This is a genomic window from Streptomyces sp. DS1-CR2 (assembly GCF_055760475.1).
The window spans coordinates 5,937,597-6,052,939 of the sequence record NZ_CM147085.1; the positions used below are offsets into that span (position 1 = coordinate 5,937,597).

Sequence of the window (115,343 nt, forward strand, 5' to 3'; positions counted from 1 at the left end):
GGGCTTGTTCAGGTCGGCGGGGACAGGGGCTGCCGGGGCCGCGGGCGCGGCAGGCGGCTGCTGCGGCGGCGCGGCATACGGGTTCGGCCCGCCGGGCGCGGCCTGCGGCGGGGCGAAGGGCTGACCGCCCTGCTGGGGCGGCGGCGGCGCGTACCAGTCCGGCTGGCCCTGGCCGGGCGCGGGGAACTGCTGCTGCGGCATCGCGCCCGGCGGGAGCTGCTGCTGAAGACCGGCCCGCTGGTCGACGGTCGAGCGGTAGTCGACGGCGCCCTGTGTCATCCGCATGTACGCCTCCTCCAGCGAGGCCTGGTGCGGCGAGAGCTCCCACAGGCGTACGTCGGCGCCGTGCGCCAGGTCGCTGATGCGCGGGAGCGGCAGGCCCGTGACGCGCAGCGCGCCGTCCTGCTCGGGCAGCACCTGGCCGCCGGCCTCGGTCAGCGCCGCCGTCAGCTTCTCGCGCTGCTGCGGCTCCGTCTCGGGCGTGCGCACCCGCGCGAAGTCGGCCGAGTTGTGCGAGATGAAGTCCCGCACGCTCATGTCGGCGAGGAGCTGGCCGCGGCCGATGACGATCAGGTGCTCGGCGGTCAGCGCCATCTCGCTCATCAGGTGCGAGGAGACGAAGACGGTGCGGCCCTCGGCGGCGAGCGACTTCATCAGGTTCCTGACCCAGAGGATGCCCTCCGGGTCGAGGCCGTTGACCGGCTCGTCGAAGAGGAGCACCTGCGGGTCGCCGAGCAGCGCGGCCGCGATGCCGAGGCGCTGGCCCATGCCGAGCGAGAAGCCCTTGGAGCGCTTCTTCGCCACGTCCTGGAGGCCGACGACGCCGAGCACCTCGTCCACGCGGCGGGCCGGGATGCCGGACAGCTGCGCGAGGCAGAGCAGGTGATGACGGGCGTGCCGGCCGCCGTGCACCGCCTTGGCGTCGAGCAGGGCGCCGACCTGGCGCGGGGCGTTGGGGAGCTTGCGGTACGGGTAGCCGCCGATCGTCACCTGGCCCGTCGTCGGCTGGTCGAGACCAAGGATCATGCGCATGGTCGTCGACTTGCCGGACCCGTTCGGACCCAGGAAGCCGGTCACGGTGCCCGGCCGGACCTGGAAGGAAAGGTTGTACACGGCTGTCTTGGCGCCGTAGCGCTTCGTCAGGCCGACTGCCTCGATCATTCTCCGCACCCATCGAAAGGTTCAGGACATCGGGGCACACGCCCCCCGTAAGGGTTAGGAGGATATCGGGGCGCTGACGGTTCCGGCCAAGACGAGGCAAAGCTCCTGAGTCTGTCCCGCGGCCCCTACGCGTCCCGCTTCTTGAGGACCACATATCCGAAGATCAGGGCCAGGACCACCCAGATCACCATGATGCCGAGGCCGCCCCACGGCCCGTACGGGGTGTCGTCGTCGATCGGCGTCACCACCTGCATGATCTTGCTGCCGGCCTGGTCGGGCAGGTACCGGCCGATCTTCTTCGTCGCCGAGACGTTGCCCAGGATGTTGGAGATCAGGAAGAAGAACGGCATCAGGATGCCGAGCGACAGCATCGGGCTGCGCAGCATCGACGCGACGCCCATCGAGAACATGGCGATGAGCGTCATGTAGAGGCCGCCGCCGATGACCGCGCGCAGGACGCCCGGGTCGCCGAGCTGCGCCCGGTACTCGCCGAGGACGGCCTGCCCGAGGAAGAACGCGATGAAGCTCGTGGCGAGGCCCACGACGAACGCCAGGACGGTGGCCACGGCGACCTTGCTGAACAGGAACGTGCCGCGCTGGGGGACCGCGGCGAGCGAGGTGCGGATCATCCCGGTGCTGTACTCGTTCGAGACGACGAGGACGCCGAAGACGATCATCGCGAGCTGTCCGAGACTCATCCCGGCGAAGCTGATGAACGTGGGGTCGAAGGCCAGCCGCTCCTTCAGGCCCATGTTCTTGAACTCGTTCCTCGACAGGATCGAGATCAGCACGCCGAGCGCGATCGTCACGACGGCCGCGAGGCCGAGCGTCCACACCGTCGAAGCGACGGACCTGATCTTGGTCCACTCGGACCGGAGAACCTGGGTCGTGGCCATCGGTCAGGCTCCCTTGTTCTTCGTACGGTCCCAGCCCTCGCCCCAGCCCTGCTGCTGTGTCGGCGGTGGCAGCTGGACGGGCGGCGGCACCCCGAGCTCGTCCGTGTGCGCGTGGTACTCCACCGACTCCGCGGTGAGCTGCATGAACGCCTCCTCGAGCGAGGCCTGCTGAGGGCTCAGCTCATGCAGAGCGAGATGGTGGGCGGCCGCGAGGTCACCGAGCTGCTCGGGGCTCCAGCCATCCACCTCGAGTGTGCCGCTGCCCGCCTCCACGACGGTGATCCCGGCCTCGTGCAGCACATCGAGGAGCCGCTCCTGCTGCGGCGAGCGCAGCCGCACGTACGAGCGGGAGTTCTGCTGGATGAAGTCGGACATCGAGGTGTCGGCGAGGAGATGGCCCTGGCCGATGACGACGAGGTGGTCCGCGGTCAGCGCCATCTCGCTCATCAGGTGCGAGGAGACGAAGACCGTACGGCCCTGGCCGGCGAGCGACTTCATCAGATTGCGGATCCAGTGGATGCCCTCGGGGTCGAGCCCGTTGACCGGCTCGTCGAACATCAGGATCCGCGGGTCGCCGAGGAGCGCGCCCGCGATGCCGAGGCGCTGGCCCATACCCAGCGAGAAGCCCTTCGCCTTCTTCCTGGCGACGGGCGTCAGACCCACCGTGTCGAGGACCTCGACGACGCGGGTGCGCGGGATGCCGTTGCTCTGCGCCAGGCACAGCAGGTGGTTGTAGGCGCTGCGGCCGCCGTGCATGGCCTTGGCGTCGAGGAGCGCGCCGATGTACCGCAGCGGGTCCTTCAGCTGCGCGTAGTGCTTCCCGTCGATGCGTACGTCGCCTGCTGACGGGCTGTCGAGACCGAGCATCATCCGCATCGTCGTGGACTTGCCTGCACCGTTGGGCCCGAGGAACCCCGTGACGATGCCCGGTCTGACGGTGAACGTGAGGTTGTTGACGGCCAGCTTCTCGCCGTAATGCTTGGTCAGCCCCTCGAGCTCGATCATGCGGCAACGCTAGAACGGGACAAAGCCCCCTGCCACTGGAGCGGCAAGGGGCTTCGGTGTCCGACTTCGGCTGCTCAGCGGGTCTGCTGGGCGGGAACCCCACGAGAGATCGGCTCGTCCTCCGCGGGCGCGCCCGCGGCGGCGACGGCCGCACCGGTGAGCGTCGCCAGCATCTCGCGCACGTTGGTGAGCTGCGCGTTGATGGAGTCGCGGCGGTTCGTCAGCGCGGCGAGCTCGCGCTCCGATTCCGAGCGGATCCGGTCGGCCTTGGCGTTGGCGTCGGCCACGATGTCCTCGGCCTGGCGCTGCGCGGTCTCCACCGTCTGGCGGGCGCGGCGCTCGGCGTCGGTGCGCAGCTTCTCGGCCTCCAGGCGGAGCTGCTCCGCGCGGTGCTCGATCTCCGCGAGACGCTTCTCGGCCTTCGCCTGACGCGAGGCCAGGTCGCGCTCGGACTGCTCGCGGCGCTTCGCCAGGTTCGTCTCGAAGTCCGCGGCAGCCTGGGCGGCCTTGGCGCGGGTCTCCTCGAAGAGGGCGTCCGCCTCCTCACGCTTCGACTGAGCGTCCTTCTGGGCCTCGGCGCGCAGCGTGCCCGCTTCGCTCTTGGCCTTCTCGACAATCCGGACGCCCTCGTCCTCGGCCTTGGACTTGCGCTCCGCAGCGAACGATTCTGCGTCGTTGCGCACCTGCTGGGCCGCCGACTCGGCGAGCTCGCGGTGCTGCTCGGCGGCGCGCCGGGCCTCCTCGCGCAGGTCCTTCGCCTCCTCCTCGGCGAGGCGGAGGATCTTCTCGACGCGCGCGCCGAGACCGGCGTACGACGGCTCGGCGTCATTCACCTGCGCCTGGGCGTTCTGCGTTTCGAGGTGGAGCTCCTCGATGCGCTTTTCCAGAGCAGTGATACGAGCGAGAGCGCTGTCACGGTCGGAGACGAGCTTGGAAATGCGTTCGTCCACCTGAGCGCGGTCGTACCCACGCCGCACAAGCTCGAAGCCGTAGGGGGAAGTGTCGCTCATGGGGTTCCTGTCGAATGAGACCGGTGAGGTGATAGGGGGAATCCTAGGGGTCAAAGCGGCGTGTCATCGAGCAGATGCCCGTTTGATCTGGAGAATGACCCCCCTTTTGAGTGGCTAACCGCAGGATGGCTTGCCAGCGGCAGCGCCGAAGGCCCCTACCAAGCACGCCCGTTGCCGTCCTGGCTACCCTTCCGACCCCTTGCCACCCGATCGGGTAGCGCCCGCTGCGGCTCCCGCCTTGACGGCGCCCTCCTTGGCCCCGCCGCCGGCGGACGGTGCCTCGAAGGACTCCAACGCCTCCAGGACGTCCTGGACGCGGGAGATCTCGGCCTGGATGTCCTCGCGGCGGCGGACCAGGACCTCCAGCTCGCGCTTGCCCTCGCCGACCGTGCGCTCCGCCTCCGCCTGCGCCTCGGACAGGACGCGCTCGGCCTCGCGGGTCAGCTCGGTCTTCTTCGCCCCGGCCTCCTTGAGTAGACCCTCGGCCTTCTTCACGGCGGCGATCCGGACCTTGCTCGCCTCCGAACCCGCCTCCGCGACCATCTCCTTGGCCTTCGCCTGCGCCTCGGCGAGCTGCTCCTCGGCGGCCTTCACCAGCGCGTCGCACCGCTCGCCGGCCGTCTTCATGGCCTCGGCGGACTCGCGCCGCGCCCGCTCGTGCAGTTCGTCGATCTCGCCGGTGATGCGCTCACGCAGCTCCTCGGCGCGCTCCCTGATCGCCGTCGCGTCGCGGCGCGCGCCGACGAGCAACTCGTCCGCGTCAGTACGGGACTTCTCCACCAGGGAGTTGCCCTCGACGGTCGCCTCGGAGACCAGCCGGTCGGCCTCCTTGCGTGCCGCGCCGACCATCATGTCGGCCTGCGACTCGGCGTCCGCGGTCGCCTTCAGCGCGGACTGCCGCGCCTCGGACGTCAGCTTCTCGGCCTCCGAGCTCGCCTCCGTGATGAGCTTGTCGACCTGCTCGGCGGCCTCCGAGCGGCGCTTGTTGGCGTCCTTGCGGGTCTCGTCGAGGGTCCGCTCGGCCTCGGCGCGGGCCGCGGAGGTGAGCCGCTCGGCCTCCGCCGCCGCCTCCGCCTTGACGCGCTCCGCCTCGCTGCGGATCCGCTCGGCGTGCTGCTGGGCGGACCCGACGGTCTCGGCCGCCTCGGCGCGCAGCCGCTCGGCGTCCCCGGCCGCGTCCGCGATGAGCTTCTCGGCCTTGGCGACCGACTCGGCGCGCACCCGCTCGGCCTCGGCGCGGGTCTCGTTCGTGAGCTGCTCGGCCGCCGCGGTGGACTCCGCGTGCAGCCTGGCGGCCTCGGCCGTGGCGCCGCCGACGAGCTGCTCGGCACGCGCGACCGACGCCGAACGGACGCGCTCCGCCTCGGTGTTGGTCTCGTTCATGAGGCGCTCGGCCGCGGCCGTCGACTCGGCGCGGACGCGCTCCGCCTCGGCGTTCGTCTCGCGGGTGAGGCGCTCGGCCTCGCTCGTGGCCTCCGTGATGAGGGTGTCCGCCTGCGTCGCGGCGTCCGAACGGATCCGGTTGGCGTCCTCGCGGGCATCGGCCCGGGTGCGCGAGGCGTCCTGCTCGGCCGACGCGAGCCGCTCGGAGACCTCCGTACGGACCTGCTGGGCGTGCTCCGACGCCTCGGACCGCATCCGCTCCGACTCGGCGATCGCCTCCGAAACCGTGCGCTCCGCAAGGGACTTGGCGGCCTCCGACTCGGCGGCGGCCTCGCCGCGCAAGCGGTTGGCGTCGTCGGTGGCACGCTCGCGCTCCGCGTACGCGTCGGCGCGGACCCGGTCGGCCTCCTCCTGCGCCTCGCGCCTGGTGCGCTCGGACGCGTGCTCCGCGGCGCTGCGCAGGCCCGCGATCTCCTCCTGCGCCTGCTCCTGGAGCCCGGACACGGAGTCGCGCACCTGCTGCGCGGTCTGCTCGGCGGCGCCGACCATCTCGGTGGAGCGCCGGTCGGCCTCCTCCACCAGACGTACGGCCTCTGCCTGCGCCTCCTCGACACGGGCGCGGGCGACCGCGAGGAGTTCCTCGCTCTGCTCGCGGGCCCGCTCGCGCTCCTGGTCGGCCTCCTGGCGCGCGGAACCGAGGGTCTCCTCGGCCTCGCGGCGCCGCCTCGCGGCCTCCTCCTGGGCGGCGCTGAGCGCCTCGGCGGCCTCCGTGGCGACCCGCTCGGCCGCGGCAGCGGCCTCCGCGCGCACCCGGTCCGCGCTCTCCTGAGCCTCCGACTTGAGCCGCTCGGCCTCGGCCGCGGCCTCGGACCGCAGCCGTACGGCGACGTTCTCCGCCTCCGCGCGGGTCCCGGACGCGTCCGACGCGGCCTCCGTGCGCAGCCGGTCGGCCTCCGTCTCGGCCTGCGCCTGGAGCGTACGGATCCGCTCGGCGGCCTCGGCGCGCAGCCGCTCCGTCTCGTCTGCGGTCTCGCGGCGGATGCGCTCCGACTCGGCCCGCGCGTCGGTGAGCGCGGTCTCGGACGCCGTCAGGCGCTGCTCGGCCTCGGTGTGCAGCCGGGTCAGCTCGTCGGCGGCCTCCGACTGCCGGGCCGCGACCGCGCGCTCGGTCTCCTCGCGCAGCTCCTGCGCGGCCCGCTCGGCCTCCGCCTTGGTGGCCTCGGCCTGCTCGGCGGCCTCCTCGCGGTGCCGCTCGGCCTCGGCGCGGGTGCGCTCCAGGGTCTCCTCGGCCTGCTTGCGCAGGTTCGTGGCGCGCTCGATGGCCTCGGTGCGGACCCGCTCGCTCTCGGTCTGCGCGCCGGCCCGCAGCTCGTCCGCGTCCGCCTTCGCCTTGGAGAGCAGCTCCTCGGCGGTCCTGGCCGCCTCCTCGATCTGCTGGACGGCCTCGCGCCGCGCCTCGCTGCGGATGCGCTCGCCCTCGTCGACCGCCTCGGCCCGCAGCTGCTCGGCCTCGCCCCGCAGCCGTCGCGCCTCCTCCTGGAGCTCGACGGTCTTGGCGCGGTAGTCCTTGGTGTCGTCCTTCGCGGCGCCCTTGAGCTGCTCCGCGATGTCGTGCGCCTCGCCACGCAGCCGGTCCGCCTCGGCCTCGGCCTCGCTGCGCAGCCGCTCGGCCTCCTCGGAGGCGGCCTTCGTGGTGGCCTTGGCGTCCTCGGACGCCTTGTTGAGCACCTCTTCGGCCGTACGGGCGGCCTTGGCGAGCTGGGAGGCGGTCTCCTCGGCCGTGACGTTGCGTGCCTTCTCGCCGGCCTCGGCGAGGATCTTCTCGGCCTGCTCCTTGGCGTCGGTGACGACCTGCTCGGCCTCCGACTTGGTGGCCTCGGCCTCCTTGTTGGCCTCCGAGACCAGCCGGGCGACCTGCTCCTTGGCGGTGCGCGTGCGCTGCTCGTTCGCCGACTCGGCGCTCGCGAGCTGCTTGGCCGCGGCTTCCTTCGCCTCGCTGACGACCTTCTCCGCCGACGCTCGCGCCTCGCGCAGCGCCGTGTCGGCCTCGGACAGGCGCTGGTCGGCGGCGCGGCTCAGCTCGGCGGACTGGCGGCGGGCCGTGTCCGACTCGGTGGCCGCGGACGAGCGCAGCTGCTCGGCGTGGTCGGTGGCTTCCTGCGCCTGGGTCGACGCGGCGTTCAGGAGGCGCTCGGCGTCGGTGCGGGCGCGGCGCAGCAGCGCCTCGGCCTCGGCGCGGGCCGTCTCGGCCTCCGACGTCAGGCGCTGGCGGGCCTCGGTGGCGATCCGCTCGGCCTCGGCGCGGGCGGCGGCGAGCGCCTGGTCGGCCTCGGCGCGGGACTCGTCGACGAGCCGGCGGGCCTGCTGCTCGCTGCGGGCGCGCAGCTGCTCGGCCCAGGCCACGTTCTCATTGACGTGTGCCTCGACGGTCTGGCGGCGCTCGGCCAGCTCCTGGTCGAGCTGCTGGCGGCGCGAGACAGCCTCGGCGTGCAGCTCGGACTGGAGCCGGGACTGCTGCTCGGCGTGCTCCTGGAGGATGCGCTGCGTCTGGGCGCGGGCGTCGCGCAGCTCGCGCTCGGCGTCGGCGCGCAGCTGGTCGGCCTGGATCTGCGCGTTACGCAGCAGCTGCTCGGCCTGGTACCCGATGTCCCCGCCGTCGTAGGCAGGCCGGGACGCGAGGTTGCGGCGCGCCTCGTGCAGCTTGGCGCGCAACACCTCGACCTGGTAGCCCAGGTCCTCGGCGTGCTGGACCGCCTTCTCCCGCTCGGTCTTCAGCCGGTCCATCTCGGCCTCGAACCGCGAGAGATGGTCGGTCTCAGCCGGCCGCCGGCTGTCCTGGCTCTCGTAGCCCCGCACTGCGCGGTCCCATCCTTCCCCAAGCTCTCAACTTCGTTCGAGCAGGGGAGACCCCAACTCTGGTCGAAAGTCTCTCCAAACGAGCACCGTCCATCCGCCGAACGGGGCCCCCGGGGAATGGTGTCAGATCAACGGCGGAGCATGGGCTGCTGCCCCGTCGCTCGCCCCCCGAAACCCGGACCCCGGCCCGCGGCCGTCCGTGTGACGGACGGCCGCCCCCAACCCTACCGGCCCAGATATACGGAGGTCAGTGCTCAGGTGACTCAACCGGTGCGGAAGTGACGAGTTCGGTCAGTACGCCGTGGCAGTCCTTGGGGTGCAGGAAGGTGATACGCGACCCCATCGAACCGATGCGCGGCTCGTCGTACAGGACGCGTACGCCCTTGCCCCTGATGTCCGCGGAGTCGGCGTCGACGTCCGCCGTGCCGAAGGCGATGTGGTGGACGCCCTCGCCGTTCTTGGCCAGCCACTTCCCGACCGCGGAGTCCTCGCGGGTGGGCTCGAGGAGCTGCAGGTAGGAGGCCCCGCCGTCGCTCGTCTCATTGATCTTGAGCATGGCCTCGCGCACGCCCTGCTCCTCGTTCACCTCGGAGTGGAAAACTTCGAAGCCATAGGTAGCGCGGTAGAACTCAACGGTCTTGTCGAGGTCGAAACAGGCGATTCCGATGTGGTCGATTCGCGTCAGCATGCTGTAAGTGCAGCGCGGTCGGACATGGTTACGCAACGTGCGCGCGATCACACCGTTCGGCCGGTGACGTGGGAGGTACTGCTCAGTACATTCGAGTAAACCCTCGTTCACTCCTCATCTCCAAGGGGCCGTGCCTCATGTCTGGAACGACCGGTACCACCTCAGTGATCGTCGCGGGCGCCCGTACGCCCATGGGCCGGCTGCTCGGCTCGCTGAAGTCCTTCTCCGGAGCCGACCTCGGAGGGGTCGCCATCAAGGCGGCGCTCGACCGGGCCGGGATCGGCGGAGATCAGGTGCAGTACGTGATCATGGGCCAGGTGCTCCAGGCGGGGGCAGGGCAGATCCCCGCGCGCCAGGCGGCCGTCAAGGCCGGCATCCCCATGAACGTGCCGGCCCTGACCATCAACAAGGTGTGTCTCTCGGGCCTCGACGCCATCGCGCTCGCCGACCAGCTGATCCGCGCCGGCGAGTTCGACATCGTCGTCGCGGGCGGCCAGGAGTCCATGACGAACGCGCCGCACCTGCTCCCCAAGTCCCGTGAGGGCTACAAGTACGGCGCCGTCGAGATGCTCGACGCGATGGCGTACGACGGCCTGACCGACTCCTTCGAGAACATCCCGATGGGTGAGTCGACGGAGAAGCACAACACCCGCCTCGGGATCCTGCGCCCCGAGCAGGACGAGATCGCCGCCCAGTCGCACCAGCGCGCCGCCGCCGCCCAGAAGAACGGCCTCTTCGAGGCGGAGATCACCCCCGTCGAGATCCCGCAGCGCAAGGGCGACCCGGTCCTGTTCAGCAAGGACGAGGGCATCCGCGCCGAGACGACCGCCGAGTCGCTCGGCAAGCTGCGGCCCGCGTTCGCCAAGGACGGCACGATCACGGCCGGCACGTCCTCACAGATCTCCGACGGCGCCGCCGCGGTCGTCGTCATGAGCAAGGCGAGGGCGCAGGAGCTCGGCCTGGAGTGGATCGCCGAGATCGGCGCCCACGGGAACGTGGCGGGCCCTGACAACTCGCTCCAGTCGCAGCCGTCGAACGCCATCCGGCACGCCCTCAAGAAGGAGGGCCTGGGCGTCGAGGACGTCGACCTCATCGAGATCAACGAGGCCTTCGCGGCCGTCGCGGTGCAGTCAATGAAGGACCTCGGCGTGTCCTCGGAAAAGGTGAACGTCAACGGCGGGGCGATTGCCCTGGGTCACCCGATCGGGATGTCCGGTGCCCGTGTCGTCCTGCACCTCGCGCTCGAGCTGAAGCGCCGCGGCGGCGGCATCGGCGCGGCCGCGCTGTGCGGCGGCGGCGGCCAGGGTGACGCGCTGATCGTGCGGGTACCCAAGGCCTGACGCCTTTACGTGTACGAGTCCGACCGAACGGAACTGAACGGAGCTGTGATGCAGGACGTCTCCACCCTGGTGGCCCAGGCCAGGGAAGGCCGGCCCAGGGCCGTGGCCCGGCTGATCTCCCTGGTGGAGGGGGCGTCCCCGCAGCTGCGTGAGGTGATGGCGGCGCTGGCCCCGCTCGCGGGGCACGCGTATGTCGTCGGGCTCACCGGGTCGCCGGGCGTCGGCAAGTCCACGTCCACGTCCGCCCTGGTCAGCGCGTACCGGCGGGCCGGGAAGCGGGTCGGCGTGCTCGCCGTCGACCCGTCGTCGCCGTTCAGCGGCGGCGCCCTGCTCGGTGACCGCGTCCGTATGTCGGAGCACGCGTCCGACCCCGGCGTGTACATCCGTTCCATGGCCACGCGCGGGCACCTGGGCGGCCTCGCGTGGGCCGCGCCCCAGGCGATCCGGGTGCTCGACGCGGCCGGCTGCGACGTCGTCCTCGTGGAGACGGTCGGCGTCGGCCAGTCCGAGGTCGAGATCGCCTCGCAGGCCGACACGTCCGTGGTCCTGCTCGCCCCCGGCATGGGCGACGGGATCCAGGCGGCCAAGGCCGGAATCCTGGAGATCGGCGACGTCTACGTCGTCAACAAGGCCGACCGCGACGGCGCGGACGCGACGGCCCGGGAGCTCAACCACATGCTGGGCCTCGGCGAGTCCCGGGGCGCCGGCGACTGGCGCCCGCCCATCGTCAAGACCGTCGCGGCCCGCGGCGAGGGCATCGACGAGGTCGTCGAGGCACTCGAGAAGCACCGGGCCTGGATGGAGGAGCACGGCGTCCTCGCCGAGCGCCGCCTCGCCCGCGCCTCCAACGAGGTCGAGACGATCGCCGTCACGGCCCTGCGCGAGCGCATCGCGGACCTCCACGGCGACCGCCGCCTCAGCTCGCTGGCCGAGCGCATCGTGGCGGGCGAGCTGGACCCGTACCGCGCGGCGGACTCCCTGGTGGCGGGCTTGACGGAGGCCTGAGCGGACAGTGGGGGCGGGGCTGCGCCGCGGTTTCATCCGTGGCCAACTCCCGCTCCCCGCTGTTACGTTGGACGCATGTTCCTTCTCTGTGCGTAGGGCACGACCCGACCGCGACCACCGTCGAACGGTGACGTCGCGGTCCTCGGCGTCCGTGTGCCCTTCGTTCTGAGGAACTCCCACCCATGTCGTCGTACGCAGCGCTTCTGCGCGTTCCCCATGCCCGCCGCACCTTCGGCGCCGCCCTGCTCGGGCGGCTCTCCTACGGGACCGTGTCCCTGTCCCTGATGCTCGCCGCGAAGTCCGCAACCGGCTCGTACGCCGTCGCGGGCACGGCCATGGCGCTCTTCGGCGCCGCGTCCGTCTTCCTCTCACCCCTGAGAGCGCTCCTGATCGACCGGTACGGGGCGCGGCGCGCGCTCCCGCCGATGACGGGGGCGTACGCGGTCCTGCTGGGCGTGCTCGCCGCACTGACCTGGCGGCCGGGGGCCTCAGGCCTGCTGCTCGGAGCGGCCGCCCTCACCGCGGGCGCGTGCACCCCGCCCCTCGGCCCGACCATGCGGACGGTGTGGAGCGAACTCGTCGGCAAGCGCGAGGGGTTGCTGCAGCGCGCGTACAGCCTCGACGGGGTGGCCGAGGAGCTGCTGCTCGTGTCCGGCCCGCTCATCGTGGGCGTGGTCGTGCAGTTCGCCCCCGCGGCGTTCGGGGTCGCTGTCAGCGCGGTCCTGGTGGCCGTGGGAACCGCCGCGTTCGTGGCGTCCCCGGCCGTACGGGGCATCGCCGGCCGGGAAGCGGGGCGGCGAGGGCGGTCCGGTGGGATCTCGCCGGTACGCGGTCTCGCGCAGCCCGTGGTGGTCGCCGTAGGCGTCGGACTCGCCCTCGGCGCCCTCGACCTGCTCGTCCTCGCCTTCGCCGACGCCCGACAGCACGCCGACGCCGTGGCCTGGGTGATGGCCGCGCTCTCGGCGGGCAGCGCGGTCGGCGGCCTCGTGAACGGCGCCGTCTCCTGGTCCGCTCCCGCCCGCGTCCGGCTGCCGCTCCTGGCCGCGGGGCTCGCCGCCGCGCTGGGGGCGGCGGCGCTTGCGCCGGGCCTGGTGACGCTCGGCGCGGCGGCCGTGGTTGCGGGCCTCTTCGTCGCGCCCGCCCTGACGACTGCGTATCTCGTGGCCGACGAGACGGCCGGCCCGGCGTTCCGCACCCAGGCCGGGGCCTGGGTCAACACGGCGGTGAACGCCGGTATCTCGGCCGGCACGGCGGGCGCGGGCCTCCTGGTGGCCCGCCTCCCGCTTGCGGCCTGCTTCGCCGTGGCCGCGGCGGCGCCGGTCGCGGCGGCGGTATGGGGCGTACGGGGTGTGCGCGGCGCCCGTACGACGTCGGAAGCCGCGCCCGGGGACGGTGTCCCGGACGCGGCTCAGGAGACGGGCTCGGCGGCGCGCTGAACCGGCGTACGCCGAGCCGGGCTGTCGGGCGCGGACCTCAGTCGTCGTCGCCGTGGTGGCCGTGGTCGTCGTCGGAGTCGTGGCCCCGGCCGTGGTTGCCGTGGTCGTCACCGGCGTCGTGTGTGGCGGTGTTGTCGCGGCCGTGGTCGTCGCCCGCGTCGTGCGTGGCGCGTGTGGCGTCGTCGTCGCGGCCGTCGTCCCCGTCGTCGTGGGACGAGCGGTCCGGGGTCACCGCGCCGGACCGGAGGTCGACGCGCCAGTCGGTGTCGGTGCCGTTCGCCGCCGTGGTCTCGGCCTCCCAGGCGTGGGCCGTGCCGTCGTCGTCGAGGTCGATCTCGGTGACCGTCCCCTTCACGGCGGCGGCCCTCGCCGCGTCCTGCGCCGTGGTCTTCGCGTCCTTCAGGATGGCGGTGACGCGGGCCGTGTCGTCGTGGCGTGAGGTGTGCGAGCCGGTGGCCTTGCCCGAGGCGGGGTCGACGAGGACGTCGTGCCACGCCGTGCCGTTCAGGACCTCGACCTCCCAGACCACCCGGTCGTTCTCGTCGTCCAGCTCGGCGGAGACGGCCGTGCCGGGCACCGACTTGAGGGCGGCGGCGATGGCGTCCGAGGCCGTCACCTTCGCGGTCTTCAGCTCGGTCACGTGCTCCGTGCGGTCGTCGTCGTGCCCGGCCGACCCCGTCGACCCCGTACCCCGCGACGCGGTCGACGTGCCCGCCGCCGTGCTGTCGTCGCCGCCCGAGACCGCGACGGCGGTCGCGGTGCCGCCGCCGATCAGGGCCACGGCGGCGATGGTGGCGATCGCGATGTTGCGCTTCATGAGGGATCCTCCCCGAGACGATTCCCGGCCCACCGGACATCCGGTGCGCTTCGACGAGGACCACAGTGGCCGACCGTTGCTGAAGCCCCGCTGAAGGACCCTGAAGGCTTCTTCAGATTCCGTTTGCGACCCTTGCCCTCATGCGCCCACCCGTCTCCCACCACCACCCCGCCCGAGGCGCTTCGCGCCGCCCTCCTCGATTCTTGATCGTGGAAGACGAAAAGCGTCTGGCCCTCTCCCTCGCCCGGGGCCTGACCGCCGAGGGGTTCGCCGTCGACGTCGTCCACGACGGCCTCGAAGGGCTCCACCGGGCGGGCGAGGGCGCGTACGACCTGGTCGTCCTCGACATCATGCTGCCGGGCATGAACGGCTACCGCGTCTGCGCCGCCCTGCGCGCCGCAGGCCACGACGTGCCGATCCTCATGCTCACCGCCAAGGACGGCGAGTACGACGAGGCGGAGGGGCTCGACACGGGCGCCGACGACTACCTCACCAAGCCGTTCTCGTACGTCGTGCTCGTCGCGCGCGTGAAGGCGCTCCTGCGGCGGCGCGGCTCCGGCGGCGGCTCGTCCGTCCACACGCTCGGCCCCTTGCGGGTCGACACCGGTGCGCGCCGCGTCCTGCACGACGAGACCGAAGTGCCGCTCACCGCAAAGGAGTTCGCTGTCCTGGAGCAGCTGGTGGTGCGTCCCGGCGAGGTCGTCTCGAAGGCGGAGATCCTGGAGCACGTCTGGGACTTCGCGTACGAGGGCGACCCCAACATCGTCGAGGTGTACGTCAGCACCCTGCGCAAGAAGCTGGGCGCGGAGCTGATCAGGACGGTGCGCGGTGCGGGCTACCGCCTGGAGGCGCCGCGATGAGGCGGCGGCTGTTCGGTTCCGTACGGGCCAGAGCGACGCTCGGCGCGACCCTCGTCGTCGCCGTGGCGCTTCTCGCCGCCGGTGCCTCGGTGCTGCTCGCGCTGCGGTCCAACCTCACCGACCAGGCGTCGAGCGAGGCGGAGTCCTCCGCCCGCAAGGTCGCCGTGTCGATCGCGACGGGCACCGCGCCCGACGGCCTCGACCTCCCGGACGGCGACGACACCCCGGTCCAGGTCGTCGACAGCGACGGCCGGCTCCTGGCGGCCAGTGAGGACCTGGAACGGATCAGCGGGACCGGCTCGCCCGCCGTCAAGCCGGTGACCCCGCCGGTCGACGGCGACGGTGGCGATGACGACGACGGCGGCTCCGACCGGCATGGGGGCAAGGGCGGGGACGACGACTCGTACGCGTACGGGGAGATCGCCGACGACGCCGAGCGGAGCGAGGGCTCGGCCACGGTCGACGGGGAGACCCGGGACTACCGGTTCGCCGCGCTGGAGGTGAAGGGCACCCGGCAGGGCGACCTCACCGTGTACGCGGGTGCCTCGCTGTCCGCCGAACAGAGCGCCGTCGGCACCGCGCTGACCGTCATGCTGATCGGTTTCCCGGTGCTGCTCGGGGTCGTCGCCGCGGTCACCTGGCTGGTGACCCGCAGGGCGCTGCGCCCCGTCGAGGGCATCCGGAGCGAGATGTCCGCGATCACGGCGTCGCAGGACCTTGCGCGCCGGGTGCCGGAGCCGGGTACGCACGACGAGGTGGCGCGGCTCGCACGGACGACGAACGAGACGCTCGCCGCGCTGGAGACGTCCGTGGAACGCCAGCGCCGGTTCGTCGCCGATGCCTCGCACGAGCTGCGCAGCCCCATCGCGTCGCTGCGTACCCAGCTCGAAGTGGGCGCGGCCCACCCCGAACTGCTGGACGTGGACGGGGCGGTGGCCGACACGGTGCGGCTCCAGGAACTCGCCGCGGGGCTTTTGCTGCTCGCCCGGCTCGACGCGGGGGAGCGGCCGGGGCAGGCGCGGGTCGATCTGGCCGCGCTGGCCGGCGAGGAGCTGTCGCAGCGCCCGGCGGGCCGCGTCGCGGTGCGCACGCGCCTCGAACCCGTCGAAGTCGCGGGCTCGCGCGGCCAGCTGGCGCGGGTGGTCGGGAACCTTCTTGACAACGCGCAGCGTCACGCGCGGTCCCGCGTGGACATCGCCGTACGGGTCGAGGGGCCGTGGGCGGTCGTCGAGGTCGGCGACGACGGCGCGGGCGTGCCGGAGGCGGAGCGGGAGCGGGTCTTCGAGAGGTTTGTACGCCTGGACGACGCGCGGGCCCGGGACGACGGCGGGGCGGGTCTGGGACTCGCCATCGCCAGGGACGTCGCCGTGCGGCACGGCGGCGCCCTGACGGTCCGCTCGTCGCCCGCGGGCGGAGCGCTCTTCGAACTCAGACTGCGGGTGGCGCCGGGGGCCTGAGGCCGGCGGACGGGGAAGGCCGGTGTTCCCCGTTCGCAATGGTCACGGTTTGCCGCGCTGCGAACGCAGGTGTTCGGCGATCGGGGTCAGGGCCTTGTGGAGGGCGTCGAGCTCCTCGGAGGGGATCAGATCCACGAAGTGCCGCCGCACGGACGCCACATGGTGAGGGGCGACCTTCTTCATGGTCTCCATGCCGTCCTCGGTCAGGACGGTGTAGAGGCCGCGGCGGTCGGACTCGCAGTTCTCGCGGCGGACGAGTCCGGCGTTCTCCATACGGGTGATCTGATGGGAGAGCCGGCTCTTGGACTGCAGGGTGGCGGTCGCGAGATCGCTCATGCGCATCCGGTGGTCGTCCGTCTCGGAGAGATGCACGAGGATGTCGTAGTCGTTCATCGTCAGGCCGAACGGCTGGAGGTCCTTCTCGAGCTGATACGTCAGCATTCTGTTGACCTCTACGTGCGTGCGCCAGGCGCACTGTTCCTCGTCGGTCAGCCAGCGTGTGGCCGTCTCGGTCTCCATGTATTGATTCTACCTAAGAAGTTGAAATGCGAACGAAAGTGGGGAGTGTGACGCCTCCCACCCCCTCGTGACACAAAGGGGTCACGCGTTCGACGTCACACTCCGCAGATTACCGCTCACAGTCCGAAGCGGCGCTGGAGGTCGCCGAGCTGTCCGGGAAGACGCGGTACCCCCGGTTGCTGTCCGGGTGCCCCGTGACCGCCCGGCACACCCGCCTGCTGCGGCACCGCACCCGTCGCCTGTTCGGCCATCAACGTCTCCGTGGACTGCAGCAATACGGTGCCGGCACCCACGAACTCGAACTGGTGCTCCTCCCCGGCGACGCCTCCGATGCCCGTCATCGCACGTAGACCGCCGATCACGCCCGTCAGATAGGAGTGGTCGTAGTGGTGGCAAGGTGACGGGCAGTCAGCCCAGCCCACCAGCGCCTGTGGATCAACGCGGATGGGCGGCTCCATGAAGACCACCGGACCGCTCGAGGCCGCCACGAATTTGCCCGTGCCAATGAGTGTCAGAAAGCCGGGAACGATCGACTGCTTCAGCGCGAGAGTTGGCTGAAAAGCGAGCAGGTTGCCCGAGCGGATCGTCAGGTTCCCGTTCTCCAGGTCGTACGCATTCACGTCGAAGGCCCGGTCGGCAAGCAGCATCTTGCCCGAGCCCTCCGCCACGACCCAGTCGCTCGCGTGCAGCGGGGAGTGGAAGGACGTCCGCACGAGGCGGTCGAGGCGGCCGTGCCCGATCCCGTTGAAGTCGATGCGCCCGTAGTAGGCGATCATCTTGCCCTTCTGCAGGAACCAGCTGCTGCCCTTGAGCTCCACACAGAACGTGTACGCGTTCACATGGTCGTCGGCCGGCAGGGTGGCCGGGTCGAAGATCACCGGGCTGCTCACAGCTTCTCCTCCGAGGCCTGGACGTACACCGCGCCGCTGCCGCTGAGCTCCAGCTGGAACGCCTCGCCGGAGCCGCGCCCCACCATGTCGCGCCAGCCGAGGGCCGTGGACAGCTTGTTCCGTACGTCGCCGTGGTGCGCGACGTACGCCTGCGGGTCGACGTGGACGGGGCGGCCCGGCGTGATCGGCAGCTCGATGACGCCGCCGTGCGCCATGACGGCGGCCGCGCCGTGTCCCTTGAGGGTGGTGGTGAACAGGCCCTGTCCGGAGACCTGGCCGCGCACCATCCCCATCACGCCGCCCTGCGAGCCCATGAACATCGTGCCCTGCTGAAGGCTCCCGTCGAAGGCGAGCAGCCGGTCCGCCTCCACATAGAGGGTGTCTCCGGAGAGGGCTATCACCTGGACGTGATGGCCGCCGTGCCCGAACAGGACGGTGCCACTGCCGTCCACGGTCATCAGCGGCGTCGCCTCGTTCGCCACCCGCCGCCCGAGCATGGACATCACACCGCCCTGGCCGCCCTGGATGCTGGGCGTGAAGGTCACGTCCCCCTTGTAGGCGAGCATCGCGCCGCGCTGGCTGTAGATCCGCTGCCCGGGGACGAGCGTCGCCTCGACCATCTTCGAGTTGATCTCACGGAAGGACATCTCACACATCCCCCGCGATCGTGTTGCGCTCACTGGGCTGTACGTAGACCAGGCCGTCGCCCTCGAAGCGGATCTGGAAGGCCTCGCCCCCGCCCTCGCCCATGAAGGTGCGGAACGTGACGCCCGACTGGAAGGACTGCCGCACATTCCCCTGGTGCGCGACGTACGCGCCCGGGTCGACGGTCAGGGGGAAGTCCCGGCTGACGCGGAGCACCACCGCGGGGCCCTCGCTCATGATCGCCGCCTGGCCGTGGCCCTCGACGGTCGTCGTGAACAGGCCGTTGCCCTGGGAGGCGCCGCGCACGCCGGTGAAGGACGTGCCGGTGCGCAGGCCCGCGTCCGTGCAGAGCAGATTGCTCGACTCGACGAAGAGCTTGTCGCCCCGCAGGTTCACGACGCTGATCTCGCTCGCCCGGTCCGCGAACCAGCACGTGCCCTGCCCCTTCACCTCCATCACGGTCATCTCCTCGCCGGTCAGGCGGCGGGTCACCATGCCGCGGATGCCCTCGCCACCGCCCGTCATCTTCTTGAACGCCATCCGGCCGTCGTACGCGACCATCGAGCCGTTCTTCGCCTTGACGCTGTCGCCCGTCATGTCGACGGCGAGCACTCTGCTGCCTTGCAGCCGGAACGTAGCCACGATGTGACGGTAAGGGGTGAGATGCCCCCCGGGACAGGGGTCCCGGCCCTGAACGAACCCTGAGCGAACCCCTGGCCATCCCCGATGCCACAATGGGCAGCGCTTGTGCTTGCGTTCACAAGATCGAACGCCCGCCCCTCACCGCTTCTGCCGAAGGTGCCCCCGTGGACATCAAGACCGCCTCCGCACTCCGCCGTCTCCGCCTGGTCTCCGCTCCGGAGGCCGTCTCCTTCCTGCTGCTCCTCGTCTGCTCGGTGCTGAAGCGGACCACGGAGTTCGACGCCGTCCCGGTGATGGGCATGGTGCACGGCGTCCTGTTCATCCTCTACGTGCTCTTCTGGCTCGACGCGTGGAACCGTACGAAGTGGGGCGTCAAGACCGGCGCCCTCTACTTCGTCCTCTCCGTCCTGCCGACCGGCGGCTTCTTCGCCGAGCGCAAGCTGAAGCGTGAGGCGGAGGCCGCGGTCATCGCGTCCCGCGCCCGCCAGGAGAAGGCCGTGAGCGCATGATCGTCGCCTTCTCGGTCTCCCCGCTCGGCGTCGGCGAGGACGTCGGTGAGTACGTGGCCGACGCCGTCCGGGTCGTGCGCGAGTCCGGACTCCCGAACCGCACGGACGCGATGTTCACCTCGATCGAGGGTGAGTGGGACGAGGTGATGGACGTCGTGAAGCGCGCCGTCGCCGCCGTCGAGGCGCGGGCCCCACGCGTATCGCTCGTCCTCAAGGCGGACATCCGCCCCGGTGTGACGGACGGCATGACGTCGAAGGTCGCGACGGTGGAGCGGCACCTCGCCGCTGAGTGACACCCCTCGGAAACTGCCCTCGGTGTGAAGCCCCGGCCCGGGTGGGCCGGGGCTTTCGCGCAGGTCCCGGACCGAAGGGCGAGACGGGGCTGACCAGCATATGACCGGCCGGTAAGGTCTTGGGCGTGCCGAAGCCGCTCAGCCTTGCCTTCGATCCCATCGCCCGCGCAGACGAACTCTGGAAGCAGCGCTGGGGATCCGTGCCGTCCATGGGCGCGATCACCTCGATCATGCGCGCGCACCAGATCCTCCTGGCCGAGGTCGACGCGGTCGTGAAGCCGTACGGACTGACCTTCGCGCGCTACGAGGCGCTGGTGCTGCTCACCTTCTCCAAGGCCGGCGAGCTGCCGATGTCGAAGATCGGCGAGCGGCTCATGGTGCATCCGACCTCGGTGACGAACACCGTCGACCGCCTCGTGCGGTCCGGGCTCGTCGACAAGCGGCCCAACCCGAACGACGGCCGCGGAACGCTCGCCTCCATCACGGCCAAGGGCCGCGAGGTCTGCGACGCCGCAACCCGCGACCTGATGGAGATGGACTTCGGGCTCGGGGTGTACGACGCCGAGGAGTGCGGCGAGATCTTCGCGATGCTGCGGCCGCTGCGGGTGGCCGCGCACGACTTCGAAGAGGGCTGACCCGCGTACGGCGAGGGCCGACCCGCGCGAAGATCGCGCAAAACGGGCCGTTACGCTCGTATGCATGAAACAAAGCGTGCTGACCCGGTACCGGGTGATGGCCTATGTCACGGGCGTCCTGCTGGTCCTGCTGACCCTCGGCTGCATCGCGAAGTACGGCCTGCAGATCGACGGCGCCGGGAGCTTCACGAAGGTCATCGGTATCGCGCACGGCTGGCTCTACGTCGTGTACCTGGTCTTCGCCTTCGACCTGGGTTCCAAGGCGAAGTGGCCGGTCGGCAAGCAGCTGTGGGTCCTGATCGCCGGCACGATCCCCACCGCCGCGTTCTTCGTGGAGCGGAAGGTCTCCCGCGAGCTGGAGTCCAAGGTCAGCGACGGCGCCCCTGTCGTCGCCAAGGCCTGACGGACGGCGGCACCCCACCGCCCGCACGATGTGCGGGCGGTTTGCCATCGACATTTACTTGGACGTCCTAGTAAATTTGAAGGCATGGGAAGCAAGGACGCTGACGCCATCGAAGAGGGCCGCCGCCGCTGGCAGGCCCGGTACGACTCCGCCCGCAAGCGGGACGCCGACTTCTCGACGCTCTCGGGGGACCCGGTGGACCCGGTCTACGGGCCACGTCCCGGGGACACCTATGAGGGCTTCGAGCGGATCGGATGGCCCGGCGAGTACCCGTTCACGCGGGGTCTGTACCCGACCGGGTATCGGGGCCGTACGTGGACGATCCGCCAGTTCGCCGGCTTCGGGAACGCCGAGCAGACGAACGAGCGGTACAAGATGATCCTCGCCAACGGCGGGGGAGGCCTGAGCGTCGCGTTCGACATGCCCACGCTCATGGGGCGCGACTCCGACGACCCGCGCTCGCTCGGCGAGGTCGGGCACTGCGGCGTCGCCATCGACTCCGCCGCCGACATGGAGGTCCTGTTCCAGGACATCCCGCTCGGGGACGTCACGACGTCCATGACGATCTCGGGCCCCGCCGTACCCGTCTTCTGCATGTACCTCGTGGCCGCCGAGCGGCAGGGCGTCGACCCTGCCGTCCTCAACGGCACGCTCCAGACCGACATCTTCAAGGAGTACATCGCGCAGAAGGAGTGGCTCTTCCAGCCCGAGCCGCATCTGCGCCTGATCGGCGACCTCATGGAGCACTGTGCGGCGGGCATCCCCGCGTACAAGCCGCTCTCGGTCTCCGGCTACCACATCCGCGAGGCCGGCTCCACGGCCGCGCAGGAGCTGGCGTACACGCTCGCCGACGGCTTCGGCTATGTGGAGCTCGGCCTGTCGCGCGGCCTCGACGTGGACGTCTTCGCGCCCGGCCTCTCCTTCTTCTTCGACGCGCACCTCGACTTCTTCGAGGAGATCGCCAAGTTCCGCGCCGCGCGCCGCATCTGGGCCCGCTGGCTGCGGGACGTGTACGGGGCGAAGAGCGACAAGGCGCAGTGGCTGCGCTTCCACACGCAGACCGCCGGGGTCTCCCTGACCGCGCAGCAGCCGTACAACAACGTCGTGCGGACCGCCGTCGAGGCGCTCGCGGCCGTGCTCGGCGGCACCAACTCGCTGCACACGAACGCCCTCGACGAGACCCTGGCGCTCCCCTCCGAGCAGGCGGCCGAGATCGCGCTGCGCACGCAGCAGGTCCTCATGGAGGAGACCGGCGTCGCCAACGTCGCGGACCCGCTGGGCGGTTCGTGGTTCGTGGAGCAGCTCACGGACCGCATCGAGGCCGACGCGGAGAAGATCTTCGAGCAGATCAAGGAGCGCGGCCTGCGCGCTCACCCGGACGGGCAGCACCCCATCGGGCCCATGACCTCGGGCATCCTGCGCGGCATCGAGGACGGCTGGTTCACCGGCGAGATCGCCGAGTCCGCGTTCCAGTACCAGAAGGCGCTGGAGAAGGGCGACAAGCGGGTCGTCGGCGTCAACGCGCACCACGGGTCCGTCACCGGCGACCTGGAGATCCTGCGCGTCAGCCACGAGGTCGAACGCGAGCAGGTGCGAGAGCTCGGCGTCCGCAAGGCGGCCAGGGACGACGCCCGCGTGCGCTCCGCCCTCGACGACATGCTGAAGGTCGCCCGCGACGGCGGCAACATGATCCCGCCCATGCTCGACGCCGTACGCGCCGAGGCCACCCTGGGCGAGATCTGCGGGGTCCTGCGCGACGAGTGGGGTGTGTACACCGAACCCGCCGGGTTCTGACGGGAGTTCGCGCCGGTGGCGCCCCGCGCACGACGTGCGGTACCGCCACGGGGACCAGATCCTCGTGGACCTCGCCGGACACGGGGACCGCACGGTCGTCTGCCGGGGCTCGCGCACCCGCGTCCTGCCCGCGGACGAGGCGGCCCGCCTGGTCGCCAAGAAGCGTGCCACGCTGGGCAGTTGTGCCTGGAAGAAGTGACGGAACCCGGGCGGGCTACGCCTGTACGGAGGCGAGTCCGCCCAGGAGCAGCGTGGTGAACCGGTCGGCCCACTCCTCGTCCACCGGCTCCGCGCTCACCAGCGTGCGGTGCACCACGGCTCCCGCGACCACGTCGAAGATGAGGTCGGCGGTGCGGGCCGCTGCGGCCGGGTCGGGTTCGAGGGGGAGTTCGCCGCGCGCGTGGGCGCGGGCGCGGCCCTCCAGGACCAGGCGCTTCTGCCGGTCCACGATCGAGGTGCGGATGCGTTCGCGCAGCGGTTCGTCACGCGTCGACTCGGCGACCACCGCCATCAGCGCCGTCTTGGTCTCCGGGCGGTTCAGGAGCGCCGCGAACTGGAGGACCACACCCGCGATGTCCGCGGCGAGACTGCCGTTGTCCGGGAGTTCGAGCTCGTCGAAGAGGACCGCGACCGCGTCCACGACGAGCTCGTTCTTGCTCGCCCAGCGCCGGTAGAGCGTCGTCTTGGCGACGCCCGCGCGCGTCGCCACGTCCCCCATCGTGAGTTTGGACCAGCCGAGGTCCACCAGCGCCGCACGGGTCGCCTCAAGGATCGCCGCGTCGGCGGCGGAACTTCGCGGGCGGCCCGTTCTCGGGAGGGGCGGGGGGATGCGGCTCTGCATGAAAAGGACCATACCGGCCGGTAGGGACGGCGCCGTGAGGCAGACCACAGCGAAGATCACCGGGATCCCGTGCCACGCGGCCCGCGAGAGAGTTACGCTACGACCCGTAGCGAAAGCGCATCGAGCCGTGCGACAACCACGAGGCACCGGGTGGGGACCCGGCGCCGGACAGGCCCCTCCGGGCCGCAGAACGGCCCTTCTCGGGGCCTTGGACCACGTCCGCGAGCACCCATCTGACGGCACCCGCAGACCGGCGGGAGGCCGCGACGGGTGGTCCCGGCCCACAACGCACCGCGGAAGGGGGAGGATGTACTCATGCAGCCACGGAACATGTCCATGAGCGGAGTCGTCGACCTCGCCGCGGTGAAGGCGGCCCAGGAGGCCAAGGTGAAGGCGGAGCAGGCGCGTGCCGAGTCCGCGCGGCAGGGCGGCGGCGGGGCCGTCTCCCCGTCGAGCCTGGTCATCGACGTCGACGAGGTCGGCTTCGAGCGCGATGTCCTTCAACGCTCGGCCGAAGTGCCCGTCGTCATCGACTTCTGGGCCGAGTGGTGCGAGCCGTGCAAGCAGCTGAGCCCGCTGCTCGAAGGCCTCGCGGCCGAGTACAACGGCCGGTTCGTGCTCGCCAAGATCGATGTCGACGCCAATCAGATGCTGATGCAGCAGTTCGGGGTCCAGGGGATCCCGGCGGTCTTCGCGGTGGTGGCCGGGCAGGCCCTGCCGCTCTTCCAGGGAGCCGCGCCGGTCGAGCAGATCCGCGGGACGCTGGACCAGTTGATCCAGGTCGCCGAGGAGCGCTTCGGCCTGACCGGCATCACGGTCGACGCCGATACGGAGGGATCTGCCCCGGTCGTGGAGACTCCGGCCGGTCCGTACGACGCTCTGCTCGAAGCCGCCGTCCAGGCACTTGACGCCGGCGACCTCGCCGGCGCCGTCCAGGCGTACAAGAACGTGCTGAGCGACGACCCCGGCAACACCGAGGCGAAGCTGGGTCTGGCGCAGGCCGAGTTGCTCCTGCGCGTGCAGGGGCTCGATCCGCAGAAGGTCCGTCAGGACGCCGCGGACCGGCCCTCCGACGTGGCGGCACAGATCGCAGCGGCGGACCTCGACCTGGTCGGAGGCCATGTCGAGGACGCGTTCGGCCGACTTGTCGACACGGTGAAGGTCACGGCGGGCGAGGACCGGAACGCCGCGCGCGTGCGGCTGCTCGAACTCTTCGAGGTCGTCGGCTCCGACGATCCGCGGGTGACTACGGGCCGTGCGGCTCTGGCCCGGGTTCTCTTCTGAGCCGTTTCTGACCAGTTCCTAAACGCCGGGCGATGTGGTGCCCAGGTGAAAGTTCTGTTCCCGCCGGTACACAGCGGTCGTGCTTTGCCAAAACTTGGCAAAGGCGGCCGCTGTTACTTGGAGTAAGTCGGGGGCCGTCTTCTGTCCGGTTACGCCCCTGCTTCCCCTGTTTTGGCAACTCGCTTGACACCACCCTGTGTTGTCGGGTGACACCACCCGGTCGCTGTTCGGTTATCCGTCCGTTACTAGCGAGTAACGAACCCCCTTGTGCGCCAGCCGAGAATGCACCACGATCGGCGACGCTCGGTCCTCATCCCGCAGTCCGACAGCCAATCGGGTCGCGGGGTTTCAGGGTCCCCACCGAGCAGGCCGGTAGCAGTGCCGCCGGCCTTGGGCAGGGGGGTCTCTGCTTCCCGGCAGGGCCTGTCCAGCAGGTTGCGCGTGACTGTCAGGTGCGACCAGTGGTTGTCGCTCGGGGGTGATCGCCGGTGATTCGGGTGCCAATGCGCGCCCCCGATGCGGGCGCTCTCCTTCCCGAGGACGTAGCACTTCTCCCATCCCTGCCCGGCTGAGCGCTCCAAGGGGTGCTGTCAGGGCCGGAGATGTACGTCCGAGAAGGAGGAAAGTCATGGAGTCCGTGGCTCGTGGCGGAACCAGATGGAAGCGGTTCGCCGTAGTCATGGTGCCGAGCGTCGCGGCGACTGCCGCGATAGGCGTCGCCCTCTCGCAGGGTGCGCTTGCGGCATCGTTCAGTGTTTCGGGTCAGTCGTTCAAGGTGACGGCCGACTCGCTCGACGGTACGGGATTCGTCCAGTACGGGGCCCTCGACAGCGGTAAGTCGGGTGCGCACCCGGTTGCCGTCGTCGGCCTCAACGAGGCGAAGATCACCAACCTGTGCCAGTCGGTCGTCGTGCCGGTGCCGGTCTTCGGTGACGTGTCGATGAAGCTCAGCGCGGGCGGTGCGGGCGGCCCCCGCGTCGAGGCGAAGAAGCTGTACATCGACGCCGACGACCTGTCGACCAACGCCACGTTCAAGAACATCGACATCGGCGTCGGTATCGACTCGACCACCAAGGGTCCGGGTCCGTCCAAGGGCGACAAGTACGTCCCGGACTCGTTCTCGCAGCAGGCCGACTCGGTGCACTTCGAAGATGTCAAGCAGCGCGCGTGGGCGACCACGGCCGGCACCTTCAAGCTCTCCGGCCTGCACATGCAGGTGCAGAAGGGCGCACACGAGTGCTACTAGGCTCCAGGGTCTAGTTCACTCACAGCGCTGAACGACCGGGCGCGGGGGCGAGCGGGAAGCTCCGGGACGTCCCCGTGCCCGTATCCGACAGGCACCATCACCACAGAACAACGCCATTCCCGAGGAGCTGTACGACATGAGCGCCGAAGCGCAAGCAGGGCTGGGCGACAGGCTCGGCCAGACGCGCCGATCGTTCCGAGGGTGGCGCGGTCAGCGCCCATTCTGGGGTGGTCTGCTGACGCTGCTGGGCGGCATTCCGATCGCGTACTTCCCGTACGCGAACCTCACGCTCGGCTCGATGACCATCCGGATGTCGACGACCGCCGGCGCCGGTTCGCTGATCATCGGCGTCCTGCTTGTGGTGCTCGGCCTGACGCTCTGGTTCCAGCCGATGTCCCGCATCTTCGCGGGCGTCGCGGCGATCCTGCTCGCCCTGGTCTCCTTGGTGGTCTCCAACTTCGGTGGCTTTGTCATCGGCTTCCTGCTGGCGCTGCTCGGCGGCGCTCTCGGCATCTCCTGGGGGCCCGCACGGGCCGCGAAGCAGGAGGCGGACGGCGGGAAGGCCGCGGACGACGCGGATGCCCCAAAGGGCGAGACTGCAGCTTTCGACGCCTTCGGCGGTGCGTCGGACGATCTGTCAGGAACGAGCCCGAACGGTAACGACGGGACGAACGGGAGGCACCGTGCCGGCTGACGAGGTGCGCCACGAGAACTCTGCGGCAGAGTTCCGTGAGAGAACCGGGCCGCGGCATGCAGCCCCCAGAAAGCCGCTGTTCACCAGGCTGCACATGCCCGCGGGCAAGGCGATTGCCATTGCGGCGATGCCGACGGCCGTGCTCATGGGCATGGGGCTGACCCCCACGCTCGCGCAGGCCAAGGACAACCCCACCAAGTTCTCGGCGGACGACTACAAGGCGTGCGCCGACGCGATCGAGGCGTCCAAGGACGGCAAGGACGCGGCCGACGACAAGGGGGACGAGCCCGCCTCGCCCACCCCGACGCCGTCGCCCTCCGCGTCCGCGAGCAAGGACACGTCGGACGGCAAGGCGGACTCGGGCGACAAGGCCGAGCCCACCCCGTCGCCCTCCGCGTCCAAGTCCACGGACACGCCTTCGGGTGACAGCACGGCCGGCAGCAAGACGGCCACGCCGACCCCGACGCCCTCCGAGACCAAGAACCCGCTCGACCCGCTGGGTGTCGGCGACGCGCTCAACGACCTGCTGACGCCGGATCAGAAGGAGTCGGCGACCCCGACCCCGTCGGCCTCGGCGTCCAAGTCCACGGATGTGGGCGGCACCGTCAAGGACACCGTCGACAAGGTCACCAAGCCCGTCGAGGACACGGCGGACAAGGCCGGGGACGCGGTCAAGGACACCGTGGACAAGGCCGGAAAGGCCGTCGACGACACCGCGGACAAGGCCACCAAGGTGGTCCCGACGCCGTCGGCGAGCGAGACCGGCGTGCCGGACAACTGCCCGGCCGCGACGGATGCCGAGGGGGGCAACGAGCAGACCCCTGCTCAGGTCCCGAACGACTCGTGGCGCCTGGAGGCCAGTTCGCTGACCCTCAAGGGCGCGGACTATCAGGGCATCGTGAACGTGCGCACGCCCAACGGCACGGTCAAGAAGGTCCTGAAGTACGTCATCTCGGACGGCACCGACATCGGTGACCTGCACCAGATGGTCGAGGGCCCGGGCGGCAAGACGTACCACGTCCAGGCCGGCAAGGGCACCACGTCCACCATCCGTGACGGGAAGACCACCATGTACACGGAGTCGATCTCGGGCAACCTCCTGGGGCTGATCCCGATCACGTTCGACGCGGAGCACCCGCCGCCGCTGAACATCCCGCTGATCTACTTCACGAACGTGAAGGTCAAGCAGGCCGGTCAGTTCGGTGGCACCCTGCACGTGCCGGGTCTCCACCAGTACCTCACCGGCTGACCCCGCTGCCGCGCGCAGCCACGGACCCGTCCGGGAGCCGCACAAACGCCGAGGGCGCCCCCTTCCACAGGGGGCGCCCTCGGCGCGGTTCGGGGGGTGACGTCAGTCGCGCTCTCCGCCGCCCAGGTGGTGCACCCGGACCATGTTGGTGGTGCCGGGGACGCCGGGGGGCGAACCGGCCGTGATGATGACGGTGTCGCCGTCGTTGAAGCGGTTCAGCTTCACCATCTCGGCGTCGACCAGGTCGACCATCGCGTCGGTGTTGTCGACGTACGGCACGATGTGCGAATCGACGCCCCAGCTCAGCGTCAGCTGGTTGCGGGTGCCCTCGTCCGTGGTGAAGGCCAGGATCGGCTGGGCCGCGCGGTAGCGGGACAGGCGGCGGGCCGTGTCGCCGGACTGGGTGAAGGCCACGAGGCCCTTGGCGCCCAGGAAGTCGGCGATCTCGCAGGCGGCGCGGGCGACCGAACCGCCCTGCGTGCGCGGCTTCTTGCCGGGCACGAGCGGCTGGAGGCCCTTGGACAGGAGCTCACCCTCGGCCGCGACGACGATCTTCGACATCGTCTTCACGGTCTCGATCGGGTAGGCGCCCACGGAGGACTCGGCGGACAGCATGACCGCGTCCGCGCCGTCCAGGATCGCGTTGGCGACATCGGACGCCTCGGCGCGCGTGGGGCGGGAGTTGGTGATCATCGACTCCATCATCTGGGTCGCGACGATCACCGGCTTGGCGTTGCGGCGGCACATCTCCACGAGGCGCTTCTGCACCATCGGGACCTTCTCGAGCGGGTACTCGACGGCGAGGTCGCCGCGGGCCACCATCACGGCGTCGAACGCCGCGACGACGCCCTCCATGTTCTCGACCGCCTGCGGCTTCTCCACCTTGGCGATGACGGGGACCCGGCGGCCCTCCTCGTCCATCACCTTGTGGACGTCCTGGACGTCGTCGGCGTCGCGCACGAAGGACAGGGCGACCATGTCGCAGCCCATCCGCAGGGCGAAGCGCAGGTCGTCTACGTCCTTCTCGGACAGCGCGGGCACGTTCACGGCCGTGCCGGGCAGGTTGATGCCCTTGTGGTCGGAGATGACACCGCCCTCGACGACGATCGACTTCACGCGCGGCCCGTCGACCTCGACGACGCGGAGCTCGACGTTGCCGTCGTTGATGAGGATCTGGTCGCCCTTGGAGACATCGCCGGGCAGACCCTTGTAGGTCGTGCCGCAGATCGACTTGTCGCCCGGGACATCGTCGGTGGTGATGGTGAACTCGTCACCGCGCACCAGCTCGACGGGGCCTTCGGCGAAGGTCTCGAGACGGATCTTGGGGCCCTGGAGGTCGGCGAGGACGCCGACGGCGCGGCCGGTGCTCTCCGCGGCGGCCCGGACACGGTCGTACCGCCCCTGGTGCTCGGCGTGCGTGCCATGGCTGAAGTTGAAGCGGGCCACATTCATGCCGGCTTCGATCAGCGCAACGAGCTGCTCTTCGGAGTCGACGGCGGGGCCCAGCGTGCAGACGATTTTGGAACGGCGCATGGGGGCGATCCTATCGGTTTGTTTCGCTACGGAATATTCCGTCTGGTGGAATCTACAAATGGGCGGTGGTGCGCTCAGTCGTTGCGGGACGCGGAGTCGTGCACGAGGGCGTAGGTCTGCCGCGCGATCTCCAGTTCCTCGTCGGTCGGGACGACTGCGACAGCCACCCGCGCGTACTCCGGCGAGATCAGCCGCGGTTCGTCGGAACGTACGGAATTGAGCTCGCCGTCGACCGCGAGGCCCAGCTCCTCCAGGCCCGCCACGGCAGCTTCGCGCACCGGCGCCGCGTTCTCCCCGACCCCCGCCGTGAACGCCACCGCATCCACCCGGCCGAGCACCGCGTAGTACGCGCCGATGTACTTCTTCAGACGGTGGACGTAGATGTCGAAGGCGAGCCGCGCCTCCTCGTCGCCCTCGTCGACACGGCGGCGGATCTCCCGCATGTCGTTGTCGCCGCAGAGACCGACCAGACCGCTCTTCTTGTTGAGCAGTACGTCGATCTCGTCGGCGGACATGTTGCCCACCCGCATCAAATGGAAGATGACGGCCGGGTCCACATCGCCCGAACGCGTCCCCATCACCAGGCCCTCCAAGGGCGTCAGGCCCATGGAAGTGTCCACGCACAGGCCGCCGCGCACCGCCGACGCCGAGGCGCCGTTGCCCAGGTGCAGGACGATGACGTTGACCTCCTCGGGGGCCTTGCCGAGGAGCTCGGCCGCCTTGCGGGACACGTACGCGTGCGAGGTGCCGTGGAAGCCGTAGCGGCGGATGCGGTGCTCGTCGGCGGTCTTCACGTCGATCGCGTAGCGCGCCGCCGACTCCGGCATCGTCGTGTGGAACGCCGTGTCGAAGACGGCGACCTGCGGCAGGTCGGGGCGCAGCGCCATCGCGGTGCGGATGCCCGTGAGGTTGGCCGGGTTGTGCAGCGGCGCGACCGGGATCAGCCGCTCGATCTCCGCGAGGACCGCGTCGTCGATGACGGTCGGCTCGGTGAAGAACATGCCGCCGTGCACCACACGGTGGCCGATCGCGGCGAGTTCGGAGGAGTCCAGGCCCATCCCGTCGCGGGCCAGCTCCGCGGCGACCGCCTTCAGGGCCGCGTCGTGGTCGGCGATCGGGCCGTTCACCTCGCGCGCCTCGCCGCCGTCCCCGGTCAGCGGTGTGTGCTTGAGGCGGGACGTCTCCTCGCCGATGCGCTCGACAAGGCCCACGGCGAGCCGGGCGCCGCTCTCCATGTCGAGCAGCTGGTACTTCAGCGACGAGGAACCGGAGTTGAGGACGAGAACTCGGGTAGCCAGGGGGGCCGAGCGAAGCTCGTCAGGCAGGGCGGTGGTGGGCGACGGGTGGGAGGTCACAGGTGCTTACCTCTTCGTAGGGGTCAGGAGGCCGGCGTCTGGGCCTGGATCGCCGTGATGGCGACCGTGTTGACGATGTCCTGCACGAGCGCGCCGCGCGACAGGTCGTTGACCGGCTTGCGCAGCCCCTGCAGGACCGGGCCGACGGCGATTGCGCGTGCCGAACGCTGAACAGCCTTGTACGTGTTGTTGCCGGTGTTCAGGTCGGGGAAGATCAGCACGCTGGCCTGGCCCGCGACCTCCGAGCCGGGCAGCTTGGTCGCCGCCACCGACGGCTCGACGGCGGCGTCGTACTGGATGGGGCCCTCGATCTTCAGATCGGTGCGCCGCTCGCGCACCAGATCCGTGGCCCGGCGCACCTTGTCGACGTCCGCGCCCGAACCCGACGTGCCCGTCGAGTACGACAGCATCGCGATCCGCGGATCCACGCCGAACTGCTCGGCGGTGGCGGCCGCCTGGACGGCGATGTCGGCGAGCTGCTGCGCGTCCGGGTCCGGGTTCACCGCGCAGTCGCCGTACACAAGGACCTTGTCGGCGAGGCACATGAAGAAGACGGAGGACACGATGTCGGCGTCCGGCTTCGTCTTGATGATCTCGAAGGCGGGGCGGATCGTCGCGGCCGTCGAGTGCACGGAACCCGACACCATGCCGTCCGCCAGGCCGCCCTGCACCATCAGCGTCCCGAAGTAGTTGACGTCCGCCACCACGTCGTACGCGAGCTCGACGGTGACGCCCTTGTGGGCGCGCAGCTGCGCGTACTCGGCGGCGAACCGGTCCCGCAGCTCGGACGTGTCCGGGTCGATGAGCTGCGTGTCCACCAGGTCGACGCCCAGGTCGGCGGCCTTCTTGCGGATCTGCTCCACCGGGCCGAGCAGCGTCAGGTCGCACACCCCGCGGCGCAGCAGGACGTCCGCCGCGCGCAGGACGCGCTCCTCGGTGCCCTCGGGCAGCACGACGCGGCGCCTGTCGGCGCGGGCCCGCTCCAGGAGCTTGTGCTCGAACATCATCGGGGTGACGCGGTCGCTGCTCGGCGCCGAGACGCGCTCCAGCAGGCCGGCCGTGTCGACCCACCGCTCGAAGAGACCGAGCGCCGTCTCCGCCTTGCGGGGCGTCGCCGCGTTCAACTTGCCCTCCATGGAGAACAGTTCACCCGCGGTGGGGAAGGAGCCGCCCTGCACCGCCACCACCGGCGTGCCGGGCGCGAGGCGGTCGGAGAGCGTCAGGATCTCCTCGCCCGGCCGCTCGTCGAGGGTCAGCAGGACGCCCGCTATCGGCGGGGTGCCGGCGCTGTGCGCGGCGAGCGAACCCACCACGAGGTCGGCGCGGTCCCCGGGCGTCACGACGAGACAGCCCGGCGTCAGCGCCTTGATGAACGCCGGCAGCATCGCGCCGCCGAACACGAAGTCGAGCGCGTCGCGCGCGAGCCCCGCGTCGTCGCCGAGCAGCACCTCGCCGCCGAGCGCCTGCGCGATCTGCGAGACCGTCGGCGCGGACAGGGCGGGCTCGTCCGGCAGTACGTAGGTGGGCACCGGCAGATGGGCCTCGAGGCGGTCGCGTATCTCCTCGCGGTCCTGCGCCGCCACCCGGTTCACGACCATCGCGAGCACGTCGCAGCCGAGGACCTCGTACGCGCGGTACGCGTTGCGGGTCTCGGCGTGCACGGACTCCGGGGTCTGCTTGCGGCCGCCCACCACCGGGATGACGGACGCCCCGAACTCGTTGGCGAGGCGGGCGTTGACGGCCAGTTCGTCGGGGAGCTGTGTGTCGGCGAAGTCCGTGCCGAGGACGAGGACGACCTCGTAGTCGCGGGCGACCTGGTGGAAGCGGTCCACGAGGCGCGAGACCAGTTCGTCGGTGCCCTGCTCGGCCTGGACGGCCGACGCCTCGTGGTAGTCGAGGCCGTAGACCGTCGCCGGGTCCTGGGAGAGGCGGTAGCGCGCCCGCAGCAGATCGAAGAGCCGGTCGGGACCGTCGTGGACGAGCGGGCGGAAGACGCCCACCCGGTCGACCTGCCGGGTCAGGAGCTCCATGACTCCCAGCTCCACGACCTGCCGGCCGTCACCCCGGTCGATCCCGGTCACGTACACGCTGCGCGTCACGCGTGCTCTCCCTTTCGCTGGACGGGCCGCAGAGAAGTGGCCTCTGCCGCAGTGATTCGGCCGCTGAACCGGCCTCTGATGAAAGTCGTAGCCGTGCCCCCTTGACAATACCTCCGGGGGTGGCTAGGTCGCCCGCCGGACAAAGGCCCTGGTCCGGGGGTCGAAAGGCCCGGAACGCAAGCCGCACGGGCCTGCGCGCCCGGCGCCGACCACCATCGCCCCCACGGCCGTGAAAGAATCGGAACGGCTCACAAGTCTCAACAGCGAGCAGGAGACACGCACGATGCGTATCGGAGTTCTCACCGCCGGCGGTGACTGTCCTGGCCTGAACGCAGTGATCCGGTCGGTCGTGCACCGCGCCGTGACGCACCACGGCGACGAGGTGATCGGCTTCGAGGACGGTTACGCGGGACTGCTCGAGGGCCGCTACCGCACCCTCGACCTGAACGCCGTGAGCGGCATCCTCGCCCGCGGCGGCACCGTCCTCGGCTCCTCCCGGCTCGAGCGCGACCGCTTCCGCGCCGCCTGCGAGAACGCCAAGGAACTCGCCACCGAGATCGGCTTCGACGTCCTCATCCCCATCGGCGGCGAGGGCACGCTGACCGCGGCCCGCATGCTCGCCGACGCGGGCCTGCCCGTCGTCGGTGTCCCGAAGACCATCGACAACGACATCTCCGCCACGGACCGTACCTTCGGCTTCGACACCGCCGTCGGTGTCGCCACGGAGGCCATGGACCGGCTGAAGACCACCGCCGAGTCCCACCAGCGCGTCATGGTCGTCGAGGTCATGGGCCGGCACGCCGGCTGGATCGCCCTGGAGTCCGGCATGGCGGGCGGCGCGCACGGCATCTGCCTGCCCGAGCGGCCCTTCGACCCGGCCGACCTGGTCAAGATGGTCGAGGAACGCTTCTCGCGCGGCAAGAAGTTCGCCGTCATCTGCGTGGCCGAGGGCGCGCACCCTGCCGAGGGCACGATGGACTACCAGACCGGTGCGATCGACCGGTTCGGCCACGAGCGCTTCCAGGGCATCGGCACGGCCCTCGCGTTCGAGCTGGAGCGGCGCCTCGGCAAGGAGGCGAAGCCGGTCATTCTCGGCCACGTCCAGCGCGGCGGCACCCCGACCGCGTACGACAGGGTCCTCGCCACGCGCTTCGGCTGGCACGCGGTCGAGGCCGCGCACCGGGGCGTCTCCGGCTGCATGACGGCGCTGCGCGGCACGGAGATCGAGATGGTCCCGCTCGCCGAGGCCGTCGCCGAGCTGAAGACGGTGCCGAAGGACCGCATGGACGAGGCGGAATCGGTCTTCTAGAGCTCCACGGTCCGGCTAGGTCCGGCTAGGTCCAGCTAGGTCCGGTTACCGCCTACGACGTGTGCGTCCTCGACCAGAAGTCGTCGAGGATCCCGTCGAGGAACTCCCGCCCGGCCTCGCCCGAGTCGCGTCCCGAACCGCCGCCCCAGCTGAGCGTCGCGGCCATCAGCGCCTGGTACTCGAGCTGCATCTCCTGGAGCGCTTTCTCCAGTTGACCCTTGTGCACGGGGACGAGCTTGGCGACCGGACGCGTGTAGGCCTGCCAGCGCGTGGTCACCGCGCTGCGCAGGAGATCGGCCAGTTGGTCATTGCGGCCGGTGACGGTCGCGAAGTCGGGCGGCGTCAGACCGAGCACCTCGGCGAGGGCGGCCGACTGGCGCTCGTTGCCGCGCCACTCACCGGTCTCCTCCATCCGCAGATACGAGTGGATCTCCACCCCCACCGTGCGCGCCACGTCCTCCGGCGCCATGCCGCGGGCCATCCGGTGCTCGCGCAGCGTCCGCGCCGCGCCAATGAGATCCCCCGGCGAACACCACAGGGCGCCCGCGAGAGCGGTGAGTTCCGCCGCCGTCGGCGAGGCGAGCCCGCGCTCCCAGGCGATGATCGTGTCGGGCGTGACGTGATGCTGGCCGTACGAGGCGCGCATGCCGTACGCGACATGCCCGGGTGCCATACCGAGGGCTTCACGGTGGTGCCGGGCGGCCGGGGCGTTGAAGGGCGGGGCGGAGTCGCTTGGGTGCACGGGCACACGTTAAGTGGGGGATGGGGGCTTGGCTACGGTCTGTTCGCACCGGGTTACTTGTTGTGTGAACGTACGGAACCGGCCGCGTTGGCCGGAAGGGTGCCCCGGGAGCGGGGCAGTCGAACCAGGCGGTCAGAGGACGGGGTCGTCGAACTGATCGAGGAGTGCGTCGACCGACACGTCGTCCGCGGGGGCGGCAACGGTGGCGTCCGGTGACTGTTCCGTCCAGATGACCTTGCCGCCCGGGGTGTACCGCGTCCCCCACCGCTGTGAGAACTGGGCCACCAGGAACAGTCCCCGCCCGCCCTCGTCGGTGGCCTTGGCCCGTCGCAGGTGCGGGGAGGTGTTCGAACCATCGGAGACCTCGCAGGTCAGGGTGCGATCGTAGAGGAGGCGCACCTTGATCGGCGGTGCGCCGTGGCGGACCGCGTTGGTGATCAGCTCGCTGAGGATCAGCTCCGTGGTGAAACCGATCTCCTCCAGCCCCCACTCCCGCAGTCGGGCCCCGCACTGCGCACGCACCAGTCGCACCGCCGCCGGATCCGACGGGACCTCCCACTGCGCCACCCTCGACGCGGGCAGCAGCCGGGTGCGTGCCACCAACAGTGCGATGTCGTCGGACGGGTGGGCGGGGACCAGCGCGGCGATCACCGCCTGGCACGTCTCCTCCGGAGTGCGGCCTGCCTCGTCCCGCAGCGTCCGGTGCAGCAGGTCGAGGCCACTGGTGATGTCCCGGTGCCTGCTCTCCACAAGCCCGTCCGTGTACAGCGCGAGGCGCGAATCCTCGGGCAGGCTCACTTCGACGGTTTCGAAGGGGTGGCCGCCCAGTCCGAGTGGTGGGGAAGCAGGCACTTCCGGATACATGAGGGTCCCGTCGGGATGGAGCACCACCGGGCCCGGATGTCCGGCCCGGGCCACCGTGCACAGGCCGGTCACCGAGTCGTAGATCGCGTAGAGGCATGTCGCGCCCGTCACGCGCTCGATCTCCTGGCCCCCCTCCGCTGCTTCGCCGGTGCTTCCCTCGCTGTGACCGGTGCGTCTCTCGCTGCCGATGGTGCTTCTCTCGCTGTCGATCTCCATGACGAGGTCGTCCAAGTGGGCAAGCAGCTCATCCGGCGGCAGGTCCAGCGAGGAGAAGTTGTGCACGGCGGTGCGCAGCCGGCCCATGGTCGCCGCCGCGTGCAGTCCGTGTCCGACCACGTCGCCGACCACCAGCGCCACGCGCGCCCCCGGCAGGGGGATGACGTCGAACCAGTCCCCGCCCACCCCCGCCTCCGCCGGCAGGTACCGCCAGGCCACCTCCAGGGCATCCTGCTCCGGCAGTGCCCGCGGCAGCAGGCTGCGCTGCAAGGTCACCGCCATCGCGTGCTCCCGGGTGAACCGGCGGGCGTTGTCGATGGCCACCGCCGCCCGCGCCGCGAGCTCTTCGGCGAAGGACAGGTCCTCCGCCTCGAACGGGGGTGAATCCCCCGCCCGCAAGAAGTTCGCCATCCCGAGCACCACACCACGCGCCTGCAGGGGCACCGTCACCAAGGAATGCAGCCCGTACTCCAGCCCCCTGCGCGCCCGGTCCGGATCCTGCTCCCGCCACCCCGGCGCCTGCCGCAGATCCGCCTCCAGTACCGCTCGCCCCGACTCCAGCGCACGCACCTGCGGTGTCGTCGACACGAAGGTGATCGCCTCGCCCACGGGGCAGAGCGGCAGGCCCTCACGGTCGCCGCTGATCGCCGTGCGCCGCATCTGCCGCCGGTTCTCCCGCGTAGGCTCCTGCCCACGCTCAACCGCGTCCAGCAGGTCCACCTCCGTGATGTCGGCGAACCGGGGCACCGCCACCTCCGCGAGCTCCTCCGCCGTACGCACCACGTCCAGCGTGGTGCCGATCCGCACGCCGGCTTCGTACAGGAGCTTGAGCTGTTCCCGGGCCACCTCGGCCCGCCCCGTGACCGTCGCGAGCTCCGTGGTGTCCCGCAGCGTCACCACGCTGCCCGCCTGCCCGCCGTACGGGGCCGTGGGCCGCATGTTCACCGCGAGGAGCCTGTCCCCCGCCAGCCGCACCGCGTCCGTGACCGACTCACCCGAGGCGAGGAGCCGCGCCGTCTCCCCATCGAGGCCGAGCTCCCCCACGTGCCGCCGCTCCGTCTGAGGCGGAAGGTCCAGGAGCCGCCGCGCCTCGTCGTTGGCCAGCAGCAGCCGCCCGTCGGAGTCGACGATAAGGACGCCCTCCCGCACCGCGTGCAGCACCGCGTCGTTGTGCTCGTACATCCGCGTCATCTCAGCCGGGCCCAGGCCGTGGGTCTGCCGCCGCAGTCGCCGCGACACCACTGCCGTGCCCACGGTGGCCACGACGAGTGCGGCCGCGCCCGCACCGAAGATGATCGGCAGCTGCCGGGAGGCCAGTCCGGACACTTCCTGGACGGTAAGCCCGGCGGATACCAGGCCGACGACCGAGCCGTGGTCGTCGGTCACCGGGACCACCGCCTGGACGACCTGCGTCCGTACCCCGCGCCTGACGGGCCCCTCGGCCTTCTCCACAGTGGTGCGGCCCGCCAGCGACGGCTTGATAGTGCCGATGAACTTCTCGCCGATCCGGGACGGGTCCGGGTGCGTGTAACGAATCCCGTCCGTGTCCATGACCACGATGAAGTCGACGCCCGACCGCTCACGAGCCGCTTCGGCGCGCGGCTGCAGCACCGCCGTCGGATCCTTGCTGCCCAGCGCCTGCACCATGCCCGGCGCGTTCGCGAACGTCTCGGCCGCGGTCAACGACTGGCCCTCGGCCTCCCGCCTGCTGTCGCTTCCCGCCAGCAGCACCAGGGCCGTCACGGCAGCTGTGACCAGCAGCACCACGATCACGATCTGCAGGACGAATACCTGCCCGGCGGCGCTGCGCAGCCCCTGTCGACAACGACGGAAAGTCATGTCCTCTTTCCCACCCTATGTCGCACTCGGTGAACCCCACCTGGCGGACTTCTCACGCGGGGCAGCGGAACCGTCCTGCGGATGCCCGTCCTGCCGGTGATCGCACCGGACCGCGTGCGGCCACTCGAGGAACGTACCGGTCATGGACTCCACCAGGAGCCGCCTGCCGTGGGCTACGACGCCGCGCGGCCGCAGCCCGGTCAGGCCGGCCGTCGTGTACGCCGCGCTCAGACTGCCCAAGTCGTGGACGATGCCGATGCGGAACAGGGACTGGGTCTCGGCGATGGCCTCGTGATCGCCCGCCCGGATCACCACGCGCAGATCGGGCGCGACCGCCCGTGCGGCCACGGAGACCGCGATGTTGTCCAGATCGTCGGAGGCGACGGCGGCCATGGCCCGAGCCCTGTGGAGGCTGAGCTTGCGCAGCACGAACCTGTCACTGGCGTCGGCGACGACCACGGGGATCCGGAGGGCTCTGGCAAGGCGCAGGTTGGGGGCCGCAGGGTCGCGCTCCACGGCGATCACGCCGACGCCGAGCTCCTGCAGCCGGGTGCAGAGCCGCAGCCCCACCTGCCCGAGGCCCACGACCACCACATGGCCCGACCTGGGCAGCGCCCGGGAGCCGACCACGCCGGTCCCACGGGGCGCCAGGAGGCGGTCGACCATCCCGGCGATGAAGACGGCGGTGAAGACGATGGTGACCAGCATCGCGAGGGCGGCGAACAGGAGATAGGAGTCGGTGCCGTGCCCGGACACGGGGCCCACGGTCGCCACGGTCCGCACCGCCTCGAAGAAGGCTTCCACCGGCGGCCGGTGATGGAGCGTGACGGCCCACGTCCAGTCCGCCAGCAGCACCGCGAGCAGACCGGCCAGGCCCGTCAGCATGATGCGCGAACTGCCGTCGTGCGGTCGCAGCTGCCCCCTGATCTTCCCGAGCCGGGCCCGGTACCTCAGGGAGCGCGACGGTCGGTACGTCTCCTGCCGCACGCCGTCTCCCTCCCAGCGGGCTCCCACGTAACCGGAAGGAGTCCGGCTGAGGGCCAGCAGGTCGGGCTGCAGGCAAGCGGCGAGCAGGACAGGAGCGGCGACTTCGGCCGGGGACGTGACCCGGCAGTTGGGGACCACGCGCACGAGTTGCTCGGCGACCGTCCGGTCGAAGACCGACACCACCAGCGGCACGCCCGGGCAGATGTGCTCGACCGCGAGGGCGTAGCGCAGTGACTCGACGTCGTCGTCGAGCAGGATCGCGACGCCCGCCACGTCCTGCCGGTCGGCCTCGGGGTCGAGCGCCCGGTGCAGGCCCGCGTCCGTGGGGTGCGGAAGGTGGCGTACGAGGTGTCCCGCCGACCGCAGGAAACCGCAGACACGGCGTGCCACTTCGCCGCCGATCACGACGAAGTACCGCTCAGCGGTCACGTGTCCACTCCCGTCGAATCAGGTGCGTGCGTACGCCCGCCGAACGGGATGCGTACGAGGATCAGTTCGGTGGGGATCCGGTTCAGTAGAAGGGCCGGGGCTCGCCGGCCCCCAAGTTGGGCCGACCCGGCCTGCGAGGACTGCCGGGGATCGCCCGGCTCGCAAACTCGCGTAGGGCGAAGGTAGGACCGGCTCTTCCCGCCAGCCATGGACAGATGCCACGCACTCGTCGCCCGGAATTCTTACAGATGCTCAAAAGCCGAGGCGGTGCCCGGCATCGGCGGCGGCAAGAAGTCCGGGCCGGCCTTTCGCGCAAAACACATGGGGTGCAAATTTCGCGTGAATGGCTTAGCGTCATGCCCTTGAAGGGACGTCCAGGCCACCAAGTCGGCTTTTGAGCTGGACGATCTCCATCGCTGAAAAAAACGGCGCGCATCCGTTGCGTTCAACGCCCCACAGGGCCACACGGTGCGCCTCGCCCGCACCGCGCCGTGCAGCGATACCCGTTCCGGGACGCCTCCATCGTGCCGCCCTTTGCGCGGCGCCTTCGCGCGACCTGACCCGGAGATCACCTGCTCCACCCATGCCCAGACTCCTTCGAACCACAGAGGAATTCATGAGCGCGCAACCGACCACCAGCAGGGAGCAGTTGTCCGAGGATCCGGAGCAGACTCCGCCCTCCGACGGCCTTCAGGCCGGGCTGAAGAACCGCCATCTGTCCATGATCGCCATCGGTGGCGTCATCGGCGCCGGCCTCTTCGTCGGCTCCAGCTCCGGCATCGCCGCCGCCGGACCCGCCATCCTCGTCTCGTACGCACTCGTCGGCACGATGGTCGTCCTCGTGATGCGGATGCTCGGCGAGATGGCCGCCGCACGGCCGACCTCCGGCTCCTTCTCCGCCTACGCCGACCAGGCACTCGGCCGCTGGGCCGGTTTCTCCATCGGCTGGCTCTACTGGTTCTTCTGGGTCGTCGTCCTCGCCGTCGAGGCCACCGCCGGAGCCGTCATCCTCAACGGCTGGATACCCGCCGTCCCGCAGTGGGGCTGGGCACTCATCGTGATGGTGGTGCTCACCGCGACCAACCTGGTCTCGGTCGGCTCCTACGGTGAATTCGAGTTCTGGTTCGCGGGCATCAAGGTCGTCGCGATCGGCGGGTTCGTGATCATCGGCCTGCTCGCCGTGTTCGGCGTGCTGCCGGGCTCGGACAACCCGGGTGCCGGGTTCGCACACCTGACGGACGCGGGCGGATTCATGCCCAACGGCGCCGGGTCGATCCTCACCGGCGTCCTCATGGTCGTCTTCTCCTTCATGGGCAGCGAGATCGTCACGCTGGCCGCCGGCGAGTCCGAGGACCCGCAGCGTGCCGTCACCAAGGCCACGAACAGCGTGATCTGGCGTATCGGCGTCTTCTACCTCGGCTCGATCTTCGTCGTCCTGACGCTGCTGCCGTGGAACGACAAGTCGATCCTCAAGGACGGCTCCTACGTCGCCGCGCTCAACTCCATCGGCATCCCCCATGCCGGCCAGGTCATGAACGTCATCGTCCTGACCGCTGTCCTGTCCTGTCTCAACTCCGGCCTCTACACCGCCTCCCGCATGGCGTTCTCGCTCGGCCAGCGCGGTGACGCGCCCAAGGCCTTCGCCCGCACCAACTCCCGCGGAGTGCCGCAGGCCGCCATCCTCGGCTCCGTCGTCTTCGGCTTCGTCGCCGTCTGGTTCAACTACCAGTGGCAAGACACCGTTTTCGACTTCCTGCTCAACTCCTCGGGCGCGGTGGCCCTGTTCGTGTGGCTGATGATCTGCTTCACGCAACTGCGGATGCGCGGCATCATCCTGCGCGAACAGCCCGAAAAGCTCGTCGTGAAGATGTGGCTCTTCCCGTATCTGACGTGGGTCACCATCGCGATGATCTCGTTCGTCCTCGTCTACATGCTCACCGACGAAGCCGGACGCAAGCAGGTACTGCTCTCACTCCTCGCCGCCGCCTTCGTCGTCCTCTTCTCCGTCGTACGCGAGAAGGTGCGACCCCGCGTCGGCACGGACCTCGGGAACGACCTCCGGTAGTCCCCCGGCGCGACCCCGACCCGCTTGAGGAAGTGGTGGCGGAGGTTGTTCGCGGCGCCGAGGTCGCGCCGGACCTGTGCAGGCAGAGGTCGGGGCCCGGGCCGGCCCGGCGCTGGTGAGGACATCACCCTCGTCCACGTATCGGACCGAGTGGGAGTGGGGTGACGGGCCGGGGAGTGAACCCGTCACCCCTTCACCGCACCCCCCAGCGCGAACCCCCCGCCGAAGCGCCGGGCCACCAGGACGTACAGCAGGATCACCGGCGTCGAGTAGATGATCGAGAAGGCCGCGAGCTGGCCGTAGACCACGGTGCCCCGGTTGCCGAAGAAGTCGTTGATGCTGACCGAGGCCGGCATCTGTTCGGGGGTGAGCAGGAGCATGAAGGGGACGAAGAAGTTGCCCCACATCATGACGAACGAGAAGACCGTGACTACTGCTACCCCCGGGCCCATCAGGGGGAGCACGATCCGGATCAGGGACTGGAACGAGGACGCTCCGTCGGTCCAGGCCGCTTCCTCCAGTTCCTTCGGGACGCCGTCCATGAAGTTCTTCATCAGCCAGATGGCGAACGGGAGTTGGGACGCCGCGAAGAAGAAGATCGTGCCCTGCATGGTGTCGATCAGGTTGACCTGCACGAAGAGCGCGTAGACCGGGACCATGATCGCCGTGATGGGCAGGCACGTCGCGAACAGGACCGTCGCCAGGAACGGGTTGTTGAAGCGCGAGCGGTAGCGGGACAGCGGGTACGCCGCGAGCGCCGCGCTCGCCACCGTCAGCAGGGTCGCGCCCCCGCACAGCAGAAGGCTGTTGAGGAGCGGCGTGAAGGTGATGTCGGGGGTGAGGACCGCGTCGAAGTTGTCCAGGGTGACCCCGTCGGGGATCTTCACCTGGAGGTTCGCGCGCGGGTCGATCGCGGAGAGGACCACCCACGCCAGCGGCAGGACGAAGGCCGCGGCGACGATCAGTAGTCCGGCGTCGGCCGCGAGGCGGTGGCGGACGGTGCGGGGTGAGGACACTCAGGCCTCCGAGCGCAGCAGGCGCATATAGACCAGCGAGAACAGCGAGCCGACGACCAGCAGGAGCAGGGCGACCGCCGTGCCGTAGCCGATCATGCTCTTCTGGAAGGCCTGCTCGTACATGAACAGGGGCAGGGTCTGGCTGCGGTTTCCGGGGCCGCCCCGCGTCATCACCCAGATCAGGCCGAAGACGGACAGCGTCTGCAGGGTGTTCAGCATGAGGTTCGTGCCGATGGAGCGGCGGATCATCGGGAGCGTGATGTGCCACATGCGGCGCCAGCCGCCCGCGCCGTCCATCTCCGCAGCCTCGGTGATCTCCTTGGGTATCTCGCCGAGCGCCGCCGAGTAGACCAGCATGGAGAACGCCGTCCCGCGCCACACGTTCGCGAAGGACACCGCGAGGATCGGCAGCGTGAACAGCCAGTTCTGGGTGGGGAGATGGAGCCAGTCCAGGATCGCGTTCAGCGTGCCCTCGCGGCGGAAGAACGCGTAGAGGAGGAAGCCCGCGACGACCTCCGGCAGGACCCACGCGCAGACCACGACCGCGCCCGTGACCGTGCGGACCGTCTTCGACGCGCGCTGCATGAGCGCGGCCAGGGCGAGACCCAGCGTGTTCTGGCCGATGAGCGAGGACAGGACCGTGAAGACGAGCGTGAGCCAGACCGCGTTCAGGAACGCGTCGTCCTTGAACGCGGCCGTGAAGTTGTCGAAGCCCACGAAGGAGGAGCGGGCCTGACCCGTCAACTGCAGGTCCGTGAAGGCGATGTACGCGCAGTACGCGATCGGGCCGGCCAGGAAGAGCAGCAGCAGGACCAGGGAAGGGGCCAGGGGCAGGGCGCGTGTCAGGGGGCGGCGTACACCGCCCCGCCCCGCCTTCACTTGGATGTCACCTTGCCGTCCGTCGCCGTCTTCAGCTGCTCGTCATACGTGCTCGCCGCCTTCTCGACCGAGCTGTCGCCCGTCGTGACCGACTCCATCGCTTCCTGGATCGCCGTGGAGACCTTCGGGTAGGCGGGGTATGCGGGCCGGTAGTGGGTCGATGCCACCAGGTCCGTGAAGAACTTGATGCCGGGCTGCGCCTTCACATACGCCGGGTCGGCCGCGACGTCCTTACGGACCGCGATGCCCGAGTTGGCGATGTACCACTTCTGGGCGTTGGCCTTGGTCTGCATCGTCTTGATGAACTCGAAGGCCAGGTCGGGGTTGGACGCCTTCGACGGGATCGACCAGGTCCAGCCGCCCGACATGCTGACCTTGCCCGGCGCCTGGCCGTTCTGCGTCGGCATGTGCGCGAGACCCAGCTTCTGCGACCACTCGGGCCACTCGTGGCCGCTGCCCTTCAGCCAGTCCTGCGGGAGCCAGGAACCGTCGAGGTTGATCGCCAGCTTGCTCTTGGGGAGCAGCTCGCCGCGGACCCGGGTGCCGATGTTCGGGTCGAGGGCGTCGGCGACGTCGGGGCCGAGCTTCTCGCCGTAGACCGTCTTCACGAACGTCAGCGCGTCCTTGAACGGCTTGCCCGCGGTGATCCACTTGTTGGACGACTTGTCGTACAGCGGGTCCGCGGCGCCCGACCCGGTGCCCGTCCCGTACAGGAGCATCTCGAAGCCCTGCATCGCCGACTGCTCGCCGCCGGGCTTGCCCGTGTAGACGTTGAGCGGGGTGACGGAGGGGACCTTCTTCTTGATCGTGCGAGCCGTGTCGAGGACCTCGTCCCAACTCTTCGGCTGCCAGGGCGTCTTGATGCCGGCCTTCGCGAAGATGCCCTTGTCGTACCAGAGTCCGCGGGTGTCCGTGCCGTCCGGGACGCCGTACGTCTTGCCGTCCTGGGCCTTGGCCGCGTTCTTCGCCGTGTCGATGAACTGGTTCCAGTCGGGCCACTTGGCGAGGTACGAGTCGAGCGGCTTCAGGTACCCGCTGGTGATGTCCGAGTTGATGAGGAACGTGTCCTCGTAGACCAGGTCGGGTGCTGTCTTCGGGGAGCGCAGCATCTGCTGGAGCTTGGTGTAGTACTCGGAGTCCGGCGCCTTGATCGGTACCAGCTTCACCTTCTTGCCCGGATGGTCCTTCTCGAACTGCGTCTTCATCGACGCCAGGTACTTGTCCATGACACGTATCTGATTGTCGGTCGACTGCTTGAAGGAGATCCTGACGGTGTCCGGGTCGTCCCCGGAGCCGCTGCTACAGGCCGTCAGGCCGGTCGCGGCGACGAGCAGAGTGGCGCTGAGGAGCACTGGAGCGGTGGGGCGCACGGGCACGACCTCCTACGGGCCGCCGCCGGCCGGCTTGCCGAGCGGGGCTGCCCGGTGAACGTACGGGCGGGGTCGGACCAAGGTCAATCCCCGTGCAGGAGTGGGTGGTTGACCAATGGTCTAGACCGTCTTGAGCCAGCGGTAGTGCAGCTCAGGTCGGCCCACCTGGCCGTACTGGGGGCTGCGGGCGGCCCGGCCCGACTCGACGAGATGCTCCAGGTAGCGGCGGGCCGTGATGCGCGAGATGCCCACGGACTCGGCGGCCGCCGCGGCGGTCAGACCCTCGGGAGCGGCGCGCAGCGTTCGCGTGACGCGCTCCAGCGTCGGTGCGCTCAGCCCCTTGGGCAGCGCGGCCGGACCGGGGGCGCGCAGCGTGGCCAGGGCGCGGTCGACCTCGTCCTGGCCGCCCGCCTCGCCCGCCGCCGCCCGGAACTCCGCGTAGCGCACGAGCCGGTCGCGCAGCGTCGGGAACGTGAAGGGCTTCAGTACGTACTGCACCACGCCGAGCGAGACCCCTTCGCGGACCACCGTGAGATCGCGGGCCGAGGTCACCGCGATCACGTCCGTGTGATGGCCGGCCGCCCGCAGCGAGCGCGCCAGCTGGAGACCGTGGCCGTCGGGGAGGTGCAGGTCGAGGAGGAGCAGGTCGACCTGGGTGCGCTCCAGGGCGCGGTGCGCCTCGGCGGCTGTGTGCGCCTTGCCGATCGCGGTGAAGCCGGGGACCCGGTTCACGTACAGGACATGGGCGTCGGCGGCCACGGGGTCGTCCTCGACGACCAGTACGCGAATGGTGCCGCCGGTGGCGTCGGGATCGGTCACGTGGTGCCTCCCGTGGGCGTGGTCGCGCTCGTGCGCTGGAGGGGCAGGACGACAGTGAACTGTGCGCCGCCCGTGGGGGACTCGGCCAGGGTCAGGGTGCCGGAGTTACGGGCGACGGACTGCTGGACGAGCGCGAGACCGAGGCCGCGCCCGCCGGGACCGGCCGGCTTGGTGGACCAGCCCCGCTCGAAGACCGCGTCCGTGTGGCCGTCGGCGACACCCGGGCCCGTGTCCGTGACCCGCAGCAGCAGGGTGTCGTCCTGCGCGCGGGCCGTGACCGTCACCTTCGCGTGGGGGGAGCCCTGTGCCGCGTCGACCGCGTTGTCGAGCAGGTTGCCGAGGATCGTCACGAGGTCGCGGGCCGGCAGGGTGGGCGGCACCAGGCCGTCGTCGATGCGGCTGTCCTCGGATATCTCCAGCTCCACGCCGTGCTCGTTGGCCTGCGCGGTCTTGCCGAGCAGGAGCGCGGCGAGCACCGGCTCGTTCACGGCGGCGACGACCTGGTCGGTGAGGGTCTGCGCCAGCTCCAGTTCGGCCGTCGCGAAGTCGACCGCCTCGTCGGCCCGGTCAAGCTCGATGAGCGAGACGACGGTGTGGAGCCGGTTCGCGGCCTCGTGGGCCTGCGAGCGCAGCGCCTGCGTGAAGCCCCGCTCCGAGTCCAGCTCGCCCATGAGCGCCTGGAGCTCGGTGTGGTCGCGCAGGGTCACCACGGTGCCGCGCCGGTCGCCGCTGGAGACGGGGGAGGTGTTGACGACGACGACGCGGTCGGTGGTGAGGTGCACCTCGTCGACGCGGGGCTCCGCAGCGAGGAGCGCGCCCGTGAGCGGAGTGGGCAGGCCGAGTTCCGCGACGTTGCGCCCGACGGCCTCGTCGCCTACGCCGAGCAGCTCGCGCGCCCCGTCGTTGATGAGCGCGATCCGGCGCTGCCCGTCGAGCATCACCAGACCCTCGCGCACCGCGTGCAGCGCCGCCTGGTGGTAGGCGTGCATGCGGCTGAGCTCGGTCGCGTTCATGCCGTGGGTGTGCCGCCGCAGCCGGGCGTTGATGACGTACGTGCCGATGCCGCCGAGGACGAGAGCGCCCACCGCGACGCCGGCGAGGGCGATGACCTGGCCGCGTGCCTGGGCGCTGATCTCGTCGACGGTGATGCCCGCGCTGACCAGGCCGATGATCCGCTGCCCCGACATGACCGGGGTCACCACCCGCACGGACGGGCCGAGCGTGCCCGTGTACGTCTCCGAGAAGGTCCGGCCGCGCAGGGCGGGCCCGATGTGGCCGAGGAAGCGCTCGCCGATGCGGCGCTCGTCGGGGTGCGTCCAGCGGATGCCGTGCGGATCCATGATCGTGACGAAGTCCACGCCGGTGTGGCGCTGGACGTCGGTCGCGTACGGCTGGAGTGTGCGGGTCGGGTCGCCGCCCCCGGTGATCGCCGCGCGGACGGAGGGCGCGTCCGCGACCGCGCGGGCCGCCGCCGTGGCCTGGCGCGTGGCGGCGGCCTCGGCCTGGCTGCCGTCGCTGATGTACGTGAACAGCGCGCACCCCGCGACCACGACGGCGACCAGGACGACCTGCATCGCGAAGAGCTGGCCGGCCAGGCTGCGGACGCGTGGCGGGAAGGGGAAGCGCATGGGCCCAGTGTGCCTCTCGTACGGGCCTGAACGTTTAAGCGTGAACTACTTGAACGTATAAGCGCGAACTAAATGAACGGAAGGGTGACGGCCCTCACAAGCCGGGAGATAGTCACCGTGATTCGCCAGACGTGAGCCGCACGGATGGCGCGTACGTGCAGGTTCCCCGTACGCAGTACGCCGCACGCCAGACACCGTCGTCAGGAGGCACCCGTGGCCGAGACCCAGGTGGCACCCGCCACCAAGCGAGACCGCACCCACTATCTGTACATCGCCGTCATCGGTGCCGTCCTGCTGGGCATCGCGGTCGGCTTCATCTGGCCGGACTTCGCCAAGGAGCTCAAGCCGGTCGGCACCGGCTTCGTGGCCCTGATCAAGATGATGATCTCGCCGATCATCTTCTGCACGATCGTGCTCGGCGTCGGTTCCGTCCGCAAGGCCGCCAAGATCGGCAAGGTCGGCGGGCTCGCCCTCGGCTACTTCATGGTCATGTCGGTGGTCGCGCTGGCCATCGGCCTGGTGGTGGGCAACATTTTGCACCCGGGCGACGGCATGCACCTCACGCAGGCCGTGAAGGACGTCGGCCACAGCGCGGCGAAGGACGCCGCCGAGGGCCCCGTCGACTTCGTCCTCGGGATCATCCCGATGACCCTGGTCTCGGCGTTCACCGAGGGACAGGTGCTCCAGACACTCCTGGTCGCACTGCTCGTCGGCTTCGCGCTGCAGGCCATGGGCAAGGCCGGCCAGCCGGTCCTCAAGGGCGTCGAGCACATCCAGAAGCTGGTCTTCCGCGTCCTCGGCATGATCATGTGGGCCGCGCCCGTCGGCGCGTTCGGCGCGATGGCGGCCGTCATCGGCGAGACCGGTGTGGACGCGCTGAAGGCGCTGGCCACGATCATGCTCGGCTTCTACGTGACCTGCATCCTGTTCGTCGTCGTGGTCCTCGGGACCCTGCTGCGCCTGGCCACCGGGTACAACCTGTTCGCGCTCCTGAAGTACCTGGGCCGCGAGTTCCTGCTGATCCTGTCCACCTCGTCCTCCGAGTCCGCGCTGCCGCGGCTCATCGCGAAGATGGAGCACCTGGGCGTCAGCCGTCCCGTCGTCGGCATCACCGTGCCGACCGGGTACTCGTTCAACCTCGACGGGACGATGATCTACCTGACCATGGCCTCGCTGTTCATCGCGGACGCCATGGACCAGCCCCTCGCCATCGGCCAGCAGATCGGCCTGCTGCTGTTCATGATGGTCGCGTCGAAGGGCGCCGCGGGTGTCTCCGGCTCCGGTATCGCGGTGCTCGCCAGCGGACTCCAGTCGCACAAGCCCGCGCTCGTCGACGGCGTCGGCCTGATCATCGGCATCGACCGCTTCATGAGCGAGGCCCGCGCCCTGACCAACTTCGCGGGCAACGCCGTCGCCACGCTCCTCATCGGTACGTGGACGGGTGAGGTCGACAAGGACCGCGTCGCGCGCGTCCTCGCCGGTGACCTGCCCTTCGACGAGCGCACGCTCGTGGACGACGGGAGCGACGACGCTCCCGCCGAGGTCCCGGACCAGCGGGGCGGGGACGAGAAGGAGCTGGCGAAGGCCTGACCTCGGTCAGCCGAGCCTGGCCACCAGTTCGGTGGCGCGTGAGGCGGGTACGCCCGCCGCGGTCAGCAGGGTGACCGCGGCGGAGCGGCCCGCCTCTTGTGCTGGAAGCAGGCCGTCGTTGACCGCCTCCATCAGCGCGAACACCACCTGCTCGTGCACGTAGCCGAGCGCCTGCGCGGGCAGCGGCGAGGTGAACTCACCCGAAGTCAGGCCCTGTTGGAGCATCTCGACGCAGGACTCGCGCACCGGGGCGAGGCTGGTGCGGATGCCCTCCATGGAGACGCTGCGCTGCGCGAGGGAGACCAGGAGCCGGTAGCGGTCGGCGATCTCCCAGACGGAGAGGATCGAGCGGGCCACGGCCTCGGCCGGGCCGTCCCCGTTCGCGGAGCTCTCGGCCTGCGCGCCGGTCTGTGCGGCGCCCACGGCCTGCGCGGCGTCGTCGACCAGCGCGGCCACGAGCGCCTCGCGGCTGGGGAAGTGCCCGTAGACCGTGCGCCTGACGACGCCCGCGGCCCTGGCGATCTGGTCCATGGACGCATCCGGGTCGCGCAGCAGCTCGGCGAGGGCGACGTCGAGGATGCGGCGGCGGTTGGTGTCGGCTCGACCTGAAGTCACGCGCCCATTCTGCACCCCGGTACCGACCCCGTTCACGTGTGGTTTTGCACAGTGCTGTGCAATCACGTAAATTGCACAGCGTTGTGTAATTGCACATCGCTGTGCAATGTCCGTGGACACATGGACACATGGACTCGTGGACTGTGGGGCCGAGGGCCCCGGAGGGTGGCAGGGGAATGCGCCTCGTCGTGAAGGAACCGGTCGAGGGGATGGACCGGCCGTACGCCCGCCGCTGGTGGGCCCTGCTCGTGCTCTGCCTGAGCCTGCTGATCATCGTGATGGCGAACACCGCGCTCACCGTCGCGGCGCCCGACATGACCAAGGACCTCGGCCTGACCAGCGCCGGCCTCCAGTGGGTCATCGACGGCTACACCGTCCCGTACGCGGCCCTGATGCTGCTGCTCGGGGCGATCGGCGACAAGTACAGCCGGCGCGGGGCACTCGTCCTCGGCCTCGTAGTCTTCGGCGGCGGCGCCGTCGCGGGCTCGCTCGTCGACAGCTCCACCGGGGTCATCGCGGCCCGCGCGGTGATGGGCGTCGGCGCGGCCATGATCATGCCCGCCACGCTGTCGCTGCTCGCGGCCACCTTCCCGCGCGCCGAGCGCGCCAAGGCCATCGTGCTGTGGACCGCCACCGCGGGACTCGCCATCGCCGCCGGGCCCCTGGTCGCCGGCGCGCTCCTGCGCAACCACGGCTGGTCGTCCACGTTCCTGATCAACGTGCCCGTGGCCGCCGTCGCCCTCGTCGGCGCCCTCGTCCTCGTACCGCCGTCCAAGGCGGCGCACCAGCACCGCATCGACTACGTCGGCGGACTGCTCTCCGTCGTCTGGGTCGGCGCCCTCGTCTACATGATCATCGAGGGGCCGCACTTCGGCTGGGGCGCCAAGGCGATCGGCGCCGCGGTCGTCGCGGGCGTGGCCCTGGTCGCCTTCGTGCTGTGGGAACTGCGCCACCCGCGTCCGGTCCTGGACGTCCGCCGCTTCACGGACCGCCGCTTCTCCGGCTCGAACCTCGCGGTCGCCCTCTTCTTCCTCGCGGTCTTCGGCGCCTTCTACTACCTCACCCAGCACCTCCAGTTCGTCCTCGGCTACGACGCGCTGGCCACCGGCGTCCGCATGCTGCCGCTCGCCGGAGCGGTCTTCGTGGGCTCGGCGCTCACGGGGTACCTCACCCCGCGCATCGGCATGAAGATCACGGTGACGGCCGGCATGGTCGGCGGCACGGCGGCGCTCGCGCTCCTGACGCGGGTCGACGCCTCGTCCTCGTACGGGGACTTCGTGCCGCCCCTGGTCATCCTCGGCCTCGCGATCGGCCTGGCCCTCTCGCCGTGCACCGACGCGATCATGGGCTCGTTCCCCGAGTCGGAGCTGGGCGTGGGCGGCGCGGTCAACGACACGTCGCTCGAACTCGGCGGCTCGCTCGGCATCGCGATCCTCGGCTCGGTCCTGGCCGGCTCGTACTCGTCGCAGCTGGCGGACAACACGGCGGGCACGAAGCTGCCGGGCGACGCGCTGTCGACGGCGCAGGACTCGGTGGGTGCGGGCTACGCGGTGGCGCAGGGCATCGGCGACCAGGCCCACAAGGTGGCCGAGAAGGCGGCGAGCGCGACCAGTCCCGAGCAGGCGGCCCAGCTCACGGCGCAGGCAGAGCAGCTCGCGGGCGGCGCGCGGCAGATGGCCGACGCGGTGGGCTCCGCCTTCTCGGACGCGGTGGCCCACACGAGCGTCGTCGGCGCGGTGATCCTCGGGGTCGGGACGGTGCTGGTGGCGGTACTGCTGCCGCGGCACGGGGAGCGGGCGGCGGGGGCGGACGCTGCCGCTGACGTTGAAGGTGAGCCCGACGTTGCCGGCGAGCCTGACATTGCAGCTGAGACTGACGTGGCAGCCGAGACGCTCGCCGTCGAGCCGGACGCCGCCGAGAAGGAGCCGGCCGCGCAGGGCAACGCGTAATCGCTGGCCTTTCCGTCGGCGTCAACGTTTACCGTCGAAGGCATGCGCATCGGAGAGCTGGCTGAGCGGGCGGGGACGACCACGCGGACGCTGAGGTACTACGAGTCGCGCGGGCTGCTGCCCGCGCGGCGCGGAGGCAACGGCTACCGCACGTACGACGAGGCGGACCTGCGGGCGCTGCGGCAGATCAGGACGCTCCAGGACTTCGGGTTCGAGCTGGAGGAGACCCGGCCGTTCGTGGAGTGCCTGCGGGCCGGGCATCCGGAGGGTGACTCGTGTCCCGCCTCGCTCGCCGTGTACCGCCGCAAGCTCGGTGAACTCGATGCGCTCATCGGCGAGTTGACCGCCGTGAGGGAGAAGGTCGGCGCGCAGCTCGAGCGCGCCGAGGAGGCCATGGACGCGCTGGCGGGCGAGGACCCGTCGCCGCGCTGCGAACTGGGAGGGTGAAATGAGTACGGATCTGAGGGACGTCACGGACGCGGACTTCGACGGAGAGGTACTGGGGGCCGGGCGGCCGGTCCTGGTGGAGTTCACCGCCGAGTGGTGCGGGCCGTGCCGGCAGCTCGCGCCGGTGCTGCGCTCCATCGCGGACGAGGAGCGGGAGCGGCTCGACGTCGTGGTGATCGACGTGGACCGCAACCCGGAGACCGCGGTGCGGTACGGGGTGCTGTCGATGCCGACGCTCATGGTCTTCAAGGACGGCGAGCCGGTGTGGTCACGGGTCGGGGCCCGCCCGAAGCGGCGGCTTCTGGAGGAACTGGCGGAGGTCGTCTGATCACGCCGGTCTGACAGAGGCCCGGTTGGACGGACCGAATAGCGGCGGTGAAATCCCCGGGGTGTAATGGGACCCTGCCAGGGGGTATATTGAGTGTTTCTGTGTGCCCACAGAAAAGGCCCCTCACGAGGGGCCGAATAAACACACTGTACCTGGCAGGGAGCCGCTTTGTCAACCCGTGAAGCGCGTGAAACCGCTGAATTGCGGAAAGAGCAGGAATTCATCGACCGGCTTTACGCGCGCGTCGATGTGCTGCGCGGCGACGCCGCGGAGTCGGTCACGGACGCCCTGACACCGGTCGGCACCGGGCAGCAGGCGCGGCTCGAAAGGGATCTCCTCGTCGTCGAGCGTTCCGGCCTGCTCGCCGCGCTGAACGCGGTCGACGGTTCGCTGTGCTTCGGCCGGATCGATCTCACCGAAAAGGCGGGCGGCACCGCGCATCACATCGGACGCATCGGAATTCGCGAGGACGACAGCGAGCACACCCCGATTCTGATCGACTGGCGCGCGCCGGTCGCCCGCCCCTTCTATCTCGCCACCGGGCACACGCCCATGGGCATCAGGCGGCGGCGCCACCTCACCACCGAGGGCCGCACCGTCACCGAGCTGCACGACGAGATCCTCGACCTGGGTGACGAGGAGCGCACCGGGTTCGAGGACCCGACGGGCGACGCCGTACTGCTCGCCGCCCTGAACTCGGCCCGCACCGGCCGCATGGGCGACATCGTGCAGACGATCCAGGCCGAGCAGGACCGGATCATCCGCCACTCGCACCGCGGCGTGCTCGTGGTGGAGGGCGGCCCCGGCACGGGCAAGACCGCGGTGGCGCTGCACCGCGCGGCCTTCCTCCTGTACGAGCAGCGGGAGCTCCTCGCCAAGCGCGCCGTGCTCATCGTCGGCCCGAACCCCGCCTTCCTCGGCTACATCGGCGAGGTCCTGCCCGCGCTCGGCGAGACCGGCGTGCTGCTCGCCTCGCTCGGCGAGCTGTTCCCCGGCGTGCACGCCACCGCCGAGGACACCCAGCACGCCGCCGCCGTCAAGGGCGCCGAGGCCATGGTGGACGCCCTCGCGCTCGCCGTGCGCGACCGGCAGCAGCTCCCCGAGCCCGGCGCCCCGATGATCGTCCGGCACGACGACGGTGACCTCATCCTCGACTGGGAGATCGCCTACGAGGCCCGGCAGGCCGCCCGCGACACGCTCCTGCCGCACAACCTCGCCCGCCCCCACTTCGCCTTCCGGATCATCGACGCGCTCACCGCCCAGCTCGCGGAGCGCATCGGCGCCGACCCGTACGGCGGCCCCAACTTCCTCGGCCCCGACGACCTCGCCCTGCTCGGCAAGGGTGTCGCCGCCAGCTCCGAAGTGCACGCCGCCATCGAGGAGCTGTGGCCGCAGCTCACCCCGCAGGGCCTGGTCGCGGACTTCCTGGCCGCACCCGTGCACATGGCCGTCGAGGACGCGAAGACGATCCGGCGCGACGTGACAGGGCCGGTGGACTGGACCCCCGCCGACGTTCCGCTCCTCGACGAGGCCGCCGAGCTGCTCGGCGTCGACGACAGCGCCGAACGCGCCCTGGCCGAGGCGGCGCGCCAGGAGCGGATCGGCTACGCGCAGGGCGTGCTCGAACTCTCCCGCGGCTCGGAGACGTACGAGTTCGAGGACGAGGAGGACTCCGAGGTCCTCGCCGCGCACGACATCGTCGATGCCGAGCGGGTCGCCGACTGGTACGAGGAGGAGGACCACCGCAGCGCCGCCGAGCGCGCGGCGGCCGACCGGACCTGGGCGTTCGGGCACATCATCGTCGACGAGGCGCAGGAGCTGTCGCCGATGGCGTGGCGGCTGCTGATGCGCCGCTCGCCGACGCGCTCGATGACGTTGGTCGGCGACCCCGCGCAGACCGCCGAGGAGGCCGGCGTCGGATCGTGGGAGAAGATCCTCGCGCCGTACGTCGCGGACCGCTGGGAGCACACCCGGCTCGGCGTCAACTACCGCACGCCGTCCGAGATCATGGACGTGGCGGCGGCCGTGCTGCGCGCCGAGCACCCCGGATTCGAGCCGCCGTCCTCGGTCCGCTCGACGGGCGTGCGGCCCTGGGCGCGCGCGGCCGATGACGTCGTGAAGGCCGTGGCCGAGGAGGCCGTCGCCGCCACGCCCGAGGAGGGGCGGCTCGCGGTGATCGCTCCGCGCAGGCTGCACGCGGCGCTCGCCGCCGCGCTGCCGGACGTCGTGGCGGGCGGCGAGCCCGACCTCACCAAGCACCTGGTGCTGCTCGACCCCCGCCAGGCCAAGGGGCTCGAGTTCGACCGGGTGCTGGTCGTGGAGCCGGGCGAGTACGGCGTCAGTGATCTCTACGTCGCGCTGACCCGGGCCACCCAGACCCTCGGCGTCGTGCACGGCGGGGAGCTGCCCGAGTCGCTGCGCGGCGTGCTGGTCACGCGGGCCTGAGCCACACCGTCGCGAGCGGCGGGAGCGTGAGCCGGACACTGGCCCGACGCCCATGGGCACCCTGGGCGTCCGGCTTGACCGGGTCCGTGTTGCCGACGTCACCACCGCCGTAGCGGGCCGCGTCGGTGTTGAGTACCTCGTGCCAGGCCGGTACGTCGTCGGGGGCGCCGAGCCGGTACTCGTGGCGCACCACCGGCGAGAAGTTGGACACCGACATGAGCGGGCTGCCGTCGGCGGCGCGGCGCAGGAACGCGAAGACGTTGTCCTGCGCCGCGTCACCGACGATCCACTCGAAGCCCGCCGGGTCCATGTCGCGCTGCCAGAGCGCCGGTTCGCCGCGGTAGACGGCGTTCAGGTCGCGGGTGAGGTCGCGGACACCGCGGTGGTCGGGCTCCGCCGGGTACGACGGGTCGAGCAGCCACCAGTCCGGGCCGTGCGCCTCCGACCACTCGGCGCCCTGCGCGAACTCCTGTCCCATGAAGAGGAGTTGCTTGCCCGGGTGGGACCACATGAAGCCCAGGTAGGCGCGGTGGGTCGCCCGCTGCTGCCACCAGTCGCCGGGCATCTTGGAGACCAGCGCCTTCTTGCCGTGGACCACTTCGTCGTGCGAGATCGGCAGGACGTAGTTCTCGCTGTACGCGTAGACCATCGAGAACGTCATCTCGTCGTGGTGGTAGCTGCGGTGGACCGGGTCGTGGGACACGTAGCCGAGCGAGTCGTGCATCCAGCCCATGTTCCACTTCAGGCCGAAGCCGAGACCCCCGAAACCGCCCGGTCCGATGTGGTGGGTCGCCCGGGTCACGCCGTCCCACGCGGTCGACTCCTCGGCGATCGTGACGACGCCGGGGACCCTGCGGTACAGCGTCGCGTTCATCTCCTGGAGGAACTCGACCGCGTCCAGGTTCTCCCGTCCGCCGTACTGGTTCGGGGTCCACTGGCCGTGCTCGCGGGAGTAGTCGAGGTAGAGCATGGAGGCGACGGCGTCGACGCGCAGGCCGTCGATGTGGAACTCCTCGCACCAGTACACGGCGTTGGCGACCAGGAAGTTGCGGACCTCCTTGCGGCCGTAGTCGAACTCGAGGGTGCCCCAGTCGGGGTGGGCGGCGCGCAGCGGGTCCTCGTGCTCGTACAGGGTGCGGCCGTCGAACTCGGCGAGCGCCCAGTCGTCGCGCGGGAAGTGGGCCGGCACCCAGTCCATGAGGACGCCGATGCCGGCCTGGTGCAGCGCGTCGACCAGATGCCGGAAGTCGTCGGGTGTGCCCATGCGGGCCGTCGGGGCGTAGAAGCCGGTGACCTGGTAGCCCCACGACCCGCCGAAGGGGTGCTCGGCCACGGGCATCAGTTCTACATGCGTGAACCCCAAGTCGGCTACGTACGCCGGGAGTTGATCGGCCAGCTGGCGGTACGTGAGGCCGGGCCGCCAGGACGCGAGGTGGATCTCGTAGACCGAGAACGGGGCCTCGTGCACGGGCGGAGTGCCGCGGCGGGCCATCCACTCGTCGTCGTGCCAGGTGTGGTGCGACGCGTCGATGACCGAGGAGTTGGCGGGCGGGACCTCCGTGCGGCGGGCCAGCGGGTCCGCGCGCATCGTCTTCGAGCCGTCCGGGCGGGTGATCTCGAACTTGTACAGCTCACCCTCGCCGAGGGCCGGGACGAAGAGCTCCCAGATCCCCGTGGAGCCGAGCGAGCGCATCGGGAAGCCCGTGCCGTTCCAGTAGTTGAAGTCGCCCACGACGCGCACCCCTTGGGCGTTGGGTGCCCAGACGGTGAAGCGGGTGCCGGTGATGCCCTGGTGCGTCATGGGGTGCGCGCCGAGCGCCTGCCACAGCTGCTCGTGCCGGCCCTCGCCGATCAGGTGCAGGTCGAATTCGCGGAGCGCGGGCAGCAGCCCGTACGGGTCCGGGGTCTCGTGCTCGGCCGCGCCCTCGTAGGTGACCCGGAGGCGGTAGTCGGCCGGGGGTGCGGGCAGGTCGGCGAGGCCCGAGAAGAAGCCGTCGCCGTCGTCGTGCAGCACGACCCGGAGGCCGTCCGCGACGACCGTGACCGCGCGGGCGTACGGGCGCAGCGCCCGGAACACCGTCCCGGAGGGCGTGATGTGCGCGCCGAGGGTGGAGTGCGGGTCGTGGTGGGTGCCGGCGAGGAGGCGGTCGCGGTCGGCGGCGGAGGTGGGGGAAGGGGCGGCGGTGACGGGTGTGGGCGGTGTGGAGCGGGAGGGGTCGTGCGTCACGGGGTGGCCTCCTGGCTCGGGGTCGACATGGGGTGCCGCGGTGCCGCGTCCGCGTCTTTGGTGCGGGGACGCGGCATGCCGGAGGCCTCCGTGGCGAGGCGGTCGATCGCCGACAGGGGGATCGACAGCCAGTCCGGGCGGTGATGGGCCTCGTAGACGGCTTCGTAGACCGCTTTGTCCGTCTCGTAGGCGCGCAGCAGGACCGGGTCCGTCCGTGGATCGTCGCCCGCGGCCTGCGCGTAGCCCGCGCAGTAGGCGTCCCGGCACCCGCGCGCCCAGTCCGGCGCCCAGGGCAGGCTGGTGCGGGCCGCGTAGTCGAAGGAGCGCAGCATGCCGGCCACATCGCGGGCGGGCGGGTGCGGCAGCCGGCGTTCGGGCAGGGGGCGGGACGGCTCGCCCTCGAAGTCGATGACCGACCAGGCACCGGCGGGCGAGCGCAGGCACTGGCCCAGGTGCAGGTCCCCGTGCACGCGCTGGGCGGTGCGGGGGGTCGTGTCGGCCGCGAGGGCGTCGAAGACGGTGTGCAGCGCGGGCGCGTAGGGATGGAGCGCCGGTACGGCCTGGACCGCCTTGTCCAGGCGGTCCTTCATCGACCGGGCCAGCTGCACCGTGTGGGCGCGGCCCAGGGTGACCGTCGGCAGGGCGTGCGCGAGGGCGAGGTGGATCTCCGCTGTCGCGCGGCCCAGTTCGTGGGCCTCGTGGCGGAAGTCCTGCCCCTTGGACAGCTCGCCGAGCGCGAGGTCCCAGCCGTCCGTCGCGCCCGTGAGGTAGGGCTGGAGCAGGCCCAGCGACAGCGGATCGTCGTCCGTCGTCTCGAACCACGCCACCGGGGCGAGCGCGCGAGAGCAGCCCTCGTCGGCCAGCGCGCGCTGGAGTTCCAGATCCGGATTGAGGCCCGGCGTCACACGGCGGAACACCTTGAGGATGAACGTATCTCCGTAAATGATCGACGAGTTGGACTGCTCCGCGTCGAGGGGGCGTGGGGTGAGGTCCGGCGGCATCGGGGTCGCGCCGTCGTGCGCGAAGCGGAGTCCGCCCAGGCGGCCCGGGTGGCGCAGCCGCTCCAGGAGGAGGTCCGTCAGGCGGGGGTCGAGCAGGGCCTCGTAGACCGTGCTTCCGGCGAGGGGGCCCTGCGTGACATGGCCGATGAGGGCCGACGCCAGATAGGGAGGCAGTGACTCCCTTACGCCCAGCAGGAGTTGATAGGTGTCCTGGGTGGGCTCGGTGCGCACAAGGGCGTGGATCAGGCCCGGCTGGCGTGCCGCGACCGGCAGCAGGTCCGTGGCGGCGAGCAGGGTGAGGGCGGGTGCTGTTCTGCCCGCGAACCAGCGTTGCCGGGGCAGCCACGCGCGCAGGAGCGGGTCGAGCGAGGCGAGCAGCTCGGGTCGCGCGGTCGGGCCGGTTCGGGTGACGGCATCCGGCATGGCGTCACGTCCTTTCCCCGGGGCGGGCCGCGACTGGGTGCGGGGCGGCGTCCCGGAAATGCGGCGGAGGCAGTACGAGCGGGACGTGTCGGGGTGTGTGGTGATGGGTGCCCAGGGAGGGGCGGCGGAAACCGGCCCTCCCCGGGCGGCGTTCAGGCGTCCTTGCGCAGCCGGAACCAGTAGAACCCGTGACCTGCGAGGGTGAGGAGATAGGGCAGTTCACCGATGGCCGGAAAGCGCACCCCGCCGATCAGCTCGACCGGATGCCGGCCGCTGAAGGCCTGGAGGTCGAGTTCGGTGGGCTGGGCGAAGCGCGAGAAGTTGTGCACGCAGAGCACGAGGTCGTCCTTGTACTCGCGCAGGAACGCGATCACCGCCTGGTTGGACGACGGGAGTTCGGTGTACGAGCCGAGGCCGAACGCTTCGTTCTGCTTGCGGATCTCGATCATCCGGCGCGTCCAGTGCAGCAGAGACGACGGCGAGGTCATGGACGCCTCGACGTTGGTGACCTGGTAGCCGTAGACCGGGTCCATGATCGTGGGCAGGGAGAGACGGCCCGGGTCGCAGGACGAGAAGCCCGCGTTGCGATCGGGTGTCCACTGCATCGGTGTACGCACCGCGTCGCGGTCGCCGAGCCAGATGTTGTCGCCCATGCCGATCTCGTCGCCGTAGTAGAGGATCGGCGAGCCCGGCAGGGAGAGCAGCAGGGCGGTGAAGAGTTCGATCTGGTTGCGGTCGTTGTCGAGGAGCGGCGCGAGGCGGCGGCGGATGCCGATGTTGGCCCGCATGCGCGGGTCCTTGGCGTACTCCGCGTACATGTAGTCGCGCTCTTCGTCGGTGACCATTTCGAGCGTGAGCTCGTCGTGGTTGCGCAGGAAAATGCCCCACTGGCAACTCGACGGAATGGCGGGCGTTTTGGCCAGGATTTCCGAGACCGGGTGGCGCGACTCGCGGCGCACCGCCATGAAGATGCGCGGCATGACCGGGAAGTGGAACGCCATGTGGCACTCGTCGCCGCCGGAGGTGTAGTCGCCGAAGTAGTCGACCACGTCCTCGGGCCACTGATTGGCCTCGGCGAGCAGGACCGTGTCCGGGTAGTGCGCGTCGATCTCCTTGCGGACCCGCTTGAGGAGCTCGTGCGTGGCCGGCAGGTTCTCGCAGTTGGTCCCCTCCTCCGCGTAGAGGTAGGGCACGGCGTCGAGCCGGAAGCCGTCGATGCCGAGGTCCAGCCAGAAGCGCAGGGCCGCGACGATCTCCTCCTGGACGCGCGGGTTCTCGTAGTTGAGATCCGGCTGGTGGGAGAAGAAGCGGTGCCAGTAGTACTGCTTGCGCACAGGGTCGAAGGTCCAGTTCGACGCCTCAGTGTCGACGAAGATGATCCGCGCGTCCTCGTACTGCTTGTCGTCGTCGGCCCAGACGTAGTAGTCGCCGTAGGGCCCGTCGGGGTCCTTGCGGGACTCCTGGAACCACTCGTGCTGGTCGCTCGTGTGGTTCATGACGAAGTCGATGATCACGCGCATCCCGCGCTGGTGCGCGGCGTCGACGAACTCCACGAAGTCGGCCAGGTCACCGAACTCGGGCAGGACCGCCGTGTAGTCGGACACGTCGTAACCGCCGTCCCTCAGCGGGGACTTGAAGAACGGAGGCAGCCACAGGCAGTCCACGCCGAGCCACTGGAGATAGTCCAGTTTCGCGGTGATGCCCTTGAGGTCGCCGACTCCGTCGCCGTTGCTGTCCTGGAAGGAGCGGACGAGGACCTCGTAGAAGACGGCACGTTTGAACCAGTCGGGATCCCGGTCCTTGGCGGGGGTGTCCTCGAAGGTGTCCGGGACGGGTTCATTGACGGTCATGGTGTGGGTGACCCTCCGATCAACGGTGAGGACGGTCGCAGGACGGTGAGGATGTGCGCGGGCGTACGGCCCGGCTCGAGGCGCACATAGTTGGCCCTGCCCCAGTGATAGGTCTCACCGGTGAGCTCGTCGCGCATCGGTGCGGACTCGTGCCAGCCGAGTCCCAGTTGCGGCATGTCCAACGACACCGTCGCCTCCTGGGTGTGGTGAGGGTCGAGGTTGGCGACCACCAGAACCGTGTTCGAGCCGTGTGCGCCTGCGACCGACTTGGAGTACGCGATGACCGTGTCCTTGTCGGTGTGGTGGAAGTGCACGTCACGCAGCCGGCGCAGGGCGGGGCTGCGGCGCCTGATGTCGTTGAGCCGGGTGATGAGGGGCGCGATCGAACGCCCCTCGTGCTCGGCCGACTCCCAGTCGCGCGGCCGCAGTTCGTACTTCTCCGAATGCAGATACTCCTCGCTGCCGGGGCGTAGCGGGGTGTTTTCGCACAGTTCGTAGCCGCTGTAGACGCCCCAGGTGGGGGAGAGTGTGGCGGCCAGGACCGCGCGCGCCTCGAACGCGGGCCGTCCGCCGTCCTGGAGGTAGGCGTGCAGGATGTCCGGCGTGTTCACGAAGAAGTTGGGACGCATGTACGCGGCCGTGTCCCTGGCCAACTCCGTGGTGTACTCGGTGAGTTCCTGCTTCGAGTTGCGCCAGGTGAAGTAGGTGTACGACTGCTGGAAGCCGGCCTGCGCGAGGGTGCGCATCATCGCGGGGCGCGTGAACGCCTCGGCCAGGAAGATCACGTCGGGGTCGGTGCGGTTGATCCCCTTGATGACCCGCTCCCAGAAGACGACGGGCTTGGTGTGCGGGTTGTCGACGCGGAAGATGCGCACGCCGTGGTCCATCCAGAAGCGCAGGACGCGGGTCGTCTCAGCGATCAGTCCCGGCATGTCCTTGTCGAAGGCGATCGGGTAGATGTCCTGGTACTTCTTCGGCGGGTTCTCGGCGTACGCGATCGTGCCGTCCGGCCGGTGGTGGAACCACTCGGGGTGCTTGTCCACCCACGGATGGTCGGGCGAGCACTGGAGCGCGAAGTCCAGCGCGATCTCCAGGCCCAGGTCCGCGGCCCGGCGCACGAACGCGTCGAAGTCGTCGAGCGTGCCGAGGTCCGGGTGGACCGCGTCGTGACCGCCCTCCGGAGAGCCGATCGCCCAGGGGACACCCACGTCGTGCGGCCCCGGGGAGAGCGAGTTGTCGGGACCCTTGCGGTACGTGGTGCCGATGGGGTGGATCGGTGGCAGATAGAGGACGTCGAAGCCCATCGCCGCGATGGCCGGAAGGCGCTTCGCGGCGGTGTGGAACGTGCCGGAGACCGGCGGTTCCCCCTCGCGCACGATCGCGCCCTCCGAGCGCGGGAAGAACTCGTACCACGCCCCGTACAGCGCCCGCTCGCGCTCCACGCGGAGCGGCAGCGGGTCGGAGCTGGTCACCAGCTCGCGCAGCGGGTGGCGGGCCAGGACCTCGTCGACCTGCGGGGTGAGCGCGGCGGCCAGACGGGCCGCGGCGGGGCGCGCGGTGTCCCGGAGCGCGGCGGCGGCGCGCAGCACCGTCTCGCGCTGCCCCTTGCGCTGCGGCACGCCCCCGGCGGCGCGCTCGTACAGCAACGCCCCTTCCTCCAGGACGAGTTCGGTGTCGATGCCCGCCGGGACCTTGATCTGCGCGTGGCGGCGCCAGGTGGTGACCGGGTCGCCCCACGCCTCGACGAAGTAGGTCCAGCGGCCCTCCGACGTGGGCGTGACCTGCGCGCCCCAGCGGTCGGTGCCGGGGGCCAGCTCGCGCATCGGGGTCCACGGGCCCGTGCGGCCGCGCGGCGAGCGCAGCACCACGTTCGCGGCCACCGCGTCGTGGCCCTCGCGGAAGACCGTCGCGCTGACCTGGAAGGTCTCGCCCGCCACCGCCTTGGCGGGCCTGCGGCCGTGGTCCACGAGGGGCTGGACGTCCAGGACGGGGATCCGTCCGAGCGTGGTGGCGGAGGTGGCCGATGGGCGCCGCCGGCCCGGTGGTTTCTGCGATTTCGCGCTTCTGGCCGACTGCTTCGCCGGGTCCGTGTGCGGCTTCGGCGAGGGACTCTGTGCGGGCATGACCGCTCCTGACCGCGGGGGTTCGGCTTGCGGAAACGGGGGTGATGAAGAGGGTCGTGCAGTGTGTACCGGAGGAGCCTTCCACGGTCGCAGGGCGGGCAATCCGGTGCTTTGTTAACTACTCGCGCGTAAGCACACAGACAAGTCCGGCCCCGCCGCGAACGACGGGACCGGACCATGAACTCACCTTTCGTCTACGGGTTGTTGACCTGGAGCAGCTTGTTCGGCGAGCCGGGCAGCGGGTTCGTGATCCGGCCCGTCGCCGCGCGCCCCGTCAGCGCCCGGCTCACCTGGGCCGGGGTGGCCGAGGCGTGGTCGGCCAGGTACAGCGCGGCGGCGCCCGCCACGTGGGGCGACGCCATCGACGTACCGGAGAAGGTCGCTTTCCCCGTGTCGCTCGCGTACCCCGCCGAGGTGATGTCGACGCCGGGGGCGAACAGATCCAGCCGGGTGCCCCAGTTCGAGAAGTCGGCGCGCCGATCGGTGCGGTCACTCGCGCCGACCGTGATGGCCTCCTTCACGCGGGCCGGCGAGTACAGGCTCGCCGGGAGGCCGTCGTTGCCGGCCGCGACCGTGTACGTGACACCGGAGGCGATGGAGCCCCGCACCGCCGCGTCCAGCTGGGCGTTGGCGTAGCCGCCGAGGCTCAGATTGGCGACGGCCGGTTTGCGCGCGTTCTTCGTCACCCAGTCGATGCCCGCGATGACCTGGGCGGTCGTCCCGGAGCCCGCGTCGTCGAGCACGCGGACCGCGACCACGTCGGCCTTCTTCGCGACGCCGTAGTCCTTACCGGCGACGGTTCCGGCCACATGCGTGCCGTGGCCGTTGCCGTCCTGGGCGGTGGCGTCGCCGTCGACGAAGTCCCAGCCGTAGTGCGCCCGGCCGCCGAAGTCCCGGTGCGAGATCCGGATGCCGGTGTCGATGACGTACGCCGTCACGCCCGAGCCCGCCGACTCGGGCCATGTGTAGGACTTGTCGAGCGGCAGATCGCGCTGGTCGATGCGGTCCAGCCCCCAGGACGGCGGGTTCTTCCGGGTGTGGTCGAGCGAGACCCGTGAGTCCTGGACGACCGCGGCGACCGACGGATCGGCCGCGAGCCTTCTGGCCTGCGTCTCGCCCGCGCGCACCGCGTACCCGTTCAGCGCCGTGCTGTAGGTGTGGCGTATTTTCGCCCCGTACTTCTCGGCGAGACCCTTGCCCGTGTCGGACGGTGCCTTCGTTCCTCCCTTGAGCGTCACGATGTAGCTGCCTGCGACGGCGCCGGGCTCACCGGCGCCGAGTATGCGCCCCAGCCGGGGCGCGGCATGCACGGGCAGCGTGCCGGCCGAGAGCACCGCCGCCGTGGTCACGGCCGTGAGCGCGCCCGCCCAGCGCAGACGCCTTGTGCGCGTCAGTGTCATGTCGTGAGTTCCCTCCCTCGACTCGGCGCGCGAGGACCGCAGTTGCACGTCCGCCGGTCCTGACGGCCGGGATCCGCGCACACCGCTTGGCAGCCTCTCGTGCGCCGTCAGGCCCTACAAGACCGCATGAGGGGGCGGAATCGGCCATATCGCCCGTGGGGGACCGGTGGCGGTTGCGGCGAGGTTGCGGCGAAAACCGGACTTCCTCCAGCGGTACGCGGGCGGCGGCGCAGCGCGGCCGGGAGCGGCGCGACGTACCGGATCATCCTCATGGCGTACGACCGGCGCACCGGCCGGTTCCTCGGCAAGGACCCCCGCGATGCGGCGAGATGCCCGTCAAACAGGTGCCGACGCGACCCCGTGCGCCGTGGTAGCCGGAGCCCGGTGCCCGTACCGTCGGAGGTGACAGCCGGAGGCCGCGCGACGGAGCGCGTCCTCCTCGCACGTGTGCGCGTATGCCCGCCGCGTCCCCCTACAGAGGTGAGAACGTGAAGGCCATCCGTCGATTCACCGTCCGTCCCGTCCTGCCCGAGCCCCTCGCCCCCCTCCACGAGCTGGCCCGCAATCTGCGCTGGTCCTGGCACACCGGAACGCGCGACCTCTTCCAGGCCGTGGACCCCGGGCGCTGGGCCGCGTCCGACAGGGACCCGGTGAGACTGCTCGGCGCCGTGCCGCACGCGCGGCTCGCCGAACTCGCGGCCGACGAGGGATTCCTGCGCCTGCTCGGCGAGGCCGCGGACGACCTCAGGTCCTATATGGAGGGCGACCGCTGGTACCAGACACAGATGCGGAGCGGCGGTCTGCCCGCCGCCATCGGATACTTCTCGCCCGAGTTCGGCATCACCGCCGCCCTGCCCCAGTACTCGGGCGGCCTCGGCATCCTCGCCGGCGACCACCTCAAGGCGGCCAGCGACCTCGGGGTGCCGCTGATCGGCGTAGGACTCCTCTACCGTCACGGCTACTTCCGGCAGTCCCTGTCCAGGGACGGCTGGCAGCAGGAGCACTATCCCGTCCTCGACCCGCACGAACTGCCGCTGACCCCGCTGCGCGAACCCGACGGCACCGACTGCCGTGTCGCGCTCGCCCTGCCCGGCGGCGGCCGGCTGCTCGCCCGCGTCTGGCAGGCGCAGGTCGGCCGCGTGCCGCTCCTGCTGCTCGACTCGGACGTCGAGGAGAACGGCCCCGGCGAACGCAACGTCACCGACCGGCTCTACGGCGGCGGCAGCGAGCACCGGCTCCTCCAGGAGATGCTGCTCGGCATCGGCGGGGTGCGGGCCGTGCGCGCGTACTGCCGCCTCACCGGCCATCCCGAGCCCGAGGTGTTCCACACGAACGAGGGGCACGCCGGCTTCCTCGGGGTCGAGCGGATCCACGAGCTCGCCGGACTCGGGGTGGACTTCGACGCCGCCATCGAAGCCGTACGCGCCGGGACCGTCTTCACCACGCACACCCCGGTCCCCGCGGGCATCGACCGCTTCGACCGGGAACTCGTCGCCCGCCACTTCGGCCCTGGCGCCGAACTCCCCGGCATCGACGCCGCACGCATCCTCGGCCTCGGCATGGAGACCTACGCGGGAGGCAACCCGAACGTCTTCAACATGGCCGTGATGGGCCTGCGCCTCGCCCAGCGCGCCAACGGCGTCTCCACCCTGCACGGCAGGGTCAGCCGTGAGATGTTCTCGGGCCTGTGGCCGGGCTTCGACCCGGAGGAGGTCCCCATCACCTCCGTCACGAACGGCGTGCACGCCCCGACCTGGGTGGCTCCCGAGGTCCTGCGGCTCGGCGCCCGCCACATCGGCGAACAGCGCACCCTGGACGCGCTCGCTGCCGGAGGATCCGACCGCTGGGACGCCGTCGCCGACATCGCCGACCGGGACATCTGGGAGCTGCGCCGCGAGCTGCGCGGCCGCCTGGTGGACGAGGTCCGCGAACGCCTCGCCGCGTCCTGGCGGCAGCGCGGCGCGGGCGCGGCGGAACTGGGCTGGATCGACGGGGTGCTCGACCCCGACATCCTCACCATCGGCTTCGCCCGCCGCGTCCCCTCCTACAAGCGGCTCACCCTGATGCTGCGCGACCCGGACCGCCTGATGCGCCTGCTCCTCGACCCGGACCGGCCCGTCCAGATCGTCGTGGCGGGCAAGGCACACCCGGCGGACGACGGCGGCAAGCGCCTCGTGCAGGAGCTGGTGCGCTTCACCGACGACCCGCGTGTGCGCCATCGCATCGTGTTCCTGCCGGACTACGGCATGGCCATGGCGCAGAAGCTCTACCCGGGCTGCGACATCTGGCTCAACAACCCGCTGCGTCCCCTGGAGGCCTGCGGGACGTCCGGTATGAAGGCCGCCCTGAACGGCTGTCTCAACCTCTCCGTCCTCGACGGCTGGTGGGACGAGTGGTTCTCGCCCGACTTCGGCTGGGCGATCCCCACCGCGGACGGCACGGCGACCGACGAGCAGCGGCGCGACGACCTGGAGGCCGCGGCCCTCTACGACCTCGTCGAGCGCAGGGTCGCCCCCCGCTTCTACGAGCGCGGACCCGGAGGGCTGCCCGACCGCTGGATCGAGATGGTCCGCCGCACCCTGACCCACCTGGGCCCGAAGGTCCTCGCCGGGCGCATGGTCCGCGAGTACGTCGAGAAGCTGTACGCCCCCGCGGCCCGCTCGGGCCGCGCCCTCACCCCCGACGCGGCGCGCGAGCTCGCCCGGTGGAAGTCCCGGGTCCGCGCGTCCTGGCCCCGGGTGGCCGTCGACCATGTGGAGGCGTCCACGGCCACGGCCGAGCTCGGCGCGACGCTGGTGCTGCGCGTGCGGGTGGCGCTCGACGAACTCGGCCCCGAGGACGTCGAGGTCCAGGCGGTGGCCGGCCGCGTCGGCTCCGACGACCGCATCTCCGACGCGACGACGGTGGCCCTCAAGCCGGCCGGCGGCCCGGATCTGGACGGCCGCTGGGCGTACGAGGGCCCGCTCTCCCTCGACCGTACGGGCCCCTACGGCTACACGGTCCGCATCCTGCCCGCCCACCGGCTGCTCGCCTCGCCGGCGGAGACGGGACTGGTGACCGTCCCCTCGGAGACGGCCGCGGAGGCGGCGGGGGTGCTCTTGCGCTGAGGGCGCTGAGGCTGCTGAGTGCGCTGAGGATGTGCTGAGGACGGCCGTATGGTCGGCGGCGTCGCGGGTCTCGGCGAAGATGGACCCATGACCGAGATCCAGACGCCCCGCCTCCTGCTCCGCCGCTGGTCCGACGACGACCTCGTGCCCCTCTCCGAGATCCAGGCGGACCCGGACGTCATGAGCCGGGTCGGTGACGGCGGCCCGCGCGACCTGGAGCGGACGGCCGAGGACATCGAGCGCTGGGAGGAGGAGTGGGACGAGGAGGGCTTCGGCCCGTTCGCCGTCGAGCTCCTCGCCTCCGGCGAGCTGGCCGGTGTCGTCGGCCTCTCGGTGTCCGAGCTCCAGCCCGGCATCGAGATCAACTGGTGGCTCGGCCGCCAGTTCTGGGGTCAGGGATACGCCTCCGAGGCCGCCCAGGCCACCCTGGAGTTCGCCCTCCAGGACCGGGGCATCGACCGGGTCATCGCCCTGATCCGCCCGGGTGACACGGGCTCGGAGAACATCGCCCGCAAGCTGGGCATGACGGAGGGACGCGAGTTCGCGCACCCGAAGCACGGCTTCGCGCTCCAGGTGCACGCGATCGACCTCACGGAGTACGAGGCCTGACGCGCGAAGGGGCGGCACCCCGCGGTGCCGCCCCCCAACTCACTTACCTCTTACGTCACTTGACGTTGACCGCGGCCCACGCCCGGTCGACCGCCTTGTACTCCGCCGAGTCGGCGCCGTACAGGTCGGAGGCCGCACTCAGCGTGCCCTTGCGCGCGCCCGCGTAGTCCGTGTTCGTCGTGAAGTACGACGTCAGGGCCTTGAACCAGATCTGCTCGGCCTTGTCGCGGCCGATGCCCGCGGCCGGCTGGCCGTCCGCGGTCGGGGAGTCGTACGAGACCCCGTTGATCTCCTTCTTCCCGCTGCCCTCCGACAGCAGGTAGAAGAAGTGGTTGGCGATGCCCGACGAGTAGTGGACGTCGACGTCGCCCGCGCCGGCCTTCCAGTTGTCGAGGGACGAGCCGTCCTTGCTCGGCTTGTCCATGTAGCGCAGCGGCGAGCCGTCGCCGTTGATGTCGATCTTCTCGCCGATGAGGTAGTCGCCGACGTCCTTGGGGTTGTTCGCGTGGAACTCGACCGAGGTGCCGAAGATGTCGGAGGTGGCCTCGTTGAGGCCGCCGGACTCACCGCTGTAGATGAGGCCCGCGGTCGCCGCGGTGACGCCGTGGGTCATCTCGTGGCCCGCCACGTCGATCGACGTCAGGGGCTTCTTGTCGCCCTCGCCGTCGCCGTACGTCATGCAGAAGCAGCTGTCGTCCCAGAACGCGTTGACGTACGCGTTGCCGTAGTGGACCCGCGAGTACGCACCCTTGCCGTCGCCCTTGATGCCGCTGCGGCCGAGCACGTCCTTGTAGTAGTCCCACGTGAGCTGGGCGCCGTAGGCGGCGTCGACCGCGGCCGTGGCCGCGTCGTTGGCGGTGCCGTCGCCCCACTTGTCGTCCGCGTCGGTGAACAGCGTGCCCTTGCCGGACGACCCGTGCTTGAGGTCGTACGTGCTGTGGCCGCCGCGCTCCGCGTCCGTGAGGGCGTACGAGGAACCGGACTTGGTGGAGCCGACCGTCACGCTGCCGCTGTATTGGCTCTCGCCGGCGCCGGTGTGGATCGCGTCCCACTCGAAGATCTTCTTGCCGGTCGCGGCGTCCGTGACGACGTGCAGCTTGCGCGGCGTGCCGTCCTTCTGCGTGCCGGTGACGACCTTCTCGTAGGCGAGGCGCGGGGTGCCCGACGCCGCCCAGACCACCTTGCGGGCGCCCTCGGGGGCGGCCTTGAGGGAGGCGGAGGCCGTCGACACGGCGATTCTCTTCGAGGTGGCGCGGGTGACGCCCTCGGACTTGCCGGCCTTGGACTCGTGGACGACCAGGTCGCCGCCGAGGACCGGGAGTCCGTCGTAGGTGCGCTCGTAGCGGGTGTGCGTCGCGCCGTCGCGGTCCTTGACCACGTCGCGGACGACGAGCTTCTCCCTGGAGTCGAGCTTCAGCTCCTTGGCCGTCTCGGCCTTCTTCGCGTCGGCGTCCTGGAGGAGGCCGGCGCGGGCGGCGCCCGAGAGCTTCATCGGCGCGGCGCCGGGCGTCGCGTCGGCCACGGGCTGTGCTGACGCGCCGGTGGTGATTCCGGCGGTCAGCAGGGCTCCGGCGGCAACAGCGGTGGCTATGGCCAGAGTCGAACGCTTCTTGGTGAAGCGCGCTATGTGGGGGGTCACGCAAGCTCCTTGTGTGTGGGGTAAGAGAGCTGTGTGGTGCTTAGCTGGGTGGTGCGGGTGGTGCGGGTGGTGCGTGGGGGAAGCGTGCCAGTTGAGGCTTGTACATGTCAGGAGGGCGATCGCAGGTTGGCCGGAAATCGTCCGTTGAGCGATATCTCTTGTACGTATTGCGAACGGAACATGAACGGGCGCGCCGTCCCGGGGAGTTCACTCACCCGGGGCGACGCGCCCAGACCGTGCGGGCCGAACAGCTCTCGACCGACCAGGAGTTACCGCTGCGTGCGGTCTACGGGAAGGTGAGCTTCCAGCTGTTGATGTAGCCGGTGTCCTGCGCGGCCACGTCCTGGACCTTCAGCTTCCAGGTGCCGTTGGCCACCTCGGAGGACGCGTTGACCGTGTAGGTCGCGTTGACGTTGTCCGCCGAGTCGCTGCCGCTGGAGTTCTTCAGGCGGTACGTGGACCCGTCCGGGGCCACCAGGTCGATGACCAGGTCACCGCGCCAGGTGTGCACGATGTCCACGGCGACCGAGAGGTTGCTCGGCGCGTTGCCCGCACGGCCGGTCACGGCGATCGACGAGGTGACCGCGGCGCCGGCGTCCGGGATCGCGACGTCGGTCGTGTTCTCGAACGACGTACCACCGCCGCCGCCACCGGAGCGCGAGCCGACGGCTATGCCGGCCCAGGCGTCCTGCACGGCCTTGTACTCGGCGCTCGTGGTGCCGTAGAGCTCACCGGCCACCGCGAGCGTGCCGGTGCGCGCGGCCGCGTAGTTCGTGGTCGAGGTGAACTTCGTGGTGAGCGCCTTGAACCAGATCAGCGCGGCCTTGTCGCGGCCGATGCCGGTGACCGGAAGGCCGTCCGCGGTCGGCGAGTTGTAGCTGACGCCGTTGATGACCTTGGCGCCGCTGCCCTCGCTGAGCAGGTAGAAGAAGTGGTTGGCGGGACCCGACGAGTAGTGCACGTCGAGGTTGCCGACGCCGGAGTACCAGCTGTCCGGGGACGTGCCGTCCCTGCTGGGCTTGTCCTGGTAGCGCAGCGGGGTGCCGTCGCCGTTGATGTCGATCTTCTCGCCGATGAGGTAGTCACCGACGTCCGAGGCGTTGTTGGCGTAGAACTCGACCGACGTGCCGAAGATGTCGGACGTGGCCTCGTTCAGACCGCCGGACTCACCGCTGTAGTTGAGACCGGCCGTCGCGGCGGTGACGCCGTGGGTCATCTCGTGGCCCGCCACGTCGATCGACGTCAGCGGGTGCAGGTTGCTGGTGCCGTCGCCGTACGTCATGCAGAAGCAGCTGTCGTCCCAGAACGCGTTGACGTACGCGTTGCCGTAGTGCACCCGCGAGTACGCGGCGACACCGTCACCGCGGATACCGCTGCGGCCCTGGACGTTCTTATAGTAGTCCCACGTCAGCGCCGCGCCGTAGTGCGCGTCCGCGGCCGCGGTCTCGGTGTTCGAGGCGCTGCCGTTGCCCCATACGTCGTCCGCGCCCGAGTAGAGCGTCCCGGTCCCGGACGAGCCGTGGTTCAGGTTGTACGTCTTGTGCCCGCCGCGCCCGGTGTCGTTGAGCGTGTACGACGATCCGGACAGGGCCGTGCCGAGTGTCACGGTGCCGCTGTACTGCGTGTTGCCCGTGCCGTTCTCGATGCCCTGCCACTCGTACAGCTTCTTGCCGGTCGCCGCGTCCGTGACGACGTGCAGCTGGTTCGGCGTGCCGTCGTCCTGGAGACCGCCGACCACGGTCTCGTACGCGAGGGTCGGCTTGCCCTGCGCCATCCACACGACCTTGCGCGGCGCGCGGTCCGCCTCGGTCTTCTTCGATCCGTCGGCCGCCGCGGCCTTGACCGCCTGCCGCTCCGCCGTGGCCGGCTTGACCGCGGCGGTGGTGGCTACGCCCTTGAGCGCCGACTTCGCGGCGCGCGTCACGCCCTCGGTCTTCCCCGACTTGGCCGTGTCGACGACCAGGTCACCGCCGAGGACGGGCAGTCCGTCGTAGGTGCGCTCGTAGCGGGTGTGCGTCGTGCCGTCACGGTCCTGGAGGACGTCGCGGACGACGAGCTTCTCCTTGGCGCCGAGGCCGAGGTCCTTGGCGGTGTCCGCCTTGGTGGAGTTGGCCTCGCGCAGCAGCTCCGCGCGCTTGGCGGGGGAGAGCTTCGCGGGGGGGGCGCCGGGGTCGGCGCCCTTCGCGACGGCCTTGGCGACCGCCGCGGCCGGCTTGACGTCCGCCGAGGCCATGCCGCCCGACTGGACGGCGGCGGCGAGCAGGGCGGTGACCGCGGCGAGCGCGCCGTAGGCGGTCGCTCTCTTGCGGGAGACGGATCTGTGGGAGGTGTCGGACGTTGTCAAGGCTGACTCCTTCTGCGGGCCGCGGATCGCACGGCCGGGGAAGACCGGACGGCGAATGACCGTCCGGGCAGAACAAGGCAGAACAAGGCAGAACAAGGCGAAACTCAGCACAACTGGGCACATCTGGGCACGACGGGTCGTGCTGCAGTTCACGAACGGGCCGCGCCAGTTCGGCTGTGGGACAGCTGTGCGAGGCCGAGGGAAGAGTGGCAGCAGAGAGGGTTGTCTGTCAGGAGCGCGTCATGAGGTTGGCCGGAAATGGTTCGTTGCCCGGATGTTCACGTTCGATATACGGAGCTGTAGCCCGGGCGCGCAGGGGCCGCGTCCGGTCCGTGGCTCAGCCGACCACGCTCTCCCGCCAGGCACGATGCAGATCCGCGAACGCTCCTGTACCGCAGATCAGTTGGTCCGGTGTGCCGTCTTCGGCGATCCGCCCGTGTTCCATGACCAGAACGCGGTCGGCGATCTCCACCGTCGACAGCCGGTGCGCGATGACGACCGCGGTCCGGCCGCGCAGCACCGTGTGCATCGCGCGCTGCACCGCCCGCTCTCCGGGGATGTCAAGGGAGCTCGTCGCCTCGTCGAGGATCAGGACCGCCGGGTCGGCGAGCAAGGCCCGTGCGAACGCCACCAACTGCCGCTGCCCGGCCGAAATTCGACCCCCGCGTTTGCGCACATCCGTGTCGTAGCCGTCCGGGAGCGCCGTGATGAAGTCGTGCGCGCCGATCGCCTTCGCCGCACGCTCGATCTCCTCGCGGCTCGCCTCGGGCCGCCCGATCGCGATGTTCTCGGCGACCGTGCCGGAGAACAGGAACGCCTCCTGCGTCACCATCACGACACCCCGCCGCAGCTCGGCCGTGCCGAGGTCGCGCAGGTCGACACCGTCGAGCAGGACCCGGCCCGCCGAGGGGTCGTAGAAGCGGGCCAGGAGCTTGGCGAGTGTCGACTTCCCGGCGCCCGTCGAGCCGACGACGGCGACCGTCTGTCCCGCGGGCAGCGTGAGATCGAAGCGGGGGAGCACCTCGCCGCCGGTGCGGTAGCCGAACGAGACCTGGTCGAAGACGACCTCGCGGCCCGGGCGGTCGCCGGCGAGCTCGGGCAGCCCGCGCGGCGACGACGGCTCCGGCACGGTCGGCGTCTGGTGCAGCAGGCCGGCGATCTTGCGGAGTGAAGCGGCCGCGGACTCATAGGAGTTGAGGAACATCGCGAGCCGGTCGATGGGGTCGTACAGACGGCGGATGAACAGCACGGCGGCCGCCAGGACACCCAGTTCGAGCGTGCCGTCGGCGACGCGGTAGGCGCCCCACAGGACCATTCCGGCCACCGCGGTGTTCGCGAGGAGGCGGGATCCGATGACGTAGCGCGCCATCTCGAGCAGCGCGTCACCGTTGACCCGCTCGTGGCGGTGGTTCAGCCCGGCGAAGTCCGCGTCGTTGGCGCGCTCGCGGCGGAAGGCGCGCACCGGCCTGATCCCGTTCATCGTCTCGGCGAACTTCACGATGACGCGCGCGATCGCGGAGGACCGCTCCGCGTACACCCGGGCCGCGCGCCGCCGGTACTGCTGGATCAGTACGGCGAGCGGCAGGAACGACAGCGCGGCCACGGCGCCGATGCCGACGTCGAGCCAGAGCAGCATGGCCGTGATGTACACGGACGCCAGGATGATGTTGATGAGCTCCTGGAGCCCCTCGGAGAGCAGCTCGCGCAGGGACTCGACGTCTGTCGTCGCCCGGGAGATGAGCCGCCCGGACGTGTAGCGGTCGTGGAAGTCGACGCTGAGGGCCTGCGCGTGCCGGAAGATGCGGCCGCGCAGGTCGAGCAGCACGTTCTGGTTCACCCGCGCCGACACCTGCACGAACGCGAACTGGAAGAGGCCGGAGCAGCACGCCGCCACGAGATAGCCGGCCGCCACCGCGATCAGCGGGCCGTGGTCGCTCGCGCGGAAGGCGGGCACTGCGCTGTCGATGGCGTACGCGACGAGGAGCGGCCCCGCCTGCACGGCGGCCTGCTGGACCAGCAGACACAGCACGGCCAGCCACACCGTGCGCCGGCTCGGCGCGAGCAGGGAGCGCAGCAGCGCGCCGGTCGCGCCCTTGGGGGTGGGCAGGTCGTCCTGGTCGAACGGGTCCCCGGGGGAGGGGAGCCGCAGTTCCTCGCCGTCCTCGGCGGCCGGATCCCGCGGCGTGCGGTCCGGCTCGGTCGTCGTGGTCATCGCGTGCCCTCCCCCTCTGGCCCGTCCCCGTCGATCTCCGGGTCGTTGCCGATCTCCAGGTCCTCTTCGGTCTCCAGGTCCGCTCCCGACATGAGGTGCCGGTACTCGGCGTTCGCGCGCAGCAGCTCCTGGTGCGTGCCCACGGCGGTGATCCGGCCGCCCGACAGGAGCGCGACGCGGTCGGCGAGCAGCACCGTCGACGGCCGGTGCGCGACGACGAGCGCCGTGCTCGCGGCCAACACCTCCCGCAGGGCCGCCTCCACCAGCGCCTCCGTGTGTACGTCGAGCGCGGACAGCGGATCGTCGAGCACGAGGAAGCGCGGGCTCCCCACGACCGCGCGGGCGAGCGCGAGCCGCTGCCGCTGCCCGCCCGAGAGGCTGAGCCCCTGCTCGCCGACCTGCGTACCGGCCCCGTCCGGCAGCGACTTCACGAATCCGGCCTGCGCGACGCCGAGCGCCCGCTCGAGCTGCGCGGCGTCCGCTTCGACCGCACCCATCAGCACGTTCTCCGCGACGGACGCCGAGAACAGGGTGGGTTCCTCGAAGGCCACCGAGACGAGGGTGCGCAGCTCCTCGCGCTCCATCGACGCGATGTCCCGCCCGTCGAGCGTGATCCGCCCGCCGGTGAGCTCGTGCAGCCGGGGCACGAGCGCGGTCAGGGTCGTCTTGCCGCTGCCGGTCGCCCCGACGAGCGCCATGGTCTCCCCGGACCGCACCTGCAGATCGATGCTCTCCAGGACGGGCTCGGACGCGTCGGGGGCGTCCGGGTAGCGGAAGCGGACCCCCTCGAACCGCAGCCCGCCCGCACCGTCTTCCGTCGCGGGGGCGCCCGCCGCCGAGACCCCCTCGCTCTCCTCCCGCTCGTCCATCACCTCGAAGAACCGCCGGGTCGCCGTCGCCGCCTCCTGGCTCATGGCGAGCAGGAACCCGATCGAGTCGATCGGCCAGCGCAGCGCGAGCGCCGTCGACAGGAAGGCCACCAGCGTCCCCGCGGACAGCTTCCCCTCCGCGACCTGCACGGAGCCGAGGACCAGTGCCGCCCCGAGCGCCACCTCCGGCAGCAGCGTGATCACTCCGAGGATCCCCGCGAGCAGCCGCGCCTTGGCCAGCTCGGTCCCGCGCAGCGTGCGCGACAGATCACGGAAGGCCCGCGCCTGGCTGCGGTGGCGCCCGAACCCCTTGATGATCCGGATCCCGAGCACGGACTCCTCGACCACGGTGGTCAGATCCCCGACCTGGTCCTGGGCGCGGCGCGCGGCCGACGCGTACTTCGACTCGAAGCGGTAGCAGAGCGCCATCAGCGGCAGCGCGGGTGCGAGCAGGACGAGTCCGAGCCCCCAGTCCTGCGCGACGAGCAGCACGAACCCGGCGGCGATCGTCACGCCGTTGACGATCAGGAACGTCAGCGGAAAGGCCAGGAACATCCGTACGACCATGAGGTCGGTCGTCCCGCGGGACAGCAACTGCCCCGAGGCCCACCGGTCGTGGAACGCGACGGGCAGCCGCTGCAGATGCCGGTACAGATCCGCCCGCATGGCCGCCTCGACGCTCGCCAGCGGTCGCGCCACCAGCCAGCGTCTCAGCCCGAAGAGCAGCGCCTCGGTGACCCCGAGCGCCAGCAGTATGCCCGCGCCCAGCCACACCCCGCCCGGGTCGTGGTCCGTGACCGGCCCGTCCACGATCCACTTCAGGACGATGGGGAAGACGAGCGACAGACAGGAGGCGACCACGGCGACCACCGCGGCCCCGGCCCAGCGCGCCCGCACCGGCCGTACGTACGGCCATAGGCGCAGGAGCGTGCGCACGGCGGACTGCTCCGCCGCCGGGACGAGTCGGTCGGGGTCCGTGGCCGGTGCATGTGGAGTGGGCATCAGGAGGGAGACTACGGATCGGCACTGACAACGCCCACCGGGTTTCCGGCGATCCCGCCCTCGCGTCACGGCTCGCCCCGCAGAGGTCGTAGCGCCGTATCAACCGATCGGCTGATGCCCTTTCGAGCGCGATGGGCGATGCCCGCGAGTGCCCCGGTCCGGGACTCTCGGAGCATGACGACGACACACAGCGCAACGCGGGGCGACAGGCCCCTGATCGAGGTCGCCGGGCTCCGCAAGGTCTACGCGGGGCGGGCCGTCGTCGACGACCTCTCGTTCACCGTCGGGGAGGGCGAGATCTTCGGCATCCTCGGCCCGAACGGCGCCGGCAAGACGACCGCGGTCGAGTGCGTCGAGGGGCTGCGCGTCCCCGACGCCGGACGCGTCCGTGTCGCGGGCCTCGACCCCGTCGCCGACCACGACCGCGTCACCGAAATCCTCGGCGCCCAGCTCCAGGAGAGCGAACTCCAGGCGAAACTCACCGTCCGCGAGGCGCTCGGACTGTACGCGGCGTTCTACCCGAACCCGGCCGACTCGCGGCCCAGATCGCCCGCGTCCTGTTCATCAGCGAGGCGACCGTGAAGACCCATCTCACCCACGTCTACGGCAAGTTGGGCGTGAAGGACCGCGCGGCGGCGGTCGCCGTGGCGTACGACCGGAAGATTCTCGGCTAGTCAGCCCTCCCCCTGGTCCGAGGGGAGCACCCGCAGCAGCAGCACCGTCCGCCCCGGCACGGTGATGATCGTCCCCGCCGTGTGCGTCACCGCCGGCGCGTCCTCCTGCCCCTCCAGCGATGTGTCCACCACGACCTCGTAGGTACGTGCCCACGGCCCGTCGGGCAGGACATAGCTCTCCGGGCCGTCCCCGGCGTGCAGGACCGCGAGGAAACTGTCGTCCGTCACGGGTGCGCCCAGCGCGTCGCGGCCCGGGATGTCGCGCCCGGAGAGGTACATCCCGAGCGTCGCCGCCGGCGCGTACCAGTCCCGCTCCGTCATCTCCGTGCCGCGGGCCGTGAACCACGCGAGGTCCCGCAGCCCGTCCGCCGAGTGCGCGCGCCCGGAGAAGAACGCGCGCCGCCGCAGCACCGGATGCGCGTGCCGCAGCGCGATGAGCCGCGAGGTGAGGTCGAACAGGGCCCGCCAGCCGGGCTCTTCGAGGAGCGACCAGTCCACCCAGCTGATCTCGTTGTCCTGGCAGTAGGCGTTGTTGTTGCCGCGCTGCGTGCGCCCCAGCTCATCACCGGCGACGAGCATCGGCACCCCGGTGGACAGCAGCAGCGTCGTCAGCAGATTCCTCAACTGCCGTCTGCGCAGGGCGAGTACGCCCTCGTCCGCGGTCTCACCCTCCGCGCCGCAGTTCCAGGCACGGTTGTCATCGGTGCCGTCGCGATTGCCCTCGCCGTTGGCCTCGTTGTGCTTGCGGCCGTACGAGACCAGGTCGCGCAGCGTGAACCCGTCGTGGGCGGTGACGAAGTTGACCGACGCGTACGGGCGCCGCCCGCCCCACGCGTACAGGTCGCTCGACCCGGACAGCCGGTAGCCCAGGTCACGCACATCGGGCAGGGCGCCGCGCCAGAAGTCCCGTACGGCACCCCGGTACCGGTCGTTCCACTCCGTCCACAGGGGCGGGAAGGCGCCGACCTGGTAGCCGCCCGAGCCCACGTCCCACGGCTCCGCGATCAGCTTCACCCGCCGCAGGACCGGGTCCTGCGCGATCACCGCGAGGAACGGCGACAGCATGTCCACGTCGTGCATCGAGCGGGCGAGCGCCGCCGCCAGGTCGAAGCGGAAGCCGTCCACCCCCATCTCCGTCACCCAGTAGCGCAGGGAGTCGGTGAGCAGGCGCAGCACGTGCGGCTGCACGACGTGCAGGGTGTTGCCGCAGCCCGTGTAGTCCGCGTACCGGCGCGCGTCGTCCTGGAGGCGGTAGTAGCCGCGGTTGTCGATGCCCTTCAGGGACAGCGTCGGGCCGAGCTCGCCGGCCTCCGCCGTGTGGTTGTAGACCACGTCGAGGATGACCTCGATACCGGCCTCGTGCAGCGCCCGCACCATCCGCTTGAACTCGCCGACCTGCTGCCCGCCGGTCCCGGACGCCGCGTACGCCGCGTGCGGGGCGAAATAGCCGATCGAGTTGTAGCCCCAGTAGTTGCGCAGCCCCCGGCGCAGCAGGTGGTCCTCGTGGGCGAACTGGTGCACGGGAAGCAGCTCGACCGCCGTCACCCCCAGCTTCACCAGGTGCTCCACCGCCGCGGGATGCGCCAGCCCCGCGTACGTCCCCCGCAGCTCCTCCGGGATCCCCGGATGCAGCTCGGTGAACCCCTTCACATGCAGCTCGTAGATCACCGAGTCCGCCCACGGCGTCTTCGGACGGCGGTCGTCCGCCCACTCGTCGTCGGGCGCGTCGTCGTGGACGACCACCCCCTTGGGGACGAACGGCGCCGAGTCCCGGTCGTCGCGCACAGTGTCGGCCACATGCTGCTCGGGCCAGTCGCGCACATGGCCGTAGACCTCCGGCGGCAGCCCGAAGTCGCCGTCCACGGCACGCGCGTACGGGTCGAGGAGCAGCTTCGCCGGGTTCCAGCGGGCGCCGGTCCACGGGTCCCAGCGGCCGTGCACCCGGAACCCGTACCGCTGTCCCGGCAGCACGTCCGGTACGAAGCCGTGCCAGATCTCGTGCGTCAGCTCGGTCAGCGGGGCACGACGCTCGCGGCCCGCCTCGTCGAAGAGACACAGGTCGACCGACTCCGCACCGCCTGCCCAGAGCGCGAAGTTGGTGCCCGCCGTGCCGTCGGGCCCGACCCGGAAGCGCGCGCCCAGCGGGGTCGGGGCGCCCGGCCAGACGGGTTCGACGGGTGGCGGCCGCTCTCTCGTGCGGCGGCCCTTCCTTCCGGGTGCGGAGCGCGCCTGCGGAAGCCCCGCGGGCCGTTCCACCAGGGCATCCTGTGGTGCCTCCTGCTCGGGTGCGCTCGCCACCTGTCATGCCTCCCGCGGCTCGGTCGGGGCGGCGCCACCGGCAGGGGAAGGGCGTGCGGCGTCCCGGCCGCGGCTCCCCGTCGCGTCGTCCTCTCCAGTGTTCTGCCCAGAGCTTGGGTCGCACTCACGTTTCCCGGGCGGGGTGACGGTCGTTGGGCCCGGCGTGAGAACAGCTGTGAGACACGCAGGGGCCACGCTGGCCGCCGTGCTGACCTGGGCGGTGGTGCTGACCGGAGTCACCGGATGCACCGCCGCGGAAGATCTGCTCGGCAAGTCGCGGTCCCCCGAAGACGCGATCAAGGTCGTCCCGGCGAACGGGACCAAGAACGTACCGGCCGACCGGCCGATCGAGGTGACGGTGCCGGACGGGCGCCTGCAATCGGTCAAGGTCGTGAAGCTCCAGGACGGAGAGGAGGTCCCGGTCCACGGCCGGATCGACGAGGACGGCACGCGATGGCGGCCGACCGGCGAACGGCGGCTCGCGCTCGCCGCCAAGTACACCGTGGACGTGGTCGCGTTCGACGAGGACGGTCACCGCGCGGCCCGCCACACCACCTTCACCACGTCCGTCCCCGCCAAGCGGTTCGTCGGCTACGTCACGCCGGAGGACAGGTCCACCGTCGGCACCGGCATGATCGTTTCGCTCGAGTTCAACCGGGACATCGAGAACCGTGCCGCCGTCCAACGCGCCATCCACGTCAAGGCGAAGCCCGCCGTGGACATTGCCCCGCACTGGTTCGGCAAGTCCCGCCTCGACTTCCGGCCGCGCGAGTACTGGAAGCCGGGCACGGAGGTCACCGTCGACCTGGGGCTGCGCGACGTGGAGTCGGCCCCAGGTGTGTACGGCGTGCAGCACAAGAAGATCGCCTTCACCATCGGCCGCAGCCAGGTCAGCGTGGTGGACGCGGCCGAACACACCATGGACGTACGCCGCGCCGGAGAACCCGTCGAGACCATCCCCATCACCGCCGGGAGGGCCAAGAATCCCACGTACAACGGGAAGATGGTCGTCAGCGAGATGCTCGAGATGACCCGGATGGACAGCCGCACCGTCGGGTTCGGCGGTGAGTACAACGTCCCCGACGTGCCGCACGCCATCCGGCTGACGACATCCGGAACGTTCCTGCACGGCAACTACTGGACATCGGAGGCCTTCGGCGAACGCAACATCAGCCACGGCTGCATCGGGCTGGCCGATGACAGAGGCGGCAGCGAGGATTCGCCCGCGGGCTGGTTCTTCGACCACACCCTCGTCGGCGACGTCATCGAGGTGGTCAACAGCAAGGACAAGGTGGTCGCTCCCGACAACGGCCTCAGCGGCTGGAACATGACCTGGAAGGACTGGACGGCGGGCACGGCCGCACGCTGAGCCCCGCGCGCGGCCGGTCGGCCCAGCCCTTGCCCCGCCCCACGCCCTGCCCCACGCCTCACCCCACGCCCCGCCTCACGCTCCGTCAAAGCGGGGGCCAGTTGGGACTGAACGGTGACATAGCTGGGGATCCATAACTGCAGGTCGTGTGGTTATCTGTCGCAGTGCGCGCTAGGACGCGCTGGGGTGGGGCCTGACCGGCCTTGCGCGAGGGGAGACAAGATCGTGAACGGGCGACGACCGATATCGGGGGCTCTGCTGGGGGCCGCTCTGCTGCTGGCCACGGCTTGCGGCGGAGGGGGCGGCGGCTCCGGTCCGGGGAGTGACGGCAAGGGCGGCGACTCGGGCAAGGCGGACACCAACAAGCCGTCCCAGGCCGTCGTCGCCATCGCCCCGAAGGACGGCGCGGACGGCGTGGCCACCAGCGGAGACCTCCGCATCGCCGCCGACAAGGGCAAGTTGACCGAGGTGAAGGTCGCCGACACCAAGGGCAACCCGGTCGAGGGCGAGATCGTGGACGGCGGCGCCAGATGGACGCCCGCGCATCACCTGGCCGCCTCCACCAAGTACAAGGTCCACGCGGTCGCCAAGGACTCCGAGGGCCGCGCGTCCGCGAAGGACGTGGCGTTCACGACGCTGGTCCCGAAGAACACGTTCGTCGGCCAGTTCACGCCGGAGGACGGTTCGAAGGTCGGCGTCGGCATGCCGTTCTCGGTCCACTTCACGCGGGGCATCACGCACCCGGAGGACGTGGAGAAGGCCATCGAGATCAAGACGGAGCCGTCCGTGCCCGTCGAGGGCCACTGGTTCGGCAACGACCGCCTCGACTTCCGCCCCGAGAAGTACTGGGCCGCGGGCACCGAGGTGACCGTCAAGCTCAACCTCGACGGCGTCGAGGGCCGGCCGGGTGTCTACGGCAAGCAGGCCAAGACCGTGAAGTTCACGGTCGGCCGCAGCCAGGTCTCCACGGTCGACGCCAAGACGCACATGATGACCGTGAAGCGCGACGGCAAGACCATCAAGAAGGTCCCGGTCACCACGGGCAAGCCGGGTTACTCCACGTGGAACGGCCAGATGGTCATCAGCGAGAAGCTCACGGTGACCCGTATGAACGGCGAAACGGTGGGCTACGGCGGCGAGTACGACATCAAGGACGTGCCGCACGCCATGCGCCTCACGACGTCCGGGACGTTCATCCACGGCAACTACTGGGGCGGCGGCGCCTTCGGCAACTACAACGCCAGCCACGGCTGCGTGGGCCTGCGTGACGTGCGCGGCGGCTACGACAGCAAGGTGCCGGCGGCCTGGTTCTTCAACAGTTCGATGATCGGTGACGTCGTCGAGGTGAAGAACTCGCAGGACCGGACGGTGGCCCCGGACAACGGCTTCAACGGCTGGAACATGTCCTGGGACAAGTGGAAGGCCTGACGCCGTTGCGTCCCTGACTGCTTCTGTCTCTACGCGAAGAGGCCCGGCGCACTGTGACCAAGTGCACCGGGCCTCTCCCGTTAACGCGCACTAACCTGCTGTCCATGACTGCCTACCTCGAAGTCGCCGAAGGCGTCGGCACGATCCGGCTCGACCGGCCGCCGATGAACGCTCTGGACATCGCCACCCAGGACCGCATCAAGGAGCTCGCCGAGGAGGCCTCGCGCCGCGACGACGTACGCGCCGTGGTCATCCGTGGCAGCGACAAGGCGTTCGCCGCAGGTGCGGACATCAAAGAGATGCAGGCCATGGACCACGCGGCCATGATCGTGCGCTCCCGCGCCCTGCAGGACTCGTTCACGGCCGTCGCGCGCATCCCCAAGCCGGTCGTCGCCGCGGTCACCGGCTACGCGCTCGGCGGCGGCTGCGAACTCGCGCTCTGCGCCGACTTCCGCATCGCCGCGGACAACGCGAAGCTCGGACAGCCCGAGATCCTGCTCGGCCTGATCCCTGGTGCGGGCGGCACGCAGCGCCTCGCGCGCCTGGTCGGCCCCTCCAAGGCGAAGGACCTCATCTTCACCGGCCGCCACGTGAAGGCCGAAGAGGCCCTCGCCATCGGCCTGGTGGACCGCGTCGTGCCCGCCGCCGAGGTCTACGAGCAGGCGCACGCCTGGGCCGCGAAGCTGGCGCAGGGGCCGGCGCTCGCGCTGCGCGCCGCGAAGGAGTCCATCGACGTGGGCCTTGAGACGGACATCGACACCGGTCTCGCTGTCGAGCGGAACTGGTTCGCGGGCCTGTTCGCCACCGAGGACCGCGAGCGCGGGATGCGGAGCTTCGTCGAAGAGGGCCCGGGCAAGGCCAAGTTCCTCTAGGCGGCCCGATTCGCGGTTCGCCGGCACGCGGACCGCGCGCAGATACCCGTATCAACTTCCCCTGATCCACTTGTAGTTGACGGGATGCCTCACCGCTGTCCCTCGTTGGAGCGGTTTATCGCAGCCTTAAGAGAACCTTAAGGGCGTTCGGGTCGCCGAGGTCGTTGATCGGGCCGAATCGCGCGGTCGTCGCAGCTCAGCAGGTATGCGGCAAGGGTCTATCTGCCAGTGTCATATGCCAAACCAGCCCCCCGGAATGGAAGGTTCCGGGGGGCTTATTCGGCAGGAACGGCCCCGGAACCCGCTCTGGGCAGCCATGATGGGTGCATGGCGGGGCTGGAGGGTATCGAACAGCCGCGGAGGCACGGGAGTGCGACCGCGGCGCGCTGGTCGCCTGCGGTCGAGGACGAACGGGCTCTGAAAGCACTGGAGTTGTTCGGGAATCCGGCCGAGGCGGAGGTGCCGCTGCCGTCGCGGCCCGAGTCGGCGGCGACCGCGCGCAGGCTCGCCCAGGTGGTTGTCCTGAGGCACTGGGGACTCTCCCCGAAGATGACCGAGGACGTCGTGCTGCTCGTCTCCGAGCTCGTCGGCAACGCGGTGCGGCACACGGGGGCCAGGGTCTTCGGGTTACGGATGGTCCGGAGGCGCGGCTGGATCAGGGTCGAGGTGCGTGATCCCTCGCGCGGGCTCCCCTGTCTGATGCCCGTCCACGAGCTCGACATCAGCGGGCGCGGACTCTGTCTGGTCGACAAGCTCTCCGACCGCTGGGGCGTGGATCTGCTGCCGCGCGGCAAGACCACCTGGTTCGAGATGCGGGTCGCCGACCGCTGAGTGCTGGTGCCGGAGCGGCCGGAGCGGCGGGGGCACACGAAAGCCCCCGTTTTCGCCTTGTGGGGCGCCGCGGGGGCTTTCGTGGAGCGCCGTGGATGGTTGGGGTGTTATCCACGGCCGCTGTCGACGACCGAGCCCGGGTCAATGGGGGTCGTGTTCCCGACTATGGCAGACCCCGGCCCATGAGGCCAAATGAATCCTCGGTGACCTGGGCCACGAGCCTGGCAAATGAAGATTTATTAACGACGCCATCCAGTATTCATTAAGACCCTCGGGTTGATAAGTCCTGCTTGTTCCTTATTGACCTTAAATGGGGCGGTGACCACGACCGACCGCCGCGGAGCCCTCCGCTTCGGCGCCGGACTCACCGCCGCCGCCCTCACCACCGGCTGCTCCACCACCGCCCGCGACCCGGTGGCCGCCGGGCACTCCGCGAGCCCGGCCCACCCCGCCCGTGCCGCCCCGCCGGCCCCGGCCCCCCGCCGCTTCCCCGGGCAGCCCGCCCAGATCGACCACGGCCCCCGCGACCGCCCCCGCGTCGCCCTCACCTTCCACGGCCAGGGCGACCCGGCCATCGCGTACGCGCTCCTCAAGGAGGCCGAGCGGGCCCACGCCAGGGTGACCGTCCTGGCCGTCGGCACCTGGCTCGACGAGCATCCCGCCGTGGCCCGGCGCATCCTCGACGGCGGCCACGACCTGGGCAACCACACGCTGAACCACCGCGACATCAACACGATGTCCGAGGCCGAGGCACGCGCGGAGATCACCGGCTGCGCCGACCGCATCCGCCGCCTCACCGGCTCCATCGGCACCTGGTTCCGGCCCTCGCGCACCCAGCGGGCGACCCCGCTCGTCGCGAGCCTGGCCCGCACGGCCGGCTACCCGCACGTCCTGTCGTACGACGTCGACTCCCTCGACTACACCTCGCCGGGCGCCGCCGAGGTGACCCGCAAGGTCAGGTCGCAGATCCGCGAAGGCTCGGTCGTGAGCCTGCACTTCGGTTACACGGACACGGTTGCCGCGCTCCCCGCCCTCCTGGAAGACCTCGACCGCCGCGGCCTCGCCGCGGTGACCACCACGGAGCTGCTGACATGACACCCCGCCGCACCAGCACCGCCGCCGTACTGATCGCCGCCGCCACGGTCCTCGCGGCCCTCGCGGGCTGCGGCACCGGCGCCAAGGAGCGCCGGGCCACCGAGGCGCTCGGCACGCACGGCGTCAAGGCCGTCAAGCCGAAGCCGGTCGCGCAGGGCCTGCCCGGCATGCCGCCCGTCCTCGACCCCAAGGACATCTACGCCGCCGACCGCCCCAACAAGCTGTCGCCGGTCGTCAAGGACTTCCCGTCCCGGATCTACGTGCCCAACACCGAGTCCGACACCGTCTCCGTCATCGACCCCAGGACGTACAAGGTCATCGAGACGATCAACGTCGGCAGCCAGCCGCAGCACGTCGTGCCGTCCTGGGACATGAAGACGCTCTGGGTCAACAACGACAAGGGCAACACGCTCACACCCATCGACCCGAAGACCGGCAGGGCCGGCAAGACGGTGGACGTGCACGACCCGTACAACCTCTACTTCACGCCCGACGGCAAGTACTCCATCGTGATGGCGTCGCTCGACCGTGAGCTGGTCTTTCGCGACGCGCACACCATGAAGACCCTCAAGACCGTGCCCGTCAGCTGCTACGGCGTCAACCACGCCGACTTCTCGGCCGACGGCCGGTACTTCATCGTCTCCTGCGAGTTCAGCGGCGAACTCCTCAAGGTCGACACCGCGAAGATGAAGGTCGTCCGCCAGGAGCGGCTGCCCTTCAAGGGCGCGATGCCGCAGGACGTCAAGATCTCCCCGGACGGCAAGACGTTCTACATCGCCGACATGGTGGCCAACGGCATGTGGGTCCTGGACGGCAAGAAGTTCACCACCCCCAAGCTCCTGCCCACCGGCAAGGGCGCCCACGGCCTCTACGTCAGCCGCGATTCCCGCGAGATGTACATCTCCAACCGCGGCGAGGGCACCGTCTCCGTCTTCGACTTCGCGAAGAACAAGCTGACGAAGAAGTGGACGCTGCCCGACGGCGGCAGCCCCGACATGGGCGGCGTCTCCTCCGACGGCAAGATCCTGTGGCTTTCCGGCCGTTACGACTCCGAGGTGTACGCCATCGACACGCGTACGGGGAAGCAGATCGCCCGCATCCCCGTCGGTGACGGCCCGCACGGCTTGGCCGTGTACCCGCAGCCCGGCCGCTACTCCCTCGGCCACACCGGCATCTTCCGCTAGCGCCGGCAGGGCGCGATGAACAGCGCCTCCGCGCCGACGGGACGGTAACCGGCCGCCTGGAACGCCCGCACACTGCGGGCGTTCCCGGGGGACTGCTGGGACCACACCGGCCCGCCGTCCGGGACCAGATGCCGGGCGGCCACCGCGAGGAGCCGGCCGAGGCCCCGGTGGCGCGCCTCCTCGTCGACCTCGATCGCCGTCTCCCAGCGGCCCGCGACGCCGCGCCCGAGGACCAGTACCCCGCCGTCCGCCCCCCACATCCGCACGTCGTCGCGGCGCACGCGCGCCCGCACCACCCGCGGATGGTCCGGGTCCGCGATCTCCTTCAGGGCCACCGGCGGCTCGCCCGGCAGGGCCGGGGCCACCGTGAGCAGGTCCGTCGTGTCATGGCGGCGCCCCGTCCGCTCCATGAGCGCGCCGAGAAACCGCGGATTCATCGTCGCCGCCAGCGGATCGCAGTCCAGGCCGCGCAGCGTCTCGTGCACCCACTGCGGGTCCTCGTCCGTGAACACCACCGAGTGGGCGGTGAAGGCCAGCACCCCCGCGTCCCGGTGATCCGCCTGCGGCACCACCGTCGTGCCTCCGTTCGGCGGGGGGAAGACCCCTCGCGCCGCGGCGTCCAGAATGTCCCGCACAGTGCCCGGCATGACGTTCCCCCTCGGCTCGCTTGAGTCTCCACCCACTGGAAGGCCCAGACTCCTCAACATGATCGACGACGGCCCGCGGCTGCTCACCATCGGGCAGCTGTCCCGGCGCACCGGCCTGTCGGTGCGCACCATCCGCTACTGGTCCGACGTGGGCGCCCTGCCGCCCCTCGGACGCAGCCAGGGAGGCTACCGCCTGTACGACGCGCAGTCCCTCGCCCGGCTCGAACTCATCCGCACCCTGAGGGAGTTGGGCCTCGGCCTGGACGACGTACGACAGGTGGTGGACGGGGAGACGGACATCGCGTCCGTGGCCGCCGCGCATGTGGCGGCGCTGGACGCGCAGATCCGCTCGCTGCGGCTGAACAGGGCCGTCCTGTCGACCGTCGCGAAGAGGAACTCGAGCGCAGAGGAGATGGCCCTGATGAACAAGCTGGCGCGGCTGAGCGCCGCCGAGCGCAAGCACATCATCGACGACTTCATGGAGCAGACCTTCGGCGGCCTGGACGCCGCCGACCCGGACATCCGCACCCGGATGCGGGTCATGGTCCCCGACCTGCCGGACGACCCGACGACCGAACAGGTCGACGCGTGGGTCGAGCTGGCCGAGCTGATGCAGGACCCGGACTTCCGGGCGCACATGCGCCGCATGATCGAGTTCAACGCCGCCGACCGCGGGCCCGATGTGCCGCCGGGCAGCTCGCTGTGGTTCATGAGCCGCCTGGTGCAGCTCGCCGGGGAGGCGCGCGAGCGCGGCGTCGCGCCCGAGTCGCCCGAGGCGGAGGAGGTGCTGCGGGGCCTGCTCGGCAACGCCGACCCGGCCGCCGTACTGGAGCGCATGGAGGCCGCGGCCAACGACGACGTGGCCCGTTTCCGTGACCTGGTGTCCCTGGTGCGGGGCCTGGAGACGCTGCCCCGGCACAACGAGGAGTTCGCGTGGGTGGTCGCCGCACTGCGCGCTCGTACAGCCGGTTAATCTGACCCCCGTCAGTGTTACAGCAAGAAGGGGTGGACCCGGTGGCGGACATCGAGGAAGCACGCAAGGCGTTCCAGCGGTTCGACGCGGACGGCGACGGCTTCATCACAGCGGCCGAGTACAAGAGCGCGATGGCTCAGATGGGCGACTTCAACGTCACCGAGTCGGTCGCCGAGGCGCTCATCGCCCGACAGGACGGCAACGGGGACAAGGTCCTCTCGTTCGACGAGTTCTGGGCGAACCTGAACAAGGCCTGAGCGCCGATACCCCAGCTCCAGCGTCTTTGAGGGGGCGCCCGCCGGACTCCCGGCGGGCGCCCCCTGCGCCCGCTACCGGGCCGCGACCGCCCGGTTCACGGCCGCCAGGACCGCCTGGACCGACGCCACCAGCGGCGAGGGATCACGGCCCGCGCCCCACGCGGTCACGCCGTCGACCCGGCACTGCGCGTACGCCGTCGCCTCCTCGCCGTGCGCGTCCTCGGTGAAGTCGACCACGTCGACGCCGACCCCGGCCGCCGCGAGCGCGTCCACGAACGCGGACAGCGTCCCGCCGCCCTGCCCCTCGAAGTCGCCTGTCCGGTCGCCCACTTGGAGGGTGCACACGAACCGGTGCGCCTGCCCCTCGCCGTCCGTCGACCACGCTGTCAGGGACACGTGTCCGGCGCCGCGCCCCGGCTCCAGATAGGCCGAGCGGAACACCTCGTACAGGTCCTTCGGGGTCGCCTCGTGCCCGCTGTCGTCCGTGGCCTCCTGGACCACACGCGCGTACTCGGGCCGCATGCGCGCCGGCAGATCGACGCCGTGGTGCGTGGCGAGCAGATATGCCATCCCGCCCTTGCCCGACTGCGAGTTGACGCGGATCACGGCCTCGTAGCTGCGGCCCACGTCCGCCGGGTCGATCGGCAGGTACGGCACGTCCCAGCGGGCCTCCTGCGCCGGGACCCCGGCCGCGGCCGCCGACGCGGCGTGATGCGCGAGGCCCTTGCTGATCGCGTCCTGGTGCGTCCCGGAGAACGCCGTGTAGACGAGGTCGCCCCCGTAGGGGTGGCGGGGGTGCACGGGCAGCCGGTTGCAGTGCTCGACCACCTCCCGTACGGCGTCGATGTCGGAGAAGTCGACCATCGGGTCGACGCCCTGCGCGTACAGATTCATGGCCAGGGTGACCAGGTCGACGTTGCCCGTGCGCTCGCCGTTGCCGAAGAGGCAGCCCTCGACGCGCTGGGCGCCCGCGAGGACCGCGAGCTCCGCGCAGGCGACGCCCGTGCCTCTGTCGTTGTGCGGATGCACGGACAGGATCACCGAGTCACGGCGGGACAGGTTCTTGTGCATGTACTCGATCTGGTCGGCGTACACGTTCGGTGTCGCGATCTCGACCGTCGCCGGGAGATTGTGCGTGACCGGCCGGTCGGGGCTCGCGTCCCACAGCTCGGTCAGGCCGTCGCAGATCTCCAGGACGAAGTCCGGCTCCGTGACGTTGAAGGTCTCCGGGGCGAACTGGAAGCGGATGTGCGCGCCGGGCCGGGCGTCAGCGAGGCGCGCCATGTGCGCCGCGGCGTCCCGCACGGTCTCCCGCACCTGCGCGCGGTCGCGGCCGAGCACGACGTCGCGCCAGACGCGGGAGGTCGGGATGTACAGATGGACGACCGCGCGCGGCAGGCCCTCGATCGACGCGAAGGTGCGCTCGATCAGATCGCGCCGCGCGGGCGTGAAGACGACGGGGGTGACGTCGTCGGGGACGGCCCCCGACGTCACCAGGTGGCGTACGAAGTCGAAGTCGGTGCGGCTCGCGGACGGGTAGCCGACCTCGATCTCCTTGAACCCCGTGCGGACGAGCAGTTCGAAGAAGCGGCGCTTGCGGCCGGTGTCCATCGGTTCGGCGAGAGCCTGGTTGCCGTCGCGCAGGTCGACGGGGACCCACAGGGGAGCCTGCTCGATCCGGGCCCCCGGCCAGCTCCGCTCCCGCACGGGGACGTCGACGCGGTCGTGGTGCGGGCGGTAGCGGTGGTACGGCATGGGGCCCGGCTGCTGCGGGTTCCAGTCGTAGGCGGTGGTCATGGGTGACGTGTCCTTCGGCTCGGTCGGACGACGACCGGCAGCACGGCATCCCGCGGCGGGGTGCCGGTCGCGTCAGGCCCCGCCGCGGCAGCCGAGAAGAAGGAGACCGCGGAAGATCACGAGCAGTAGGCTAGTCACAGCTCAGGTCCTCAGACAAGTGGTGGGCGGAAAAGGGAAGGCCGCGTCGGCCGGGGGATAAAGTCTCCGCGTTCACGCGCTGTTCAGGACGACAAGGCGACCAGCCGTGCTCAACAGCGGTGTTCCAACGCGGTGTTCAAAGCGGCGTTCCAACGTGGTGTTCAAGAAGAGCAGGTGATTCCCGTGGCGCTTGGCGCGCTCCGTCCCAGCCCTCTGGTCGAACAGGCCGCCGAGCGGCTGCGCGAGCAGATCGCGTCGGGGCACTGGCCCGTCGGCACCAAGCTGCCCGGCGAGACGACCCTCGCCAAGGAACTCGGCGTCGGCCGCTCCACCGTCCGCGAGGCCCTGCGCGCCCTCGCCGGCGCCGGACTCGTCCGGGCCCGGCAGGGAGCCGGTGTCTTCGTGACCGCCGACCGGCCCGTCGACGACTGGCCCGCGCGGCTGCGCGCCGCGGCCGTCGCCGACGTCTACGAGGTCCGCGTCCTGCTGGAGGTCCAGGCCGCACGTCTCGCCGCACGCCGCCGCACTCCCGAGGACGTCACGGCGATGCGCGCCGCCCTCGACGCGCGCAGAGCGACGGCACAGGAGGGCGGAGCCGCGTTCGTGGACGCCGACATCGCGCTCCATACGGCGGTCGTGGCCGCCGCCCACAACCCCGTACTCACCGACCTCTTCGCCGAGTTCGCGCCCGCCCTGCGCCAGGGCCTCATCGACCTGCTCGACCTCGTCGATGTCCGCGCCGCCGAGGCCGGCCACGGCGACACGGCGCACACCGCGCTGGTGGACGCCGTCGCGTCGGGCGACGAGGACGCCGCGGAACGCGAGGCGCGGGAGGAACTGGCCGTGATGCGGGGGAAGCTGGCGCGCACGGACTAGGGGGTGTGCGAGGAGGGCGTGTGCGAATAGGGCGTGTACGGGCCCGTTCGTACGGCACTCGCGCATAGCCTGGCCGACCAGGAGGTACGTGACCACGCGCGTACCGCACGCTCCTCCGGAAGGGCTCGACATGAAGATCGGCATCATCGGCGCCGGCAACATCGGCGGCAACCTCACCCGCCGTTTCACCGCGGCCGGCCACGACGTGTCCGTGGCCAACTCGCGCGGCCCCGAGACCCTGCGCGACCTCGCCGAGGAGACCGGTGCCACGCCGGTGACCGTCGCCGAGGCCGCTCGCGGCGCCGACGTCGTCGTGGTGACCGTCCCGATGAAGGCCGTCCCCGGCCTGCCCGACGACCTCCTCGACGACGCGCCGGAAGGCGTCACCGTCATCGACACCGGCAACTACTACCCGCAGCAGCGCGACGGCCGCATCGCCGCCATCGAGGAGGGCATGCCCGAGAGCCGCTGGACCGAGCTCCAGATCGGCCACCCCGTCGTCAAGGTCTTCAACGGCACCTACGCCCACGAACTCCTCGACAAGCCGCGCCCCAAGGGCGACCCCGAGCGCATCGCCCTGCCCGTCGCCGGCGACGACGAGGCGGCCAAGGCGGTCGTACGCGGCCTGCTCGACGGGATCGGCTTCGACTCCGTGGACACGGGCAGTCTCGACGAGTCCTGGCGCCAGCAGCCCGGCACCCCCGTCTACGGCCTCGCGGCGGACGCGGACACCGTCCGCAAGGCCCTGGCCGAGGCGTCCCCGGAACGCACGGCGGAGTGGCGCGCCTGAGTCACCGGGTGCGGGGGCGCGTCACGGGGTGGCCCAGTCCCGCAGCGCGCCCTTGCTCGTGAACTGGGCGACGTCCTTGTCGAGCGGGCTGTCCGTGTACTGATGGAACTTCCAGGCAGCCTTGATGCGCGGCTTGCCGGCCGTCGTGTAGTCGGCGATCCAGAGCCCGTCGCCGGCGTAGGACGTCGTGTCCACCGTCAGCCAGAAATTCCTGTTTGTGTAGAGCAGGACTCGGTGATGCGGGCGCAGGCGCTTCACCTCGCGGATGAAGCGGTCCTTCTCCGCGTTGCTCGCGTGCGTTCCCTCCCCGGTCGTCTCCCAGTCCACCGCCAACAAGTCCCCGGCCTTCTCAGGGGCCTTGCTCACGAAGTACTCGGCCTGGGCGGTCAGGTTCCCCGGCCACAGGAAGTGGTAGAAGCCGACGACGCAGCCGCCGTCACGGGCCAGCTTCGTCTGGGCGGTGAGCCGTGGATTGACGTAACTGCGCCCCTCCGTAGCTTTGATGAAGACGAACGACAGGCCTTCCGTGTCGAACGTGGACTGGTGCGAGCTGACGTCGATGCCGCGCAGCATGCTGGCCTCCTGGTCGGTGGGGCGACGAGGTCGAAAATCCATCGTCCCCGATCCGGTCCCGCCCGGGTACCTCTTTCCGCAGGTTGATCCGCCTGTGCGGTGAGTCGCGCCGCCAGGACGTTTCGGTGGTCGCAGTCTTGGAACACGCTTTACATGGGACCCTGCAACTGCCGGAGCCCTGTCGCTGTCTGACAGTGAGTTGGGCCCGTTGGGGGGCATGGGTGAATCGGAGAGTGGGGCAGGTCGTGGGACGGCGCAAGGGCGGAATAAGGATCGCGCTCGTGACGGTCGCGGTGCTGGTGGGCGCGAGCGCCTGTGGCGGCGGCAGTGGCGACAAGGCAGCGGGCGGGAACGACGGGAAGGCGGCGGGGAAGCCGGGCGCGAGCGCCAAGCCCTCACCGGCGAAGCCCAAGGGTCCGCCGATGCTCCTGGAGACGATCACCCCGCTGAGCGACGCCAAGGTCGGTGTGGCGATGCCGATTTCGGTGGTCTTCACCAACCCCGTGGCCGCCAAGGCGCGCGCCTCCGTCGAGAAGCACATGAAGGTCAGCACGTCGCAGCCGGTGGCCGGCGCCTGGCACTGGTTCGGCGACAGGCGCGCCGACTGGCGCCCCAAGACGTACTGGCCCTCCGGTACGAAGGTGAAGGTCGACGCCGACATGAAGGGCGTCAGCAACGGCAACGGCCGCTACGGCGTGCACGGTTACACGCACTCCTTCACGGTCGGCGACGACGTCCGGGCCGACGTCTCCGTCACCGGTCACACCATGAAGATCACCAAGAACGGCCAGGCCGTGCGGACGCTGTCGATCAACGCGGGCAGCGCCGAGTACCCGACGTGGAACGGCACGATGGCCGTCATCGACAAGCAGGAGAAGGTCCACATGACCTCCTGCAGCGTCGGCATCAGCTGCGACAAGGGCAGTGCCAACTACTACGACCTGACGCTGCCCTGGGACGTCCACCTCACCCAGTCCGGCACCTACGTCCACTACTCGACCGGTGACCCGAACCCGGGCAGCGGCTCGGCCCGTGGCTCGCACGGCTGCGTCCACCTGTCGCTGTCCGACGCCAAGTGGTTCTACGGCCAGGTCAAGCAGGGCGACCCCGTCACGATCACGGGCTCGCCGCGCGCCAAGGCTCCGGCCGACAACGGCTACGCGGCGTTCAACCTGAGCTGGGACCAGTGGCTCGCAGGCAGTGGTGCGGGAGAGGGCACGACGGCGACCCTGTGACGGCCGCCGCCCTCAGCCCCCGCTGATCGTCAGCACTCGATGATGTTGACGGCGAGGCCGCCCCGCGCCGTCTCCTTGTACTTCACGGACATGTGGGCCGCTTTTGACTAAGGGTGTGACCTGCGGGTTTGGCATAGGCAGGTCCGACTGGCGTCACGTCAGGGACTTTTCAGGGACGTTCATGCCGACAGTTGCCTACAAAGATATCCGGAGTACGTGCCGGTGAGCGGGTTGGTGGGGCGCCGGTGCGTCTCCCACTACTGGTACGAACCGGTGATGGGAGTACGTACTGCTACTTCCGGGATCCGACACGGCAGCTGTAGTTCTTGATCACGGCTGGTCGTGACGGCGGTGTCGTTGCTGGTGGCACGCTGTCGCAACGGCTTGGTGGCGGCGGCGCCAGGCGGTCCAGTGCAGTACGTGATCCCGGTCGCGGACTGGTGGGGGCAGCGCGAGGGCCCGCAGGAGACGGATGAGTTCGGGGCAGGTCAGCGGGACGAGTTCAGGCCGCTCCTCGGTGGCCTCGTGGACGGCGGCGGTCGTAAGGGCGAGGACAGCGGCGGCGATCAGGGAGAACAGCGACCAGCGCATCCAGGAGTTCCAGCAGGTCACCTGACCCTGGTCGAGTCCGGTGAAACCCTTGGCGAGTTGGAAGGTCTCCTCGATCCGCCACCTGCGGGAGATCACTTGGACCAGTGTGCCCAGCGAGACGTTGCCGGGAGTCCAGCAGCGGAAGTAGGACACCTCGCCGGTGTAACGGTGCCGCCGCGCGACCAGCACACTCGTCCCGGCCCCTACACCGGCTGCGTTCTCGTTCTCGTTCTCGTTCTCGTTCTCGGCGGGAGCATCGTCGGGACGGACATCGAGCCAGGCCCAGTCGTACTCGCGGGTGCCCTTCGTGCCGTGTCCGGTCTGCCTTCGCATCCACTGCCCGGGCCGCACCTTGTTGATCAGTTTGCGGGCCTCCCACCGACGGCCGGACCCGTCGGTGACCTGATATGTAGCGGCGATCCCGACCGTGTAGCCGAGCCCCAACGCCCGTACCCCCTGGCGCAGTTCGCGTCCGCAGTACACCTCGTCGCCCGCGAACCAGCGGGCCTCGCTCCCGGCCGCGAGCGCATCGGCGACCATGGTCAACGCCTGCTGCGGCTTCGTCGCGAACCCGATCTTCTCCGGCACCCCGGTCACTCCGCGGCGTTCCTCGTCCGCGGCCCAGTCCGCCGGGAGATACAGGGCCCGATCGATGATCACCTTCGTCGTCGCGGTGACCACCGCCAAATGCACCGCCACCTGGCACAGTCCCACGCCGCCGATCGCACCGGAGTACTGCCGGCCGGCGCCCACACAGTCCGTGGACGACTTTGCGTCGCCCGTCTCGTCCACGACCAACACCACGTCCTGCCCGGCGAGTTCGCCAATCACCAGGCGGGTGATCTCCTTCCGGGCCTCCTCGTGGTCGAACCGGGCACGGGACAGCAGGTGCTGCAGCCGGTGCGGGCCCGGGTGTCCCAGCGCCTGCGCGAGCGTCCAGCAGTTCCGCGTGTCCACTTCCAGCAACAGTCCAGCGACCAACTCCGCCGCTGTCGTGCGCGTCTCGCATCGCGCGAAGCAGCCCGAGACCACCGCCATCGCCCTCCCGAACGTCTGGCCCCACGCCCGCTCGACTATCGTGGCCTCCACGGCCACCGCGTCTTGATACGTCGTCACAAACGTTCATGATCGCGGTGGCCGTACTTGCGCCCGCCCGCACCCCGGCAAGCCGCTGAACAGCGAAGACGACGGAACTACAGCTGCCGTGTCCGAGGACCAACGCGAACGGTGGTGCACTGGCAGGTGTACACGTCGGCCCCTTCCTGCCCGATCGGCGAGACCCTGTAGGCGGCATTGCCCATGCATCATGTTTCACGGGCGTTCGGCCCACAGCACATGCCCCGTCCGCGCTAGTGTTGCGTGAGATTGTCGGCTGAGGCCAAGGGCAGGGTACGTGGAGCCGAGTGCAGACGTAGTAGTTCTCACCGCACTACCAGTTGAGTTCCGGGCCGTTTTGCACTTGTTGCGCGACCAGTCGACGCTCGTTCATCCGCAAGGCACTAGCCTCGTGAAGGGCACGCTTCCCGGACTTGGGGGGACCGTTGCCGTCGCACGAATCGGAGCCGGCAATCTGACGTCGGCCGCCATTGCTGAGCGTGTCCGCCAGTGGCTGCGCCCACAGGCGTTGCTGTTCGTCGGCGTTGCGGGTGGACTGAAGCCAGAGGCCCGACTCGGAGACGTCGTGGTGTCGACGAAGGTTTACCACCTGCATCCGGGCAAGGAGACACCCGAAGGCTTCCACGCCCGACCGGTGCCAGGCGCTGTGGCGCACAGGTTGGAGCAGGCGGCAGGAATCGCCTTGTGCTCGGAAAGCTGGCGCAAGTGGGTTCCTCGTGAGATGCGAGCGACCTGGCAGGAAGACGGTCCACACGTTCACTTCCAGCCCATCATCGCTGGTGAGGTCGTCCTGAATTCCCTGGTCACTCCTCTGCGTGACCAGATCACGTTCCACTACGGTGACGCCCTGGCCATCGAGATGGAGTCTGCTGGCGTTGCCCGTGTCGCTGACCTGTCGGAGGACCTTCGGATCCTCACCCTTCGAGGCATCAGCGACCACGCCGATGCCAACAAAGGCGAAGCCGATGCGTCGGGTTCGCAGCATCGGGCGTCCGCACACGCCGCCGCCGCGGCGGCCGCCCTCGCGTGTGAGTTGCTGCCGGAGACGGCTGGATCTGGCGGATCGAGCCTCGCCGTACGCTCCGCGGGAGCCATTGGCGAGGCGTCAGCACCAGAGGCCGAGTGGGTGAGGGCCCTGATGGCCTTTGACGACATAAGCAGAGGGGATTTCCGGCATAGCCTTCTCACCGACATGGGGCGCATACTCGGCCTGCCTCGTGCCTTCATGGCGACGGAATCATCGATGGCGCGTGATCATGTGCGGGAGATCGTCCGTCGGATGAACGCCTACCGGGATCCTCCTGCCGCACGCAGGGCCCTCTACGCCGCTCTTGAGTACGCTCGTCCTGACGACGGGGCCCTCGAAGGGCTGAGCCGGTTATTGTCATGACGAATGAGGTTTTCACCGTACAGGCCCCGCGTTGGTGCCGCGTACGTGCGGACAGCTCTCCCGACGGGGACTTCTTCCCGCTGGACGACGACGGATTCCTGGGCAGCGAGCACATTGTGGCGCCGCCTGGGTCCGAGGCGACTGCGGGTCTGCTCGTTGCCCCAGGTGATGTCGCCCGTGAGGGGGCAACCGTGTTGCTGGGTGAGCCGGGTGCCGGAAAGACCTCGGTGTTCAGGTTGCTGGTGCAAGGGCTACCGATGTGGGACGACCCCTTCGTCCCCGATGGGGCGGACCGTTGCGTGTGGGTCGATGGCCCCGATCTGACAGCCGCCACCTGGGACGAGGTCTTGGGGAGTCACCTCAGGGGGCTACCGAGCGTGGCAGTGGGCCAGGGGCCGTCGCCGGGCGGGAACCTGACGATGGTGATCGACCAGGCCGACGAGAGCGAGATCTGTCGCCATCTTCCCTCCTACCTGAAGCGTTGCCTGAAGAACAGAGACGTGCGGGGGCTCAGGCTGTTGCTCGCCTGCCGGACGGGCGACTACCCGTCCGGTCTGACATCCGTTTTCCGTGAGGCCTTCGGTGGTTGTTCCCTGGTGGACCTCGCCCCGTTGTCGCGGTCCGATGCCGTGGCGCTCGTGGAAAGCGCTGGTGTGGGCGGGGAGCAGCTGGTCTCCGAGGTGGTCGCCCTCCGCGCGGGAGCTCTCGCCAGTGTGCCTCTCACCCTCGAACTCATCGTGCGTGAGTACCGGGCACACGGCTGCCTGAGGGGCGGCGCCAAGGAGCTGTTCGAGGATAGTGTTCGACTGCTGTCGCAGGAGTACGACCCCGACCGTCTCACCGTGGCCGCACCGGCGACGACATGGCCGCAGCGGCTGGAAGTCGCGGGCCGTATCGCCGCACGACTGGTGCTTTCAGGTCGGCGCACCCTGTGGCGGGGGAGTCCACGCGAGGATCGGCCACGGACCACCGACCTGGATGTGTCCACCCTCTCCGGAGGCAGCGAACAGACGTCAGGCTGTCAGACCTTCGAGGTGAACCCGACCGTCGTCGATGAAGTGCTGTCCTCAGGCATGTTCACCGCGAGCGGCAACCACAGGTTCGCATTTCGTCATTCGTCGCTTGCGGCCTTCCTCGCCGCCCAGCACCTCATCTCCCGATCCGTCCCGGACGCAGCGCTCCGCCGCCTGTTCCTGGTCGAAGCGCCGGACCAGGAAGCGGCCGGCATCCCTGTGTCTCTGCGGGAATCCGCTGCCTGGCTGGTGGCTTTGGACCCCGACCGCACACCATGGCTCGCTTCGGCCGACCCGGAGAGCCTGACCATGCACAGCGGACTCGTCCGCTCCGACAACGTCAGGGAATTGATCGTCAGGCGCTTGCTGGAGCGCGCCGCTGATGTGGAACTCGGTGAAGCCAGATGGCATCAGACCCGCTGGGCGCTCGGTCATCCCGGTCTGGCCGGACAACTCGCCCCGGCTCTCGCCCTCGACCCCGCGGACTTCGGTGACTGGGAGACTCGGGCTCGGGCCCAAGTGGCCATTCAGTTGGCGAAGCAGTGCCCGTCGCCAGGTCTCGCACCGCTGCTTCTGAAAGTGGCGGCAGATCCTCGGTGGCCGGCCGACAACCGTGCGAACGCCGCCAGAGCCGCCTTCGCCTGCGACGAGGCCGTGGCCGCAGCTGTCCTCAAAGAAGTGTTGGCCACGCTCGGGCCGGGAAGGGAGACAGATCCGGGCCTGAGACTCCGGGGTGCTCTGCTTACCCTGCTTTGGCCCCGCTTCCTCGACACGAAGATGATGCTCGACGCGCTGAGCGAGGCACCGAGCGATGACCGCTACGGGGCGTACGAGCACTTTCTCGCAGAGATGCCCGCCAAGTGCCCCGCGGAGGATGTGCACCGCATCGTGGCATGGCTGGCGCAGGACGTGGAGGACCGGACAGCGATACCCGACGGTCACAGGAAGCCATTTGCGGAAGACAGGCTTGTCTCCGGCACGGTCGACAGGGCGTTGAGTGTTCCGGGTGCGGAGTCACTGCTGCCCGACATCGCCCGGATCCTGACGGCACGCATATTGGGTCATGAGAAGGCGGAGTTCCCCCACGTACTGAACCCGCTCACGCCCGATGGGCTCGAGCCGGTCCCGGTACGCGATCTGCGGCGCAAGCTCGCCGCCGCCCTGCTCGCCCGGGGAATCGCGGCGGGACAGACCATGAGGTATTTCGGGTGGCTCGTCGTGCGCGAATGGCAGTCCCCCCGCCCGTGGTTCGGCGAGCCCGAAGGATCGCACGGCGACCGGCACAACCTGCTCGACTCAGGTGACTTCGCCTGGGCGTTGCAAACGGCCGCCGACTGCGCCGAGCAGTCCGAGCAGGCAGACGCGTATGCGCAGCTCGCGGAGATACTTTTCGATCAGGGGAGCCAAGAACACTTCGAACTGGCCTATGAGAGCCAGGACAATCCTGCCTGGCCGTATCTGCGATGGTTCTACGAACCGATCGAGATCCGTGGTGACTTCGCTGACAACTGGCGCAGGATCCACCGTGCCTCATCCCCGCCGACCTGGCCCGAGAGCGCGAAGTTCATCGCACGACAGCGAGAGCGCCTCCAGCGGGCACGTCAGCATGACACGGACAGCTTCTGGGCTCTGCTCTGGGACCTGCAGATCGATCCGAATACCGGAAAGGGACAGCACCGCTTCGACGACAAGATCAGCGATTGGCCGGGACGCTCCGTGTTCACCGCCGAGGAACTCGCCGATCTGCCCTGCTGCGCCCTGCAATTCCTGCGGCTCGAGAACGACCACGCCGATGAATGGCTCGGACTGGAGAAACGGGACAAGCGCGCCTGGGCCGGCGTCCTGTCGCTGTCGCTGCTCGACGACGCGGGTCGGCTGGACGACCTCGAACCAGACCGGTGGAGTGCCTGGGTGGGCGCAATCGCTGACCCGTGGTACGTCCTCTCGTCCACGACGTGGGCGCTGCTGCTCCGGAGGGCGGCTGTCAATGACCCCCAGGGTCTTGCTCGTGCGATCGGGACAGCTGCCAGGGCGCAACTGGCCCACGGCGTACAACCGTTGGTTCTGGAACGCGTCGAGGTGACCTGGTCCTCGGTCGTCACCGAGATATGGGAAGAGTTCCTGGCGGCGCTGTCCGCTGCCCTCCTGCCCGACTTCCGCTCGGCGCGCCCGGCGGGTGCGTGGTCGGCGGCCGCAGAGGCATTCGAGAAGGGAGAGGAGGGTCGGGCAGCGCTGGTTCGTACGTGGTCCGTACTCCTCGCCGGCCTTCTTACCGTGGAGAGTACCCTCGCACGGTCTGTCGCTGAGTTCGCACTCATGGCAGTGGAGCGGGACAGCGAAGCCGGGGATCTCGAGCTCCCGGTGCTCGTCGCCTGCGTTCTGGTGGGGGTCGACGGCTTCGAGGCGTGGACCGGTCTCAGAGAACTCATTGACGCATCGGCCCGCTTCAGCCGGGATCTCGCTCTGAAATGCGCAGGGCGCTCCGAGCGTGGGCATGTCGAGGTACACGCCGATGAAGAGGGGCTGAGCGCGCTCTATCGGTGGCTGAACACGGTCTTCCCTCAGGACCGGAATAGCCGACCGCTCGGGGTACATACCGTGACTCCCGAAATGGAGGCGCTGGACTGGCGTGAGGCGCTGCCCGGGACGCTGAGCCGCCGCGGCACTCCGGAGGCGGTCGACCAGCTGAAGGCGCTGGCAGCCGAGTTTCCCGCGCGCTTGAACCTGCGAGCCGCGCTGGTGTCGGCACGGGCCAACTGCCTTGCGGCGACGTGGACTCCAGTCGACCTGGACGAGGTCGTCGCCCTCCTGGCTGGGGTCGCCGCCTCGTCTGAGTCCACGCTCGTCGAAGCCCGACTCGTCGACGTGTTGGAAGCCTTCCAGGACATGGGCAGCCATGAATTCCGTGGGGGGATCGTGCGGGACATGCAGCGGCTCATGAATGCGGACCGACTCCTGCCCATCGCGGACCACAACATGGCGCGTGATCATCTGCGAGCGATCGCCGGGTATGCCTACGGCGAGGGCGGCCCGGAGGCCCGGCTCGCCCTGCTCGCGGCACTGGAACAAGCCCGTCCCGATGAGAAAGCTGTGGAACGCCTCAGGGATCTGCTTGCGGTGCGCGAGAGCTGATCGGCTTGAAACGCCGACCGGGTGGAACTAGTGGTGGCAACGGGGATGAGGAATGGAATTTCTACGCGATATCGGCACGTCACTGCTTGCCAGCGCTCTCTTCTTGGCGCTGGTATGGGCATTCTCGAAGACTGCCCGTCGCCTTATACGTGGCCTTGCTGCCCATCTACTGCACCTGGATGTGGAAGAGGTCTTCGCTAACAGTCGAGATGCGGCACACGACATCAAGCGGGAACTGGGTCGGGCGAGGGAGGTGTCCGTTCTGACCGGCCGCGGTTCTGAACTACAGCGCGACTTGTTCGAGGATGTGTTCCTTCGCTGTCGGGCTCGCCGCTCCCGCTGCCGCATACTGCTGCCGAAACTTGATGTTCCCGCAGGAGAGCCGGACTGGATCACCGACCGGGAGGAGGAGATCCAGGTCTTCGACTCCGCTTTCGGCGCCGGTCTGCTGCGCCGCCAGATCGCGGCGACCTACGACTACCTTGCTCCGCTCACGGTGGAGGGACACCTCGAAGCACGTGGTTATGGCGTTCCACACATCGGCCGGATCATCGCAACCGAACGGGTCGTCTATCTGACTCCGTACTCGGCGGACCGGCATGGCAGGGAATCCCCCGTGATCAAATACCGCCGTGGAGAGACATACGATGTCCTACTGCGTCTGATTGAAAAGTTGTGGGTGGGCGGGCCGGCCTGACCGCCGGGCTGAAGGGGTACTCCTTGCTTCCTGCTCGCGCCCGCAGCCTCCTTGCCTTGGCCGCCGGGCTCCGGGCACGTTGTTCCAAACCCATGTAGCCCCGGCTCGTAACGTGGGCCTACGGATGGGAAGTTCCCGCATTCCCTGGCGTCACGAACGACCGGGCATCCACCACTCCGTGTGTCGGGCGCACCTCCGACAGTCAGTGACGGGATGTCATTGACGCTTCGGGGTGTGGGGCATCTCTTGCGGTTTGTGAGGGAGCCGGATCACGTCCACGTACTGGCTGAGCTGTTCCAACTACGTGTGGCGGCAGTGCCTGCGAGCAGTGGGTCTGCGAATGCGATGACTAGGCCGATCACGTCAGTGAAGAGATTCGGATAGCCGGCCGAGGAAGGTCCCTGTCGGCGGCGCCAGGCGGCGTAGGAGGATTGGCGGCGCTCGGCGAGGTCGGTGATCGCGGCGCTCAGGGGCTTCAGCTCTATGCCGCGGTGTGTGGCGGTGGCGGTCAGCGCTGCGGCTAGTTCTTCGCCGTTGAGATTGTTGAGCGTCAGTAGGCGGTAGAGGTCCGCGTAATCCCGGTCGCGGGTGTTGAGATCGCCGAGCGAGATGGCGGTGGAGAGCTTCTCGGCGATGACAGTGGCGAGCGGGTAACCGAAGAGTTGGAAGCTGTCCGTGGTGAGCTGCTGCGGGTAGTTGATGGTCTGAGGTCCGGGAGTGACGGGATCGCCGAAGCTGATGTCCAGTTGGAGCTTGAGACGCGCCCGGGCGATCGATGCGGCCATCGACAGCCGTAGGCCGTGATACTCGTCCTCCTCTCGGATGGGTACGGTTCTGAGCGTGGCGGAGTCGTATGCCACGCCGTCGTCGACTTCAGTGGTGGCGATCGCGGCGATTCTGCGGATGATCTCGGCTTCCTCGCCGGAGAACGCGTGGCCGAGGATGTCGATGTCACGGGTCATCCGGCGGGCGCCGAACTGGGCGAGCAGCAGGCCGCCCTTGAGGATGAAGTGCTCGCGGCCGAGGGGGGATGCTCCCAGGCGGTAGAGGAAGCGTTCGAGTACGTACTCGACCATGACCTCGTCCGTTGAACGGCCGTTGCGACGAGCCAGATTGCGCAGATCGTTGTAGACGCGGCCTGCGGTGGTAGCGCGAGTTGGGTTGACCATCAGGCGAGCACCGCCTCTACGGCGGGGCGGATGACGGAGAGCGCACCCAGCTCGCGCGCGATGAGTTGGAGTTCGCCGACCCCGCTTCGTCCGCTGCGACGCAGGTAGCGGCCGAGCGCGGACAGGGCCATGGTCTCGCCGATTCTGCCACGGTGGCGCATCGCGTCGACGACGCTGCGGGCGGCGTTGTATGCGGGAATGGTCTCTCCTGGTGCGGCCTCGAACCGTTCGACGCCGAGGTTGAAGGTCTTGGCCGCGTACTGCGCCACCACGGTCGGGGGATAAGAGATCGTGGGACGGCGTGATCCGCGTGGTACGGCGATGTGTACGGCGCTGGGAATGTCGTCGATCAGCTCGTGCAGAGCCAGGGCGGACTCCCCGCACAGGACAGCGCGAGGCGCCCGCGTGCACACGGCCAGTAGATCTGCGTATGCGGTCTCCGGTGCGTCTGCCCGCCGGTACACGCCACGGGACAGTTCGTCTATCTCCCCTTCGGTGACCAGGTACGCCAGATCACGGGCGGAGAGCAAGGCTTGACGCGCCTGCGCGGTCGTGAACGTCGGAGAGAGGCCAGCCAGCCGCTGCTCCAGGCGCGAGATTTCCGCAGCACTCATGTATCGAATGATACCCCTCTGGTGGGGATGGGGGATCGATTTGATACATTCAGATGGCGGGGGTGGAGTTCCCGTCGTTGACTATGCGCCACGAACCTGCAGGTCAGACGCCCATCCCGTGGGGATTTCCCAGGGAGATTCCAGGGACTTTCCGCCGTGCAAGCAGGGAAGGCCCTGACAGCGCTGGAAGATGCAAACGCGCTGGTCAGGGCCTGCCGCCTCAGCACTCGATGATGTTCACCGCGAGGCCGCCCCGCGCCGTCTCCTTGTACTTGACGGACATGTCGGCGCCGGTCTCCTTCATGGTCTTGATGACCTTGTCGAGGGAGACCTTGTGGCTGCCGTCGCCGCGCATGGCCATGCGGGCCGCGGTGACGGCCTTCACGGCGGCCATGCCGTTGCGCTCGATGCAGGGGATCTGGACGAGGCCGCCGACGGGGTCGCAGGTCAGGCCGAGGTTGTGCTCCATGCCGATCTCGGCGGCGTTCTCGACCTGCTCGGGGGTGCCGCCGAGGACCTCGGCGAGGGCGCCCGCGGCCATCGAGCAGGCGGAGCCGACCTCGCCCTGGCAGCCGACCTCGGCGCCGGAGATGGAGGCGTTCTCCTTGAAGAGCATGCCGATGGCGCCCGCGGAGAGCATGAAGCGGACGACGCCCTCCTCGTCCGCGCCGGGCACGAAGTTGATGTAGTAGTGCAGGACCGCGGGGATGATGCCCGCGGCGCCGTTGGTGGGCGCGGTCACGACGCGGCCGCCCGCGGCGTTCTCCTCGTTGACGGCCATCGCGTAGAGGGTGATCCACTCCATGGCGCGGGCCATCGGGTCGCCCTCGGCGCGCAGCTGGCGGGCCGAGTTCGCGGCGCGGCGGCGGACCTTGAGGCCGCCGGGCAGGATGCCCTCGCGGGTCATGCCGCGCGAGACGCAGGCCTGCATGACGCGCCAGATGTCGAGGAGTCCGGAGCGGATCTCGTCCTCGGTGCGCCAGGCCTTCTCGTTCTCCAGCATCAGCGCGGAGATGGACAGGCCGGTCTCCTCGGCGAGGCGGAGCAGCTCGTCGCCGGTGCGGAAGGGGTACTTGAGGACCGTGTCGTCGGGCACGATCGGGTTCTCGCCGGCCGCGCCCTCTTGAGAAAGCACGGTTTCGTCGACGACGAAGCCGCCGCCCACCGAGTAGTACGTCTTCTCCAGGACGAGGGCGCCCTCGTGGTCGTAGGCGAAGATCGTCATGCCGTTGGCGTGGTACGGGAGTGCCTTGCGGCGGTGCAGGACCAGGTCGTCGTCGAAGCTGAACGGGATCTCGTGGACGCCGAGCAGGTTGATCTTCCCTGAGGTCTTGATCGCCTCGACGCGGTCGTCGGCCTTCTCCACGTCGACGGTGCGGGGTGAGTCGCCCTCCAGGCCGAGCAGGACCGCCTTGGGGGTGCCGTGGCCGTGTCCGGTGGCGCCGAGGGACCCGTAGAGCTCGGCGCGTATCGCGGCGGTGTGGGCGAGCAGGCCCTCGTTCTTCAGGCGGCGCGCGAACATGCGGGCCGCCCGCATCGGGCCGACCGTGTGGGAGCTGGACGGGCCGATGCCGATCGAGAACAGGTCGAAGACCGAGATGGCCACGGGGGAACTCCTAGGTGGGTTACCGCGGACGCCGTTGTCCGCCGGGGTGGTGCGCAAGGCAATGCGGAGGGCGGTGCATGGGGCGGGGCACCGCTCTCACTGTCCAGTGTGCGCGGTGCCCCGAACTTTCAGACGTACAAATGCGTACGAAACTACTTCAGGCCGGGGTACAGGGGGTACTTGTCGGCGAGGGCGGTGACGCGGGCCTTGAGAGAAACCGCGTCAGCCTCCCCGAAGGGAGCGGGCGCCTTGAGGGCCTCGGCGATGATGTCGGCGACCTCGGTGAAGTCCTCGGCCCGGAAGCCGCGGGTGGCCAGGGCCGGGGTGCCGATCCGCAGGCCGGAGGTGACCATCGGGGGACGCGGGTCGTTCGGGACGGCGTTGCGGTTGACCGTGATGCCCACCTCGTGGAGCCGGTCCTCGGCCTGCTGGCCGTCCAGCTCGGACTCGCGCAGGTCGACCAGGACCAGGTGCACGTCGGTGCCGCCGGACAGCACGTTCACGCCGCTGGCGCGGGCGTCGTCCGAGGTCAGGCGGGCGGCAAGGATCTGGGCGCCCTCGATGGTGCGCTGCTGGCGCTCCTTGAAGTCCTCGCTCGCGGCGACCTTGAAGGAGACGGCCTTGGCGGCGATCACGTGCTCCAGGGGGCCGCCCTGGAAGCCGGGGAAGACGGACGAGTTCAGCTTCTTCGCGAAGTCCTTCTTCGCGAGGATGATCCCGCCGCGCGGCCCGCCGAGCGTCTTGTGCGTGGTGGAGGTGACCACGTCCGCGTACTCGACCGGGTTGGGGTGCAGCCCGGCCGCGACGAGTCCGGCGAAGTGGGCCATGTCGACCCACAGGTAGGCGCCGCTCTCGTCCGCGATGCGGCGGAACGCGGCGAAGTCCAGCTGGCGCGGGTAGGCGGACCAGCCCGCGATGATCACCTTGGGGCGGTGCTCCTTGGCGAGGCGCTCGACCTCGGCCATGTCCACGAGACCGGCCTCGTCGACGTGGTACGCGACCACGTCGAACTGCTTGCCGGAGAAGTTCAGGCGCATGCCGTGGGTGAGGTGGCCGCCGTGGGCGAGGTCCAGGCCGAGGATCGTGTCGCCGGGCTTGGCGAGCGCGAAGAGGGCGGCCTGGTTGGCGGAGGCGCCGGAGTGGGGCTGGACGTTGGCGTACTCGGCGCCGAAGAGGTCCTTGACCCGGTCGATGGCGATCTGCTCGGTGACGTCGACGTGCTCGCAGCCGCCGTAGTAGCGCCGGCCGGGGTAGCCCTCGGCGTACTTGTTGGTCAGGACCGAGCCCTGGGCCTCCATGACGGCGACCGGAGCGAAGTTCTCCGACGCGATCATCTCGAGGGTGGACTGCTGGCGGAGCAGCTCGGCGTCGACCGCGGCGGCGACGTCCGGGTCGAGCTCGTGCAGCGAGGTGTTCATGAGCGACATAGTCGTGGTGTCCCTAGTTGCCGGAGCCGGAGAACGCGTCGTACTCGTCCGCGGAGAGCAGGTCCTTCGGCTCTTCCGAGGTGCGGACCTTGAACAGCCAGCCGCCCTCGAACGGGGCGGAGTTCACCAGCGACGGGTCGTCCACGACGTCCTGGTTCGCCTCGACGACCTCGCCGGTGACCGGGGAGTACAGGTCGCTGACGGACTTGGTCGACTCGAGCTCGCCGCAGGTCTCGCCCGCAGTCACCGTGTCACCGACCTCGGGGAGCTGGGCGTAGACGACATCGCCGAGCGCGTTGGCCGCGAACTCGGTGATGCCGACCGTCGAGACGCCGTCCTCGGCGCCCGACAGCCACTCGTGCTCCTTGCTGTAGCGCAGCTGCTGGGGGTTGCTCATGATCTGAATTCTCCTGTACGCGGGTGGGTGCTGCGGAACGAGAGGGGTGTGCGCTGGGTTACTTCCGGCGGCCCCCGTGAGGACTGGTCGGACTACTTCTGGCGCTTGTAGAACGGCAGCGCCACGACCTCGTACGGCTCGTGGGCGCCGCGGATGTCCACGCCCACGCCCTCGGTGCCGGGGGCGGCGTGCGCCGCGTCCACGTAGGCGATGGCGATCGGCTTGCCGAGCGTGGGAGAGGGGGCACCGGAGGTGACCTCGCCGATCACCTTGCCGTCGGCGACCACGGACATCCCGGCGCGCGGCACCCGGCGGCCCTCGGCGATCAGGCCGACGAGCTTGCGCGGCGGCGCGGTCTCGGCGCGCTCGGCGGCGGCCTGGAGCGCCTCGCGGCCCACGAAGCGGCCCTCGTTGCCCGTCTTCTCGAACTTCACGACGCGGCCGAGACCGGCGTCGAAGGGGGTCAGCGCCGTCGTCAGCTCATGCCCGTACAGCGGCATGCCGGCCTCCAGGCGCAGCGTGTCGCGGCAGGAGAGGCCGGCGGGGACGAGCCCGACCGGCGAGCCCGCGTCGGTCAGCGCCTGCCACAGCTTCTCGGCGTGCTCCGGGGCGACGAACAGCTCGAAGCCGTCCTCGCCGGTGTAGCCGGTGCGGGCGATGAGGGCCGGGACGCCGGCGACGGTGCCGGGCAGGCCCGCGTAGTACTTGAGGCCGTCCAGGTCGGCGTCCGTGAGGGACTTCAGGATGCCGGGGGACTCGGGGCCCTGGACGGCGATCAGCGCGTAGGCGTCGCGGTCGTCGCGGACCTCGGCGTCGAAGCCGGCGGCGCGCTCGGTGATCGCGTCGAGGACGATCTGCGCGTTGCCCGCGTTGGCGACGACCATGTACTCGTGCTCGCCCAGGCGGTAGACGATCAGGTCGTCGACGATCCCGCCGTCCTCCTGGCAGATCATGGTGTAGCGGGCGCGGCCGGGGCCGATCGTGGACATGTTGCCGACGAGGGCGTAGTCGAGGAGATCGACGGCCTGCGGCCCGGTGACGGTGATCTCGCCCATGTGCGACAGGTCGAAGAGGCCCGCCTTGGTGCGGACCGCGATGTGCTCGTCGCGCTCGCTGCCGTACCGCAGCGGCATGTCCCAGCCCGCGAAGTCGGTCATCGTCGCGCCCAGCGAGCGGTGCAGGGCGTCGAGGGCGGTCTTACGGGGGACGTTGCTCATGAGTGGTGCTCCAGGATCCCAGGCATGACAGACGAGGGCGATGGTCTTCCTCCCCATCTGTCATCGGAACCTGAGAGGTTCGCCGGCGCCACACGTACAGGTGGTCGCGGCTTGCACCTTGGGTGGAGCGGCCGAAGGCCGCCCGCTTTTCAGATATGCCTCGCCCGCGCGGTACGGGGCCTGAGAGATTCAAGGGAGGAACTTGCTCCTTCGGCGCCCCCGGGGACGCGTAGGCGTCCGGGGAGCTCTCCCGCGCGGATTCAAGCGGCCGGTATGCAGTTGGTCGTGCTCTTGGCGCGCACATCATTGCATGCCCACCGTACGGGGAATCCACTTGTAGGGCATTACCGTCTCTTTACACTTGGCGGGAAAGGGTGGCGTGACCGGAAGGGGAGGACGATCACGGTGCACAAGGCAGTGGCGGGTGCGTACGCGGCGGCAGGGGTCGGGCAGCGCGCTGTGCCCCGCCCCGGGGCGGCGACAGGGCGCGGGCCGGTCGTCAGGGATCTGCGCGGCAGAGGTGGTCGCACGCCGAGGCGCCTCGGCTTCGCGCGGGGTGACCTGATCGTGGTCTCGGGGCTCCCGGGCAGTGGCAAGTCCACGCTGATGCGCCGCGTGGTCGGTGCCGGGGGAGCCGTGCGCATCGACTCGCAGGACACGCGTGACCGCTGGGCGGCCCGGCTGCCGCGGCTGCTCCCGTACGCCGTGTACCGCCCGCTCGTGCGGCTCGCGCACTTCGCCGGGCTGCGGCGGGCCCTGCGCTCGGGAGGCAGCGTCGTCCTGCACGACTGCGGCACGCAACGCTGGGTGCGGCGCTGGCTGGCCAAGGAGGCCGGGCGGCGCGGCGCGGACCTGCATCTGATGCTGCTCGACGTCGGCGCGGACACGGCGCTCGCGGGCCAGCGGGACCGCGGCCGCGGGGTCTCGCGCTACGCGTTCGCCCGGCACCGCCGCGCGGTCGCCGGCCTGGTGGAGTCCGCCGAGCGCGGTGACCTGCCGTGGGGCTGCGCGTCCGCGGTGCTGCTCGACCGGGACGCGACGGATGTGCTGAACGGGATCGGGTTCGAGGGGAGTTGACCGGCCGCGACCGTCTGTGCACCTACGGACGCGGAGGGTGTTCTGCCACCCGCACGCGCTAGGGTTCGGCCGCAGACAGAGCGGTTCCAGAGCGGGTGGTAGGCACATGGACATTCCGGCGCAGGCTCACGCACATCCGTACGGCGGGTGGCCGGCCAACGAGCTCGAGGAGGTGCTCGCCGCCTCCCTCGGGGTCGACTCGGCGGGCGGCCGGATCGTCGAGGTCCTCGGGCGCAGCCAGGTGTGGATACCGCTGCCCCAGGGCGGCGGACCCGGCAGCCCGAACCTCGACCTGCCGACGCTGGAGATCGAGGGCCAGGCCTATGTGCCCGTCTTCAGCTCCGAGGAGCAGTTCCTCGCGGTCGTCGGCGACCGGATGGGCTGCACGGTCGCGCCGGCCGTCGAGTTCGCGCGCGGGCTGCCCCCGCAGGTCGGCATCGCGGTGAATCCGGACGGCGCCGTCGGCGTCCCGCTGCCCCCGCCCGCCGTCGCCGAGCTGTGCAAGTCCGGCCGTACGCCGCTGGACGGGCCCGCCACGGGCGGCCGGGTCAGCCTCTACGAGCCCGATTGGCAGGACGACCCGGTCGACTTCCTGGCCGCCGTGCGCGAGGAGTTCGAGGCGTCCGGCGTCGTCCTGACCGCCCGCCGCTGCCTCGCCAGCGTCGAGGGCGGCGCCCCCCTCCTCTTCGTCGGCGTCGAGCTGTCGCAGTGGGAGGGCGCCGCGCGCAACCTGCCCATGGATGCCCTGGGCCGCGCCCTCGGCCGTGCTCCCGCGCCCTGGCCGGTGAACCTCGTCCTGCTCGACATCACCCAGGACCCGGTCGGTGACTGGATGCGCGCCACGCTGCGGCCGTTCTACACGCAGGGTCACTGAAAGCCCGGCACCGGTCCCCGTCCGGGAAAACACGGGAAAGTCGTCGGCCGCGCGTACGTCAAGTCGGTGCCAGGATCGCCGCTTAAGCTGGTTTCATGACCTGTCTGGGCGGTCCCGCCACGGGGGGCGGGTCGAAATCGTCGGGTACGTCACGAAGGGGCGGTTACGGGTGAGCGCGTCGGGCACGGCCGCGGCCGGTCAGGTCGAGCAGATGCTGCGCCAGGTGACGCCGGGGCGTTACGACGCCTACGAGGCGCTGCTCAGCGCGCTCGCGGACCCGGGCGCCGGTCAGGTGTGGATGCTGCTCTGGCACGGCCAGGCCGGTTCCCCCGACGCGCAGTACGGGAACATGGAGGTCGACGGCTTCTCGTACGCCCCTTGCGTCACCTCCGCCCAGGAGCTGTCCGCCTCCGGCTGGAGCCGCGCGTACGAGGTCGTCGGCGGCGTCGACGCGGCCCGCACGCTCTACCCCGACCACTACGGCCTCTGGCTCAACCCGCACGCGCCCGGCGGCGGCGTCGGCATCCCGTGGCTCGACCTGCGCCGCATCGCGGGCGGCCTCGACCGCCAGCCCGCCGGGCCGCTGCGCCTGAGCGACCCCGCCATCGAGATCCCGCAGTTCTACGCCCTGCTCACGCAGAACGCGCACCGCACCACCGCGATCCGCTCGCTGCGCCGCGCCTGGGTCCAGCCGACACTCGGCGCGCCCTATCTCGCGATCGGCCTCGATGTGTACGACGCGTCGCCGGTGTCCGTGGACGCGGTGCGCGCGATGATGCAGCAGTCGGTCGTCGCCGTGCCCGACGGACTGCCCGTCTCCACGGTCGCGATGTCCGACGAGCACGACCCCGTCGCCATGTGGCTGCGCGCCAACGCCCGCCCGTTCTACGACCGCGAGGCGCACGCCGCCCCGGCCGCCCCCGCGCCCGCCCCCGTCACGGGGTACGGGTACCCGCCGCCGCACGGGACGTACTGAAACCGTTCACCACGGGGCCCTGGCTCCAACTGTCGCCGGAAATCTCCGGGTTGAGATGGCCCTATTCCGCCCCGTTTCAGGGCGAGTTGGTGCACCACCCGGGCATTCTCACCATATCGGCCACCGTGGCGTATTCCGGACCCGATGGAGCTCTGCCGGAGCGGAGTGAATTGTCCGCTCAGCCGGTTCCCGCGTCCGCATAATGCACTCCTGCCGCCTCATCACGGTTGCGCAACCTTTCACGGTGAGGGCTGGCGGCTGGTCACAGACGCATTGAAGACTCCCTGCAGACACGGGGTTTCGACTCTGTGTACGAGCTGAACGGTCAACTACGAGGCCATGCCCCCGGACTGTCCAGCGTGTGAAACAGGATCAAGCCGCTACAGCGGCGGGCGTGGGCCGGCCACCGTCGGCCGAGAGGGGTCAACCACACCGTGACCGCACCGATCGAGACCACTGGGGCCCAGGCCGAGGTGCAGCCCGAGGCTGTGCTCGCCGGCACCAAGGGGCAGCAGATCGAGGGGCGCTCCCTCGGGCGTATCGCCTGGAACCGCTTCAAGAGGGACAAGGTCGCCGTCGCCGGCGGCGTCGTCGTCATTCTGCTGATCCTCATCGCCGCCTTGGCGCGCCCCCTCCAGCATCTCTTCGGCCTCGACCCGAACACGTTCCACCAGGACCTGATCGACCCCACCAGCTCGCTCCCCAAGGGCGGTCTCGGCGGTATGAGCGGCGACCACCCCCTGGGTGTGGAGCCGAAGTTCGGCCGCGACATCCTCGCGCGCATCCTCGAAGGCTCCTGGGTCTCCCTCGTCGTCGCCTTCGGTGCGACCGTCCTGTCGAACGTCATCGGGGCGATCCTCGGCGTCGTCGCCGGGTACTACGGCGGCCGGGTCGACTCGGTCATCAGCCGCATGATGGACACCTTCCTGGCGTTCCCGCTGCTGCTGTTCGCGATCTCGATCTCCGCGACCCTCCAGGGCGGAGCGTTCGGTCTGAACGGGCTGCCGCTGCACATCTGCGTGCTGATCTTCGTGATCGGCTTCTTCAACTGGCCCTATCTGGGCCGCATCGTGCGCGGCCAGACCCTGGCGCTGCGCGAGCGGGAGTTCGTGGACGCGGCCCGCGGGATGGGCGCCCGAGGCCCGTACATCCTGTTCCGGGAACTGATGCCCAACCTGGTCGCACCGATCATCGTCTACTCGACCCTGCTGATCCCGACGAACATCATCTTCGAGGCGTCGCTCAGCTTCCTGGGCGTGGGCATCCAGCCGCCGCAGGCCTCCTGGGGCGGCATGCTCAACCAGGCCGTCGACTACTTCCAGGTCGATCCGCAGTACATGATCGTTCCGGGCCTCGCCATCTTCGTCACCGTGCTCGCGTTCAACCTGCTCGGTGACGGTCTCCGCGACGCTCTCGACCCGCGCAGTCGCTGAGTCCGGCCGCACGAGAGCTCCACAAGTTTCCGACAATGGAGGGGATTCCGACCATCATGCGAAGGTCATCACTTGCCGCGGTTGCGGCCATCGGCAGCGTGAGCATGTTGCTCGCCGGCTGCAGCAAGGCCGACGACGGCTCGGACGGCAGCAACAAGTCGGCCGGTGCGAACGCCGCCACGAAGGACGTCGTCAACGCCTCGACGAAGAAGGGCGGCACGGTCACCTACGCGATGTCGGACGTCCCCGACTCGTTCGACCCGGGCAACACGTACTACGCCTACATGTACAACTTCAGCCGGCTGTACGCCCGCCCGCTGATGACGTTCAAGCCCGACGCGGGGGAGAAGGGCAACACGCTCGTCCCCGACCTCGCCTCGGCGCCCGGCAAGCAGTCGGACGGCGGCAAGACCTGGACGTACACGATCCGCAAGGGTCTGAAGTACCAGGACGGCTCGCCGATCACGTCCAAGGACGTCAAGTACGCCGTCGAGCGCTCGAACTTCGCGCGTGACGTGCTCTCCCTCGGCCCGAACTACTTCCAGCAGTTCCTCAAGGGCGGCGACAAGTACAAGGGTCCGTACAAGGACAAGAGCGCCGAGGGCCTCAAGTCCATCGAGACGCCGGACGACACCACGATCGTCTTCCACCTGAACCAGGCCTTCCAGGAGTTCGACTACCTGGTCGCCACCCCGCAGACCGCGCCGGTGCCGAAGGCCAAGGACGACGGCATCGACTACGTCAAGCACATCGTCTCCTCGGGCTCGTACCAGTTCCAGAGCTACCAGGAGGGCAAGCAGGCCGTCCTGGTCCGCAACAAGAACTTCGACCCGAAGTCCGACCCGCTGCGCAAGCAGTACCCGGACAAGATCGTCGTCAACCTGAAGGTCAACCAGCAGACGATCGACAAGGACCTGCAGTCCGGCGACACCCTGATCGACCTGCAGGGCAAGGGCGTCGACACCCAGACGCAGGCGCAGCTGGTCAACGACAAGTCGAAGATGGCGAACACGGACAACGCCTACGGCGGCCGTCTCGTCTACGCGGCGATCAACACCAAGCTGAAGCCGTTCACGAACGTCGACTGCCGCAAGGCCGTCGAGTACGCGATCGACAAGGTCTCGGTGCAGACCGCTCAGGGCGGACCCATCCGCGGTGACGTCGCCACCACGGTCCTGCCCCCGGACATCACGGGCTACGCCAAGGAAGACGTCTACGCCACCCGCGGCAACAAGGGTGACGTGGCCAAGGCCAAGGACGCCCTGAAGGCCTGCGGCGAGAAGACGATCAACACCACGATCACGGCGCGCAGCGACCGTGACGAGGAAGTCTCCGGTGCCCAGGCGCTCATCGAGTCGCTGAAGAAGGTCGGCATCAACGCCAGCCTGAAGCAGTACCCGTCGGGCAAGTACTTCACCGACTACGCCGGTGTCCCGAAGTTCAACCAGAAGAACAACGTCGGCATCATGATGATGCAGTGGGGCGCCGACTGGCCGTCGGGCTACGGCTTCCTGCAGCAGATCCTGAACAGCAAGGCGGTCGGCAAGTCCGGCAACACCGCCCTGTCGGAGCTCGACGACAAGAAGGTCGACTCGATGCTCGCCGAGGCCATCGGGGCGCCCGACGAGGCCACGCGCAACAACCTGTACGCGCAGATCGACAAGCAGGCCATGGAGGACGCGGCGCTCGTCCCGCTGACCTACTTCAAGGTCCTGATGTACCGCTCGCCGTACGCCACCAACCTGGTGTCCACGGCCGCCTTCAGCGGGCAGTACGACTACCTCAACATCGGCACCACGAAGAAGTAGCAGCCCCGGAAGGCAGGTGAAGGCATTGGTGCCCGCGGGCCGCACGGTCCGCGGGCACCAGCGCCGGTCCCCGTGATCTCGTACATCATCCGCCGGCTGATCGCGGCAGTGATCCTGTTGCTGGTCGTCACCGCGGTCACGTTTTGTATCTTTTTCCTGCTGCCGAGAATCGCCGGCCAGTCCGCCGACCAGCTCGCGCAGCAGTACATCGGCAAGAGTCCCTCGGCCGCGGACATCGCGGCGGTCAAGCACAACCTCGGCCTGGACGAGCCCGTCTACATCCAGTACTGGCACTTCATCAAGGGGATCTTCGCGGGGTCCACCTACGACCTCGGCCCCACCACGGTCCACTGCAACGCGCCGTGCTTCGGCTACTCCTTCAAGAACCACGTCGCGGTGTGGCCCGAGCTGACCGACCGGCTGCCCATCACCCTGTCCCTGGCCGCGGGCGCCGCCGTCATCTGGCTGGTGTCCGGCGTCACGGTGGGGGTGATCTCGGCACTCAAGCCCGGATCGTTCTTCGACCGTGCCTTCATGGGCGTCGCCCTGGCCGGTGTCTCGCTGCCCATCTTCTTCACGGGCCAGCTGGCGCTGCTCGTCTTCACCTACCAGATTCCGATCTTCGGGCGAACATACGTACCGTTCACGGAAAATCCGGCGCAGTGGGCCAACACCCTGTTCCCGGCCTGGTGTTCACTCGCTCTGCTGTACTCCGCCATCTACGCCCGGCTGACCCGCTCGGGCATGCTCGAGACGATGAACGAGGACTTCATCCGCACCGCGCGTGCCAAGGGGCTGCGCGAGCGCACGGTGGTGGGCCGGCACGGCCTGCGCGCCGCACTCACCCCGATCGTCACCGTGTTCGGCATGGACGTCGGTCTGCTGCTCGGCGGCGCCGTGATCACCGAGAACGTGTTCTCGCTGCACGGCATCGGTGAGTACGCGGTACAGGGCATCACCGACAACGACCTGCCCAAGGTGCTCGGCGTGACCCTGCTCGCCGCGTTCTTCGTCGTCTTCTGCAATCTCCTGGTGGACCTTCTCTACGCCGCCGCCGACCCGCGGGTGAGGCTCTCGTGACCGAACTGTCCAAAACCGGTGCCGCCGTGGGCGAGCCGGTGGCCGCGGGCCCGGCCGCGCCCCCGACCGCGTTCCTCGAAGTGCGCGACCTCAAGGTGCACTTCCCGACCGACGACGGCCTGGTCAAGTCCGTCGACGGGCTCAGCTTCAAGCTGGACAAGGGCCAGACCCTGTCCATCGTGGGCGAGTCCGGGTCCGGCAAGTCCGTGACCTCGCTGGCGATCATGGGCCTGCACCGGCTCGGCGCGCGCGGCAAGAACGTGCAGATGTCCGGCGAGATCTGGCTCGACGGCCAGGAGCTGATCGGGGCCGCCCCGGACGACGTGCGCAGGCTCCGCGGCCGCGACATGGCGATGATCTTCCAGGACCCGTTGTCCGCGATGCACCCGTACTACACGGTCGGCAACCAGATCGTGGAGGGGTACCGCGTCCACAACGACGTGACCAAGAAGGTCGCGCGCAAGCGGGCCGTCGAACTCCTCGACCGCGTGGGCATTCCCGAGCCGGCCAAGCGCGTCGACAGCTATCCGCACGAGTTCTCCGGCGGTATGCGCCAGCGCGCGATGATCGCGATGTCGCTGGCGAACAACCCGCAGCTGCTCATCGCGGACGAGCCGACCACCGCCCTCGACGTCACCGTCCAGGCCCAGATCCTCGACCTGATCAGGGATCTGCAGAAGGAGTTCGAGTCCGCGGTCGTCCTCATCACCCACGACCTGGGTGTCGTCGCCGAGATCGCCGACCAGGTCCTGGTCATGTACGGCGGTCGCTGCGTCGAGCGCGGTCCCGTCGACAAGATCTTCGCCGAGCCGCAGCACCCGTACACCTGGGGCCTGCTCGGCTCGATGCCGCGCATCGACCGTGAGCAGACGGAGCGGCTCATCCCCGTCAAGGGCCAGCCGCCGTCCCTCATCAACGTCCCCTCGGGCTGCGCCTTCCACCCGCGCTGCCCCTACGCGGACCTGCCCAAGGGCGGCATCACCCGCACCCAGCGGCCCGAGCTGCACGAGGTCGGCAGCGACCACTTCTCCGCCTGCCACCTCAGCCCGGAGGACCGTACGCGGATCTGGACCGAAGAGATTGCGCCGAAGCTGTGAGTGAGCCCGTGAGCGAGACGAAGAAGGACGCAGGGGACACTGCGACGGCCACGGTCCCCGCACAGGCGGCGTCCCCCGAGGACCGGGAGGTGCTGCTCAAGGTCGAGGGCCTGGTCAAGCACTTCCCGATCAAGAAGGGGATCCTCCAGCGGCAGGTCGCCGCGGTGAAGGCCGTCGACGGGATCGACTTCGAGGTCCGCAAGGGCGAGACCCTGGGCGTCGTCGGCGAGTCCGGCTGCGGCAAGTCGACCATGGGCCGGGTCATCACGAAGCTGATCGAACCCACCGCCGGCCGGATCGAGTTCGAGGGCCAGGACATCACGCGCCTCGGCACGGGGGGCATGCGCCCGCTGCGCCGGGACATCCAGATGATCTTCCAGGACCCGTACGGCTCCCTGAACCCCCGGCACACCATCGGCTCGATCGTCTCGGCGCCGTTCCGGCTCCAGGGCGTGGAGCCCGAGGGCGGGGTGAAGAAGGAGGTCCAGCGCCTCCTGGAGCTGGTGGGCCTCAGCCCCGAGCACTTCAACCGCTACCCGCACGAGTTCTCCGGCGGCCAGCGCCAGCGCATCGGCATCGCCCGCGCGCTCGCGCTCAAGCCGAAGCTGGTCGTGGCGGACGAGCCGGTCTCCGCGCTCGACGTGTCGATCCAGGCGCAGGTCGTCAACCTCATGGACGACCTGCAGTCCGAGCTCGGCCTGACG

Annotated in this window: 90 protein-coding genes, 2 pseudogenes and 2 riboswitches (2 of these 94 cut by a window edge); of the genes and pseudogenes, 48 read left to right on the forward strand and 44 right to left on the reverse strand. The window is 70.1% G+C overall.

Going from position 1 to position 115,343, the window contains the following annotated elements; all coding sequences use genetic code 11:
* The 6 genes from ACY0PA_RS28470 to mce all read right to left on the reverse strand — a co-directional run.
* Nucleotides 1-1,161: the 5' portion of an ABC transporter ATP-binding protein gene (locus ACY0PA_RS28470; RefSeq protein WP_473080414.1), read on the reverse strand. The gene continues 15 nt to the left of window position 1, outside the view; the window shows 1,161 of its 1,176 coding nt (coding positions 1-1,161); it begins with the start codon at nt 1,159-1,161; its stop codon lies beyond the left edge, outside the window.
* Nucleotides 1,162-1,286: 125 nt separating this feature from the next.
* Entirely contained in the window at nt 1,287-2,057 is a 771-nt protein-coding gene (locus ACY0PA_RS28475; protein WP_473080415.1) for an ABC transporter permease, read from the reverse strand.
* A gap of 3 nt (nt 2,058-2,060) precedes the next feature.
* Nucleotides 2,061-3,062 carry an ABC transporter ATP-binding protein gene (locus tag ACY0PA_RS28480; protein WP_473080416.1) on the reverse strand — a complete coding sequence of 334 codons (1,002 nt, stop codon included), beginning with the start codon at nt 3,060-3,062 and terminating at the stop codon, nt 2,061-2,063.
* Between the two features lie 74 nt (nt 3,063-3,136).
* Nucleotides 3,137-4,072 carry a coiled-coil domain-containing protein gene (locus ACY0PA_RS28485; RefSeq protein ID WP_100595833.1) on the reverse strand — a complete coding sequence of 312 codons (936 nt, stop codon included), beginning with the start codon at nt 4,070-4,072 and terminating at the stop codon, nt 3,137-3,139.
* A 183-nt stretch (nt 4,073-4,255) separates the two neighbouring features.
* Nucleotides 4,256-8,311 carry a polarized growth protein Scy gene (scy, locus tag ACY0PA_RS28490; protein WP_473080417.1) on the reverse strand — a complete coding sequence of 1,352 codons (4,056 nt, stop codon included), beginning with the start codon at nt 8,309-8,311 and terminating at the stop codon, nt 4,256-4,258.
* A 247-nt stretch (nt 8,312-8,558) separates the two neighbouring features.
* Nucleotides 8,559-8,999, reverse strand: coding sequence for a methylmalonyl-CoA epimerase (mce, locus tag ACY0PA_RS28495; protein WP_100595983.1), 441 nt, complete (start codon nt 8,997-8,999; stop codon nt 8,559-8,561).
* Between the two features lie 137 nt (nt 9,000-9,136).
* Here mce and ACY0PA_RS28500 point away from each other — a divergent pair, with 137 nt between their 5' ends.
* The 3 genes from ACY0PA_RS28500 to ACY0PA_RS28510 all read left to right on the forward strand — a co-directional run bounded on the left by ACY0PA_RS28500 (nt 9,137) and on the right by ACY0PA_RS28510 (nt 12,780).
* The gene (locus tag ACY0PA_RS28500) at nt 9,137-10,339 is read left to right on the forward strand and encodes an acetyl-CoA C-acetyltransferase (RefSeq protein WP_473080418.1); all 1,203 of its coding nucleotides are present in this window, start codon (nt 9,137-9,139) and stop codon (nt 10,337-10,339) included.
* 48 nt (nt 10,340-10,387) lie between these two features.
* Nucleotides 10,388-11,344, forward strand: a complete 957-nt coding sequence (gene meaB, locus ACY0PA_RS28505; protein ID WP_473080419.1) for a methylmalonyl Co-A mutase-associated GTPase MeaB — start codon at nt 10,388-10,390, stop codon at nt 11,342-11,344.
* 182 nt (nt 11,345-11,526) lie between these two features.
* Nucleotides 11,527-12,780 carry an MFS transporter gene (locus tag ACY0PA_RS28510; protein WP_473080420.1) on the forward strand — a complete coding sequence of 418 codons (1,254 nt, stop codon included), beginning with the start codon at nt 11,527-11,529 and terminating at the stop codon, nt 12,778-12,780.
* 37 nt (nt 12,781-12,817) lie between these two features.
* Here the strand turns inward: ACY0PA_RS28510 and ACY0PA_RS28515 are convergent, their stop codons facing one another.
* A complete protein-coding gene (locus ACY0PA_RS28515) occupies nt 12,818-13,597 on the reverse strand; it encodes a PepSY domain-containing protein (RefSeq protein ID WP_473080421.1) in 780 nt (259 codons plus the stop codon).
* A 140-nt stretch (nt 13,598-13,737) separates the two neighbouring features.
* Here ACY0PA_RS28515 and ACY0PA_RS28520 point away from each other — a divergent pair, with 140 nt between their 5' ends.
* The gene (locus ACY0PA_RS28520) at nt 13,738-14,457 is read left to right on the forward strand and encodes a response regulator transcription factor (RefSeq protein ID WP_473080422.1); all 720 of its coding nucleotides are present in this window, start codon (nt 13,738-13,740) and stop codon (nt 14,455-14,457) included.
* Entirely contained in the window at nt 14,454-15,914 is a 1,461-nt protein-coding gene (locus ACY0PA_RS28525) for a sensor histidine kinase (protein WP_473080423.1), read from the forward strand. The genes ACY0PA_RS28520 and ACY0PA_RS28525 overlap by 4 nt, the downstream gene beginning before the upstream one ends.
* A 42-nt stretch (nt 15,915-15,956) precedes the next feature.
* Here the strand turns inward: ACY0PA_RS28525 and ACY0PA_RS28530 are convergent, their stop codons facing one another.
* The 4 genes from ACY0PA_RS28530 to ACY0PA_RS28545 all read right to left on the reverse strand — a co-directional run bounded on the left by ACY0PA_RS28530 (nt 15,957) and on the right by ACY0PA_RS28545 (nt 18,610).
* Nucleotides 15,957-16,433, reverse strand: coding sequence for a MarR family winged helix-turn-helix transcriptional regulator (locus ACY0PA_RS28530; protein WP_454404962.1), 477 nt, complete (start codon nt 16,431-16,433; stop codon nt 15,957-15,959).
* 116 nt (nt 16,434-16,549) lie between these two features.
* On the reverse strand, nt 16,550-17,323 hold the full coding sequence (locus tag ACY0PA_RS28535; protein ID WP_473080424.1) for an AIM24 family protein: 774 nt from the start codon (nt 17,321-17,323) through the stop codon (nt 16,550-16,552).
* The gene (locus ACY0PA_RS28540; protein WP_473080425.1) at nt 17,320-17,970 is read right to left on the reverse strand and encodes an AIM24 family protein; all 651 of its coding nucleotides are present in this window, start codon (nt 17,968-17,970) and stop codon (nt 17,320-17,322) included. Before ACY0PA_RS28540 ends, ACY0PA_RS28535 begins: the two co-directional genes overlap by 4 nt.
* A gap of 1 nt (nt 17,971) precedes the next feature.
* Nucleotides 17,972-18,610 carry an AIM24 family protein gene (locus ACY0PA_RS28545; RefSeq protein WP_473080426.1) on the reverse strand — a complete coding sequence of 213 codons (639 nt, stop codon included), beginning with the start codon at nt 18,608-18,610 and terminating at the stop codon, nt 17,972-17,974.
* Between the two features lie 164 nt (nt 18,611-18,774).
* Here ACY0PA_RS28545 and ACY0PA_RS28550 point away from each other — a divergent pair, with 164 nt between their 5' ends.
* The 6 genes from ACY0PA_RS28550 (at nt 18,775) to ACY0PA_RS28575 (ending at nt 22,443) form a co-directional block, all read left to right on the forward strand.
* Nucleotides 18,775-19,119, forward strand: a complete 345-nt coding sequence (locus ACY0PA_RS28550) for a DUF3817 domain-containing protein (protein ID WP_473080427.1) — start codon at nt 18,775-18,777, stop codon at nt 19,117-19,119.
* On the forward strand, nt 19,116-19,412 hold the full coding sequence (locus ACY0PA_RS28555; protein WP_116509796.1) for an MTH1187 family thiamine-binding protein: 297 nt from the start codon (nt 19,116-19,118) through the stop codon (nt 19,410-19,412). Before ACY0PA_RS28550 ends, ACY0PA_RS28555 begins: the two co-directional genes overlap by 4 nt.
* Nucleotides 19,413-19,537: 125 nt before the next feature.
* Nucleotides 19,538-20,047 carry a MarR family winged helix-turn-helix transcriptional regulator gene (locus ACY0PA_RS28560; protein ID WP_473080428.1) on the forward strand — a complete coding sequence of 170 codons (510 nt, stop codon included), beginning with the start codon at nt 19,538-19,540 and terminating at the stop codon, nt 20,045-20,047.
* Nucleotides 20,048-20,111: 64 nt separating this feature from the next.
* Entirely contained in the window at nt 20,112-20,450 is a 339-nt protein-coding gene (locus ACY0PA_RS28565) for a DUF3817 domain-containing protein (RefSeq protein WP_473080429.1), read from the forward strand.
* Between the two features lie 84 nt (nt 20,451-20,534).
* Nucleotides 20,535-22,244 carry an acyl-CoA mutase large subunit family protein gene (locus tag ACY0PA_RS28570; RefSeq protein ID WP_473080430.1) on the forward strand — a complete coding sequence of 570 codons (1,710 nt, stop codon included), beginning with the start codon at nt 20,535-20,537 and terminating at the stop codon, nt 22,242-22,244.
* Nucleotides 22,245-22,278: 34 nt separating this feature from the next.
* Nucleotides 22,279-22,443, forward strand: a complete 165-nt coding sequence (locus tag ACY0PA_RS28575) for a hypothetical protein (protein WP_473080431.1) — start codon at nt 22,279-22,281, stop codon at nt 22,441-22,443.
* A 15-nt stretch (nt 22,444-22,458) separates the two neighbouring features.
* Here ACY0PA_RS28575 and ACY0PA_RS28580 read toward each other — a convergent pair whose 3' ends face one another.
* Entirely contained in the window at nt 22,459-23,085 is a 627-nt protein-coding gene (locus tag ACY0PA_RS28580) for a TetR/AcrR family transcriptional regulator (RefSeq protein ID WP_473080432.1), read from the reverse strand.
* A gap of 315 nt (nt 23,086-23,400) precedes the next feature.
* Between ACY0PA_RS28580 and ACY0PA_RS28585 the strand changes: the two genes are divergently transcribed.
* The 4 genes from ACY0PA_RS28585 to ACY0PA_RS28600 all read left to right on the forward strand — a co-directional run bounded on the left by ACY0PA_RS28585 (nt 23,401) and on the right by ACY0PA_RS28600 (nt 27,558).
* Nucleotides 23,401-24,369 (forward strand): tetratricopeptide repeat protein, encoded by a 969-nt coding sequence (locus tag ACY0PA_RS28585; protein WP_473080433.1) that lies wholly within the window; start codon nt 23,401-23,403, stop codon nt 24,367-24,369.
* Nucleotides 24,370-24,997: 628 nt separating this feature from the next.
* Nucleotides 24,998-25,615, forward strand: coding sequence for a DUF6230 family protein (locus tag ACY0PA_RS28590; RefSeq protein WP_116509787.1), 618 nt, complete (start codon nt 24,998-25,000; stop codon nt 25,613-25,615).
* 136 nt (nt 25,616-25,751) lie between these two features.
* Nucleotides 25,752-26,309 (forward strand): DUF6114 domain-containing protein, encoded by a 558-nt coding sequence (locus ACY0PA_RS28595; RefSeq protein ID WP_473080434.1) that lies wholly within the window; start codon nt 25,752-25,754, stop codon nt 26,307-26,309.
* Entirely contained in the window at nt 26,299-27,558 is a 1,260-nt protein-coding gene (locus tag ACY0PA_RS28600; RefSeq protein ID WP_473080435.1) for a hypothetical protein, read from the forward strand. The genes ACY0PA_RS28595 and ACY0PA_RS28600 overlap by 11 nt, the downstream gene beginning before the upstream one ends.
* A 102-nt stretch (nt 27,559-27,660) precedes the next feature.
* Here ACY0PA_RS28600 and pyk read toward each other — a convergent pair whose 3' ends face one another.
* The 3 genes from pyk to pta form a co-directional block, all read right to left on the reverse strand.
* On the reverse strand, nt 27,661-29,091 hold the full coding sequence (gene pyk / locus ACY0PA_RS28605) for a pyruvate kinase (protein WP_473080436.1): 1,431 nt from the start codon (nt 29,089-29,091) through the stop codon (nt 27,661-27,663).
* Between the two features lie 74 nt (nt 29,092-29,165).
* Entirely contained in the window at nt 29,166-30,389 is a 1,224-nt protein-coding gene (locus ACY0PA_RS28610; RefSeq protein WP_473086462.1) for an acetate kinase, read from the reverse strand.
* Nucleotides 30,390-30,469: 80 nt separating this feature from the next.
* Nucleotides 30,470-32,545 carry a phosphate acetyltransferase gene (gene pta / locus ACY0PA_RS28615; protein WP_473080437.1) on the reverse strand — a complete coding sequence of 692 codons (2,076 nt, stop codon included), beginning with the start codon at nt 32,543-32,545 and terminating at the stop codon, nt 30,470-30,472.
* 283 nt (nt 32,546-32,828) lie between these two features.
* On the opposite strand from pta, the gene ACY0PA_RS28620 reads away from it, so the two are divergent.
* Entirely contained in the window at nt 32,829-33,854 is a 1,026-nt protein-coding gene (locus ACY0PA_RS28620) for a 6-phosphofructokinase (RefSeq protein WP_473080438.1), read from the forward strand.
* A 52-nt stretch (nt 33,855-33,906) separates the two neighbouring features.
* Here ACY0PA_RS28620 and ACY0PA_RS28625 read toward each other — a convergent pair whose 3' ends face one another.
* From ACY0PA_RS28625 to ACY0PA_RS28635, 3 genes are all read right to left on the reverse strand, one after another.
* A complete protein-coding gene (locus tag ACY0PA_RS28625) occupies nt 33,907-34,602 on the reverse strand; it encodes a helix-turn-helix domain-containing protein (protein ID WP_473080439.1) in 696 nt (231 codons plus the stop codon).
* Between the two features lie 126 nt (nt 34,603-34,728).
* Nucleotides 34,729-37,515: a SpoIIE family protein phosphatase gene (locus ACY0PA_RS28630; RefSeq protein ID WP_473080440.1), complete on the reverse strand. Its 2,787-nt coding sequence runs from the start codon at nt 37,513-37,515 to the stop codon at nt 34,729-34,731.
* A 15-nt stretch (nt 37,516-37,530) separates the two neighbouring features.
* Complete coding sequence (locus tag ACY0PA_RS28635) at nt 37,531-38,931, reverse strand: NAD-binding protein (protein ID WP_473080441.1); 1,401 nt, start codon at nt 38,929-38,931, stop codon at nt 37,531-37,533.
* Between the two features lie 616 nt (nt 38,932-39,547).
* Here ACY0PA_RS28635 and ACY0PA_RS28640 point away from each other — a divergent pair.
* On the forward strand, nt 39,548-40,996 hold the full coding sequence (locus ACY0PA_RS28640) for an amino acid permease (protein ID WP_473080442.1): 1,449 nt from the start codon (nt 39,548-39,550) through the stop codon (nt 40,994-40,996).
* Nucleotides 40,997-41,181: 185 nt separating this feature from the next.
* Here ACY0PA_RS28640 and ACY0PA_RS28645 read toward each other — a convergent pair whose 3' ends face one another.
* From ACY0PA_RS28645 to ACY0PA_RS28665, 5 genes are all read right to left on the reverse strand, one after another.
* Nucleotides 41,182-42,012 (reverse strand): carbohydrate ABC transporter permease, encoded by an 831-nt coding sequence (locus ACY0PA_RS28645; protein ID WP_473080443.1) that lies wholly within the window; start codon nt 42,010-42,012, stop codon nt 41,182-41,184.
* Nucleotides 42,013-42,891: a carbohydrate ABC transporter permease gene (locus tag ACY0PA_RS28650; RefSeq protein WP_473080444.1), complete on the reverse strand. Its 879-nt coding sequence runs from the start codon at nt 42,889-42,891 to the stop codon at nt 42,013-42,015.
* Entirely contained in the window at nt 42,888-44,261 is a 1,374-nt protein-coding gene (locus tag ACY0PA_RS28655; RefSeq protein ID WP_473080445.1) for an extracellular solute-binding protein, read from the reverse strand. Before ACY0PA_RS28655 ends, ACY0PA_RS28650 begins: the two co-directional genes overlap by 4 nt.
* A gap of 120 nt (nt 44,262-44,381) precedes the next feature.
* Complete coding sequence (locus ACY0PA_RS28660; RefSeq protein WP_473080446.1) at nt 44,382-45,080, reverse strand: response regulator; 699 nt, start codon at nt 45,078-45,080, stop codon at nt 44,382-44,384.
* A complete protein-coding gene (locus ACY0PA_RS28665; RefSeq protein ID WP_473080447.1) occupies nt 45,077-46,708 on the reverse strand; it encodes a sensor histidine kinase in 1,632 nt (543 codons plus the stop codon). Before ACY0PA_RS28665 ends, ACY0PA_RS28660 begins: the two co-directional genes overlap by 4 nt.
* A gap of 213 nt (nt 46,709-46,921) precedes the next feature.
* Here ACY0PA_RS28665 and ACY0PA_RS28670 point away from each other — a divergent pair, with 213 nt between their 5' ends.
* Nucleotides 46,922-48,298 carry a cation:dicarboxylate symporter family transporter gene (locus ACY0PA_RS28670; RefSeq protein WP_473080448.1) on the forward strand — a complete coding sequence of 459 codons (1,377 nt, stop codon included), beginning with the start codon at nt 46,922-46,924 and terminating at the stop codon, nt 48,296-48,298.
* A gap of 6 nt (nt 48,299-48,304) precedes the next feature.
* Here ACY0PA_RS28670 and ACY0PA_RS28675 read toward each other — a convergent pair whose 3' ends face one another.
* Nucleotides 48,305-48,913, reverse strand: a complete 609-nt coding sequence (locus ACY0PA_RS28675; protein WP_473080449.1) for a TetR/AcrR family transcriptional regulator — start codon at nt 48,911-48,913, stop codon at nt 48,305-48,307.
* Between the two features lie 176 nt (nt 48,914-49,089).
* Between ACY0PA_RS28675 and ACY0PA_RS28680 the strand changes: the two genes are divergently transcribed.
* From ACY0PA_RS28680 to ACY0PA_RS28695, 4 genes are all read left to right on the forward strand, one after another.
* Complete coding sequence (locus tag ACY0PA_RS28680) at nt 49,090-50,862, forward strand: MFS transporter (RefSeq protein WP_473080450.1); 1,773 nt, start codon at nt 49,090-49,092, stop codon at nt 50,860-50,862.
* 42 nt (nt 50,863-50,904) lie between these two features.
* Nucleotides 50,905-51,309 carry a MerR family transcriptional regulator gene (locus ACY0PA_RS28685; protein ID WP_329570189.1) on the forward strand — a complete coding sequence of 135 codons (405 nt, stop codon included), beginning with the start codon at nt 50,905-50,907 and terminating at the stop codon, nt 51,307-51,309.
* A gap of 1 nt (nt 51,310) precedes the next feature.
* Entirely contained in the window at nt 51,311-51,637 is a 327-nt protein-coding gene (gene trxA / locus ACY0PA_RS28690; RefSeq protein WP_326711108.1) for a thioredoxin, read from the forward strand.
* A gap of 201 nt (nt 51,638-51,838) precedes the next feature.
* Nucleotides 51,839-54,082, forward strand: coding sequence for a HelD family protein (locus tag ACY0PA_RS28695; RefSeq protein ID WP_473080451.1), 2,244 nt, complete (start codon nt 51,839-51,841; stop codon nt 54,080-54,082).
* Here ACY0PA_RS28695 and glgB read toward each other — a convergent pair.
* The 5 genes from glgB to ACY0PA_RS28720 form a co-directional block, all read right to left on the reverse strand.
* On the reverse strand, nt 54,069-56,309 hold the full coding sequence (glgB, locus tag ACY0PA_RS28700) for a 1,4-alpha-glucan branching enzyme (protein ID WP_473080452.1): 2,241 nt from the start codon (nt 56,307-56,309) through the stop codon (nt 54,069-54,071). The genes ACY0PA_RS28695 and glgB overlap by 14 nt on opposite strands.
* Nucleotides 56,306-57,733 (reverse strand): maltokinase N-terminal cap-like domain-containing protein, encoded by a 1,428-nt coding sequence (locus ACY0PA_RS28705; RefSeq protein WP_473080453.1) that lies wholly within the window; start codon nt 57,731-57,733, stop codon nt 56,306-56,308. Before ACY0PA_RS28705 ends, glgB begins: the two co-directional genes overlap by 4 nt.
* Before the next feature lie 152 nt (nt 57,734-57,885).
* A complete protein-coding gene (treS, locus tag ACY0PA_RS28710) occupies nt 57,886-59,583 on the reverse strand; it encodes a maltose alpha-D-glucosyltransferase (protein WP_473080454.1) in 1,698 nt (565 codons plus the stop codon).
* Nucleotides 59,580-61,706, reverse strand: a complete 2,127-nt coding sequence (locus ACY0PA_RS28715) for an alpha-1,4-glucan--maltose-1-phosphate maltosyltransferase (RefSeq protein WP_473080455.1) — start codon at nt 61,704-61,706, stop codon at nt 59,580-59,582. The genes treS and ACY0PA_RS28715 overlap by 4 nt, the downstream gene beginning before the upstream one ends.
* A 194-nt stretch (nt 61,707-61,900) precedes the next feature.
* Entirely contained in the window at nt 61,901-63,106 is a 1,206-nt protein-coding gene (locus tag ACY0PA_RS28720) for a S8 family peptidase (RefSeq protein ID WP_473080456.1), read from the reverse strand.
* Nucleotides 63,107-63,594: 488 nt separating this feature from the next.
* Here ACY0PA_RS28720 and glgP point away from each other — a divergent pair, with 488 nt between their 5' ends.
* Both glgP and ACY0PA_RS28730 read left to right on the forward strand, forming a co-directional pair.
* On the forward strand, nt 63,595-66,213 hold the full coding sequence (gene glgP, locus ACY0PA_RS28725; RefSeq protein ID WP_473080457.1) for an alpha-glucan family phosphorylase: 2,619 nt from the start codon (nt 63,595-63,597) through the stop codon (nt 66,211-66,213).
* Nucleotides 66,214-66,300: 87 nt separating this feature from the next.
* Nucleotides 66,301-66,822: a GNAT family N-acetyltransferase gene (locus tag ACY0PA_RS28730; protein WP_473080458.1), complete on the forward strand. Its 522-nt coding sequence runs from the start codon at nt 66,301-66,303 to the stop codon at nt 66,820-66,822.
* A gap of 55 nt (nt 66,823-66,877) precedes the next feature.
* Here ACY0PA_RS28730 and ACY0PA_RS28735 read toward each other — a convergent pair whose 3' ends face one another.
* From ACY0PA_RS28735 to ACY0PA_RS28750, 4 genes are all read right to left on the reverse strand, one after another.
* Nucleotides 66,878-68,461, reverse strand: coding sequence for a M4 family metallopeptidase (locus tag ACY0PA_RS28735; protein ID WP_473080459.1), 1,584 nt, complete (start codon nt 68,459-68,461; stop codon nt 66,878-66,880).
* 286 nt (nt 68,462-68,747) lie between these two features.
* Nucleotides 68,748-70,805, reverse strand: coding sequence for a M4 family metallopeptidase (locus tag ACY0PA_RS28740; RefSeq protein WP_473080460.1), 2,058 nt, complete (start codon nt 70,803-70,805; stop codon nt 68,748-68,750).
* Nucleotides 70,806-71,142: 337 nt separating this feature from the next.
* On the reverse strand, nt 71,143-73,017 hold the full coding sequence (locus ACY0PA_RS28745; protein ID WP_473080461.1) for an ABC transporter ATP-binding protein: 1,875 nt from the start codon (nt 73,015-73,017) through the stop codon (nt 71,143-71,145).
* On the reverse strand, nt 73,014-74,888 hold the full coding sequence (locus ACY0PA_RS28750; RefSeq protein ID WP_473080462.1) for an ABC transporter ATP-binding protein: 1,875 nt from the start codon (nt 74,886-74,888) through the stop codon (nt 73,014-73,016). Before ACY0PA_RS28750 ends, ACY0PA_RS28745 begins: the two co-directional genes overlap by 4 nt.
* 174 nt (nt 74,889-75,062) lie before the next feature.
* Between ACY0PA_RS28750 and ACY0PA_RS28755 the strand changes: the two are divergent.
* Together ACY0PA_RS28755 and ACY0PA_RS28760 are read left to right on the forward strand one after the other, a co-directional pair.
* Nucleotides 75,063-75,431 (forward strand): annotated as a pseudogene (locus tag ACY0PA_RS28755) (ATP-binding cassette domain-containing protein); the annotation flags it as partial.
* Nucleotides 75,431-75,562, forward strand: a pseudogene (locus ACY0PA_RS28760) (response regulator transcription factor); the annotation flags it as partial. The pseudogenes ACY0PA_RS28755 and ACY0PA_RS28760, both read left to right, overlap by 1 nt.
* On the opposite strand, the gene glgX reads toward ACY0PA_RS28760, so the two are convergent.
* A complete protein-coding gene (gene glgX / locus ACY0PA_RS28765) occupies nt 75,563-77,860 on the reverse strand; it encodes a glycogen debranching protein GlgX (RefSeq protein ID WP_473080463.1) in 2,298 nt (765 codons plus the stop codon).
* A 175-nt stretch (nt 77,861-78,035) separates the two neighbouring features.
* Between glgX and ACY0PA_RS28770 the strand changes: the two genes are divergently transcribed.
* The 6 genes from ACY0PA_RS28770 to ACY0PA_RS28795 all read left to right on the forward strand — a co-directional run bounded on the left by ACY0PA_RS28770 (nt 78,036) and on the right by ACY0PA_RS28795 (nt 84,639).
* On the forward strand, nt 78,036-79,229 hold the full coding sequence (locus ACY0PA_RS28770) for a L,D-transpeptidase (protein ID WP_473080464.1): 1,194 nt from the start codon (nt 78,036-78,038) through the stop codon (nt 79,227-79,229).
* Between the two features lie 225 nt (nt 79,230-79,454).
* Nucleotides 79,455-80,657: a L,D-transpeptidase gene (locus ACY0PA_RS28775; protein WP_473080465.1), complete on the forward strand. Its 1,203-nt coding sequence runs from the start codon at nt 79,455-79,457 to the stop codon at nt 80,655-80,657.
* 104 nt (nt 80,658-80,761) lie between these two features.
* Complete coding sequence (locus ACY0PA_RS28780; protein WP_473080466.1) at nt 80,762-81,529, forward strand: enoyl-CoA hydratase/isomerase family protein; 768 nt, start codon at nt 80,762-80,764, stop codon at nt 81,527-81,529.
* A 222-nt stretch (nt 81,530-81,751) separates the two neighbouring features.
* Nucleotides 81,752-82,360, forward strand: coding sequence for an ATP-binding protein (locus ACY0PA_RS28785; protein WP_473086463.1), 609 nt, complete (start codon nt 81,752-81,754; stop codon nt 82,358-82,360).
* A 318-nt stretch (nt 82,361-82,678) separates the two neighbouring features.
* Nucleotides 82,679-83,455, forward strand: a complete 777-nt coding sequence (locus tag ACY0PA_RS28790; protein ID WP_473080467.1) for a polysaccharide deacetylase family protein — start codon at nt 82,679-82,681, stop codon at nt 83,453-83,455.
* Nucleotides 83,452-84,639, forward strand: coding sequence for a YncE family protein (locus ACY0PA_RS28795; RefSeq protein WP_473080468.1), 1,188 nt, complete (start codon nt 83,452-83,454; stop codon nt 84,637-84,639). Before ACY0PA_RS28790 ends, ACY0PA_RS28795 begins: the two co-directional genes overlap by 4 nt.
* Here the strand turns inward: ACY0PA_RS28795 and ACY0PA_RS28800 are convergent.
* On the reverse strand, nt 84,636-85,286 hold the full coding sequence (locus tag ACY0PA_RS28800; RefSeq protein WP_473080469.1) for a GNAT family N-acetyltransferase: 651 nt from the start codon (nt 85,284-85,286) through the stop codon (nt 84,636-84,638). The two genes, ACY0PA_RS28795 and ACY0PA_RS28800, sit on opposite strands and share 4 nt — an antisense overlap.
* A gap of 58 nt (nt 85,287-85,344) precedes the next feature.
* Here ACY0PA_RS28800 and ACY0PA_RS28805 point away from each other — a divergent pair, with 58 nt between their 5' ends.
* Together ACY0PA_RS28805 and ACY0PA_RS28810 are read left to right on the forward strand one after the other, a co-directional pair.
* Nucleotides 85,345-86,259, forward strand: coding sequence for a helix-turn-helix domain-containing protein (locus ACY0PA_RS28805; protein ID WP_473080470.1), 915 nt, complete (start codon nt 85,345-85,347; stop codon nt 86,257-86,259).
* A 41-nt stretch (nt 86,260-86,300) separates the two neighbouring features.
* Nucleotides 86,301-86,516 (forward strand): EF-hand domain-containing protein, encoded by a 216-nt coding sequence (locus ACY0PA_RS28810; RefSeq protein ID WP_473080471.1) that lies wholly within the window; start codon nt 86,301-86,303, stop codon nt 86,514-86,516.
* Nucleotides 86,517-86,588: 72 nt separating this feature from the next.
* Here the strand turns inward: ACY0PA_RS28810 and leuA are convergent, their stop codons facing one another.
* Nucleotides 86,589-88,313, reverse strand: coding sequence for a 2-isopropylmalate synthase (gene leuA, locus ACY0PA_RS28815; protein WP_473080472.1), 1,725 nt, complete (start codon nt 88,311-88,313; stop codon nt 86,589-86,591).
* A gap of 321 nt (nt 88,314-88,634) precedes the next feature.
* Between leuA and ACY0PA_RS28820 the strand changes: the two genes are divergently transcribed.
* Nucleotides 88,635-89,327, forward strand: coding sequence for a FadR/GntR family transcriptional regulator (locus ACY0PA_RS28820; protein ID WP_473080473.1), 693 nt, complete (start codon nt 88,635-88,637; stop codon nt 89,325-89,327).
* A 130-nt stretch (nt 89,328-89,457) separates the two neighbouring features.
* Complete coding sequence (locus tag ACY0PA_RS28825; RefSeq protein WP_473086464.1) at nt 89,458-90,117, forward strand: NADPH-dependent F420 reductase; 660 nt, start codon at nt 89,458-89,460, stop codon at nt 90,115-90,117.
* A gap of 21 nt (nt 90,118-90,138) precedes the next feature.
* Here ACY0PA_RS28825 and ACY0PA_RS28830 read toward each other — a convergent pair whose 3' ends face one another.
* On the reverse strand, nt 90,139-90,690 hold the full coding sequence (locus ACY0PA_RS28830) for a glycoside hydrolase family 25 protein (RefSeq protein ID WP_473080474.1): 552 nt from the start codon (nt 90,688-90,690) through the stop codon (nt 90,139-90,141).
* Nucleotides 90,691-90,935: 245 nt separating this feature from the next.
* On the opposite strand from ACY0PA_RS28830, the gene ACY0PA_RS28835 reads away from it, so the two are divergent.
* Entirely contained in the window at nt 90,936-91,925 is a 990-nt protein-coding gene (locus ACY0PA_RS28835; RefSeq protein WP_473080475.1) for a L,D-transpeptidase, read from the forward strand.
* Between the two features lie 330 nt (nt 91,926-92,255).
* Here the strand turns inward: ACY0PA_RS28835 and ACY0PA_RS28840 are convergent, their stop codons facing one another.
* Nucleotides 92,256-93,632 (reverse strand): IS701 family transposase, encoded by a 1,377-nt coding sequence (locus tag ACY0PA_RS28840; protein ID WP_473080476.1) that lies wholly within the window; start codon nt 93,630-93,632, stop codon nt 92,256-92,258.
* 277 nt (nt 93,633-93,909) lie between these two features.
* On the opposite strand from ACY0PA_RS28840, the gene ACY0PA_RS28845 reads away from it, so the two are divergent.
* From ACY0PA_RS28845 to ACY0PA_RS28855, 3 genes are read left to right on the forward strand one after another with little or no spacing between them, the layout of a single operon-like run.
* Nucleotides 93,910-95,022, forward strand: coding sequence for a 5'-methylthioadenosine/S-adenosylhomocysteine nucleosidase family protein (locus ACY0PA_RS28845; protein ID WP_473080477.1), 1,113 nt, complete (start codon nt 93,910-93,912; stop codon nt 95,020-95,022).
* Complete coding sequence (locus ACY0PA_RS28850; protein ID WP_473080478.1) at nt 95,019-99,167, forward strand: NACHT domain-containing protein; 4,149 nt, start codon at nt 95,019-95,021, stop codon at nt 99,165-99,167. The genes ACY0PA_RS28845 and ACY0PA_RS28850 overlap by 4 nt, the downstream gene beginning before the upstream one ends.
* A gap of 52 nt (nt 99,168-99,219) precedes the next feature.
* Nucleotides 99,220-99,864 (forward strand): hypothetical protein, encoded by a 645-nt coding sequence (locus ACY0PA_RS28855; protein WP_473080479.1) that lies wholly within the window; start codon nt 99,220-99,222, stop codon nt 99,862-99,864.
* Between the two features lie 269 nt (nt 99,865-100,133).
* Here ACY0PA_RS28855 and ACY0PA_RS28860 read toward each other — a convergent pair whose 3' ends face one another.
* From ACY0PA_RS28860 to gcvT, 6 genes are all read right to left on the reverse strand, one after another.
* Nucleotides 100,134-101,033, reverse strand: coding sequence for a nucleotidyl transferase AbiEii/AbiGii toxin family protein (locus ACY0PA_RS28860; RefSeq protein WP_473080480.1), 900 nt, complete (start codon nt 101,031-101,033; stop codon nt 100,134-100,136).
* Nucleotides 101,033-101,647: a type IV toxin-antitoxin system AbiEi family antitoxin domain-containing protein gene (locus ACY0PA_RS28865; RefSeq protein WP_473080481.1), complete on the reverse strand. Its 615-nt coding sequence runs from the start codon at nt 101,645-101,647 to the stop codon at nt 101,033-101,035. Before ACY0PA_RS28865 ends, ACY0PA_RS28860 begins: the two co-directional genes overlap by 1 nt.
* Nucleotides 101,648-101,867: 220 nt before the next feature.
* The gene (locus ACY0PA_RS28870; RefSeq protein WP_473080482.1) at nt 101,868-103,253 is read right to left on the reverse strand and encodes an L-serine ammonia-lyase; all 1,386 of its coding nucleotides are present in this window, start codon (nt 103,251-103,253) and stop codon (nt 101,868-101,870) included.
* 152 nt (nt 103,254-103,405) lie between these two features.
* A complete protein-coding gene (gene glyA, locus ACY0PA_RS28875; protein WP_473080483.1) occupies nt 103,406-104,680 on the reverse strand; it encodes a serine hydroxymethyltransferase in 1,275 nt (424 codons plus the stop codon).
* Between the two features lie 13 nt (nt 104,681-104,693).
* The gene (gcvH, locus tag ACY0PA_RS28880; protein WP_100598297.1) at nt 104,694-105,077 is read right to left on the reverse strand and encodes a glycine cleavage system protein GcvH; all 384 of its coding nucleotides are present in this window, start codon (nt 105,075-105,077) and stop codon (nt 104,694-104,696) included.
* A gap of 92 nt (nt 105,078-105,169) precedes the next feature.
* Entirely contained in the window at nt 105,170-106,294 is a 1,125-nt protein-coding gene (gene gcvT, locus ACY0PA_RS28885) for a glycine cleavage system aminomethyltransferase GcvT (protein WP_473080484.1), read from the reverse strand.
* A gap of 47 nt (nt 106,295-106,341) precedes the next feature.
* Nucleotides 106,342-106,453, reverse strand: a riboswitch (glycine riboswitch).
* Nucleotides 106,454-106,557, reverse strand: a riboswitch (glycine riboswitch).
* Nucleotides 106,558-106,753: 196 nt separating this feature from the next.
* Between gcvT and ACY0PA_RS28890 the strand changes: the two genes are divergently transcribed.
* The 8 genes from ACY0PA_RS28890 to ACY0PA_RS28925 all read left to right on the forward strand — a co-directional run.
* Complete coding sequence (locus ACY0PA_RS28890; protein WP_473086465.1) at nt 106,754-107,371, forward strand: AAA family ATPase; 618 nt, start codon at nt 106,754-106,756, stop codon at nt 107,369-107,371.
* Between the two features lie 106 nt (nt 107,372-107,477).
* Nucleotides 107,478-108,245 carry an enhanced serine sensitivity protein SseB gene (locus ACY0PA_RS28895; RefSeq protein WP_473080485.1) on the forward strand — a complete coding sequence of 256 codons (768 nt, stop codon included), beginning with the start codon at nt 107,478-107,480 and terminating at the stop codon, nt 108,243-108,245.
* Between the two features lie 169 nt (nt 108,246-108,414).
* Nucleotides 108,415-109,221: an enhanced serine sensitivity protein SseB C-terminal domain-containing protein gene (locus ACY0PA_RS28900; RefSeq protein ID WP_473080486.1), complete on the forward strand. Its 807-nt coding sequence runs from the start codon at nt 108,415-108,417 to the stop codon at nt 109,219-109,221.
* Between the two features lie 434 nt (nt 109,222-109,655).
* Entirely contained in the window at nt 109,656-110,654 is a 999-nt protein-coding gene (locus tag ACY0PA_RS28905; protein ID WP_473080487.1) for an ABC transporter permease, read from the forward strand.
* A gap of 56 nt (nt 110,655-110,710) precedes the next feature.
* Entirely contained in the window at nt 110,711-112,462 is a 1,752-nt protein-coding gene (locus ACY0PA_RS28910; RefSeq protein WP_473080488.1) for an ABC transporter substrate-binding protein, read from the forward strand.
* A 72-nt stretch (nt 112,463-112,534) separates the two neighbouring features.
* Nucleotides 112,535-113,542 (forward strand): ABC transporter permease, encoded by a 1,008-nt coding sequence (locus ACY0PA_RS28915; RefSeq protein ID WP_473080489.1) that lies wholly within the window; start codon nt 112,535-112,537, stop codon nt 113,540-113,542.
* On the forward strand, nt 113,539-114,639 hold the full coding sequence (locus tag ACY0PA_RS28920; RefSeq protein WP_473080490.1) for an ABC transporter ATP-binding protein: 1,101 nt from the start codon (nt 113,539-113,541) through the stop codon (nt 114,637-114,639). The genes ACY0PA_RS28915 and ACY0PA_RS28920 overlap by 4 nt, the downstream gene beginning before the upstream one ends.
* Before the next feature lie 8 nt (nt 114,640-114,647).
* Nucleotides 114,648-115,343 carry the 5' portion of an ABC transporter ATP-binding protein gene (locus tag ACY0PA_RS28925; protein WP_473080491.1) on the forward strand. Its footprint extends 657 nt past the window's final position, so the window shows 696 of its 1,353 coding nt (coding positions 1-696); its start codon is at nt 114,648-114,650; its stop codon lies off the right edge, out of view.

Excerpts from the sequence above, each read along its gene's own strand:
- ACY0PA_RS28475 (WP_473080415.1), bottom strand. The coding sequence starts at position 2,057 with ATGGCCACGACCCAGGTTCTCCGGTCCGAGTGGACCAAGATCAGGTCC.
- ACY0PA_RS28480 (WP_473080416.1), bottom strand. The coding sequence starts at position 3,062 with ATGATCGAGCTCGAGGGGCTGACCAAGCATTACGGCGAGAAGCTGGCC.
- ACY0PA_RS28485 (WP_100595833.1), bottom strand. The coding sequence starts at position 4,072 with ATGAGCGACACTTCCCCCTACGGCTTCGAGCTTGTGCGGCGTGGGTAC.
- mce (WP_100595983.1), bottom strand. The coding sequence starts at position 8,999 with ATGCTGACGCGAATCGACCACATCGGAATCGCCTGTTTCGACCTCGAC.
- ACY0PA_RS28500 (WP_473080418.1), top strand. The coding sequence starts at position 9,137 with ATGTCTGGAACGACCGGTACCACCTCAGTGATCGTCGCGGGCGCCCGT.
- meaB (WP_473080419.1), top strand. The coding sequence starts at position 10,388 with ATGCAGGACGTCTCCACCCTGGTGGCCCAGGCCAGGGAAGGCCGGCCC.
- ACY0PA_RS28510 (WP_473080420.1), top strand. The coding sequence starts at position 11,527 with ATGTCGTCGTACGCAGCGCTTCTGCGCGTTCCCCATGCCCGCCGCACC.
- ACY0PA_RS28515 (WP_473080421.1), bottom strand. The coding sequence starts at position 13,597 with ATGAAGCGCAACATCGCGATCGCCACCATCGCCGCCGTGGCCCTGATC.
- ACY0PA_RS28520 (WP_473080422.1), top strand. The coding sequence starts at position 13,738 with ATGCGCCCACCCGTCTCCCACCACCACCCCGCCCGAGGCGCTTCGCGC.
- ACY0PA_RS28525 (WP_473080423.1), top strand. The coding sequence starts at position 14,454 with ATGAGGCGGCGGCTGTTCGGTTCCGTACGGGCCAGAGCGACGCTCGGC.
- ACY0PA_RS28530 (WP_454404962.1), bottom strand. The coding sequence starts at position 16,433 with ATGGAGACCGAGACGGCCACACGCTGGCTGACCGACGAGGAACAGTGC.
- ACY0PA_RS28540 (WP_473080425.1), bottom strand. The coding sequence starts at position 17,970 with ATGTCCTTCCGTGAGATCAACTCGAAGATGGTCGAGGCGACGCTCGTC.
- ACY0PA_RS28555 (WP_116509796.1), top strand. The coding sequence starts at position 19,116 with ATGATCGTCGCCTTCTCGGTCTCCCCGCTCGGCGTCGGCGAGGACGTC.
- ACY0PA_RS28565 (WP_473080429.1), top strand. The coding sequence starts at position 20,112 with ATGAAACAAAGCGTGCTGACCCGGTACCGGGTGATGGCCTATGTCACG.
- ACY0PA_RS28570 (WP_473080430.1), top strand. The coding sequence starts at position 20,535 with ATGGGAAGCAAGGACGCTGACGCCATCGAAGAGGGCCGCCGCCGCTGG.
- ACY0PA_RS28580 (WP_473080432.1), bottom strand. The coding sequence starts at position 23,085 with ATGCAGAGCCGCATCCCCCCGCCCCTCCCGAGAACGGGCCGCCCGCGA.
- ACY0PA_RS28585 (WP_473080433.1), top strand. The coding sequence starts at position 23,401 with ATGCAGCCACGGAACATGTCCATGAGCGGAGTCGTCGACCTCGCCGCG.
- ACY0PA_RS28590 (WP_116509787.1), top strand. The coding sequence starts at position 24,998 with ATGGAGTCCGTGGCTCGTGGCGGAACCAGATGGAAGCGGTTCGCCGTA.
- ACY0PA_RS28595 (WP_473080434.1), top strand. The coding sequence starts at position 25,752 with ATGAGCGCCGAAGCGCAAGCAGGGCTGGGCGACAGGCTCGGCCAGACG.
- pyk (WP_473080436.1), bottom strand. The coding sequence starts at position 29,091 with ATGCGCCGTTCCAAAATCGTCTGCACGCTGGGCCCCGCCGTCGACTCC.
- ACY0PA_RS28620 (WP_473080438.1), top strand. The coding sequence starts at position 32,829 with ATGCGTATCGGAGTTCTCACCGCCGGCGGTGACTGTCCTGGCCTGAAC.
- ACY0PA_RS28630 (WP_473080440.1), bottom strand. The coding sequence starts at position 37,515 with ATGACTTTCCGTCGTTGTCGACAGGGGCTGCGCAGCGCCGCCGGGCAG.
- ACY0PA_RS28640 (WP_473080442.1), top strand. The coding sequence starts at position 39,548 with ATGAGCGCGCAACCGACCACCAGCAGGGAGCAGTTGTCCGAGGATCCG.
- ACY0PA_RS28665 (WP_473080447.1), bottom strand. The coding sequence starts at position 46,708 with ATGCGCTTCCCCTTCCCGCCACGCGTCCGCAGCCTGGCCGGCCAGCTC.
- ACY0PA_RS28680 (WP_473080450.1), top strand. The coding sequence starts at position 49,090 with ATGCGCCTCGTCGTGAAGGAACCGGTCGAGGGGATGGACCGGCCGTAC.
- ACY0PA_RS28685 (WP_329570189.1), top strand. The coding sequence starts at position 50,905 with ATGCGCATCGGAGAGCTGGCTGAGCGGGCGGGGACGACCACGCGGACG.
- trxA (WP_326711108.1), top strand. The coding sequence starts at position 51,311 with ATGAGTACGGATCTGAGGGACGTCACGGACGCGGACTTCGACGGAGAG.
- ACY0PA_RS28705 (WP_473080453.1), bottom strand. The coding sequence starts at position 57,733 with ATGCCGGATGCCGTCACCCGAACCGGCCCGACCGCGCGACCCGAGCTG.
- treS (WP_473080454.1), bottom strand. The coding sequence starts at position 59,583 with ATGACCGTCAATGAACCCGTCCCGGACACCTTCGAGGACACCCCCGCC.
- ACY0PA_RS28715 (WP_473080455.1), bottom strand. The coding sequence starts at position 61,706 with ATGCCCGCACAGAGTCCCTCGCCGAAGCCGCACACGGACCCGGCGAAG.
- ACY0PA_RS28720 (WP_473080456.1), bottom strand. The coding sequence starts at position 63,106 with ATGACACTGACGCGCACAAGGCGTCTGCGCTGGGCGGGCGCGCTCACG.
- ACY0PA_RS28730 (WP_473080458.1), top strand. The coding sequence starts at position 66,301 with ATGACCGAGATCCAGACGCCCCGCCTCCTGCTCCGCCGCTGGTCCGAC.
- ACY0PA_RS28745 (WP_473080461.1), bottom strand. The coding sequence starts at position 73,017 with ATGACCACGACGACCGAGCCGGACCGCACGCCGCGGGATCCGGCCGCC.
- ACY0PA_RS28750 (WP_473080462.1), bottom strand. The coding sequence starts at position 74,888 with ATGCCCACTCCACATGCACCGGCCACGGACCCCGACCGACTCGTCCCG.
- ACY0PA_RS28780 (WP_473080466.1), top strand. The coding sequence starts at position 80,762 with ATGACTGCCTACCTCGAAGTCGCCGAAGGCGTCGGCACGATCCGGCTC.
- ACY0PA_RS28795 (WP_473080468.1), top strand. The coding sequence starts at position 83,452 with ATGACACCCCGCCGCACCAGCACCGCCGCCGTACTGATCGCCGCCGCC.
- ACY0PA_RS28800 (WP_473080469.1), bottom strand. The coding sequence starts at position 85,286 with ATGCCGGGCACTGTGCGGGACATTCTGGACGCCGCGGCGCGAGGGGTC.
- ACY0PA_RS28805 (WP_473080470.1), top strand. The coding sequence starts at position 85,345 with ATGATCGACGACGGCCCGCGGCTGCTCACCATCGGGCAGCTGTCCCGG.
- leuA (WP_473080472.1), bottom strand. The coding sequence starts at position 88,313 with ATGACCACCGCCTACGACTGGAACCCGCAGCAGCCGGGCCCCATGCCG.
- ACY0PA_RS28825 (WP_473086464.1), top strand. The coding sequence starts at position 89,458 with ATGAAGATCGGCATCATCGGCGCCGGCAACATCGGCGGCAACCTCACC.
- ACY0PA_RS28830 (WP_473080474.1), bottom strand. The coding sequence starts at position 90,690 with ATGCTGCGCGGCATCGACGTCAGCTCGCACCAGTCCACGTTCGACACG.
- ACY0PA_RS28850 (WP_473080478.1), top strand. The coding sequence starts at position 95,019 with ATGACGAATGAGGTTTTCACCGTACAGGCCCCGCGTTGGTGCCGCGTA.
- ACY0PA_RS28855 (WP_473080479.1), top strand. The coding sequence starts at position 99,220 with ATGGAATTTCTACGCGATATCGGCACGTCACTGCTTGCCAGCGCTCTC.
- ACY0PA_RS28860 (WP_473080480.1), bottom strand. The coding sequence starts at position 101,033 with ATGGTCAACCCAACTCGCGCTACCACCGCAGGCCGCGTCTACAACGAT.
- ACY0PA_RS28865 (WP_473080481.1), bottom strand. The coding sequence starts at position 101,647 with ATGAGTGCTGCGGAAATCTCGCGCCTGGAGCAGCGGCTGGCTGGCCTC.
- glyA (WP_473080483.1), bottom strand. The coding sequence starts at position 104,680 with ATGTCGCTCATGAACACCTCGCTGCACGAGCTCGACCCGGACGTCGCC.
- gcvH (WP_100598297.1), bottom strand. The coding sequence starts at position 105,077 with ATGAGCAACCCCCAGCAGCTGCGCTACAGCAAGGAGCACGAGTGGCTG.
- gcvT (WP_473080484.1), bottom strand. The coding sequence starts at position 106,294 with ATGAGCAACGTCCCCCGTAAGACCGCCCTCGACGCCCTGCACCGCTCG.
- ACY0PA_RS28895 (WP_473080485.1), top strand. The coding sequence starts at position 107,478 with ATGGACATTCCGGCGCAGGCTCACGCACATCCGTACGGCGGGTGGCCG.
- ACY0PA_RS28910 (WP_473080488.1), top strand. The coding sequence starts at position 110,711 with ATGCGAAGGTCATCACTTGCCGCGGTTGCGGCCATCGGCAGCGTGAGC.